A 115,343-nucleotide genomic window follows, 5' to 3' on the forward strand; every position below is an offset into this window, starting at 1 on the left:
TCTGGAAATGGCTGGCGAAAAGTTGCGGGAGTTAGGTGCGAACGTTATTCCTTTGAATGTCAGCGGACCGTTCCATAGCCGCTTTATGGTTGGTGCTAGTGAAGCGTTGGCGACTGCATTGGAAGATATAACGGTAGGGGAGATGTCAATCCCGGTTATATGCGGTCATAAAGGACGTCTATACGCTAAGAATGACGATATTAAAATAGCCTTGGTCAACCAATTGACTGCAGCTGTGCGTTGGACAGACGTTCTTTCGACGCTATCGAATGAAGATGTCGAAAAGTGGATCGAGGTAGGGCCAAAAGACGTATTGAAAAATCTCGCTTTGAAAACTTTACCGGGAGTCGAAGTGTACGCTTACGATAATGACGACGACCGCGAGGTGCTGACATCTTTGCGAGAATCGAAAGATCAGCTTCCGAATTTGTTCGGTCTCTGCTTAGGGGCTGCCGTATGCACGCGCAATACGAATTGGGATGAAACGGCTTACCGACAAGGAGTCATTGAACCGTACCAAAAAATCCAAGCCCTTTACGAGCAGGTGGAAAAGGAGGAACGGGTTGTATCAAAGGAGGATATGAGTTACGCCTTGTCCCTATTGGATATTATTTTTGAGACGAAAGGCACGCCGACAGCCGAACGCAGACGGCGGTTTAGGCACATTTTGGAGACGACTCAAACGACCGAGCTTTTTCCACAATACGTGGCAATGGGAGAGGAAGCAGTTAATGGATAAGCCGATCATTAATCTAGATGACCTCGAGCTTGATGCACTCGATCTGAATGGGTTGGACGAGAAAATGGCCGTTGGGGAAGCGGCGATTCGTTCAGAAAAACCGGAGGCTCACACCGGAGCGGTTGCGATTATCGGTATGGACGGCAGAGTGGGGCAAGCAGAAAACTTGGAGCAATTTTGGGAGCTATTAGCTCAAGAAAAAGAGGGGCTTCGAGAAATCCCCGCGCAGAGGCGTCGCGATATAGAAACTTATTTAAAGGCGCACGGTGCCTGGCGACCGGACGAGAAACGTTCATATTTGCGCTCGACGTACTTAGAAGACATCTCTCTCTTTGATCCCGGCTTTTTCGGTATTTCCCGACAAGAGGCGAATTACATGGACCCCAACCAGCGAATTTTTTTAGAAACGGCTTGGAAGTCCTTGGAGGATGCCGGTTACGGGGGGAGCGACATTCGGGGAACAGATACCGGTTTATTCGTAGGATACACGTCGGATTTCGGAGAGGACTACCGGCATATGATTAGTCGTCTTCATCCTGACGCACCGGAAGTTTCGGTAGCGGGTAACGTGAAATCTGTCATCGCCAGTCGGTTAGCTTATCACTTGGATCTACGTGGGCCCGCGCTACTCGTCGATACAGCGTGTTCCTCTGGCTTGATGGCCGTATATTTAGCCAGTCGCGCCATTAGGAGTGGCGAGTGTACCATGGCGATCGCGGGAGCCGTGAATCTCGATCTACTGCCTTTCGTTGACAAAGGGACTGGTTTCGGTATTAAAGATATTCAGGACATCCAGTCCGCCGACAGTCACACGCGTACTTTTGACGACAAATGTGACGGTACGACAACGGCAGAAGGTTCGTTTGCCTTTGTACTTAAATCTTTAGACGATGCGCTGCGGGATGGGGATTGTATTAGAGCAATTATACGCGGAGGTGCGACTAACCAAGATGGGGCTTCCAACGGCATTACAGCGCCGAACACTCGCGCTCAGGAAGATTTGATCGTTCGTGCGCTAGAAGATGCTCGCGTTTCGGCAGAAGATTTGAGCTACATCGAAGCTCACGGAACAGCGACCCGCCTTGGGGACCCGATCGAAATTAATGGTATACAAAGTGCTTTAAGGCATTTTACGGATAAGAAACAGTTCTGTGCGATCGGCGCCGTAAAATCGAATATCGGTCATTTAGACAACGCGGCTGGTTTAGGCGGCCTGGCCAAAGTCGTCATGGCGATGGAGAAAAAGGTGTTGCCCGCTACTCTCAACTTCTCCGTACCGAACCGGAATATCTCGTTTGTCGAATCGCCCGTATACGTCAATGACCGTACAGTGCCGTGGACAGATGATCCCGAGCAAGTTGTACAGGCGGGAATTAACAGCTTTGGACTGAGTGGCACAAACTGTCATCTAGTGCTGGAATCGGCTCGCGCGAGGCATGTGCGGTCGCGAGAAGAAGAAGTGTGCGAACGCTTGTTGTTGCCGTTGAGCGCGAAAACGCCGGAGGCGTTAAAAACGTTGGCAAAAGCGTATCAAGTGCGCCTAGCTGATCCGAACGTCGATTTAGTTGACGCTGTATTTACAGCGTCTCGGGGAAGGATGCACCATCAAATACGCCTCGCGGTCTTATTCGAAACGAGGGATCAGCTTTGCGCGGCTTTGGGCCGCTTCGCTTCGTTAGGGAAAGACGCACTACCGGATATTGTCCTCCGCTACGGCGCGCATCGACTTATTGAAAACGACACAAACCGTCGCAGGCCAACGGATCTGACTAATCTTGAACGGGAACGTTTAGAAGCAGAAGCACAATCGTTAGTGAACGGCTGCGACGGACGACTTTCGCCAGACGTATTGGAACGATGGGCAGAACTGTATGTCGCCGGAGCTGAGTTGCCGTGGGATTATTTGACAAAGGGTCTGGAAACTCACAGAATTCCGTTGCCGACGTATCCTTTTCAAGGCGTTCGCTGCTGGGTCGAGCCGAAGGTGACTATCGGTGAAACAGCATCTTTAGGATCGCACCCTTTGCTGGGGGATTCGGAGGTCAAGACGATCGGACATACGTTAATCCGGAAACAGTTCCGCCCGGAACAGCACTGGGAGCTTTCCGATCACCGGATTCGCGGGACGAGCGTTTTACCGGGTACCGCTTTTATAGAGATGATAGCAGCCTACGCTGAGCGATCGAACATTAAAACCGGCGGCTTACGCTTGACGAATATCCTCTTTCTGCAACCTTTCACTGTGACAGACGGGGCGGCAAAGGAATTGCACATGTTAGTTCAAGACGAAGGGAAGCGAAAGCACTTCAAGTTTGCCAGCTGCTCGTCGGATGGCGACTGGGTCATACATGCGGAGGCATTCAGTGAAGATACAGCCGATCGCGAGGCTGGCACCGATTTAGATGTCGATTTGACCGCTCTGCAAGAGCGGTTGAACGATCGCGTACCGGTCGATACGGCCGACGACTTGATTCGCGGGATACATTTGGGTGGCCGTTGGAATGAATCTGTGATTGGCTGCTGGAAGGCAGAAGAGACGGAGGAGTTTTTGGTTGAACTTTCCTTACCGAATAAATACCGTGGGCACGATGCGGTTTATCACTTACATCCGGCTTTGTTGGACCAAGCTGTAAATGCCGCCAACCATTTGATGGATGAAAAAGAGCTGTACCTGCCTTTATCTTATGGGGAGTTGCGCGTGTACAAGCCGCTTCCGCCCCGATTGTTCGCCCATTTACAAAAGGTAGACCGTACTGCTAGGCCAGAGGATCGACAAGCGGGGGCACCTGTTCATCGCTTTAATATGGCTTTATACGATGCTGCGGGAGGCCTCATACTGGAAATTCGTGATTACTGCATAAAATCGACCTCGGAGGCGTGGGGGGAACGCGAGGCGGGTGAGGCGTACGGATACAAGCAAGTGTTTCGTCCATACAAGCTGCCATCAGAACGGGAACTCCCCTCGGGAGCGGTGTTAGTTGCCGGAAAACGCACAGCCTCTTTTGATGCGTTAGTTGCCACTCTTAGTGACCAAGGGCGGCGAGTGATTGAAATTGCTCACGAGGGGCAAGATTGGGGACAGGCCTTGCATTGCTTGGACGGTGAGGAGTTGGCGCTCGCCGTATTCACGTGGGCACCACACAGTTCACAGAGCGAAACGTTCGATCTTCGGGAGAGCGAAACAGATGAAGCTGTTTTACAAGGTTTCAAATTTTTACAGGCATGGTCCAAGGCGAAGTATAAAGCAAAAGCAGGACTAGTCGCGCTAACGTTCAATTCGTGTGTCGTGAAAGAAAGTGATCGGGACTTACATCCTAGTCAAGCGGCACTCGGGGGACTTTGGCGAGTGAGTCGGTTAGAATTCGCTACGTTACACATGCGCTGTTTGGACTGTGACAGAGCGACACCGATGGCATCCGTATTACGGGAATTGGCCGCGCAAGATCGACCAGATTTCTTGGCGTATCGAAACGGGCAAGCTTACGAACATGCGCTGGCGGCGAATCCCATACTGCCTCACAAAAGCAGCTGGGCACCCCAAAATGACGGAGTGTATGTCGTAACTGGCGGGACGGGCGACCTCGGTACTGAAGTGGCTACTTTCCTCGCTCGAAAGGGCGTACGTCGTGTCGTGCTGATCGGTCATCGTCCGCTCCCGCCATCTGAGGCGTGGAACGACCAATTGACAACGACGGACGATGCGGAGCTGAGACGGAAATTGGGCACATGGATAGAGTTGGAACAAAGCTTGGACGCGTTCGAAGTTCGTTCGGCTGGACTCGAAAACTATGAGGAAGTGGCGGCGCTTTTGTCCGAGCTGCGGAGTAAATACGGGCGCATTAGCGGGATTTTTCACTTGGCTGGTAAAGCTGGCGACGGGTTTTTGTTCCATAAACAAGAGGAAGTCTTTCGGGACGTTTATGCACCTAAAGCTAACGGTGCCCTAAATTTGCATTTAGCTAGCTTACAGGAGCGACCGGACGTATTTATATTATTTTCCAGTATTTCTTCGATCGTGCTAAGCCCCGGTCAGACTGACTACACGTCGGCCAATATGTTTCTCGATTCGTTAGCTGAGCTAAGAAGGCGCATGGGATTGCCAGCACTCAGCCTGCAATGGCCCGCCTGGCGTGAAACGGGAATGGCTTATCGGATGGGGGCTGTCAACGAAGAGGAAGCATTTGCTCCGGTGAATACGTCTGAGGCACTCGAACTGTTGGAACGCGCCTTATGTCCGTCCCAATCACTACCTCCCGTGCTCATGCCAGGACGGATGCAGCCCACATTTTCGCCCGCTAAAGAGAAGCGTATTGGGGAGGTGGACGTTGCGGCAAGTGCGGACGATAAACGCCAACAAGTAACGATTCTCGGCATGAGTGACCCGGATGAGGTCGATCGCGCAGTGGCAACAATTTGGATGAAGACGCTGCTCGTTGCGGAGGTGGATGCGGACGAACCATTTAGTAACTTGGGGGGTAACTCGTTGTTAACCACGCAAATGCTTAAAGAGTATGAACAGATTTATCCAGGTTTGATGGATATTGCTGATCTTTTTACTTATACGACGTTGCGTGAGCAAGCGGACTATCTCCGGTCTAAAATTGCCACTCCTGAACGGACGGCTGAGGAAGCCGCAGAAGTGCACCTACTCGACATGGGAGACGATGCGGACATCGATGACATCCTCGAAAGAGTCTCTCGGGGCGAGCTATCGGTCGAAGAATCCTCTACCCGCATATTTTTACAAAGGGGGAGAGACGAACAATGGAACAAGTAAAAAAATATATTTTGTCCCAATTGGCAATGCAAAAATTATCGAAAGAAGAGGCGAAGGCGTTGTTGCTCGATTTGCAGAGCAACCCGAAAGAACCGTTGCAAGGTGATGTGGCGATCATCGGCATGGCCAGTCGCTTTCCAAAAGCGGATGACCCGGAAGCTTTTTGGGAGCTATTGAGAGATGGGGTGAACTGTATTCGGGATTACCCGAAGGCGCGATTTAACGATTTTGAACACGTGTTACGGAACCCCCATTACTCGGAATTTATGCTCGGGCAAGTGATACGACAGGAGGATGTGCCATACGTTCACACCAAAGCGGGGTATTTAGAAGAAATCGATAAATTTGATGCGCAATTTTTCGGTATCCCCCCAACTGAGGCGATTTATATGGATCCACAGCAACGCATGGCCTTAGAAGTTGCTTGGGAGGCAATGGAAGATGCGGGATACGGGGGCGATTCTCTCGTAGGGAGTCGCACCGGAGTGTATGTGGGGAAAGAGGGCACTAATTACTCTTTTTACCGACACCACTCTGCAGGGCATCCGATGCAGTTGACTGGGTCGTGGGAAAGTTTGATGGTGAGTCGCATTTCCTACCTTTACGATTTTAAAGCACCTTGCATGGTTGTTGACACTGCCTGTTCCTCTGGTTTAGTCAGTATCCATATGGCCGTGCAAGCGCTGCTCAATGGCGAGTGTGATCTCGCTATTGCCGGCGGGATTAACTTATCCTCCGGCGGTGAGTTAAAACCTCAATTTCAAGGGAAAGCGAACTTGTCGGATGTCGAGTCCGGTGACGGGCTAGTGAGAACGTTTGATGCTAAGGCGAATGGTACCGTATGGGGTGAGGGAGTCGGCTTAGTCATGCTAAAACCGCTGCAAAAGGCGATCGAAGACAGGGACCACATCCGTGCCGTCATTAAAGGCAGTGCGATCAATAACGATGGGGCAGCGAGTAGCATCACGGCACCGAGGGCGGAAACTCAAGAGGCTGTCATCGTCGATGCGTGGCAGAAGGCGGGCATTCCCCCGGAAACTATTTCTTATATTGAGGCACACGGTACGGGAACAGTGTTAGGGGATCCGATTGAGGTGAAAGGTTTGAGTAACTCGTTTCGCCGTTTCACCTCGCGGCGACAGTTTTGTGCGGTAGGTTCGCTAAAGACGAACATGGGTCACTTGGTCGGCGCTTCAGGCGTTGCTTCCTTAATAAAGGTCATTAAGTCGATCGAGCACAAGGAACTAGCCCCGAACATTAATTTTGAGACGCCTAACCCTTATATCAATTTCATGGACAGTCCTTTGTACGTCAACGACAGCTTGCAACCTTGGGATACTGGCGGGGTACCGCGGCGGGCGGCCCTCAGCTCATTCGGCTTTAGTCGGACGAACTGTCATATGGTCGTCGAAGAACCGCCAGTTTTAGAAGTGTCGGCAGCTCATCAACCGCGTTATTGTTTTACAATTAGTGCCAAAAACGAGGACGTATTGCAACAGTACGTGACTCGTTATACGCGTTTTTTGGCAAAGGGTGAGTGGACGTTAGCCGACCTATGTTACACGAGTAATATCGGTCGGGGTCACTACGAACACCGAGTCGTTGTCATTGCCGAAACCGAGGTGGCGTTGCGCCGTGCTCTGGATGCGTTGAGTGAGAAGAGCATTCACGCTTCGCAAATACCGGGGACGTTTGCAGGTCACTTTCACATTGTCAGTGAAAAGAAAGTACAGCGCGAAGAAGGTGAGCGCAGCAAACACGAACTGACAATATTAAGCGAAAAAGCAAAGGCAACCTTGCAAAGCTATCTCGACGGTGGCTCAACGAACGTGAATTTACTGGAAGAGGTGTGCCGTTTATACGTACAGGGGGCAACCGTTGACTGGCAGATGCTTTACCGTGGCGAGAGGCGCCGCCGCGTGGCTGCACCGATCTACCCGCTGCAGCGGACGAGGTACTGGGCGGATCCGAAAATAAGCGAAGTGCGTCCAGAACCGTATGAGATACTACACCCGCTAGTGGAAACAAGAGTCTCGGCAAACGCCGGAGAGATCAGTTACGAGACGACGCTCAGTATCGATAAGCATTGGCTATTAGCGGATCACCGCATCGTCGGTAAAGCAGTGCTTCCGGGAACTAGCTATTTAGAAATGGTTCGCTTTGCTGCCAGCGAGGTGCTCGGAAAGGAAAGTTTAGTATTTAGTGATGTGTTTTTTCTAGCGCCTTTAGTCGTGGAAAACGAGGAAAGGGCGGTCGTGCGCCTGACTCTCGTCCCGGAATCGAGCGGTTATTCTTTTGCGGTCGAGAGCATTACCGATTCGAACGAGCGGGTCCTCCACGTCAAGGGCCGGGTAGCGGCATGTGACGTCGAACCGACTGACGTGTCAATAAACTTTGAGGACTTTAAGAGTCGGGCAGATGACGTCATGGATCCGTATATTTTTGAGAGCGATACAGGTGTCTTCAAATTTGGTCCCCATTGGGATACGGTACGTGCTGTCTGGCAAACGGACAAGGAAGCATTAGCTTTTTTAAAGTTAGATGAGAGTATTCAGCATGAGTTGGATGCGTTTCCACTCCATCCTTCGATGCTTGACAATGCGGTTAATTTGACCAGCCAAAATACTGGAGACACATTTTTACCGTTTATGTATAAAAAATTACGGTATTTTGCCCCTTTGACAAGAAACGTTTATACGTACCTCCGTATGCACACGGACAAAGGTAGCTCTGGCGAGACGATGACTTACGACATCGACCTTTTGGATGCTGACGGGCGAGTGCTAGTGCAAATTACTGACTATACCGTAAAACGCGTGCACAATTTTACGTCGCTCGAAAGCGATAAAGTACCTGGGCGCTGTATGCAGATGACTTGGGTGCTGCGGGAAGAGACGCCGGAGATTCCGTTGACGGCATCGTCAGCACCGTGGGCGTTGCTCGCCACCGCGGGCGCGCGAGCCGAGCAGTTAGCGGACGCTTTAGTCGCTTCCGGACGGGAAGTAGCTACTTATTATTTGCAAGCGGCAGGGGATGGCGGAACAGCTGCCACATTTAATCCGGATGAGGACCAACTTGACGCTTTGTTAGACGAAGCTGAAAAACGAGGGGTCGAAGGGATCGTGTTCGCTACGGATTACACGTTGGAAGACGATGTGCGCGATCACATGCTACACTCGCATGAAGTTTTTCAGAGCAGGCGCAAAGTTGGCGTAGACGGTCTGTTCCACTTGTGCAGATGTTTGCTTAAACGCAAAAATAAGAACATTAAACATATAAAAGTATTAGTTCGCGATACGTGGGAAGTGGACGGTTCTGAAACGGGTTTATCGCCATTGTCCGCTGCTACGGCGGGGCTCGCGAGAGTCATCGGACAAGAATACCGCCATATCGATGTCGACGTGCTAGATGTTTCAGGTACGGTTTCGGCACATTCTGTCATCGAAGAGTGTTTTAGGGGCACAGGGTTTAGGGTGTTGCGACCTTCCGGTGTTTATATCGAGGAACTGCAACCGCGCGTAGTCCCTTCAACTAGAGAGCTTTCCATCGAAACGAAAGGTGCCTATGTCATCACTGGCGGTTTAGGTGGGCTAGGACTTTCCATCGCTGAACGGTTAGCGGACAAAGGAGAAGCTACAATAGTTTTACTCGGGCGACGGCAGCTAGCGGCGCTAGATGAGTGGCTAGAACTATCAACATCGGACGATATGAAAACGAGTCAGCTGTACACGCGGCTCTTGAACTTGAAGGCTCGTGTAGGACACATAGAATACATGTCGCTAGATGTAGCTGACTCTGCGGCTATAGCTGCATTAGGTGACGACTTGAAGACGCGCTACGGCGGAATCGCCGGCATATTCCATACAGCGGGTGTGGCCGGAGACGGATTCTTAATGTTAAAAGATGTGAGTGATTTCCACGACGTATTAAATCCGAAACTAGACGGTTCCGTGAATCTACTGCGACTTCTATCGGAAGACGGAACGAATTTCTTAACGCTGTTCTCTTCTATTACGGCTTTAACCGGTGGGGAAGGACAAGGAGATTATTGTGCCGCCAACGCTTTTCTCGATGCCCTTGCAGAAGCGGGTCGGCGCGCTGGGTTAAATGTGACGGCGGTTAACTGGCCGAGCTGGCGCGAGGTGGGTATGGCTGTCGATTTCGCAGTCGATGCAACGGAAAGTCTGTTCCGCCCTGTCGACGTCGAAGAAGGTTTAAACTGGCTGGAACATTTAATTGTCGAACCCGAGAAAAGGCTCGTGCCAGCGGATTTGAACGTGTCCGCGCTAGCACGAGGTGAGACCGTTCCTTTTCGATTGGCTTTGGAACTGACAAATCGCTTGCGTGCGACAGAAGGAGAGGATCGTAATCGCGCGACGCGTGAAGTAGAGGTAATGATAAAAGGGACGAACAGCCCAACGCATACACAGCGTCTATTAGCAGACGCCTTCGGCCAATTGCTGGGGCTTTCTGAGATCGATATTTATGTCAGTTTTCAGGACCTGGGGGGAAATTCGTTAATGACGACGCAGCTTTTGCATATCATTGAGGCGCACTTCCCTCACACGGTAGACATTTCAGACATTTTTTCCTATCCGTCCGTCAATGAGTTGGCTGAGTACATCGATCAACAGGGGCAAAGTGTCGCTCTTGACGCCAGTAGCGAAAAAGCTGCAGAAGATCGAGGGCTTGTGGATTTGATTGAAGAGGAATTAGAGGGAACTGAGTTTTTGGATGAATTTATGCAACAGTTGCGGGAGAGGTGACGATGACACGTACAGGAATGGACACTAAAAAAGAGCTGGCACGTTTTCTCCTCAATAAAGTGAAGCAAAGAGAACTTGATCCGAAGTTGGCGATCGAATATATAAAGGAATTGGAGGCAGGGGCAGATGATAAAGTCGGACCGATGGCAATCATCGGTCTCTCCTGTCGCTTCCCCGAGGCAAACGACCCAGACGAGTTTTGGGACAACTTAGCGGCGGGACGCCACTCGATCCGATCGCTCCCCGCTGCCCGGGTGAACGATATTCAACGCATTGGCGGCGATACTTCTTCACTTATGAAGGCCGGTTATCTCGATGCAGTCGATACGTTTGACCCAGGATACTTTAACATCCCTCCGGGTGTTGCCAAAAAAATGGATCCTTACCATCGGCTGCTACTGCAAGTTTTTGTGGAAACGATTGAGTCGGCGGGTTATCATCGAGGACAACTTCACGGACGTCAAATCGGAGTCTTTGTAGGTAACGATCACACACACCGTTTGGAAACGTCGTATTTATCCTTCTTAGATAAGAAAGATTTCACGGCGTTAACGGGTTCGTGGACAGGTGTGTTAGCCAGTCGGCTGTCCTATTTGTTAAATCTTCGCGGGCCGGCAATCGTGTTCGATACGGCTTGTTCCTCGACTTTAGTAGCTTTAGACAGTGCTATAAAGTCTATTGTAAATGGGGACTGTGAGGCTGCACTCATCGGAGGGGCGAACCTTCTTTTCTACCCCGGAAAACTGGACGGCGAGATCCAGTCGCCAGACTTCAGAGTACGCGCGTTCGATCGACAAGCGGAAGGGACAGCTTGGGGGGAAGGCGTCGCTGCAGTATACATTAAGCCGTTGTCGAAGGCGTTAGCCGACCGCGACCATATTTACGGTGTGATTCGCGGCATTGCCATTAACAATGACGGAAAATCGAACGGTCTGACAGCGCCAAGCGCCAAAGCGCAAGAAGAAGTATTACTGAGTGCTTGGGAGCGGGCGAACATTTCCCCCGAGACGATTTCTTACATCGAAGCCCACGGCACTGGCACGAGTTTAGGTGACCCGATTGAAGTGAAAGGATTGACGGGTGCGTTTTCTAAGCATACGAAACGACGTCAGTTTTGTGCGATCGGTTCGGTAAAGACTAACATCGGACACACTGTAGGGGCGGCTGGTTTGGCTTCATTGATCAAAGTACTTTTGTCGATGAAGGCAGAGGCACTTCCGCCTAGCTTGAACTTCAGTCAGCCCAACCAGCTAATCGATTTTTGCAACAGCCCGGTATACGTGCAACAATGTCTGGCTGACTGGCCAAAAGGAGAAACACCGCGGAGGGCGGGAATCAGCTCCTTCAGTTTGTCGGGGACGAACGCCCACGTCGTCGTGGAAGAAGCGCCTTTTGACGACAGGGGGGTTACGTATGAAGGATGGGGAATATTCCCTATTTCTAGCCGTTCCCCGGAACTGTTGCGGGAGACAGCGTTGCGCTACGAGCGGTACGTGAAGCGCCATCGAGACGTGCGTTGGGAGGACCTCTGTTTTACAGCTTGTATCGGTCGGGAACAGGAAGCGGTACGTGCGGTTGTCCTCTGTCGCGACTCAACCGGATTGGCGGCAGGCTTGCGTGCGTTGGATGACTGTTTGTCGAAGCGAGTGAGCGATCACGTGCAGGACAACGGTATAAGTGATGTAAGTAGCGAAGGGGACGGCTTCTATTTGTTTTTAGGAACTAACGCAGATGCACCCGCTCATGCCCAGGGAATAACGTATGACCGAGAGGCTTCAGGTCAAAAACTTGTGCGGGACTTAGCGAAGCCTGAAGGATCACACGATGTGGGCGCTTGGAAACAACTAAGCTCCTTCTTCGTGCAAGGAATGGACGTGGATTTTAGTCCGTTGTTTGTCGATCGTCCCGTGCGACGCGCGCCATTGCCCCCGACAGTGTTTGACGACGATCGTTATTGGGATGAAACACCGCGACGAATGCCGGCCGTCTCTGAACAGACAGAAGAGGGAGAGGAAGAGGGAGAAGTCAGTAGAAAATCGTTGTGGGCGCAGGCGCAAATCGGTGATTCGCGTTTCAATCGGGAACCACAAGACGCAGTCGAACGATTCGCCGCGTGGGCGTGGTCGGAAATTTTAGGGTACGACACGATTAATCCCGATGATGACTTTTATGCGCTCGGCGGTGACTCGATCACCGGATTGAGGATTGTGCATCTCATTAATAAGGCGTTTGCTCTCGATCTCCCGCTATCTGTTTTGATGGGATCTCCCGCTTTCGATGCGTTTGTGCATCGGCTGCGTCACGATTTCGGAGTAGACGGGAGCGATCTTATGGCTCTTACGCGAATAGAAGAATCTCAATTGGCGCAAGACCAAAGTAGAGGCCAAACAGAGAACTCACCATTTCCATTGTCACCTGCTCAGAACAGAATGTTCTTGACGCATCGTTTGATGCCAGATTCTCTCGCCTACAATGTGACTGGTGTGATCAAACTCGCCGAGAGGGAAAGTGCTAATGAGATAGAGGCGATTATTCGCATCCTCGTCGAACGACACGACAGCTTGCGCACGTCATTTTATATGGAGGAAAACAAACCTGTTCAAGTGGTAAATTCTGAAGTCGCCTTTGCAGTTGACCGAAAAGTGCTGTGCGATAACGGGACGAAAACACGCGAGGAAGTTCTACAGGAGGAACTTAAAAAGTTTATTCGGCCATTCGATTTGCGTAAAGCGCCTTTATTTAGGATTGGATACTTTACATTTGGTGACGAAGAGTCCTACTTAGCGATTGATATGCATCACATCATTACAGACGGCATTTCCATGGGTGTTTTTTTCGCCGACTACATGTCCTTAGCGAAAGGACGGCAGCTAAAGCCGTTGTCATTTGGCTACCGGGATGCGGTTCAGTGGTTGTGCGATCGCTTAGAGGATTCCGATCTGGAGCAGCAACGGGAGTGGTGGAAAAACGAGTTTAGAGACGGTATTCCAGTACTTAATTTGCCGACAGACAAGCAGCGCCCTGCCGTGCGCGACAATCGCGGTGCACGGTTTTTCCATACGGTGCCCGCAGACTTGCATAAGCAGATCAAAATGCTGGCAAAGCAGTCTGGTGCGACGGAATTTATGGTGTTACTGGCTGCATTTCACAATTTATTGGCCCGCCTGGGTGGAGATCGGGATATCGTGATCGGTACTCCGGTCGCAGGACGTCCGCGATTGGAATTTCAGCATTTGGTCGGCATGTTCGTTAACACATTGCCCATTCGGACCAAATCGGAAGTAGGGGAGAGCTTTTCCAATTTGTTGCAGCGCTTGAAAAAGACCGTCATCGGTGCGTACGAGAATCAGGAATACCCTTATGAATTACTAATTGACGATATAAAGCCCGAACGCGACCCAAACCGTAACCCGTTGTTCGATGTGTATTTTGCCTTGCAAAACATCGATATGGGTTTGCCAGGTGACAGCGAGAGAATTGTAGATTTCGAACCTGGTAGTGCAAAGTTTGATTTAACCGTCAGTGCACGCGAAACTTCCACAGGGCTACTCATGGAATGGGAATACGCTGAATCGCTTTTTTACCGCCGAACGATTGAACGTATGGCCAAGCGCTATGAGTGCATGCTGCGGTCGATCGTGAAGACCCCCAATGCGCGATTAGGCGATTTGGAAATAATGGAACCCGAAGAACGCCAGTTACTTTTGGAAGAATGGAGTGGTACAGTCTCCCGTTATCCCGGGGAGCGGGGGATTATCCCTCTCTTTGAACAATGGGTTCACGAGCGAGGGGATCGGAACGCACTCGTACTGGATAACCAGAGTATGAGTTATAAAAAGTTGAACAGCCGTAGCAACCGCATCGCGCGCGCCATCCTGGAAAAAGGGGGCGTTCCTGGTACGGCGATCGCCCTTTTGTTGCACCGATCGTTCGATATGATCGCTGCGATCCTAGGGGTACTTAAAGCAGGTTGTCACTTCGTACCGCTCGATAGCGAAAATCCGCGGGAACGGTTACTGACGATCATGAGGGACAGTGGGTCAAAGCTATTAGTCACTCACAACGATCTCGCGGGGCACGTGATAGACGAGTGGAAGGAGGAGATGGGCGTTCTCGATCTCGACCGTCTCGATAGCAGTTTACCGGACGACGATCTTAATATAGAAGTAAGCGGTGAGGATTTAGCCTACATTGTGTACACTTCGGGATCGACCGGTACGCCTAAGGGCACGTTGATCCGGCAAAAAGGAATTGTTCGCTTAGTCCGTCAAGCGGATTACTTGACCATTTTTCCGGAAGACGTTCTGCTGCAGCTCTCTAATTATTCATTTGACGGGGCGATGTTCGATATATTCGGAGCGTTATTGAACGGCGCTAGTTTAGTATTGCTACACAAGGAAGAAGTGACCGACCCTGTCGTTTTGGGGGAACGCATTCGCGACAGCAACGTTTCGCTGTTCTTTATTACGACGGCTCTCTTTAATGCTTTAGTAGATGCGAGTCCCGCCTGTCTCGACCGTACGAGGAAGGTTCTCTTTGGCGGGGAAGCAGCCTCGAAACATCACGTGCGTCAAGCTTTTGAACGCCTAGGACCCGGACGGTTGATCAACGTTTACGGCCCGACGGAAACGACAGTTTATGCGACGTATTATCCGATCGACACGCTTCCGGAGGATGGAACGATTCCAATTGGTAAAAGCATTGGGAATACGGAGCTTTATGTGCTCGATGAGCGGATGCGCTTACAACCGATTGGTGTGCCGGGGGAATTGTATATCGGGGGTCCTGGTGTGGCGACTGGCTATTTAAACCAGCCCAATCTTACGAAGAAACAATTCGTGGAAAACCCCTTCCAACCCGGGGGACGATTGTATCGCACGGGAGACTTAGTCGCTTGGGGGGATGACGGGTTCCTGCAATATTTAGGCCGCCGAGACCAACAAGTTAAATTGAGGGGGTTTCGGATCGAGCTAACGGAAATTGAAGAACATGCGGTCGTTCATCCAGCCGTGCGTGAAGCGTTTGCGGCAGTTCACGACGACCGACACATACTCTGCCTATGGGTCGTTCCGGAGACAGGCATTTCGGAGTTTGACGTTCAAGACTTGCGGCAGACGTTGGCAAAGAGACTGCCGAGTTATATGGTACCGACTTTTATCACCCCGCTGCCCAGCTTGCCGTTAAACAAAAACGGTAAAGTCGACAAAGGCAAACTACCGGAACCTACAGTTGGGACGGAGGGGCAAGGGCGCGCGCCGCGCAATGAACGGGAAGCTTTACTGATAAATATTTGGGCGGAAGTGTTAGGTATTAGCAAGCCGAGCATCGATGACAACTTTTTTGCCCTTGGCGGCGACTCGATTAAGGCCATCCAAGTTGTCGCACGTATGCAACAAGCAGGGCAAAGCTTACAAGTCGCAGATTTGTTCCAATATCAGACGGTGGAATCGCTCGCGCCACATGTCACGTCAAAGCGAGAAGTTGAGGCAGAACAAGGAGAAGTGCGGGGTCTTTGTGTCCCAAGTGTCATCCAGTCATGGTTTATGCGAACAGCGGGACATTTGCACCATTTTAACCAAGCGATGTGGATTCGCAAGAAGAAAGAAATCGACTACGTCAAGCTGGAAGCAGCTCTTAACCGTCTGTGCCAGCACCACGACGCGCTCAGGTTGGCAGTCTCTGCGGACGGAACGATGCGCATTAAGGGGATAGAGGAGGGCAACTTGTTCTATTTAACCGAATTGCCTGCGGACTTAGATCAAAGTGAACGCCGTGATTATATCATCGAGGTACAGCGTCACATAAACATTCAGGATGGTCCGTTGGTCGCTGCGGCTGTTGGCAGAGGGAGGGTAGGAAGCGAGCTATTTATCGCTATCCACCATTTAGCCGTGGACGTCGTCTCTTGGGATCCGCTATTGGAAGATTTGTTCGCTTCGCTAGACAGCCCGGACGAGTCACTCCCACAAAAAACAACGCCGTTCCCTGTTTGGACGAAATCTTTAGCAGCATGGGCAGGCGAAGGGGGAGCGAAGGATGAACTGCCTTACTGGCGAAGAATAGCTAAAAAAGCTAAAGAGGCGCCGGTACCGTTTGTGCCGCAAAAAGTGTTACACAAGGACACGGTAAGCGTGAAACATTGGATTGAGGGGGAAATTGGCGAGGCATTGTGTAGTAAGGCCAATCGCGCGTACCATACTGAGACGGTACACTTAGTGCTCGCTGTATTGGCTCAAGCCGTAGGAGCTTGGAAAAATCGTTCGGCACTTCTATTCAATCTTGAAGGGCACGGCCGAGAAGCGTTTACCGACGGCTTAGACGTCAGCCGTACGGCGGGCTGGTTTACGAGTGTTTTTCCAGTGTTATTGCAGGTAGAAGAAGAAATAGGGGCAACCGTTAAGGCTGTCAAGGAATGCGTTCGATCTGTTCCGAGACGGGGATTCGGTTTTGGGGTTTTACGTTCGTTAACGGAGGATTTAACTTTGGAAGACCGAGAAGCACTGGAAAGTCTCCAATCCGCCATCAGCTTTAATTACCTCGGGGTCCAAGGGGAACAGCATCCCGGTGCGGTTGAGATTGAGCCCCTGCCGGCTGACGTGACGGTGGACGGGAACTATGAGACTTCCTTAGTTCTCGATATCGTTGCGGCACAAGTAGGAACGGCTCTTTGTTTGGACATACGCTATCCCCGTGCACTTTTTAGCGCAGAAGAATTTAGGGATTTATTAAAGCTAATCGATCAAGCTGCTACTGAAGTAGCTTACCACTGTTCAGAACAGACTGTGGGAGAAAAAACAGCTTCTGATTTTACGGTGACACCGCTCGAACAAGAGGAATTGGAGAACATTCTCGACGATCTCGATATTAAGTGATAAAAAGGAGCAGAGCAATGATTCAGAAGGAAAACATCCAAGACATCTACGGGTTGTCTCCCATGCAAAAAAGCATGCTGTTTAACCACGCGGTCGATCCCGAGTCCTCTGCCTATACCGAGCAATTTGATTTCCGCATCAGCGGGGAAATAGATCCGCCGCGACTGGAGTGGGCCCTGAACAAATTGTTTGAGCGGTACGACATCTTACGTACAATCTTCTCGTATCGTCAAACTGACGAACCTCGACAAGTCGTGTTAAAGGTGCGTACACCGGAATGGGTTGTTAAAGACTTCCGGGGTGAGCCCGTTCCCGAGGAACGAGTCAAAGCTTTCAAAGAAGCAGACAAACAGAGAGGATTCGATTTGAGTCGCGACGTGCTATGTCGGGGTGCACTTCTCAGAACGGGAGAGCAATCGTGGTGTTTTATATTTTCCTTTCATCATATTTTGATGGACGGTTGGTCTTTGGCGCCGTTGTTTCAAAGTTTCTTTAGTCTGTACGAGGAGGGGACAGAACAAGGCGTTGCGCGTTTCCGACGGGACGAACACCCGTATTATGAATATATTAGATGGTTACAGGGTCAAGACGAAGAGGAAGCTAGTCGCTATTGGAGACAGTATCTGGAGGGCTACGAAAAACCTGTGTCCTTGCCTAGCGACACTTCTTCCGCGTCATATCGTCACGATACGCACTCGTTCCATTTGCCCGCGGCATTGACAGAACGGCTGCGTAAATTGGCGCGCTCGCACCAGTGGACGGTCAATGCGATCTTTCAGACGGCGTGGGGATTGTTACTTCAAAAATACAACTATACGCGGGACGTCGTATTTGGCAATGTCGTTTCGGGAAGACCACCGGAATTACCAGGGGTTGAACAAATGGTAGGGCTGTTCATTAACACGCTGCCTTTGCGTGTACGAACGGAGGATGGGGACAGTTTTTCTAGTTTGTGTACGAAAGTGCAGCGGGAGAGCTTTAATGTTTCTTCCTTTGAATATTATCCTTTATACCAAATTCAAGGTGAGTCTCCGCTGAAAAATAAGTTGTTGAACCACGTAGTGGCGTTTGAGAACTATCCGTTGGCAGAGCAGTTGCAACGTTTAGGTTCAAACGGCGAACAACCTTACCAGATCGAGGAAGTAAAAGTATTCGAACAAACGAATTACGACTTTCACGTTGTCGTTAACCCGGGGGACGCGATCGTCATTAACTTCGCGTACAATGGCAATTGTTTTTCCCAAGAAATAGTGGAAGGGATTGAACGCAGTTTCATCACCTTACTGGAATCAGCCTGCCACGATCCAGAGGCACCGATCGAGACGTTAAGGGTGTGCGCTGCTACGGATCAATCGATCGTACTAGAAAACTTTAATAGCGGCCGGCGCCCCTATCCTGCCGATCGTACGGTCGATCAAATGTTTCGCGAGGTGGCATCCACATTTCCGACGCGAACAGCGTTGAAGTGGAAAGAGCGTACGTTCACTTATGAACAGTTGGACGCTTGGTCAGACCGTCTGGCCGCTCAATTGGCGTCAAAAGGCTTAGGCCCGAACGTTACGGCCGGTCTATTCGTCCCGCGTAGTCCGGAGATGGTAGCAGGAATACTGGCCATTCTAAAAACAGGGGCTTCTTACGTGCCGCTAGATACTGTTAACACTTCGGAAAGATTGGCATTTATTGCTGAAGATGCCGACATTGCGATCGTTTGCACGCGGTCTGATTTAAAAGACAACGTGCCTACCGATGTTGACGTGTTTTTACTCGACGAAGTAGAGGGAGCCGCTCGGGAGAAGCATGTGTCTGCCGATCACGGCCCAGAAGCCCCGGCTTATACGATGTATACTTCAGGATCGACTGGTCGGCCGAAGGGTTGTGTCATTACGCACCGCAATATCCTTAACCTAGTCCTCGGTCAGGATTATGTTGACTTTGGCCCTCACCAAGTCATTCTGCAGACCGGCTCGCCTGCTTTCGATGCGTGTACGTTTGAGATATGGGGGGCATTGTTGCACGGGGGAACGTTAGTCCTTATTGAGGAAGAGGACATTCTTGACGCCGACGCTCTCGAGGGACACATCGCCCGTCACGGCGTTCAAACGATGTGGCTGACCGCACCGTTGTTTAACCGTCTATGTGATCAGAGTCCGCACTTGTTTCGCAACCTAAAAAATTTACTCGTCGGGGGCGATACGTTATCGGTTCCACATATTAAGAGAGTGCAGGAGGCGAACCCGGATCTAAAAATTGTGAACGGTTACGGGCCAACCGAAAACACGACATTTTCTACGACACATACCGTGACCGCACGCGATATAGAACGGGAAAGAATACCGATTGGACGGCCGTTGTCGAACAGAAACGTCTACATCGTGGATCGGGGGCTTAACTTGCTACCTGTTGGGGCTATCGGTGAGTTATGCGTAGGCGGCGACGGTGTATCCATAGGTTATCACAACCGCGCAGAGCTTACGACGCAACGCTTCTTAGATGATCCTTTCGTTGCTGGCGGACGCTTATATCGCACAGGAGACCTTGCAAGGTGGCTGGCCGACGGTACGATCGATTACTTAGGGCGGTTTGACTCGCAAGTGAAAATCCGCGGCTACCGCGTTGAACTCGGAGAAATTGAAAGGGTGATGGCGGATCTGCCCCATTTGCAAGAGGTGACGGTACAAGTTCGCGAGATTGGTGAAGACAAGCGAATATGTGCGTACTACACGTCTCAAGGTGAAGTAGACTTAGACGCTTGGAAGGGTATTTTAAAATTTAAGTTACCAGACTATATGATCCCTGACTTCTTTATCAAAATGGATAGTTTACCTTTGACTGTCAATGGGAAAATTGACCGCCAGGCACTACCGGCACCACAATTTCAGCGGGCAGAAGTTAGTTCCGCCATGCGTCCCCTCTCGCAAGTCGAAAAGACGGTCGCGACGATTTGTGCCTCCGTGCTGGGGATCGACCCTGCGGCGATCAGCGTCAAGGAAAATTTTTTCGATTTAGGTGCGAATTCGTTAAATATGATGACGATCAACGTGCGTCTTAAGAAGGCGTTCAAAAGGGACATCCCTTTAACCGTCCTGTTCGAACATCCTTCCATCGCCCAAATCGCCGCATACTTACAGAAGAAAGGGGAAACTGACATCCGTGGCGAAAAGGCGCGTAAGCAAGAGATGGAGAGTGCACGTGGGACCCTTCTAAAAACGCAGTCACTTATTCAAAAAATGGGAGGATCAAGATGAACATCAAGCGAGAATATACGGGGTTAGAGATCGCTGTCATCGGAATGGCGGGTCGGTTTCCGGGGGCAGAAAATTTAAAGGATTTTTGGAACAACTTACTCGCGGGAAAAGAATCGATTTCTTTCTTTAGCGATGAGGAATTAATCGCTGGGGGTGTGACGCAAGAACTATTATCCAATCCGAACTATGTGAAAGCTAAGGGTGTATTTCCGGGGCTGGAGTACTTTGATGCCGACTTTTTCAACTATACGCCTAGGGACGCATCCCTGTTAGATCCACAGGTGCGTGCGCTGCACGAAGAAGTTTATCACGCCTTGGAAGATGCCGGTTACGCCGCTGAAGATTCGCGCGAAACAACCGGACTCTTCCTAGGTGCCACGGGTAATTTAGCGTGGGAGCTGGATACGATAAAAGCTACCGTAGAAGGCGGTGGCCATGAATTTGCGACCATTCAATTGAACGACAAGGATTTTGCGGCTACCCGTATCGCCTATAGCCTCAACCTTCAAGGGCCAAGTGTCGTCGTCCACAGTGCGTGTTCAACGTCGCTCTACGCTGTCGACGTGGCGTGCCGACACATTTTGACCGGTGCGTGCTCTTTAGCCGTTGCAGGCGGCAGTGGATTGACTTTGCCCCACCGGAACGGGTATTTGTATAAGGATGGCATGATTAATTCCCCGGACGGCCACTGTCGCCCATTTGATCAAGAGGCGAGAGGCACCGTTGAAGGGAACGGTCTAGGTGTGGTTGTATTAAAACGGCTCGAGGAGGCTATTAGAGACAGGGACCACATCTATGCTATCATCCGCGGCACGGCGGCCAATAACGACGGAAATCGCAAAGTCGGTTTCACCGCGCCTAGTGTCGAGGGGCAGGCTGAAGTTATTCGGCGGTCGCTCATCATGGCGGGCGTCTCGGCGGAAAGTATATCTTACGTCGAGACCCACGGAACCGGGACGAATATAGGTGACCCGATCGAAGTAGCGGCATTGAAAAAAGCGTGGCAGAACGTTGACAAACGGTCATGTGGGATCGGCTCGTTAAAATCGAATATTGGGCACCTCGATGTGGCGGCCGGCATTTCCTCTCTCATCAAAACATCGTTAGCCCTAAAGCAGGAGGAAATTCCAGCGAGTATTAATTATAAAAAGGGAAACCCGGAAATTGACATTGATAACAGTCCCTTTTATGTTGTGACCGAGACGAAGCGATGGGAGCGGAAACGCATATCCAATCTTTCGAACGCTTATGCTCCGCTGAGAGCAGGGATCAGTTCGTTCGGTATCGGTGGTACGAACGTCCACATGATTTTAGAGGAGGCACCGGAACGCAGTGCATCGGGGAAAGGGAGGGAGTGGAAACTGTTTTGCCTTTCTGCACACACTGACACCGCGTTACGGCGTTTGAAGGAGTCTTATCTCGAGTACCTGACGGGTGAGGGGAGGTCGGTCGATCCGTCAGATTTGGCCTGGAGCTTGCAAACGAGACAGAAGAACATGCCGAAGCGATTTGCATTACCTTATCGCGATATGAACGATTTAATCGCAGGTCTCACCGCCAGCTTGCACGAAGAAAATAGCGCCGGAAAACATTACTCTGCGATGTCAGAACGCAATCCGAACGTATATTTTCTATTCTCGGGACAAGGGTCGCAATATCGCGGCATGGCGCAAAAACTTTACGAAACTGAACCCGTCTTCCGCCGAGAGCTAGACGCTTGTTTGGCATTCGTCGAGGCAGAAGGGAATAAAGAACTACGGCATGTCCTTTTGAACGGCGAGGATCAACGGCGCGAGGGCCAACATCAGGCAGGGCTACAAGAAACAGGCCTTTCGCAAATTGCGCTCTTTGTCGTGGAGTACTCTTTGGCGCGATTGTTGATGTCGTGGGGCATTCATCCAACGGGCATGATTGGCCACAGTTTGGGAGAGTATACGGCCGCTTGTGTGGCAGGGGTATTCACCTTAGAAGAAGGGATCAAACTCGTTCTCGCTCGCGGGAGCGTCATGCAAGCAATGCCACGCGGGTCGATGCTCGGGGTTCACGCTTCGTCTGAAACGGTGGAACCCTTATTGACGAGGGATTTATCGTTGGCGGCGATTAACAGTCCTACTCACTGCACCGTTTCTGGATCGGCCGAAGCGATTAAAGCGTTTGAACAACGCCTAGCCGCGCGGGGCTTGGCCAGTACGAAATTACAGACGTCTCACGCCTTTCACTCGGCACTTATGGAAGGGGCGATGGAACCTTTTAAAGGCGTATTTTCTGGCGTTAAACTGAAAGAACCGCAGATTCCTTATGTTTCTAACGTAACCGGGGATTGGATAAGCTCCCAAGATGCGACAGATGCGAGCTATTACGCGAAGCATTTGCGAGGGTGTGTCAATTTTGCCGCCGGAATTAAAAAAATATTGGCTGATGAACGCGCTGTTCTCATCGAAGTAGGGCCCGGACGGACGTTAGCAACTTTTGCCCGTCAAGCCGATGCCACGAAGCCTTTGGCAGTTGTCAATACGTTACGACACCCAAAAGAAACAACATCCGACGATACGTATTTAGTGGCGCGGCTAGGAGAACTGTGGGGTAACAACGTAGCGTTGAACTGGAAAGCTTATTACAAAGGTCAAGTCCGAAATCGCGTGCAGCTCCCACTGTATCCTTTCGAACCTAAAAAATTTCCGCTAGGTAGCGGCGGTATTGCTCAACTGCTAGAAGTAGGTACCGATGCGAAGGCACTAGTTGCCGCTACTCAGGAAATGACTACCCACGATTCAGAAACGATGGGGACGACACAGTTGGAAGCCGGACAAATCGATTGGGATCCAGCGTTTTTACCGCCTAAAGATCGTACCGAGCAGCATCGGACCTGTTTAGTGCTGACCGACCAAGTCGATGCTGTAAGCTCTCTGACAGAACATCTTTCAAGGTGGAGATTTTATTCTGTTCAGGACGGTGACAGCTACCTTTATAAAGGAACACTCGGGGCGACCGTACGGTGCGGAAATGCATTACATATGCGCCTTTTGCTGCGGGATTTATACGAGCAAGCGTTACTGCCCAATACAGTGATCGTCTCTTACACGACTGCCAAACAAACTGAGGAAGGACTGCGCGCGCTTATACATGCTTTAACAGTAGAATTAAAAGAGGCGTTACCCGAAGTAGTTGTTCTTAGTCCGGTTTCACCCGTTTCCGACATGCCGCACCTCGTAACGCAAGTGCGCGGTATCGGGATGGCGAATCCTAACCTACCTATTCGGCTTTTGGACGCCGGCACGCCGTTAGGCAGCGAAGGGGCTGGGGAAAAATGGGCGACCGTCTTAAAGCATGAACTCGTTGACCGCGCGTTTCGTTATCCGGCCGTCGCTTATGTCGGCAATCGCCGGCAAGTATTACGGTTTAAGCCATTGGATGTGGAGCGGCTAAGCCCGGCATCACCGTTACAACGAAGTCGTTTTGTCTTTTTAAGCCGGGAAGACCAGTTGCCGATGTCGCTCGCTCTACCACGAAATCTCGTGAAAGATTTAGAGGCTGAAGTTACTGTGTTGCCTTACCGTCTACAACCCGAAGTACCCGTTCCGGACAACGTGTTCGCGGAGCTACAAGGTGAACAGGAAAAATATATAAGCCGTTATGGAGTCCAAAACTTGTCGAAGGTGCATGATCTAGTAGATGAGTATGCGACACGCTTAATTTATGATTATATTCATCCTGTTTTTCCACTTAAGCCCGGAAAAACGTTTATACGGGAGGAAATGTCTAGAAGCTTGGGGGTCATTTCCTCGCTGGAACGATATGTCGACTATTTCTTACACATGTTGTGTGAAGATGGTCTTTTAGAGAAGGCCGGGGATGAGTGTTATCGGGTGACAGACCGTGTGCAATCACTGCGTCGTTCGGCAATCATTCGTGGCGACGTTGAACGTACGACCACTTTGTTTTCCGGACAACTGGACCTTTTAGAACACTGTGTCGACAACTTCGGATCAGCTTTACGCGGGGACGTTCCCTCCTTAGCTGTTTTGTATCCGGGAGGGAAGGAAGATTTACTTCGCGAATCTTATATAGGTTCGATCCAAGAGAAAGAGGATGACTTGATTAAAGAGATCTTCTCTACGATGCTTGCGAAAATAACGAGCACAAACCGTAAAATCCGTATATTAGAGGCCGGTGGCGGATACGGTGCCATTTTACGCAAGGTGGCGCCTCTCTTAAAGGGTCTCGACGTTGACTATTACTTTACCGATGTCGGAAATTCTTACATCGAGGACTTTCAACAGTACGCCTTAGAAGAGGGATTGGACTTCTTGCACTTTGGCCTGTTTGATATTACTAAAGAGCCGGAAGCACAAGGGTTGGATGCCGCTTCTTTTGATATCGTATTTGCTTATAACGTCGTGCATGCTACAGAGCGCTTGTCAGTCAGCTTAAGTAATATGCAACGTTTGTTAAAGCCCGGCGCTTTACTTTGCGTGTTAGAACGGACTAAGGCGCGTCGCTATGTCGATCTCATATGGGGTCTTGCAGACGGATGGTGGCATTTTGACCAGGATGAGCGGGAACTGTCCCCACTCGTTTCAAAAGAACAATGGGAAGGACAATTCAGAGCACTCGGTTTAGAAAAGGTTACCGTATACCCCGACCATCCCGAATTGCGCGAATGTATGGATGTCGGTATCGTGATCGGGCGCATGCCGCTCTCTCGGCACACAGCTGGAAACAAGACAGTGCGCGAAGGCGAAAAAGGGATTCGGCTCTTACCTACAGTGGAAGCTACGGACGCTTCTTCGTTAGAACCGGCTCTTAATAAAGCGTTAAGTGATGTACGCTACGCTGACGGCATTGTCGCCTGGGATGATTTAGAAAGCAAAGAAAACAGCTTTCGTTTTCGTTCTCTCGTTCCACTCATTCCGGAATCAGTCGAAATTGCTAACAGCGTCAATCGCGCTGTCGGACGACACGCAGCTAGCTGGGATAAACCAGCCGTCGTCATCTCAAACCTCCCCCATACGGACAAGTGGGGGGAAAGTGAGACAGAGTGGGCGATCGTACACGATAAGCTAGATGCCGATGCAGATACTTACAGGATTTACGTGTCAGGAGATGATCCGAACATTGACGCCATACCGAGTGTGTTAGACGCCATGTTAACATCGGGGATGAAACGCGTGGCGATCCGTTCCGGTCGTCATCCATTCTTGTCTGTAGCACCGAGTAAGCCGTTATTGCCGGAAGAGGGGGGGATTTCCTCCGAACTGGAGAAAACGGAAAGCATGTTGAAAAAAGTTTGGAGCAAGCTGCTTGGTCGGGAAGTAGATATCGATGCGGATTTCTTTGAATTAGGTGGGGATTCTTTTAAGTTAATTCAAATGACGGTAGACTTAGAACGGGAAGGGCATAAGGTGCTAATGAATGAGGTATACAAGTATCCGACGATCCGTTCTTTGGCTCGTTATCTGAATGAAGCGGGTCAGCAAAACAGCACGGACATGTTAACGGCAGCCGATATTGAAGACAAGTTGCATGATGAAGCGGGGACGAAATGCCGTTTATGTGTCGTAGATGACGGTAATGAGCAGAAAAATGTGTTGTTTGTAGATGTAGATAAGGGAGCTAGCGGGGTAGCCAAGATTCGCCAACGGCTCAAATCGATGCAGCTTCCGGAAAAGTTTTTCCCGCACTATGTGCTACCACTCTCTCTGGCCAACAGTCCTTCCGACCGCATGAATATGGATCAATTAGTCGCGTTAGGGGCGTTAAGTGATTGTGAGAAGGGTATTTTGGAAGATTTGGACAAACGGCTTTCCATTGCGCAAAACGCGTTCAACCAAGCGATTGTGAGGCAACCCGTGTTGCAATGTTATGGGCTGAGCAATATTCAAAAAACGCATTTTCGCGGCAACGTCCGACTGCAACTGTATTTCATTGAGTTCCACGAAAATGTGGACGAGGAGCTATTGGAACGGGCATTTTGCGATGTAGTGGGCAGTCACGGGCTACTCCGTAGTTGTCTGTACAAACAGACGGGTGAGTATCGGTGGAAAGAGTTTGCACCGCCGCAAGAAACACCTCTACCGCGATTAGATCTATCGCTGCTTACTCCGGCAGCACAGTCTCGCGTGATGGACTTCTTGGCCAGGAGGGAATCGGAGGCAGACTTTAAAGTAGAGGGCATCCCAATGTATCACGTCACGTTGATTAAGCTGAACGAACGGCACTACAATTTGTTTTTCCAGTTTGATCACTCGATTTTCGACGTATCGTCGGGACAAGTGATTCGCCGTCAGCTTTTTCAGCGTTATAAGGATCTGCAACAAGGGAGCAGAAGGGCGATGGAAGTCTCAACTAGCTACCGGGACTACTTGAAGCAAATCCATCGAGGCCCAATAGGCATTACGGCGGAGGAATTGATCGCTCGCTTTAATTTGCGACAGTACACCGCGTACAACAAAATAGTGAGTGAAAAAATTGACCAACGCCCACTGGGCCGAATTCAACAATTACGCAGTAGTGTCGATTTATCACGCTTCAATTTCGATAAAAATGACCAAGATGGTCCCTTCGAAGTTGCGTTACAAATTTATATCCTCGTCATCTCGCGATTGTTGGAGCTGGATACCGTTCCTTTTGATCTTCTTTTTCAAAATCGTAGATACGAGAATAAGAACTTCGCGGATGTTGTCGGTCTCGTTCTAGATAGTGTGCCATTTGTCGTACCGGTCAATCGTGAGGAGCCGTCTCGCATGACAGCCGTCATTAGGGAGAACATTCAGCTCATCAACGACCATAACATCAATTTTCTCAACATGGCGTGGGATGACTCTTCAACGGTGCGCTGGGAAAAAGTGACGGAGGCAAGAAATACGAGCGCTACTTTTTATAGTCCGTTCCTGCTTAATTACGCGGGTAACGCTGAGCTTGAGTACGATAAGATTTGGGACTACAGCATGGAACAGCTGGACGACGACGGTCAAGCAAGACTAAATTACGCTGATTTTTACGGATTAGTGAAAGTGAGGAACAACAAACTGGACTTCCTCATTTTGTGTAAGTTCGAGCCACAGATGGAAAGGATCCGTCAACTATTTGACGAAGAGATAGCGCACTTAATAAAGATGCAAGTTAAGAAAAGAGCAGTGAGGGGTAACGTATGAGTCACTTTGATTTATTTTGTATACCTTACGCCGGGGGTTCCGCCAGTGCCATTTACGGTAAGTGGGTGCAGCACCTCGATCCGAAGATTAAGGTTCATCCGCTAGAGCTTGCCGGTCACGGGAGAAGGATGTCGGAGCCCTTTCACTCCTCGGTTAAAGCTGCGGTTGCAGATATGATGGAAACGATTCGTACGCGTATTTCCGAGCGACCCTATGCCGTGTACGGTCACAGTATGGGAACAGTGTTTGCCTATGAACTTGCTGTAGCGGTCCAAGCGGCTGGCCTTCCCCAGCCCCGTGTGCTGTTCCTATCTGGGCGCCAAGCGCCGCATTACATTTATAAAGATAGAGACATGCATCTTTTACCCGCCTCTGAATTTATAAAAAAAATTGAGCGGATCGGCGGCACGCCGCGTCAATTATTTGAGTCCGAGGAACTAGTTAAGATCTTTCTCCCTATTTTACGCGATGACTATCGCCTCATTGAGCAATATCGCTTTCAACCGCCTGGTACGAAACTTGATGCGGATATTGTATTTTTTTTCAGTGATAACGACCATTTGGTGGATCGGCTGGGTGTATTGGAATGGAAGCGTTATACGACCCGGTCCTTTGAGCTACACGACTTCAAAGGTGGTCACTTCTTTATTAACGAGAAGGGTGCCGAAATTTGTGACACTATTAATCGGAAACTAAAATCCTATCTGGCGTATAGTAACCATTTATAATGGAGTGATAAATATCCCGTACAGAAAATTGATCGTACGGGATATTTATCTTATAGCATTTTACGAGCTAGTCGTAATGGAGTTGTAGTACATGGAGTTGAAGTACATGAAGTTGTAGTACATGGAGTTGTACTGCCGCCCCTTTCTACTCGGCGTGTCCCTCGTGTTTCGGCAGTAAGAAGGATAATAAAAACACAGCTGCAGCAAGAATCGTCAACCAGAAGAACACATCGTGCAGACCGAAAGCGATCGCTTCCCGCACCGTATGGAGCACGTCTGGCGGTAGCTTGTCCGCAACTTCCGGATGGAGTGCTTCGTTCACATCGACGTCTCCGGAAGTGATGACGTCTTGTCCGTACCGAGACAAGTAGCCCGCCATTTGCAAGTTAAAGATCGCCCCGAAGACGACGATGCCAATTGTCTGCCCGAGTGTGCGCATAAACTGATTTGACCCCAACGCTGTGCCCCGCAACTGCCAATCGACCGCCGACTGGACGGTAACGGTATACGACGTCATTACGATCCCAAAGCCGAAGCCTAACACTAAGGCGATGACGTACAACACCACATGCGGCATCGCCATGTTGAGGAAAGCCAATCCCGTGACGCCGACAAAGACGCACACCATCCCGAGTAACGTCGTCTTGCGCAGACCGAGGTGGCCAATCAGGCGACCGGACAACGCCGCGCCGAGCGGCCAACTAATCGACATCGGAATGAGCGTGAGCCCTGACTCTAGAGCGCCCATGCCGTAAACGCCTTGGATCCAAAGCGGTATGTAAAAATCGACCGCGACTAAAATGCCCCCCAACAGCAACCCCGCCAAAATAGACACAGATATAAAGCGGTTCTTAAATAAATGTAGTGGTAGCATCGGCTCCCGCACCTTCGTCTCGATGGCAAAAAACACGCTCATGGCGACAAAGGCGATGGCGAAGCAACCGATAATAAACCCGGACTGCCACGGATACGTCGTCCCGCCACTTAACAGCGCATAAATGAGCGCGGTCATACCGATTGTAAACGTCAAGACGCCCCAGTAGTCGATCGGTTTTTTCTCCTTCTCGATCTGCTCGTGCAAGGAGAGCCACAACATGACGATCGCTACGAGTCCGAACGGGACGTTCATATAGAAGACCCAGCGCCACGACACGTAATCGACTAACACGCCGCCGGTGACTGGACCGAGAATACCGGCGATGCCCCACATGCCGCTAATCCAACCTTGTACCCGCGCCCGCTCTTTAAACGGATATATATCGCCGACGATGGTAAAGGTGATTGGGAGAATACCGCCGGCACCGATCCCTTGCAGCGCACGGAACACGATGAGTTGCGCCATCGTCTGCGCCATTCCGGACAACATCGATCCGATGAGAAACACGACTGCCCCGATGGTAAAGACGATTTTCCGCCCATACAAATCGGCCATCTTGCCGAAAATGGGCGTCGTCACTGCGGATGTGAGCAAGTAGACGGACACGACCCAGCTGATGAGCTCTAGTCCGCCTAAATCGCTAACGATTTTCGGCACGGCCGTCGTCACAATCGTTCCTTCAATCGCCGCCAAAAAAGTGGAAATCAAAATAGCAGCCGTCACCATACGCTTGTTTGTTTCTTTTGGCATCTTCCCACTCTCCGTCATGTAAATTGTAAATTTTGTTAAACCCTAAACTTCCTGTTATGTAAACACATAGCCCTTCGTTATATAAACTCTAATCGCCGAGATGTAAACAATGGATCGACGAAGTTTATATAGGTTGACGTGGTAGATCTATCACTTGAACGCGAACGGTTGACGGGAGAATAATCACCCGTATGCCGTGAGGTTCGTCTTTTAACACTACCATATAATATGGCAACGGTCACAGATCCATCCCTAAACCCTTGACCCAACAACCTGTTGATGATATCCTTAAAGATACAATTACAGATAAAATTATAAATCTACATCGGAGAGGGGGAAGCAGACTGCCAACGAGAGTAAGGTTGGCTCTTAAACTGTGTTATTGCAAGCGCATTCTATCTTTCAAGAAGGTACTTTTTTTTGCGTAACGGTGTTTCTGACAGCAGGTTGTATACGCACATAGGAGGTATACGATGCGAAACCAGCACCTTCTTATCTTAATTATTATCGCAATCGTCAGCATTATAGTTGTCGGCTGCAGTAACAGTAACGAGCAAGACGGAAATGTGACGTTAAATGTGGCGTTGTGGGATGAAAATGTGAGCAAGGTCGTCGATGAATCGATTAAAGTGTTCAAAGAAAAGCATCCAAACGTCGACGTAAAGGTGACGTACACGCCGTACAGCGACTATTTTACGCGTTTGCGGACGAGTATTGCCGGCAAAAAAGGGCCGGATGTGTTTTGGATGAACGGTCCGAACTTTTACCAATACGCCTCACTTGGGTTGATAAAGAACGTGCAACCGCTTATGGAGCGGGATCAAATGGACCCGGGCGTTTACAACGACGCCTTGCAAGAGCTGTATTCGTACGAAGGTGACTTGTACGGGTTACCTTATTTTCAAGATACGATTGGGCTATTCTTCAATAAAAAGATGTTTGACGAAGCAGGCATCGACTATCCCGACGAATCGTGGACGTGGGAAACGATCGAAGAAATAGGAAAAAAACTTACCGACAAGGAAAAAGGCATCTACGGGTACATTGCACCATCTACAAACCAGGCGGGTTACTACAATCTTATTCATCAAGCGGGCGGGTTCGTCATTAGTGAAGATAAAACGGAGTCTGGCTTTGATTCTCCCCAGGCGCGCGAAGCGTTTGCGTGGATGAAAAGGCTTATGCAAGAGGGGATTTCCCCTACGGCGCAGAAACAAGCCGAAGTACATGTCAACCAATTATTCGGTTCGGGCAAAGCAGCCATGCTACCGAATATTTCTGTCAACGCCCCGACGCTGTACGATATGTTAGGGGACGATTTGGGCGTGGCGCCATTGCCACAAGGAAAGGAAAAAGCGGCGATCGTGCACGGGCTCAGTTGGGTGCTAAACAGCCATTCGCAACACGAAGCGCTCGCTTGGGAACTCATGAAAACGTTGTCGGGCGAAGAAGCGGAACGGATGTTAGCGGAATCTGGTTTTAGCATCCCCGCGTACAAAGGAACGGAAGACGCTTGGATCGCTTCCATTCCCGAACTAGATTTACAAATGTTTGTCGACAGTCTCGAATTTGGCGTTCCCTACCCGGTGTCGAAAAGCACGTTAAAGTGGCAAAACATCGAGTCACAAGAAATTCAGCAAATGCTATTCAAAGATCGCTCGATTGACGAAGCGACACGTAACATCGCCGAAAAAATGAACGACATTTTAACTGAGGAACAAAAAAAATAATCTACTAGCCAACAAACAAAAAAAGTAACGTGGAGGGAGTCCGTTGAATGACTCGATCTCAAACCGCCCGAACCGCACTACACGTCGCTCAAAGGCTAAAACGAAAGAGATGTTATGGGCGTATGCCTTTATTGCCCCTGTCGTCATCGGGCTGGCCATTTTTTACATGGCGCCAGCGATCGCGTCGTTTTATTTGTCGCTCACCGATTGGGACGGGCTGACCGCACCGACATTTATCGGGTTCGACAACTTCATCAACTTAATGAGCGACGGGACGTTTTTGCGGGCGCTCGGCAATACGGCCGTGTACACCTTCGTGTCTGTACCTATTTCCATCGCACTCGCCACACTAGTCGCCGTGTTGTTAAACCAAAAAATTAAAGGGATCGTCGTTTACCGTACGTTGTATTTCTTGCCAGTCGTGACGATGCCGATTGCGGTCGGAATGGTGTGGAAGTGGCTGTATAACTCCGAATTTGGCTTGATTAACTACGTGTTAGGGTTATTGAATTTGCCACAGCCTGGTTGGATGTTTGACGAGTGGTTTGCGCTGTTATCGATCATTTTCGTCGCCGTTTGGATGACGGTCGGGTATAACGCGGTTCTTTTGTTGGCCGGTCTACAGGGGATCTCGTCGACGTATTACGAAGCGGCGACGTTGGACGGGGCGAGCGGTTGGCGTCAGTTTCTCCACATTACGTTGCCCCTACTATCGCCGAGCTTATTTTTCGTCACAGTCATCTCCTTAATCGGGTCGCTGCAAGTGTTCGACTTAGTGTTTATTATGATCGGCGACAACTATGCGCTGTTAGAACCGACGCGAACGGCCGTGTACAGCATTTGGGAAAGCGGCTTCAAAAACTTCGAGATGGGCTATGCGGCGGCGCAAGCGCTCGTGTTGTTCGTCGTCATTTTAATTTTGACGATTATCCAGTTTTATTACCAGAAAAAATGGGTTCACTACGAATAAAAAGGAGGCGTGTCCGATGCAGTCGATGTCGAGAGGATCAAAAATCATTGTCCACACAGTGCTCATTTTAGGGGCGGTCGTCATGGTGACTCCTTTCCTTTGGATGATTTTGACGTCGGTTAAGTCGTTTGCGGAATCGATGCTCGTGCCGCCGACGTTTCTACCGGAGACGTGGAAGTTAGATAATTACTCCGAAGTATTCGAGACTGTTAATTTTGCGAAGTACTACTGGAATACGATTGTCATTACCGTCGGTCGCACGATCGGCCAATTAATTTTATGTTCACTGGCGGCATACGCGTTTGCACGCCTGTCTTTTCCGGGAAAAAATATCATCTTTGTCGCTTTGTTGTCCGTGTTGATGGTGCCGTCGCAAGTTGTCATGATTCCGAGCTTCGTCATTGTGCGAGAGCTCGGGTGGTTTGATACGCTGTACGCATTGATCGTACCGGGCATTTTCAGCGCTTTTGGCGTCTTTTTGTTGCGGCAGTTTTTTATGTCGATTCCGAAGGAGTTGGACGAAGCGGCAAAAATAGACGGCTGCTCGTATTTCGGCATTTATTGGCGCATCATTCTCCCGCTCGCGAAGCCGGCGCTAGTGTCGCTCGCTATCTTTACAATTCTCGCTTCGTGGAACGACTTTTTGTGGCCACTCGTCGTCACGAGCTCGGATGAGATGCGCGTGCTCTCGATCGGGATTGCTTCCTTCCAAGGGCAGTATGCGACGCAGTATCCGCTGCTCATGGCCGGGGCGTTAATGGCGTCTCTGCCGATGATCGTTATTTTTATCGTCTTGCAGCGCTACTTTATCGAAGGGATCGCGCTGACAGGGGTGAAAGGATAAAAGAACATTTTCCGTTGGTGGATTGACGTGTGGCGCAGTAATGGCATTGCGAATTGAAGTGGGTCACAAAGTATCGAAGATCATCGTCTAATCATGACAGCAATCCACCAGCGGGTAATTATCTTAAAAAATAGTTTGTTTGTTAAGAATGGGGCGGCTACATCATCTTGATTACAAATTGATTATCCCCGCCCATAAAAAACTAAGGGAGTGCCGATCATCGCAAACTTGAATTAAGGAAACTTGAATTAAGGTAGGAAGTTTTATTTAAAGATACTCGTTATTATTTCCCAAAAAGAACGAGCATCTTCACCTGACATGGTATCATATTCAAGAGAAACAACTTCTTCGAATGTATCCCAAGACAATTTTATATTAACAGTCCCGTCTACCAAATTTTCATCATTCTTTAGGCTGTCAATTAATGGTTCTAATTCCTGTACAGTTGTTTCACCCCTACCGTTGTCTAAAGAAACCGTGCCAACAATATCCGTATCTCCTATTTGATAAGAAATTTTATCAACCTTAAGATTGTCGTTTTTAATGCTAAAAATTAACTTGTCATCGGGTCTCCTTCCTTCACTCCAATCGACATATTCTAACTCGACAGACCAATTTTTACTTTCACCATTGAAAAAAAAGAGATCGTACCTTTCAGGTTCTCCAATAGTACATGCAGAAATAAACAAAATGGACATAATTACTAATGCCATAAAAGGTTTAAATTTGCTCATGATAACCACCTCTAGATAGTAATTAAAATGATTTTCTTAAAGAGTATAGGACAGAAAATAAGATACCTGACGGTCAACCAAAATGTCTGAATCACGTCAAGTATCCTTAACTAATCAGCTTACAATCATTAAATGCGTCTACGTGCGCGAGGCAAGACTTCAGAGCGGTAGTGTTTCGATTTCCCCTAAAGTACCTTTTCCGTAAATACTTACCCTTTATTTTTTCTGACAGGACCAAATGATGGCGCTAACAATGACTAGATTAACATAAATCGGAAAGTTGTCAAGAACCTTTTGCAAAAAATAAGACGAAACGGGTACATCGCAAAAAGCTCGATTAGGGATTTAAATTGAAAAGGGGATAAAGTTACGGTATAATCTCATTAATTCGTGTAAGGGTTTTCGGTATTGGTACTAGAGATCTGGATTTGCTGAAGGATGTTGAGGAGTTTGTTGACTACTTACGTAAGGAATTAAACCGATGAGCAAGAAACGTATGGTCTATATGAGTATTTATGCGCTCCTTTTGTTAATCATTGTTAGTTGGAAGATTTATTACGACTATAAAGCCAATGCGTTTTATCGCGTGGTTCAAGATGGCGAGGGTGTTATTGAGCAGACTGATGCGCTGTTTTATAACCCATATAGTTCATTTAGGAAGATCAAGAGCATTTTGGATAAATATGACATTTATTTTAGTACTAAAGAATGGACAGCGATGGTAACCGGAATATACATTGAAAAGAAAAAAGGGGTTAGTTACAGATATAATTTCTTTAACAATGGAGAAATAACAATATCCGTCGAGAATGATAATAAAGAGAATCGAACATTTTTTTCTGCCAATTATAGTAAAGACGGTTTTGAGGAGAGATCGGATCAACGGACTATGACAGAAGAAATGAATAAGTTTTACCAAAAGGACACAATTGAAGAATACAGGAAGGTTTTGAAGCTCATTTACGATCATTGGAATGAGTGAAATCAGTTAAGAGATGTAAGGGTAAAGGGCTTTAACTAAATGCTAGCTACACTTCTAGCTACTTATGGAAAAAGCTAATAGAGGAGCGCTGCACATTGAAGTTCCTAACCTCGTACATTTGTGCCACATTTTCAGCAATCCTTATTCTGGGGTTACCAATTTTCGACTTCGTATTCGACTCCGATGAATTTATAGTAGAGTGGCCCTTTTTTGTGTTAGGTACAACCGTTTTTTCATTGTTTGGGTGTACTATTGGGGCATTCCTTTTTTTCCTAGCGGGAGAAAAAATGATGCGTTTTTGGGTTGGAATTTCGTCGTTTTTTGTTCTAGGTTTGGGATACGGCTTTCTTATAACAGTGGTTACAGATGACAAGTTTAACTTTCTTTATTTTATTTTGGCTACAGTTGGTTCTTTAGTGTTTTATTTCATCCGCCTAATCCTAGAAAAAAGCGAATACGCCTAATTTAGCGTAAAGGAAACAAAAAGTCCCTCCTTACCGCGAATGGCATATTACGCTACCTACTCATGCTAATGCCATATTCCGCTACCTGCTCATGCTAGTGGCATATTCCGCTATCTACTCACGCTGTTTCCAATACACCTTCCCAGCCACATCGTTATCGTTCGTTTTTAGGCGTGATCAAATGGGAGGAGATTGGACACATCTTTTTTATCACAATGGCAACAGGGAAAAGGAGGAGAACGGTTAACGATTCCCCCTCACCCCGCACCGAAGGTTTCTTTAGTAGAATCTCGTAACGGATCGACCACGTCACAGAACAGATCTCACGCTAATCCTTAAAAAAACTGCGGCAAATACTCCTTATGTGCTTCTAACAAGTCGTCCAGCACGCGTTTCGCCAACTCGTCGCTCGGTACGAGCGGGTTAATGCTCATCGCTAACAGTGCCTGCTCGTACGAGCCGGTGACGGCAGCTTCGGCGGCGACTCTTTCAAACGACTTAATGTGCTGCACGAGTCCGTTGACGGCGACGGGGAGATTGCCGACAGCGAGCGGCTGTGGACCGTGTTTCGTGACGACGCAGTTAACTTCGACAGCCGATTCGTGCGGCAGATCGGCAATGGCACCGTCGTTGCGCACGTTTAACGTTTGAATGTCACCTTTATCGTTGTAAATTGAGTCGATCAAATTGCAGGCGGCATCGCTGTAGTAGGCACCGCCTCTTTGTTCCAGTTGCGGCGGTTTAATCGCTAAATTTTCGTCTTTGTACAGTTCAAACAGCTCTGCTTCAATGTTTTTAACGACTTCCGCGCGCGTCGTCCCCGTTTCGAAGCTTTTCAATTCCTCGTCAAGAATTTCTTTCGTTTTATAGTAGTAGCGGTGATAAGGACACGGAATGAGTTTTAACGAGCGAATAAAAGACGGCTCCCACGGAATCGGGGCGATATTTTGCATGTTTGGCTGGTTGTCCGGATTCGTGAGCAGTTCAATCACTTGATCCATGACAGAAACGCCGTCGACAAACACGTCCAGCCCGTACACGAGGTGGTTCAGTCCCGCAAATTTGATCAGGACGCGTTCGTAAGGGACGTCGAGCAGTTTGGCAATCGTCATGCGCACGTTGACGGGCAAGTTGCACACGCCGATGACTTTATCGTGCGCGCCGTAGCGGAGGAGCGCTTCGGTGACCATCCCTGCGGGGTTTGTGAAGTTAATGAGCCAGGCATCCGGGCACAGTTCTTGCATTTCCGCAGCGATGTCCATTAACACCGGAATCGTGCGCAACCCTTTGAACAGCCCACCTGCACCGTTCGTCTCTTGTCCGATCATGCCGTACTTGAGCGGGATGCGCTCATCTTTGATCCGTGCGTCCAACAAGCCGACGCGCATTTGTGTCGTCACAAAGTCGGCGCCCGCGAGTGCTTGTTGGCGGTCGAGCGTCAAATGGATTTCCATCGGAACTTGCGCTTTTGCCACCATCCGCTTGGCCAAATTGCCGACGATCTCCAGTTTTTCTTTTCCTTCCGGAATATCGACGAGCCACAGTTCGCGGACTGGCAATTCGTCGTAGCGGCGGATGAGTCCTTCCACGAATTCTGGCGTATAACTAGAGCCTCCGCCGATAGTGGCAATTTTAATACCTTCAGTCGTCATTGGTATCACCTTTCAATGTAAGAGGATGCTTATATATTGCGAGTGCTACGAAAACATGCGCGCGATGCTTTTGTACAAATGTGTAAAGGGTGCAATCGTCTATAAAAATAGTACGACAAAACTTAAGGGCAAACATACTGCTGCCGAGAAGAGCAATCGCTTATGCAGCGGTTTTTTCGGCCGTTTTTTACTGCTTATTGCGATCGCGACGGTCATCGCAAACGTGCTAGAGAGGCTCGTCGTTAAGTAAAGACTCCACTTGACGGACAGGCCGATCTTTATGAGCGGTGGTGGGAAGAGAAACAAGGCAGTTGCAACGATAAACATAAACACGAACACCGCTTTAAAGCCTATTTTCGGTATGACCATTTCCTCACCTTGTTTCATTCGCAATCACCTTCTTTACGTTAAAGTGTTAACGATCATCCGTTTACTCGTGCGTTACGTTGGGAAAAGGGAAAAGTGGGAGTCCCTTCCGCTTCCCACTTTTCTTGTTGTGACGGTAACAGCATACTTATGCCGCCGTTTCGCCTTGTTCCATCTCCACCATTTTTTTGTCGTACATTCTAAAAAATGGTAAGTAGATGAGGAAGGAGATGAGGATGTTGACGAGTACGAGCACGATTGCCTTCCAGTCGCCCCCCGTCGCTAAGTAAGCGCCAATCGGGGCGGGTAATGTCCACGGCGGGTGCGCGTACGTCGGCGTCACCAACCCAATCGACGTGACAATGTACGAAAGTGTCGTTGTGATGAGCGGTGTCACCATGAACGGAATGATGAGAATCGGGTTTAACACGATCGGTACCCCGAAAATGACCGGTTCGTTAATGTTGAACAGACTGGGGACGATTGTCGCCCTTCCTAGTGATTTCGAGTATTTTGAGCGGGCGAAGAAGAGCATGGCAATCACAAGTCCTAATGTCGCACCCGAACCGCCGATCCAAACGAACCATTGGTAAAACATTTCTGGAGCGACGTGTGGGAGTGTTGCTGCCCCTTCTGCCGCTGCGGTAGCGTTAGCATGTTCATACATCGTCCACAATGGCCGTGCCACTGTGCCGACGACAGATACACCGTGAATCCCGAAGGACCAAAAGAACGTAATGAGAAACACGGGAATGAGGACGCCGATTAGACTGTCTCCCGCTTTAACGAGCGGTGACACAGCTTGTTGCACTAATGCGTGTAAGTCGAGCCCGAAAACGACGGTAATTGTCGTCATTAGTAAAATGACGATCGTCACTGGGATGAGCGCTTCAAAGGAGCGCGCCACCGACGCTGGGACTTGCTCCGGCATTTTAATTGTCCAGTTATTTTCTTTACAGAGGCGTAAAATTTCTACCGCCACGATCGAAACGATCATCGTGACGAACAGCCCTTGTCCTCCGAGGTTTGCCATTGGCAAGTAGAAACCGTCATCTTTGATGAAGTGGGGAACGATCGTAAGTAATAGTGACGCGACGGCAAGTTGAGCGCCGGACAACGGGTCAAGTTTATAACTTTTCGCCAAGTTGTAGCCGACACCAAAGGCAATGTACAGCGACATGATGAACATCGTCATCCGGAACGGGATTAATATTTCTGTTTGATGTGCTGTCGCCCATTGCGTGTATCCCCACGATTCCGGCAACGGTGGCATGGCAAAGATTAAAAAAAACGAACCGACAATAATGAACGGCAAGGCGGAAATGACACCGTCTCTAATTGCTTGTAAGTGCCTCTGCTCGGCAAGCCTTGCCATCGGACCGGACAACTTATTCTCTAGAAAATCGACAAATTTGTTGCTCATGGCCCCTCTCCCTCCTAATGTTTAAGGCGTGAATATCACCGCGACTGAAGGTTACTCCGTTAGCGATTGTTCCGATATTTGTATACTCACTTGTTTACTTCGTGAGTTCTTTCACCGTTTTCAACAAGATCGGGCCACCGAGCGGCGTATAGCCTTGCGGTGGAATTTTGCCGCACGGCACGCCGGCTTCGTCAGCGGCTTCTTTCACTTGATCGAAGCGGTGCCGAATTTGCGGGGCCACCATACATACGTCCCACCCTTTTCCAATTTCCGAAGTTACTTCAGACGTCCCGATGGCGTGTACTTCCATCTCCATGCCATTTTTTTCAGCTTCTTTTTTTAGTGCGTTTACAACGATGGCGCTGGACATGCCTCCTGAACAGACGAACAAAACTTTCATTTCAATTCTCCTCCTGTAAGTGCTTAATTTTTTTGACCGCGTGGTGCGTATTGACAATGCGTTGAAACACTTGGTCGCCTTTTTCGATACACAAACCGATGAACAACATATCGATGACTGCTAATTCGGCGATGCGTGCGCTCATCGTGCCGATGCGGATGTCGTGCTCCTCCGCGGAAATGTTGAGCACGATGTCAGCTTGGCTGGCGGCCGTCGATTTTCCTAGCTGTGTCAGTAGCACCGTCTTCGTGCCTGTCTCTTTCGCTGTCGTTAACAGTTGCAAGATTTCCTTCGTTTCCCCTGACGTCGAGACTAGAAACAACACGTCTTCGTCATCCATGTTGGCTGCCATCATCATCTGCACGTGAAAGTCGTTAGACTGGAACGCGTGACAGTTAATGCGTAGCAGTTTTTGCGCCAAGTCTTGTACGACGATCGATGACCCTGCCGCGCCGTACAAATAAATGCGGTTGGCCTGATGGAACGCTTGCACGGCAGCGTCTAAAGCTTCGAGCGAGAGAATTTTACGCGTATGGTTAAGCGAATCGATCGACCTCGCGGTAGCTTTATCGACAACTGTGCGCATGTCATCGTTAAAATCAAAGGGGGAATCGACGATCGCTGCCCGCGTATGCTCTTGGTGAAGGCCTTTGGCGATTTCGATCTTCAACCCTTTAAAACTATTAATGCCGATCCGCTTGCAGAAGCGGATGACCGACGCTTCACTACTGTTGCAGGCGGCAGCGAGTTGTTTCGTCGTCATATTGACGACGTCGCTCAAATGGTCTGCCACATACTGAGCCACGTTCCGTTCGGCAGAGGAAAAATGGGGCATCTGGTTGTTAATGAGCTTCATAACAGACAATTTCGAAAGGATCACCTCCTGCAGTCAATCTGCCCCTGCTAAAGGGCTTTCACCGCTATTATAAACCGACTGAAGTTTTATTTCAACGACGTTCACATATTAGTTGATTTATTATTTCAGTCGGTTATAGTTATAATGAAAGTGTACAAGGTGTACAACGAAAAAGGAGAGGGTGGCGACATGAGTGAATTGAACTTGGAGCAATGCATTTTTGAAATTATCTCTCACGGCGGGAATGCAAAAAGTACCGCCTACGATGCGTTAGAAAAAGCGAAGGCGTACGATTTTACTGCGTGTGACGCCTTGATGGCGCAGGCCGACGACGAATTAACGGAAGCACACAAGACACAGACGACATTAATCCAAACTGAATTGCAAGGTGAGTCCTTCGAAAAATCGTTACTACTAATTCACGCGCAAGACCACTTAATGACGGCGATCAGTGAGATGTCCCTGATTAAAGAAATGATCGACATGTATCGCAAAATGAGTGAACTAGAACAGAATCGGTAAGGGGGAATCGCCGTGAAAAAGCGGCTTGGCGTGTCGATTTACCCGCATCATTCGGATGTGGCTCGCGATATGGACTACTTGGAGACGGCCCATCGTTACGGTGTTGAGCGGGTGTTTACGTGTTTGTTGTCCGTGGACGGGAACAAGGATAAAATCTTGGCGGACTTTAAAGAATCGCTCGCCTGTGCGAACCGGTTGGGGATGGAAGTGATCGTCGACATTAGCCCACGCGTGTTAAAAGAACTTCAGCTTTCATACGACGACTTAGTATTCTTTCACGAGTTAGGGGCGGCCGGCATTCGTCTCGACATGGGCTTTTCTGGTCTGGAAGAAGCGAAAATGACGTACAATCCGTACGGGTTAAACATTGAGATCAACATGAGTAATGCGACGCGGTACTTGGACAACATCATGTGTTACCAACCGAACCGCGACCGGTTAATCGGGTGCCACAACTTTTACCCGCACAAATACGCCGGGCTCGCTTATGACTTTTTTATAGAATGCAGTGAAAAATTCAAGGTGCACGGGTTGCGGACTGCCGCCTTCGTCTCCTCGCAAGCAGCCTCTTTCGGGCCGTGGCCGATCGTCGAAGGATTGCCGACACTGGAAATGCATCGGGACCTACCGATCGACGTGCAAGCAAAGCATTTGTACGCGACCGGGTTAATCGACGATGTGATCGTCGGCAACGCTTACGCTTCGGAAGAGGAATTACAGCGCTTAAGTGAGGTCAATCGAGAAATGATCTCCCTCGCAGTAACGTTACACGAAGGGGTTACTGATTTAGAGCGGAAAATCGTTTTTGACGAATTTCACTTTTACCGCGGCGACGTGTCCGATTACATGATTCGTTCGACGCAGAGCCGGGTGAAATATCGCGGACAACCGTTCCCGCCACACAACACGCAGCCGATTAGGCGCGGCGATATTTTAATCGAAAACGATTTATACGGGCAGTACGCCGGCGAGTTACAAATTGCGCGACGCGACATGGAGAACTCCGGAAAGACGAACGTGGTGGGGCGGATCCGCGAAGGGGAAATTTTCTTGATCGACTATATTAATCCGTGGGGAAAATTTTCGTTTACGGAGTATAAAAGATAAGAAATAATATAAAGGCGGGAAGTGGAAATGAACTTACAAAGTATTTTAACAGAGCGCAGAAATCCCGCGACGGAACAGATCGACCAACTGTCGACGTTAGAGATTGTGCAATTAATTAACGATGAAGATCAAAAAGTGCCGCAAGTGATTGCCGGTATTTTACCGACGATCGCCACAGTCGTAGACAAGATCGTAGAGCAGTTAAAAAAAGGTGGCCGTTTAATTTACGTCGGGGCAGGGACGAGTGGTCGCTTGGGCATTTTGGACGCTTCTGAATGCCCCCCGACATACAGTACGCCGCCAGAGCAAATCGTCGCCGTCATCGCCGGGGGAGCAAAGGCGATTCAAACGGCGCAAGAAGGGGTCGAAGACCGTCCCGAAGAAGGGCAAGCGGCGATGGTTGAGCTGGACGTATCCGCCAACGACATCGTGATCGGGATCGCGGCAAGTGGCCGTACGCCGTATACGGTTGGGGCGATGGAAGAAGCGAAGGCGCGCGGTGCAGTCGTCGCAGCTGTCGTCTGTACGCCCCATTCGGCGATGGAGCAGGTTGCGCATTATACGATGAAAGCGGAAGTCGGGCCGGAAGTGATTACGGGATCGACGCGCATGAAGGCTGGGACAGCGCAAAAACTCATTTTAAACACGCTGACGACGACGGCGATGGTCAGAATCGGGAAAGTGTACAGCAATTTGATGGTTGACCTCACTGCGACGAACGAAAAGCTAAGGTTGCGGGCGCGAACAATCGTTGCCGAAGCCGCGGGTGTCAGCTTGGAGGAGGCGGAACGGGCGCTCGCGGCATACGGAAGTGCCAAACCGGCGATCCTCTCGCTCGTCACCGGTCTTACGGGCGAGCAAGTGACGCAGTTGTTGGCAAAGCACGACGGTTATTTGCGCCGGGCGATTGCGGAGGCTGTGCGGGGGGACGAATGAGGCACAAAGTAGCTTCACATGCTTCGTCCGTGACGGGAAAGGTCGTCCGGTGACGGGAAAGCTCGTCCGTGACGGGAAAGGTCGCCCGGTGACGGGAAAGATCGTCCGGTGACGGAAGTGTTCGGTATAAGTCTTGGCAAAACAGGAGATGAAACAAAGAAATCGAAATGAAGGCATGCGTTTTCACAGGTGATGCGAGAAGCGAGCAAAGGAGCTCTCGCGTTGCCGAGTGGAAAGGCGTGCCTTTTTTTTGCTAGAACATTCATTCGCTGACCGACTGTTGTCGCAAGACAATGATAAGTTATAAAAAAAAAAGGAGTGATGCTCATGAGTGAAAGCAGACAACGCGTCCTCGCTTACCGCAACGAAGGCGCGTTGCCAAATACGAAGGCGATCGACACGCCGCTAGGGAAAGTTCTCGCCGCGACGATCTTTGCGGTGTGCGTGTTTCTAATGTTTCATGTCAATTTCCGTGCGGAAAAAGACGTAGACTACATTTTTGGTGTCTTAATGTCGATCACGCTCGCCTATTTTTTGCTAAAAATGCTTATTTCTTTTTTTTATACACCAGCAAAAGGGGAACCAGGCGAGCATAAAGTGTCCGTCGTCGTGCCTTGTTATAACGAAAACACCTATTCGGTGCAAGTAATGATCGAGAGTTTGCTTAAACAAAGTTACCCGGTGCACGAAATTATTTTTGTCGACGACGGCAGTGCCGATATTACGACGTATCAAGCGGTCAAAAAGTTGGCAGAGGAGAACCCGAAGATCCGTTGCCACCGCTTCGACAAGAACAAAGGCAAAAAAGAGGGGCAGAAATGGGCGTTTGAGCGGGCGACAGGGGACATTATTATGCTCACCGACTCGGACAGCTATATTTCTCGACATGCTGTCAAAGAAATGTTGCGCCAGTTTCGGGACGAGAAAGTGTCCTCTGTCGTCGGTCACATTAACGCGCGCAATGAGAATGACAGTTTCATCACGCGACTACAAGACATCCTGTACCAAGGAGCGTTTCGCGTCGGTCGAGGGGCGCAATCGGTGACGGGAACGGTGCTCGTCTGTTCTGGGGCGCTGTCGATGCACCGAAGAGAAGTCGTCATGGACAACCTAGACTTTTTCATGAAAGAGAAACGACTTGGGATCGCCATAAAAAATGGAGATGACCGCTGTCTGACGATTGCCGCTTTAAAATCGGGTGGCAAGACGAAGTACCAATCGACAGCTACTGCGGTTACTGACGTTCCGGAAGATTTGACGAAATTTTTCAAGCAGCAGACCCGCTGGGCGCGCTCGTTCTTTCTATACAGTATGGTGAGCTTGAAATATGCGTGGAAACGGCCGTCCTTTCTCTTTTGGCTAATCGGGGAAGGAGCGATGTGGGCACTGTTTACGACATCAGTGATTCAGTCTTTAACGAAGGTGACGAACCTGACGGCTACTAATTGGCAAATGTACGCGTACTATACGATTTGTTATTTGATTCTCGCGTCGCTCAATCACGGCCTTTACTACATTTTTCGCAATCCCTTCCGCTATTTTTTGGCGCCACTATTTGCACTGGCACACATGGCGATTATTTTTCCGGTAAGGCTGTACGCGTTGTTGACGATTTGGAAAGACAATTGGGGGACTCGTTAAAAGAGTGACGAGAAAAATAATTAATCGCAGGAGGAATTGTGACATGTCTTTAGCAGTAGAAACAGTAAAGAACCATTATTTCCAAGCGCTTAAAAGCAAACTGCAACATGAAACGGCGAAAATGGGCGTCGTCGGCTTAGGGTATGTCGGCTTGCCCAATGCGGTGGCCAAGGCGAAAGGCGGTTATCGAGTGACTGGTTTTGAAGTGGACGCTGCGAAGGCCGAGCAAATTAACCGCGGGACGAGTTACATTTCGGACGTGCCGAGTCGTGAGCTCTCCGATACCGTTCGGCAAGGGAGATTAACGGCGACGACCGACTTTCGCGAGCTGGACGATATCGACGTTGTTTTCATTTCTGTACCGACGCCTGTCGACGCCTACAAACAGCCGGACTTATCGTATGTGAAACGTGCCGCTGACTCGGTTGCCGCGCACATTTCGAGTGGGACGCTCGTCATTTTGGAAAGTACGACTTATCCCGAGACGACGGAAGAAATTGTCGTTCCCGCTTTACGAGCTAAAGATTTTACCGTCGGGGAAGACGTGTTTGTCGCCTATTCGCCGGAACGGATTGATCCCGGCAACAAACAGTTCAATGTTGAGAACACGCCGCGCATCGTCGGCGGGATGACGCCACAATGTACCGAACTCGCCTGTTTAGCGATCGGTACGCATACGTTTGCGGTCTCCAGTCCGAAAGTGGCCGAACTCGCAAAAATTCATGAAAATACGTTTCGCTACGTCAATATTGCGTTGGCAAATGAGTTGACGTTAATTTGTGAAAAAATGGGGATTGACGTGTGGGAAGTGATTGACGCTGCAGCCACGAAACCGTACGGTTTCACCCCGTTTTACCCTTCCGCTGGGGTCGGTGGCCACTGTATCCCGATCGATCCGTATTACTTGACATACAAATCGCGCAGGTACGGCGTCCGGACGAGGTTATCGGAACTGGCAGGGGAGATTAACGATTACATGCCCGAGTACGCGTTGCGCCGCATTGTCGAACTACTCAACAGGCAAGGAAAGGCGGTCGCCGGTAGCCGCATCGCCTTGATGGGAGCCGCGTATAAACGCGATATCGCCGACACGCGCGAATCATCCGTCTACCGCATTTACAGCGGATTAAAAAAAATGGATGCTGATCTCGCGATTTTCGATCCGTACGTTTCGGAAATCGTGGTCGGCGGCAAGCGCATCGACGTCGCTCCCCCAGATTATGAACGCATTAACACGGCCGATTTGGTGGTCATTCTGACGGATCATACACAAGTTGCTTACGATCAAATCGCGCAGATCATCTTGGACACGCGCAACATTTTGCCGGGTTCGGAGCAGGTGTATAAGTTGTAACGTAACATTTACCAATCTGGCTGACTGTACTAAGTAAAAATACCATTATCCTATAGACATAGAATGAATTAAACTGACCGTTCCGGTGTACAGAACGAGTCGGTTTAATTGTACCTTTTTGTACCTTTTTTAGTGGGATACTGGTAAAATGTAGGTAGTTAAGTATGCGCCAAGCAACCGTCAAGCAATCGTCACGTAATCGCCATGCAATCGCAGGTGCCAACGTGATAACGTATACATATACATACGTTTGTCTGTTCGTCGTTGTATTCATTTTTCAACATGAGGCCGTTGACGATATGTCCGTTGACAGTGGCATACACATCTTTTATAATACGGATAAATATAGAGTTGCTAACGTTGGCAAAAAGGAAGAAGGGGGAGGGTAGGTTGCGCAAGATCACGATTAAGGACGTTGCCGAAAAGAGTGGTACATCGATTCGCACCGTGTCGCGCGTCATTAACAACCATCCGAACGTCAAACGGGAGACGCGGGAAAAAGTACAAGCGGTCATCGACGAACTCGGGTTTAAAGTAAACTTAGTCGCACGGAGTTTGAAGGAACAAAAAACGAATCAAATCGTCGTGTTTATCGACCAGCGCAGCGGGAAGTACTGGGGCGCGTACCACCACGAAATTTTTCACGAGTTGCACCGATTGGCCAAAAACAGCGGCTACCGGATGGTGATCTCTGCCTCCTCTCCGGAAAGCTTTGAAGAAGACGACAACGACGGGTTTCACCTCGTCAAGCACGGTTTGTGTGATGCGGCGGTTATTTTTGACTCGACCGTCGACGACAAGCGCGTCACTTATTTGAAACAGAGCGGCATCCCGTTCGTGTTGATCGGTAAGAGCCACCGCGATTACGACGTGTCTTACGTCGACGTGAACAACTTCTATATCGGTTACTCAGGTGCCCGCCACTTATTTTCAAAAGGCTATAAAGCGTTCCCGCTCTTTTTAGGGAACGAGAAATCGATCATTAATCAAGAACGGGCGAAAGGATTTCGCGCGTTTTGCCAAGAGCAGCAGTTGTCGAACGACGTTTATTTCGGATTGACTGACTTCCAAGCGGTGTATGAAAAAATCCTCGCCGCCATGCAGGAGCAGGAAATTGACGCCGTGTTCATTTCCGGGGACGAGCGCGCACTCGCCGTGTATCGGGCGGCGATGGAACGAGGATTGTCAATCGGTCGCGAGTTCGGCGTTTTAGGCATCGACAACTTGCAAATGAGCGAGTATATGTACCCACCACTTACGAGCATTGCCCCGCCAAAACGGGAGATTGCCGAAGCAGTGCTTCGCCTGTTAATCGAGCAAATGACCGACAAGGCATACGTCGCCCAGCAGATCGTGATCACACCTTATCTCGTTGAACGACAGTCACTTTAGTTGAGCCAGTCACTCTAGTTTAACGTCAGTGACTGTCGTTGGGCGCCAGTCGCTGCAGTCAAACGATAGTCGCTGTAATTGAACCCGTCACCACTTCGAACGCTACGCTGTAAAGGTTACAAATTTGCTATCGTTGGCGGAAGGGCGTTAAAGGCATCAAGCAGGGATGAAACAGTCATGTAGAAAGCATGAAGAAGGCATAAGAAGGCATAAGAAGGCATAAGATGAACCGTTTGTCACACCATAATAAGGTAATCTATATATTGCACATTTAGGAGGAAAACAGATGGAGTTTCTAAAAGTTAGCCCGGAAGTACAACGCGCCCTAGACGAAGGTCAACCAGTCGTCGCTCTTGAGTCGACGATTATTTCCCACGGCTTTCCGTATCCGGAAAACGTCAAAATGGCGAAAGAAGTCGAGGGGGTCATTCGTGAAAATGGCGCTGTACCGGCGACGATCGCTATTTTAGACGGTAAAATTTGCGTCGGACTATCGGAGGACGAAATTAATGTACTCGCGACGTCGCCCGATGCGTTCAAAGCGAGCTACCGCGATTTGCCACGCGTGTTAGCGGGTAAAATGATCGGTGCAACGACTGTCGCTACGACGGCCTACGCCGCGCATTTAGCAGGTATTCGCTTCTTTGCGACCGGCGGACTCGGCGGCGTACACCGCGGCGTCAACGAAACATTCGACATCTCTGCTGATTTGCCAACGTTGACAAAAACGAAGGTATGTGTCGTTAGTGCTGGCGTGAAGTCCATCTTAGACGTTCCGAAAACGGTAGAGTACTTAGAAACGCTCGGCGTGCCCGTTTACGGTTATGAAACGGATCGCTACCCCGCGTTTTACACGCGCGATGCCGGCATTCCCGTCGAAAAAATTGCGAAAGACGAACTCGTGCAGTTACTGAAGACGCAAGACCAGCTAGATTTAGACTACGCGGTTTCTCTCGCTGTCCCGATTCCCGAGGAAGATGCACTCGATCCGGATTTCATCGAAAAAACGATCGCGGATGCGATTCGCGAGGCGGAACAAAAAGGTATAAGCGGCAAAGCAGCGACCCCCTTCCTACTCGCAACGATTAAGGAGAAGAGCGGCGGCAAAAGTGTGGACGCCAACATTGCGCTCGTGAAAAACAACGCAAAAGTAGCGGCGCAGCTCGCCGTCAGCTACCACCAGTCATGATTACAGTCGTTGGCGATTTAGTCGTTGACTTTTTGGTTAGTAAAGGCGCCACGAATTTTGCTACAGATACGGACGGGCGCATTCAGCTCCGTCCGGGCGGTCAGGCGAACAACGTCGCGCGCTTCGTCGCGTCCGAAGGGGCGCCGTGTCGTCTCATTGGAAAAGTAGGGAGTGACCCGCTCGGCACGTATCTCATTGACGAGGCAAGCAAACACGGAGTCGACTGTGAGGTCGCCAAAGATGCGGAAGTGGAGACAGGGAAAATTGTCATCTTGGTCGACGAGCAGACGGGTGAGCGGTCGATGATTACTGATCGCGGTGCGAACACGCGTTTAACGCCGGATGACCTCGTCGGTATTGAAAACAGCGACATCTTGTACATGTCCGGCTATGCGTTCTTTGAAGACAAGCCGCGCGAGGCGATGCGAGCGGCAAAAGAAGTCGCTCGCGAAGCGGGCATACCGGTCGCCCTCGACCCGAGCTCCACCTACTTTCTGCAACGACATAAAGAGGCATTTCTACAATTTTTGGACGGCGTCACGTTTTTGTTTCCGAGTTACGAGGAAGGGGTACTGTTGACGGGAGAGAAAGAGCCGCAAAAAATTGTCGCGGCACTAAGGAAATTCGTGCCGATGCCGGTTTTAACGTGCGGGGAGGAAGGGTGTTGGTTTTACCGCGATGGCTCTTATGTTGCGTTGCCCCCGCCCAAAGTGTCAGCCGTTGACACGACGGGTGCTGGAGATTCATTCGCTGGAAGTTTTCTCGCCACATATTGGCGTACGCGCGATGTGACGCAAGCCGCCAAACGCGCGGTAGAAGTTGCGGCACAGACGGTAACGTACGTCGGGGCGTTCAAGGATTGACCGAAACGATCCACCGTAAGGATTCACCGTGTGAAACGCGCGAGTTTTTGCTTCGGAGTTCGGTAGTGGAGACATTTTGTGACGTAGCGATACGTTTTTCGGTTCAGGCACTGGGGAATCCGTAAAGCTTCACTCTGGTAGCTGTTTTGAGACTATTGACGGTCAAACAGATGCTCGGGGTGGAGCCTTTTTTTATAATAGGAAGGGATTTATCAAAAATGACTGTTGTCCCAGCATCGCCCATGTTGGTATCGTCGTCTGGATACGATACAATAAAAGCGACACGAACGCGGCCTTACCATGCGGCCTTACCAAGTGGTTAGGGGGGGACACAGCTTGAAATTTTTCATTTCATATATGGTTTCTCTCTTGTTTTCAATGGTCGCACTTGTGTTGCCGTTTGTACACAAGATGATGTCTGACGGTTTTTTCTACTTTACCGTTATGTTGTCTATTGCGTTGTTCTTATTGGTTCCGCTATCATTTCTCGGGTGTGTGATAGCGGAACTCGTTTTTACCTTGAAAAAAGAGGACTTTACAAGTTTAAAATCCGGGACGCCAACGTATGTGTCGCTTGGGCTAGCTTTCGGTTTGCTAGTGGAATTAATTTTTTCCCAGCAATCGTATGTAGGTGAAAATATGTTTCTAGCGTTTGTTTATTTCGGTTTCGTATCGATCGTCGGATTGCTAGCGTTTTATTACACCCGCTATACGTTAGAAAAGAAACAGTCTAGCCTACCTCGTCAGTGAAGGGAGCGGGGAAGAAAGAGGGAAGGGGAAGTAACTATGCGACTGGTTCGTTTCACGACTGTTACTGTTACATAAATGAGATTGTTACATAATCCAACTAAAGGAGGGATGTGGTTTGCGATTTATATTGTCCTACTTGGCTTCGTTATTGTCAGCCGTTCTTACGCTTGTGATACCGGCTCTCGGAAATAGGAGTTTTGGTGAGTTGCTGGAAGGGTTATCCATCTACTTGACTTTTTTAATCCCGCTATCGTTCGTCGGGTGTATCTTTGGAGAAGCGCTGTTTGCGTGGAAAAGGGAGCAGGTGATGCGGATCACGAGTGGAGTCGTGTGGTACGTTTTTCTCGCTGTAGCGTATAGCTTTTTGTTCGTATTAGTTTTTTCAAGTTCAGGCGATTCCTTCGGGAATTTTTTATCGTCCGTAATGGCCTTTAGTATTTTGACGACGATTGGGGCGTTAGCGTTTTATTTTACTCGCTTGGTGTTTGAATGGGAATATGCACGACGCTAGTGATGTAAGAGTTAAGGGGCTAGACGCCCCTATTACGCGCGAGGATCATGGGACACTATGTGATTACCTTAAGGATGAGATCAATTAGAGGGTATTACATCGATAAAAAAGTGCTTCAGGTAAACAAAGGACAATAAGGGGGCGTATGAACGCCTTATTGAATCAGGATGCGCTTGCCAAAATCTAGGTGATTGACGATTTCGGTAGCTGCTTTTTCCCCTTCTCCGTTTAAGATATTTTCTACAATCCGCTGGTGATCTTCATAAGAGACGACGATACGCTCAGCATCTTTTCGCAAGACTTTAATCGCAATTTGATACAAACGGTCCTGAATTTGTTCAATGATGTTGATAATTTCTTTGTTATCGTACAGACGGACCAGCGTGAGATGAAATTCATAATCTTTGGCGACAAATCCTGTATAATCTCCAGTCTCCATATATTTTTTTTGCTCTGCAAGGTTTTGTCTGAGCAAGTAAATACCTTTTTCCGGTAATTGGGAAACTGCTAATTTTTTACCGACATACGATTCCAGTGCCATACGTAAATCATAAATGTCTACCGCTTTTTTGATAGATAGTTCTTCAACGACAATGCCTTGCTTTGGGGATTGTTTGACAAACCCCTCCGCTTCAAGGCGTTCTAGAGCAGAGCGGATTGGGGTTCTGCTCATATTCAGCCGTTCGACTAACGAACGTTCGGTTAAAAACTCCCCTGGTTCCAAGCTGCCTTTTAGGATTAAATTCCTTAATTCAATATAAGCTTTTTCCTTTAATGTCGGTTTGCTCAAATTATTTACTCCTTTACAGTCATCCATTCTCCCGGTCGATCGCAATTATTGGTTCCAGTGAAAAGAAAGTCATTCATTTGTAAAGTGCTGATCAATGATGAGGAGGCACGCTCATCTTAATAGTAGAAAATGGGAAGGATGTTCCAAATTAGATGCAAGGTGATGTAGCGATATTTCGCAAGGGACAACGATTTAAACAACCGTTGCCCCGACACCGAGCATCCGCAGCAGCTTCTCCCGCTCCACATACAACACTTGCGCCTCTTCCACACTCACCGCGCGGAACGTCACCGAACGGCCGGGCGGTCGTTGTGCTAAGAGCGGTAAATCGACGGATACGACGGTCGCGATGCGCGCGTAACCGCCAGTCGTCTGCCGGTCAGCCATTAGCACAATCGGTTCTCCGTTAGCCGGAACTTGAATCGTACCGAGTGCTACCGCGTCGGAGATGATGTCGGCGCCGGTTCGGTGGATCAGGCGCGGTCCTGTCAGTCGGTAGCCCATTCGATCGATATGCGGCGATACGGTGTACAGCTGTGTGAGAAACGTTTGTATGCTATCCGTAGTAAAATGGTCGTCGTCGGGACCGAGCACGACGCGAATAGCCCGATCTGCGTTGTAGTCGGGGATGTACGAAGGATGTAATGACCGGCTCGAGCGGCTGGGTGTCTTTTCTTTAACGCTGCGCCTGCCACGTCTACCACCATCAAGGGCGTGATTTGTGTCGTCCGTATGACCGACACCCGGTTCGTTAACAGCAACTCCACCGAATAGTACATCCCCCGTCTGCAACTTTCGCCCCTTCCATCCACCAAACTGCCCTTTGACATACGTCGCTTTACTGCCCATGACGACCGGCACGTCGATCCCGCCGCGTACGGTGACGTAGGCATATACGCCGCTTTTTGCTTGACCAAAGCTGAGCACTTGCCCCGCCTTGGCGCGAAACGACTGCCACAGCGGGAGTGGCACGCCGTCGAGTGCGGGCGACAAGTTGGCCCCGCATACTGCGAGTGTACAATCGCGAAGTAGGCGAAAATGTGGTCCGAGTAGGGCAATTTCCAACGCTGCTTCCTGGCGGTGATTGCCGACGAGTATGTTGCCGACCTGTAAGGCAAAGGGATCGATCGCCCCTGAAACAGCGACCCCGTATGGTTGGTAACCGTAACGGCCGACGTCTTGCACCGTAGTAAGGAGGCCGGGTTTTAGCACCTCTAGCAGCGGAGCGGGTGAGGTGTGCGCCGGTCGGGTTGTCTGGCCGCGGTGTCGTCTTTTACCGCTGTGAGCCGCTTGGCAGTTGTGTATGTGTACAGACCGATGTTTATGCGAGTAAGTAGCTTGACAGTTACGCGTGTGAACCGCTCGTTCTCGTTCGTTGCGGTTCATGCTACCCGTCAGCGGCGCGTTTATGTGATGTGCCATCTTACCGCCCCACCCGCTTAACCGCGATGTCGTGCGCCGCTAACGCGTGACGGAGCTTTTTGACAAACTGTACGGCGGACGGGTGATCGCCGTGCACACAAACCGTATCTGCTTGGATCGGAATAATTGTACCGTCGACGGCGTGTACCGTCCCTTCCTTCACTATGCGGACGACTTGCTGGAGGGCCGTGTCTGCGTCGCGAATGAGCGCGTGCGGATGTGTACGCGGAGTGAGTGTGCCGTCAGGCAGATACGTGCGGTCGGCGAACACCTCTTCGGCGACGGTGAGCCCGACGTCTGTTCCCGCTTTGGCTAAAGCGCTGCCGGATAAGGCGAATAAGATCAGTTCCCGATTGAAGTCGTAAACGGCTTGGGCAATCGCTGCGGCTATTTCGGTGTCTGTCGCAGCCGTGTGATAAAGGGCGCCGTGCGGTTTCACGTGATGGAGGGGCGTTTGCTGTACTGTGGCAAACGCTTGTAGTGCCCCGACCTGATAAAGGACGGAGTTGTAGACGTCGCCTGCGGCAATTTGCATCGGGCGGCGTCCAAAACCGATGAGATCTGGCAGTCCTGGATGCGCTCCCAACCCGACGCCTTGTGCGATTGCCAACGCCACCGTGCGGCGCATGACGTTGTGGTCGCCCGCGTGGTAGCCACAGGCGATGTTTGCCGACGTGACAAACGGTAACACTTTCTCGTCTCGCCCGATTTTGTAAGCGCCGAAGCTCTCTCCGACATCACTGTTTAAATCGACACTGTACGCCATTCGACCGACCCCCATCCCGTTTTTTTTTCAGCTCTTACCCCTATTTTTTCCGTGCGTCTTATCCCCGTGTGCTCATCCCCCGCGTGAGTGGTGCCACGCTTCGATGCGCGGTCTGTACGAACCTTCGCTTACGGCGTGTGCAATGTCGGCAAATTCGCTAGTAGAAATCGGGATAAACCGCAAATAGTTTCCCGCTTTAAGTAACATTGGCGGTGTTCGCCCCGCATCGAACAATTTTAACGGCGTGCGCCCGACAATGCGCCAACCACCGGGGGATGCTAGCGAGTAGATGCCTGTTTGCTCCCCGGCAATGCCGACGGAACCGGCCGGTACGTCTGTCCGCGGGTTAGCGAGGCGCGGCGTGGCGATGTCGCGGGACATGCCCCCTAAATAAGGAAAACCGGGCGTAAAGCCGATCATGTAAACAAAATAAAGCGTTCCTGCGTGTATGTCGATGACCGTTTGCTCATCCAAGCTATTATGCTGGGCGACGGCCGGGAGATCCGGCCCCATGTCGCCGCCGTAACACGTCGGAATGTCGATGATTAGCGCTGGTGGCTGTTCGGCGTGTGCTAATCGCTGACAAAGCTGATGCATTATATTGCACAGTTCGCTGTAAGTAAGCGTATACGGGTCATAATACAAGGAAAGTGACGTATAGGTGGACACCCATTCGACGACACCGCTAATTTTTTCTGTTTCCAATAGAGCGGACATGGCACGGATGATCGCGTTCGTTTCCTCTGAAATCGTATGTCCGAATTGCATGTGTAGACCGCAATCGCCTAACGGCTTAATTTGAAACATACTCGTTCACCACGCGTTTTTGCTAGTTACATCATGTGTAACGTAAAACAACTTGGGCGGGCTAGTCATTAAACGCCCGGATGGAAGGAGCAACAACATTTTGGTATAATCAAACAAATGGGACCAACACATGGACGCAGCGCATCCCGCAAGCAGTTGGTTTGCTCTTATTATCGTATGCAGTTCCGGTGGAGAATTAGTATAACGCACGACACGCGACGAGATCACATGTGTTCCCGATGTGGTCGGCCACATAAGCGTACGCATCCACCGACCGACGCTTTCATTTAAGGGGGCGATGCCGCACGTAGAGTCCCGCACTTTTCTGCAATGGGACCTGTTTTTTTAAGGGGTTGGTTCAGTGAAAGGTACAAAAGTTTTTTTTATCGTGGTAGCCACAATCATTTTGATGAAATTACCTGTCGTCGGACCGTTTCTGCGCGTGTTTGACACGATGATTCACGAAACGGGTCACGCGTTAACTGTGCTAATGACGAACGGGACCGTCTACCGCATTGAGCTGTTTTCCAATACGGAAGGCGTGACGGTGGCGAGTGCGTTCTCGTTTTGGGGGCGATTGTGGACAGGGCTCGCCGGATATGTGTTTTCTTCCGTCGCAGCAGTTGTTTTTGCCTTTTTATGGCGGATGAAAAAGTATAAAACATTCCTTAGCATATTACTCATTTTTGCCACTGCTAACCTCGTCTTATGGGTACGCAACTTTTATGGCATTGTGTGGTTGGTCGTTTTTATCGCGCTTTTAGTCGTGCTGCTAAGGCAAAAAGAAACAGACAACTTTGCGACGATTACGTTAGCCTTGCTGACGTTGCAACTCACTAGTTCGGTACTGTCTGCGTTTGACATTTTTTATCTCAGTTTATTTCGCGCCCATGCGGCGGGCGATGCGACGATATTAAAACAATTGACCGGGATCCCGACGTTTTTGTGGGGCGTCCTCTTTTTGGTGCAAGCGGTGGTGCTCGGTTATTTAGCAATTAAACTGATCGTTCCAAGATCGCAACCGCGTCCACAGACGGCTGAACCAGCGGATCCGTTTTATACGGAGTAATGCCCGTCACTTGCGCGAGAATTTTATCGGCAGTTCCGCGGGCACTTTACCGGTGGTTCCCATAAGTAACTAGACTGTACGATGCGGAGTAGTCGCAGATGGCATTGGAAGGCATGACAACATCTAGTCTAAAAAACCATCTTTACTATTGATGAAGCATTTAAACGCTTTAAGCGGTTTTAAAGAAGGGCTTCTCGTAAATACAACTGAACAAGGAGGGAGCCGTTACTGGAAAACACGCAACCGCTTGTAAGTTTTTCGTAACGGATGAGGATGGCATTTGAAATAAAACGGTACCCAGAATGGTCGTTTTCCCAGTCGCGGGAGCAAATGTTTCAGGAATGTTTGCGGAAGTACTACTATCATTACTATGCCTCGCACAACGGTTGGTTAGTAGAATTAGCTACCCCACTACAAATGAAGGCCTACCGCCTGAAGCAAATGACGAATCTTTACTTACTTTTTGGTACTGCTGTCCACCGTGCCTGTGAACACGTGATCGATCAATGGGTCACTCACAACGTATTGCCAACACTTACCACCTTGCATGACGGTGTTAGATTGATGTTGAACCGCGCATATGTCCAATCGTTGGATCAGCAGCTGTGGAAAAAGCAGCCGAAGCGACAGAACATGCTCGTGGAAATGTATTATGACGGGGGCATCCGTCAGGAAAAAATCGACCGCATCAAAGAGCGGCAGCACAGCTGTCTCGAAAACTTGTTGGCGAGTCGGACACTCTCCGAACTGACTAAATCTAACGAGATGAAAGTCGTTGAACGAGAAAAAATGAATACGATGCTTGTGGACGAGACGAAAGTATATGTGAAAATAGACTTGCTGTATCGACGAGATTGGGAGAATGTCGTCATCGTCGATTGGAAGACGGGAAGGGTAAACGGAAGCGACGACGAGCAGCTTTTTTTATACGCTCTTTACGTGCATGAGAATTATAGTGTTCCTTTTGAAAATATGGAATTACGAACGGAATACTTGCTAAGTGGCAAAAGTCGCTCGATCGACGTTACCGCACAGCAAATCGAAGAAGTGAAAGATCACATCAAACAGAGCGTGGCAGAAATGAAGGGATTATTAGCCGATGAGTATTGGAATCGGCCGAAAGAGATGTCACAGTTCACCCCACAACCGTCCCAGCGCACGTGCCGTTACTGTAACTTCCGGGAAATCTGTGATGACGCTATTTAGGATGAGATGAGAAAACTTTGAGAATATGAATTTCCTCGAAATTAGTGTGTCGCCCGCCCGTGGCGTTAGCGGATGGGAATTTTGTGTTGGATATTGGAGTTAAAAATGTTATGGTAAGAGATGTGTCAAAAATACATAGTTAGAAAGGTTCGAAAGGGCGGAAATCGATGGGGAAACGATTTTTATTCGGGCTAATCGCGTTGGCGCTGCTACTGTTTGTAGGTTGTAGCAAAAATGACGCGGCCCCGAAGGATGTAGACAAGGAAAAAGAAGTGACGGAAAAGGAGAAATCGAAGGATAAGGAAAAAGAGGAAAAGGCAAAAAAGGAAGATTCAGCGGGTAATCGCGACGGTGACAGTGACGAAGATGCTGACGACGCTAGCGAGGGAGACGACGCGGACGAGGAGGAAGACGACAAGTCCGCTGAAAATAAACCCAATACGGAAACACCTGAGTGGAAAGATATTTCGTCCGTTGACGAGTTGTTAAGTGACGGAGAATTTGACGTGAAAGTCATGGAGATTGGCGTGTCGCCAGACGTCGCAAAGGAAATGGACAAAATCACGAAGAAATTCGAAGCGAGTGTTGCCAAGGATCCGCAATGGTTCAACGATTATATGAAAAAGCATCACCCGAACCCGCTGCCCTACCACAAAAACTTTGGTATAACGAAAGAAGAGTACGAGCAAATTTTGAAGTTAGACGAACTGTCGACTCTTAACCAAACGGGTAAGGGTAAGATTACGGTGAAAAAGTCGGCGAATCAAATCGTCATTAAAGGTACGGATACAGGCCTAATCGACAATATCGCGATTGATCTAAAGAAAGACACAGTGAAGACGGATCTTGGAGAGCTCGAGCGCGGTAAGGATTTGAAAGCCTCCCCCGATCAAAAAATTACGGGTCCTTGGAACGCTTTCTATTGGAAGCTGGAAGATGCAAATATTGACATGAGCAAGATGGACCTTAGTAACATCGACGAAAACACAGAAGTGAAGTCGGTGAAGCTCAACATTGGCCAGTTGGAAGAAACGAAAGAGACGATCATCTTGTTGCAATATAAGGAACTAAAAGACGGCGGGCAAGCCTCTAAAGATGAAATGATCATCTTTTAACAACATATTACACAGCCCAAACAGTTAACGACAAACTGTGAGCGGCCCCTCGTTCTCACATGCGTACACTGAATAAAGGTACGAAAAAATGGGAGCGAGGGGTCGCTTTTTTTTTGATCGGCCACGGTAACCATTTTGGGGACATCTGTTGTTGCGGCAGGAAACACATAAGACGCGCGCTGGCGCGACAGTTACCGTAAAGTGGGGGAAAACGGTACTCGGTAAGGCGAATACGGACAAAAAAGAGAACTTCACGGTGAAAATAAAGGCGCAAAAGGCGGGCGCAATCTTGGCAGTGACTGCAAAGGCTGCTGAGACGAAACTGGTGAAAAGCCAAACGAGCAAGACGGCGATAGTGAAAATAAAATTAAAAGTAAAAGTGAAAGCTATCAGATCATGTCACAAAACGTGAAGTATCATAAAAACAGTTTTCATACATGGAACCTTTCTTTCCCGCGGGACGTCTTATTTAGGAGAAACAATATGGGAAGAATAGTATAAGACGTTTCGCGGACCATTTTTCTGTGGATCTGTTATCGTCCGATCGAAGACTGTTACCTTTTGATAACCTATTTTTGTTAAAAAGAAGTACTTTTTGTGAACTTACAATTTCGCAGGCGAATGATTTTGTCGAACTGGACGTCATTTGAATCTTACGCCACAAAAAAAACGTTATAATATGTGATATGACATTAAGTGACAAATAAGAAGCAACAACAACGGGAGCGAAAACGATGAAAAAGATTAGTTTTATATTATTATCTGGCGGTATTGGCACGCGGATGAAGATGAACGTTCCGAAGCAATTTTTATTACTCGGGGGAAAACCGACGATCGTGCACGTCTTGGAAAAGCTAGAAACGATAGAACAAATAAGTGAGATTATAATTCCTTCACCGGAAAACCACCTGTTTGAAACGAAGCGAATTATTAAGAGTTACCAGTTTACCAAACCGATTAAAGTGATTGAAGGGGGTGGCACGCGGCAAGAATCGACGTATTTTGCATTAAAACACGTGACAAATGACACGGTCGTCGTTCATGAAGCTGTGAGACCTTTCGTTACGAAGGATGAGTTCATGAAACTGATCAACTGTCCAGACGAAAACGCAACCTACGGACTCGATATTCCGTTTACCGTGCTCGAAGGTAGTGCGTACATCGAGAAAAACTTGGAACGCGACAAGCTGATCAACATACAGTTACCGCAGAAATTTAATGCAAAGGCGTTCCTTGCCGCCCACGAACAGGCCCGCGCGGAGGGAGAACATTTTACCGAAGACGCAAGTCTATTTTTCAAATACAACGGCGGCAAAATTAAAGTTCTCGAAGGAACCGAGTACAATATTAAAATTACGAAGCCGCTCGATCGAAAAATTGCCGAAATTATCTACAGCGACTTTGTGTTGGGGAGGAGCAAATTATCATGAAAACGTGTATTGTAACAGGTGCGAGCCGCGGGATCGGACGAGCCATCGCCATAACCTTAAGTCAGCGGGACGACATCGCCAACATTGTGTTACTGGCGCGTAGTCAGAAAGGGTTGGACGAGACGGTCAAACTGATGAACCCGAACAAGAACATTTACGCCGATAGCATCGATCTAACAAACTATGATCACGTCGAAAAAAAAGTAGCGGCAATCGGGAAAGAGTTCGGGACGATCGATTTACTGCTGAACGTCCAAGGGTATGCGGAACCGAAGTCTTTGCTGGAAACGACGGTCGATAACTGGGAGACGACGTACAAAGTTAACGTCCACTCCGTGTTTCTACTCACGCGAGAAGTCGTGAAATACATGAAAAAGACCGGCGGAAAGATTTTAAATGTCGCTTCGACGGCGGGTTCTAGTTCGCGCCCCGGTTGGCTCGCTTATGCTTCTTCTAAAGCGGCGATCATTAGTATGTCACAAACGTTGTCAGACGAGTTAATGGAGTACGGGATCAAAGTGTACTGTGTGTCTCCGGGAAGATGTGCGACAGAATTGCGCAGAACGCTCGCGCCTGACGAAGATCAATCGAAAATTATGCAGCCCGAGCACGTCGCCGAAGTCGTGAACAGCTTAATTTCCGAGTACGGCATGTGCTTAGACGGGCAAAACGTCGTCATTCGACAGCAGCCTCTCTTACAGACCGTCCATGCCACGGACGTTTCCGAAGTAGAAGAGTCCGGGCTAAAAACAAAAGAATCGGTTGTCGGTTAAGCGAGCGAAATGAATCGCGAGGGATTAATCCTACGTGAACGGGGGGATTGATCCCCTTCTTTGTAAAAAAATAAAAAAACTGTCCATGAAACATCCCGCTTCATCGTGTGGTGCGGGTGTTTTTACTATTAGCCGGACTGTTAGTCCCGATGACCGTCTCCTGTTCTGCCGTCCTCGCATTGCGAAACGCGGGAAGATACTATAAGATAAATCCGTCAGCGAAGATGTTCCCCGTATCGTGAGAAGTGGGGGTAACAGTGGGGTGAACATGGACGGTATGGAAAAAGACGTCACAGGCAAAATACAAAGTGAAAAGACAGGCCGTACGCCAAGTAAGATGATGGGGAGGGCACAGACAGGCGCGATGCAGAGCGAAGTCACTGACCCGATGCAAAAGGTTATTGACGTTTGTCTGCTCGCGGGGCGCATCATGATGCAAAGCGGCGCGGAAACGTATCGGGTGGAGGATACGATGACGCGGATGGCGGCGTCTTGTGGCATAAAAAATGCCCAAACCTTTGTCATACCGACCGGCATTATCTTGTCGATCGAAGGTTTAAACAATCCGACGCATCTCGCAAGAATAAACGAGCGCTCTACAGATCTGGAAAAAGTGGCACGGGTGAATCACATCTCGCGAAAGATGGCGGGCGGTGAGTTGTCGGTCGAAGAAGCGTATCAGGCGTTAACGGAACTACATACCGCAAATTTATCCTTCCCTATTTGGCTGCAAATAACAGCTGCTGCACTCGCGAGCGGCTGCTTTTTAATCATGTTTAAAGGGGTGTGGAGCGATTTCTTTTCCGCTGTATGCGTCGGCGGGATCGGTTTTTCTACTTTATTGATCATTCACCACTTTACAAAGGTGAAGTTTTTTGCCGAGTTTATCGCTTCGCTCGTGATCGGCATCGTCTCGGTATCGCTCGTCTCATACGGCGTTGGCGAACAACTCGATAAAATAATCATCGGTTCCGTGATGCCGCTCGTGCCGGGGCTTTTAATCACGAATGCGGTGCGCGATTTAATGGCGGGGCATTTTGTGTCCGGACTGTCGAAAGGTGCTGAGGCGTTTTTCACAGCTTTTGCGATCGGCGCGGGAGTGGCGGTTATTTTTTCTTTTCATGCGGTGTAGGAGGATGTATGAATGGGCGAATTACTCCATGTACTTATACAATTTATGTTAAGTTTTATTGCCTCGATGGGATTCGGGATTATATTCAATGCACCGCGCAAATCGTTACTCCAGTGTGGGGTTGTCGGCAGCGTTGGCTGGGTTCCGTACATCTTACTCGTCGATGCGGGAGTCGACGCCGTGCAAGCCTCTTTCGTCGGCGCCTTTGCCGTCGCTTTAATCGGGCACGTAATGGCTAAAACATATAGAACCCCCGTGATTATTTTCAGTGTCGCCGGCATTATTCCACTCGTTCCCGGGGGCTTGTCCTACGATACGATGCGCCATGCGGCGAGCAATGAATACTTGGCGGCGATCCCTTTGGCGGCCAAAGCATTCATGATTTCCGGCGCTATTGCGATGGGGCTCGTTTTTGCCGAAGTATTCGTGCAGTTGGTGCTTAAGAGTAAAGAAGCGTTAAAGCGGCGTGTTTAGGTTAGCAGTATGGACAACTTTGCAATCAGCAATACCAATCAGCAAAATCAGCAACACCCATTAGCAATACCCATTAGCACCCATCAGCGATCTCGATGAGGCTTTTTTTTCTACCCTTCGATTCGAACTGGTGTTCGCTGACCGACTTTGACAGGTAGGGGGTGTTAACATGTGTACATCAACGTGACGCGACCAAGCGACTGACTGGAGGTTGGGATGATGCAACATTTACTTTTTAAACTGCAATCGTTTGAAAGCTATTACCCAGATAAAAGCGAGATTCGTTTATCCGAGGCGCGAGACCTAATCGAGCAAATGATCGGTGTAAAAGTTGACGCGGCGTATGTAATATCTTTTTTACGGGAAAAGGGATATATGCATATTGCCGAGGATCAGCCGAAAAGTGGCGAGTTACGCTTAAATGATATTCATACGACGCGAAACAGTTCAGAAGAATCCCCGAGTGCAATGGAAGAAACAGAAGCTTCCGCTTCAAAGGTCTACGACGCGTTCGATTTAGAGTTAGATGACATCCTTGCGCTCGACTGGCAGCCCCAGCGTGTGTCCAAAGTGAGGGGTGCTAGCCATACAAATGAAGCAAGTATCGAGGCAAGTATCGAACCAAATATCGAAGCAGGTGTTCACAAAAGCTGCGACGTCGCTGTAAGCGGTGCCCACAAAGGTCGCGAAACTGTCGCCATTCGAGAGGGGGGCGTCGCCAGTAGGAACGAAGCCGTCGAAGGGGCTCATCATTCAAAAAAGAACAGCATGGACGAATATGCGACCAACGACATGCTCCTACGCGCCTACCTCCTTCATGGGGAAGAAGACGCCTTAGAGGCACTCATTCGAAATAACGAGCGGCTCGTGTATAAATATGCCATCAGATATAAGAACTACATGTCGCACAGTTTAGCGATCGACGACCTCGTTTCCGAAGGGAAGATCGGGTTAATGCAAGCGATCGAGCGGTTCGACCTGTCTAAGGGTAGGGAGTTTTCTACATATGCCGTTTGGTGGATCCGCCAGCGCATGACCCGAGCAATCTTTGATACTGGCACCCTCGTTCGCATTCCTGTGCACATGTGTGAAACGGTACGAAAGATCAAACGGGCGGAACAGTCGTACTTAATCAAGCAGCAGGAGCCGAATATAGCGGCCATTTGCGAGGAACTAGACATCTCCCCGGACACATATGAACGTGCCAAACTCATTGACCACCGCTTTTTGACAATGCCCTCCCTCGAACAAGACGTTTCCGACGGGGATGGAGACAGTCAACTCGGGCAGTTTGTGTCGGCAGATACGCACGCGCTCGTCGGCGATTATGGGGATGCGTACGCGAATCCATCGTTACAAATCGAGAGGGGCGACGTTCGCGAGCGCTTGCAGCAAGCGCTAACGAGTTACTTAAAACCACGAGAACGCGATGTGTTGTTAGAACGGTTTGGATTTCACGACGATCAGCCAAAAACGCTTGAGCAGATCGGGCAATTGCACGGCTTGACGCGAGAGCGCATCCGTCAAATCGAAGCGAAAGCGCTGCATCGATTACGTAAGCTTATCGGGCGCAAAAACGAACGAAACGACTGGCTTTGGCCAGAAGTCTCTTACGGGGTGTGATAGGGGTGGATCTGAAAATGAACATGAACGCATGCGTTAAAATGAACGAAATGCTTGAACAGCATTTACGGTTGTTAACAGAAAAAGGAATCGGAATGGATACGGGAGCGGTGGCTGGTACACCGTGCGGAGCGGAAGATGCCTCACAAACATGGGCCACCACAACGGCTACCTCGATCGAAAAACCACTGCTTCTCGTTTTCAAAGGCTTTCCCGCTGCATTTCTTAAACAATTGCCGTACGATAAGTTACTATCGCTACCATTAACGATCGACATCGTGGAACTAGATCGAGCCAAAGCGGCCATGTTGCTGGAAGTGATCGGGAAACTCACTCAGTTGCCGCAAGGTCAGCCGATTTGGTGTACGCTGGAAGAATATACGATGGTAGGACACGGCGTGTTGTCGCTTTATTTTCGGAGTGTCGTCTTTGAAAACAACCTTTACTACCGAACCTATCCGTGTCTATACCGCATTCCTAAGCGGGAGTGGTTGCTCACGAAGTATTTTAGCGAAGACGGCGGTATAACGCCAGATGACGATGACCATCGTTCGTCGGATAAAGAGCATGACGACTATTTATCGATTTTCCACAACTATTACGGTGAATTGCGGCGAATCGGGGGAAAAGATTACGTCGTGTACGCGGAGACCGAAGAAGCAATCGGTTTTTTTCCCGAGGAACCTACGACTGTCGAGAAACGGAAATTGCGTTCAGATGAAACGGCAACGTTGGAGTTGTCGGAAGAAGAAGAGGCGTTTTTGCTATTGACGCAGCAACTGCTCGTGGAGGGCGATGGCGACTCGTCGACGGCAAACACCCCTATGGACAACACGATTCACCACGAACCGCCCGTACAATCTTCCGCCACGTCGACCGCGCGATTAGCGACATCGCAGACCTCGCGTCTAACGACATGGCAGACCGCGCAGCCAACGACATGGCAGACCGCGCGATTGCCGCAAGACATCCTCATCTCCTTCACCGGCGACTTGGACGTAGACCCTTTGCACTATGTGGGTCGCATCGCCATTATGCAGATGTTGTTTCCTAAGCACCGTTTTACACTCGTGACGAAAACGACGGAGGCAAGAGCGATCGCAAACGAACCGGCGTATCGCGACATTTTGCAAAAATATTGGGGGTACGACAGCTTTCGCGACTTGCGCATGTACAAAGACATTCATGATACGGCGAGGAAGGAAACGGTCGTCATCCCGCAAAGTCACATTATCGACGACCTCGTGCAGCAGGCAGAACAAGCGCAAAAAGGTGAAGCGTATAAAGACATTTTTGTTACGTCACCGACGGGTGCGGGGAAATCGGTCATGTTCCAAGTGCCAGCCATCTATTTAGCGCAAACGTACGGGCTGATGACGATCGTCATATCCCCGCTCATCGGTTTGATGACGGATCAAGTGCAAGGCCTTATCTCGCGTAACGTGGAACTGTCGGCGACGATTAACTCGGAAATTACGCCCGCGGAAAAGATGGACATTCGGGAAAAAATTAAAGAGGGTCAAATCTCGATTTTGTACATATCGCCGGAGACGTTGCTCAGTCGCTCTGACATCACAATGTTAATCGGCGAGCGCCAAATCGGGCTGTTCGTCATCGACGAGGCTCACATCGTGACGACGTGGGGCAAAGCGTTCCGTTCCGACTACTGGTACTTAGGAAACTACTTGCAGCGCCTGCGGCGAGAACGACAGTTTCCGATCGCCACGTTTACCGCAACGGCGATTTACGGCGGCATGGAAGACATGTACGCTGAGACGCGGGACAGCTTGAATTTGATCAATCCGATCAGTTACTTCGGTTACGTCAAACGGGATGACATCGAAGTGAAAATTAAGCAGAATGAGCAGCAGCGGCAATACAACGAATATCTTAACGATAAGTTTAAAATACTGACATATCGGTTGGAGGCGTTTGTCAAGCAGGGGCAAAAAACGCTCGTCTATTTTCCGACGGTCAAGTTAATCCACATGTTTAAGTCATTTGCAGAAATGTACGGGGGCGCACAGCTGTTGGAGCAGTTAACGGCTTACTTCGGTCGGCAAAACAAAGAGGTGAAAAATGCCAGTTACTTAAAGTTCAAAAACGGTGAGGCGCTCGTCATGCTGGCGACGAAAGCGTTCGGGATGGGGATCGACATTCCAGACATCGTCAACGTGTACCATTTTGCACCTACGGGCAACGTGTGTGATTATGTACAAGAAATCGGGCGTGCAGCGCGGGCTTTGCCACAAGGGTATGCGTACTTTGACTTTTTGCCTAAAGATTTCGTTCACGTTAACCGGCTCCACGGCATCTCGACGATTCGAAAGCACCAGCTCATTCAAGTGATGCAAAAAGTGTTGCACATCATGAACCGCGATGAGAAAGCACTCCGCCACCGCAACTTATTGATTAATGCGGAGGAATTTCGCTACATTTTTCAACAAGGTGCCGCCCTAGAAGGAAGCGACGACGTCGACAATAAATTGAAGACCGCCTTACTCATTATTGAAAAAGACTTTAAGGCGAAGCTCGGCTACTCACCGCTCATCGCGCGGCCGCGCAACGTTTTTGCTAAAGAGTATGTGATGATTCGCCGCGGCGAAGAAGAGAAAATCTTAGCGCGCCATGGCAAGTATTTTAGCGAGAAACATGTCTTTCCTGCGGGGCAGGGCGTGTTTGGCAATGTGTATTCATTTAATATGAAACGACTGTGGGAGGCGAACTATCGTCATTTATCTTATCCTCAATTTAAGTACAAATTTCACCAAAAGGATGAGGCGTTAGAACTAGACTTCCTCGAGGCGCTATTACCAGTGCTACAAATCGAAACGACCTTACAGACGCCGAACATCGGTCGTTTTATGAACGAACTCGGACAGTACGTGGACAAAATCGCCGACTTGTTCGGATCTTATGCGAAGAGCGGAAAGTTTTTTCGCGCGCAGGACATTGCGCGTGGTCTGCGTCGCGCATTTGGACGGGACAAATACTTTTGCGATAACTTAGCGACGGTTCTGTTGCACAGTGTGGAAAACTATGAACGGCTGCGTTGGAGGAACGTGAATTTCGCGCACAAAATCCTCAAGTATAACGACCAGTCGGATTCGTACAGCCTGCAGGGGAGCAGTTACGGCGATTTTCTCGATTGGCTCCAAAATGACGCGCGGCACCTGTTTTCCGCAGCCAATGTTACGCGCGTGAACGAGCAGGTAAGCGAACTTTACTTACCGAAGACGAGCCGCACGCACATCGAGCAAAGGTTCATCTTGCTAGGGTTGCTCGAAGCGATGGGACTGCTCGTCTACCGCGCCAACGGTGGCGACCACCCAGAAATATCGCTGCGCATTAACTCGCGCTTTCAATTGAAACGGTGTGTGGACAACCCGGAGAAGTATAGCAACTACATTTTACAAAACGTGTACGACCGTCACAAGCTGTCCGTGGCCATGTTGACGTATTTGTTTGAAAACAAAGTACCGAACGAGCAATTTTGGGAGCTGATTGAGGATTATTTCTTAGGGAAGATTCCGGCCGTCGTAGAGGCGGCGGTATACTAATATATGGTGACGAAATGTACAGAAATCCATTTGCTCGTAGATCGTAGAGGTGACGTAAAAGTAATGACCGGAGAACATAAAGAACATAAGATAAAAGTTGTCATTGCCCCCGATTCGTTCAAAGGTTCATTATCAGCCCGTTCAGTCGGAGAAGCAGCGGCAACTGGTGTGAAGCGGGCCATCCCAAACGCGGAAACGGTCGTCATCCCGATGGCCGACGGTGGTGAAGGCTCTCTCGACTCCTTGGACCGAATCGTCGAGCAGGAAATTGCGCTGACCGTTAGGGGGCCGGCAGGTGACCCTGTGCACACCAGCTATGCCGTCATCGATTACGAGGGAACACCGACCGCGTTTATCGAGTGCGCGCGCAGTACCGGGCTCACATTGATCGACGACGACGCGCGTGATCCGTTCGCGTTAACGTCTTACGGCCTCGGGGAGCAAATTAGGCACGCCGCCGAGCGGGGTTACAAACATATCGTCGTCTTCCTCGGAGGGAGTGCGACAACCGACGGTGGAACCGGCCTGTTGCAAGCGCTCGGCTATCGGCTGTTTGATACAGACGACAGGCTGTTAGGGATCGAGGCAAATCCGCTCGGAAAAATTGCCCGTATCGACGATCGCGACAAGCTCTCCGCGTTGGACGACTGCCGCCTGACAATCGCAGTCGATGTGACGAATCCCTTTTACGGGCCGGAAGGCGCAGCTTTAGTGTATGGCCCGCAAAAAGGTGCCTCCCCTCGGCAGGTCGCTCAGTTAGATCACGGTTTGCAGCAGTTGGCTGGGCTCATCGCTGACACGTACGGCATCGACTTGCAAGGCATTTCTGGTGCGGGAGCTGCAGGTGGTTTAGGTGGTGTACTCGCCGCTCTGTTTCGCGCAAAGACGCAGCCCGGATTCGACATTGTGTCTGAAGTGAATGGGCTACAGAGTGAGATCGATGCCGCCGATTGGGTGCTAACGGGTGAAGGCAAAATCGACCGTCAATCGACGTACGGGAAGGTTCCGGTGCGCGTGGCGCAAATGGCGAAGCGAGGAAAGCAAGGAAAGCAAGGAAAGCAGGGGATGCAGGGAAAGCAGGACAGACCGGTTATTGCGATAGCGGGTACGGTAGGGGACGGGATCGACGAGCTGTACGAGTGGATCGACGGCGTATTTTCCATTCAGAGAAGGCCACTTACACTTGCGGAGGCGCTAGAGGCTGAAACGGCACGTCGGCAAATTGAAGATACGGTTGAACAACTTGCACGCATCATTTCATTTAACACTTGTCACCGGTAGTAAATCTTACATGTGCCGGATGCCGTACACGATTGAAACAAGCAAAAACCCACCACGTAGGTAATAGCTACTGGTGGGTTTGCGATGTCTAATGGCTATAAGACACCCTCCGTTTTGCAAAAGGGCTTAGGTCAAAAAACTTCTGTTGTAACGCCAAATCATCCTCAATTCACATAGCAGTATCGGCGTTCCCAGTGTTTTCGGCAGAAGCTTCGTTTGCTTTCTTGGCCGCGATGTATGACCTATAAAGCCATTCGGAACCGCGATATGCAAACACCCATAAGACGATCTGTGAAACGACCAGAATTGCCGCGGAATAAGGAACATCGTTGATGATCAGTATAACTGCGACAACGCCAAAGCCGATCGCGAGCATGATAAAGACGACAAAAAGGATGAGTGACATAACGAAGCGAACAGTTTTATTTCCGCTACCGATCCGTGCCATTTTACGTGTATCCCTCCCATTTGAATGATTATTGTGCGATAACAAAACGTATGCTTAAAGCGATTGCAGCGTCGTTAGAACAAACAATTCCGAAGCGCGATCAATCACATCGTAAATAAAATAACGCAACATCGTCGACCAAAAAACATCATCGACGACTTAATGACACTGTTTCGATGCACTTTCGACGGCTGATTCGTAGCCCTTAGATGACCAGCGGATCATCCGCCTAACATTACTATCATATCACTTGGAAGCATATTTTTTCGACAAAAATGTAGCGATTGTATAGCAATCTCATGAACATCTGCATTGAAATAGCATGGATATCGCATGGTTACAATAGTAGGAGACAACGAAATGTCGAAGATCGTGTAACACCGCAGCAAATTAGCATAGGAACATACATTCGCAAATTTTAATAGATAACCGCTACTAATCGTGTTATACTGTATTTACGGACAATAGACGGTGGAAAAAGACCACGGTGCGACTTCCCTTTAAAGGGGGTTGATCGATGGTCACGCTAGAGACGCTTTCTATCATTTTGAAAATCGTCGCAGCATCGTTTACTGTATTTTTTGGTATACGCAAGCTGTACCGTTTTTTCAGGCGTAGACAGCGTAAAAAGCGAAAACCCACCACGTAAGGTTGACCGCCTTTGATGGGTCATCGCTTTTTACTTAAGCACCTTGCGCGCCGTGGGCATCCACAGCTTGCGTCCGGGAGCCTTTGCCGTAGCAGCGGCAGAGGCTCTTTATAGTGTATGCAACGCTTTCTTCCTATATACTTATTTTAGCATTAGTGCAGGAAGATTTCAACAATGTAATGCCTGAAAAGAACAACCAGAAAGAGTATGATAACGAATATCTGTTTACTGACAGGATTGGGCATATTGACCTGATACGATAATAGTAAGTCCTCGGAGCGAACGAGTGGGCAAAAAACTTCACTTTAATGAGGAGGAGCGTGTGCAATGACCAGGGTAGCTTTAATCGACCATTTTTAAATCGAACGTTCGTTTGCTGACCGATATTGACACTAGCGTCTGCTACAATCGTATTAGGGAAGCAACAGGCGAAACTGTACGCCCACTGCCTCGAAAAAATGTACGGGCAGCGCCCCATCATTTTTTATACGAACGGGTTTACGACACACGTGTGGGACGATCTCGCCTATCCGGCGCGCCAAGTGTCCGGCTTTTTCACGAAAGAGGAGTTGGCGCTGCTCATCGACCGCCGCCACATGCAGCGCCCGTTGAACGAAGTACACATCGACGAGGCGATTACGAACCGCTACTATCATTGACCAAGTGTTGGAGCTCGTCATATTGTCAACCTCGTTTTTTTTAAAAAAGTGCGCTCCAAGGCGAAGTTTTGGCAAATGATCGGGCGGGGGACGCGGCTCTGCCCCGACCTGCACGGCATCGGCCAAGATAAAGAGGGCTTTCTCATCTTTGACTTCTGCGGTAACTTTGAGTTTTTCCGCGCCAACCAGAAAGGGACGGAAGGACAGATCGTGCCGAGCTTGACCGAAAAAATTTTTAACGTCAAAGTAGACATCATCCGCGAGCTGCAAGCGACGCACTACCAGACTGACACTTACAGCCGCCACCGCGAGGCACTCGTCGAAGATGTCGTGGCAAGCGTCGCGGCGCTCAACGACGCACAGTTCCGCGTACGGCAACAAATCGCCCACGTGCACACGTACAAAAACGAAGCGGCGTGGAGGTCTCTCGAGTCCCTCGTCGTCAACACGATTAAAACGCACCTTGCGCCGCTCATCGCCCCGTTCCCTGGCGACGAACTCGCCAAGCGCTTCGATTACTTAATGTACACGATCGAACTGGCCAAATTGCAACAAAACAACGCCACGCGCCCAATCAAGAGCGTCGTGCAAACGGCGGAAAAACTAGCGCAAAAAGGTACCATTCCGCAAGTCGTCGCCCAGCGTGCGACGATCGAACAAGTGCTGACGAGTGAGTTTTGGGAAGAGGCCGACCTACTTGAACTGGAGGCGGTTCGCGAAGCGTTGCGCGACTTGGTGAAGTTTCTCGAACAGGAAACGCAACGACACTCGTGCGGCAAATCGTCGGCCTCGATCCCAAGGCGGCGAACGAAGCATTTTCTGTATTCCTCACGGACGAGCGGTTGAACCAAAACCAAACGAAATTCGTCAAGCTCATCGTCGACTACGTCATCAAGAACGGGATCATGGACAAACGGGTGCTGCAAGAAGAGCCATTCCGCACCGTCGGCAGCATTGTCGACTTGTTCCAAGACAATATGGACGCCGCAAAGGAGCTTATCGGGATTATTGAGGGGATTAACCGCAACTGTGAGGTGGTGACGGGGGCGTAGCTGTTTCGTCGTGAGAAGGGCGTGTTGGGAAGTACCGATTAGTGGAGGCATCTAGGGGTAACTGCTAGTGAAGGCACTGTATGAGTAAGAAATCTTGTAAACGGGACTGCCGCTAGAAGGGGAGTTGTCGGCTGCCCTTCTAGCGGGTCATTGGTCGTTGATCGCTCGGCTACTTATTATCCTGTTTGACATGGGATGAATGTTTTGTTGCTGGAGGTGTCATGTCATCGGCGAATGGAGTTACTTGCGTGCCATGCCCTGGGGGTGTCCTATCGCCAGCAAACACAGTTATGGGCATAACTAAGAGGGCGATTACAACGACCGACGAAATTAACCTTTTCACAACATTCCCTCCCTGCGAATTAACGCTTCTACCTGATACATATGTTCGGCTTCCTTATGAAATGCTTCTTTGTTGCCTGCTCGTTCGTAGTAGTTCGCTAAAACGAAGTGAAAGTCCTTCATTTTATTGAACAACTTACTTTTTTCCGCTAGTTGCAATCCCTCTTCGCACAACGACAACACTTCAGGAGAATTTTGCTCCAAAGCAATCTCCTGTTTTCTTCAACATTTGTCCTAACAGTTCGTCCGTCAAACCGAGTTGTTCCCGGATGTAGGCGACCTTACTATAACGACACACAAAAAAAAGACTAGAAAATTTTTCTATCAGCAGCAGGAATTAGCGATTTAATGTCGAATGCTCCTAGTAACAATATTTTCTGTCAATCGAATGGGGGTCATTGAATATGGAGCTCGATCCAATCACGTTAGGTTCACTGATCCGCAAACGTCGCAAAGACATGGGGTTCACTCTGAACGACCTGGCCAACGACAACGTCTCCGTCCCGACGATCAGCAACATCGAGCGCGGCATCACGGGCAATCTCGCCAGTGAGTAAGAAAATCTTAACGCCCTGGGAATAGAGGGCTTATGGGGCACTAGGGTATGCATTTGCATTAATTCGTGCAACGCTTGTGACCAAATATATTTGGCTTAAAAACGAAGATAAGCTAGCCAACGATCAAAAGAAAACACTCGAGCGATTGAAAGGTGGTAAGGCGAGAGCAGGAGTAAAGTGACTTTCTTGACGGCTGCTTTCGCCTATGAGAACCTTTTAAGCGCAAAAAGAACCCATGGTTTACCCATGAGAAAGAGCGAAGAGCCTCTAACTTTTACCTCACGCCGCATATACTCCCCAATATTTTCTTAAGCACCGGACAGTCATTAACCAGCTATTACGAGCTTAAATGCTCCCCTATCTAATGACCATCGATTGTAATCCAACATAATAACAAAATTAGAAAAATCCAATTGCAAAGAGGCGAAAAATAGGCTATAATCTCAGTAATTAATGTAAGTGTTTTCTTATGGGGCAGAGCATAGAGTATAGAGCATCTAGCGGAACTTATTCAATTGTCATTAATAGTCGCTGCAGAAAGAGGGGGTAAAGATGACAGAAATTACGTCGAATCTAAGGACCTTGCAACACTTTACAATGAAAATGGAAGTCGGTAATCGCTCGATGGCTCATGACGCCGAGAGTGAACCATTAGCGCCGTCGCCAAATACAAACGTCACCGCTAACGCGCGTATGATCGAGGCGTACAGTGATTATGTCACGCTTGCCGGCGATTTTTACTCGTGCATGGCGGCAGACATTAACCGTTTAAAGTCAATCGGGGACTCTTTTACGGAAGAAGACCAGCGGGCGAGCCAGTCTTTTCAGCGCCATCCGTTGTCGGTGGAATAAATCTGTCGGTCGCACAGCGTAAACCTGTTCGTCGTGTAAAACCATCTGCAGAACAACCGCGTTCGTGGGAAAACGAGTGATCGTTTTGTGGTGTCGTTATAAGGTGGGGAGTGCAAAAGTATGTTGCACCCGAGATCTAGTGAGAAGGAGGACAAATGCGATGGAAGAAGAGGAGCGACTCAAACAAATGGCGATCCTTTCGGGGAGGATCGCCGAAGCCGAGGAAGATTTGCGAAAGAACGCAAGGAAAATTGAACAGAATGAACAGACGATAGGCGAAGTTGAACAGTCTATGCAGCAGGGGAAGTGGCTCTTGGAAGCGATGCAAACAGGATGGTCCGGCGAGCGGGCGCATCAGTTCTACAATCAATCGTCAGCCGGACTGTTCGAAGCCAAACGGCACATAGAACACGCTCTGTACGAAGAACAGGAAGCGCTGCAAACGCAAAGGAAGCAGTTAAGGGTGAAACAAGACCAGTTGCAACGCACATACGCGCAACTGAAAACGAGGGGGCATGAGTCGTGGGATTAAAAATACATATGCCTGAAGTGCATCAACAGATCCAAACGATCAATGGCGTGTTATCGATGAAAAATACATTTGCTCATAACATCCTAGCTGCGTTGGAGTCATTCGTCGAGGATACAGAGTTAAAAGGCAGCGCCTATCAGTCAGCAAAAGATTATTTTAACGCGACGTATGTTGCCTTAACAAAAGGGATGATTCGAGTACACGAAGAAATGATCGCCGGCAATGAGCGCTTCATCCAGCAGTTTACGAGCGAGGTAGACTCCTCGCCAAGTGCCATCATCGACGAAGACCAATTAAGACGACAAATTGACGAGCTAAATAATTGGAAGAGAAAATTAATGGATAAATTGAACGGTAACTTTGAGAATCTCATCAACGATAAGCTTAACATTGAACAGTTGGCACAAACGATTGCCGCTCTGCGCCAATTTAACTGCAGTAGCGCAGATATATACGACTCAGCAAAATTTTTAATGGAACAGATTCAAGCGGGTTTAAGGGCGGTCAATTATTACAGCACTTGGGATGCGAAAACGAATCGTTATACCCATCAGCTAAAGGACCTATCGTGGAGCCGTATATTGCAGAAGGACTGGGATTTCTCTCGGAAAACAGAACGAGAACGATTTATTGACCAGATGAAGGAACAATACGGTTTTTCCGACGACGAAATAGAGATTATGGAGAAACTACGGAAGAAATTAAAGAAAAGATACCCGAAGCTCTCGTCAAAACAGCTTGACTGGTATTTCTCGCGACTGTTGGGAGGGTTTGTTTATGGCGATTCCGAAGGAGAAAGCATTTGGAAAGACTTAGGGAATAAAATTGCTTGGGAGTCGACGGCAGGAAACCCATATGTCGATGTAGAATACCTCACACTGGATGGGCAACTTGTTCGCTTAACGGAAGAATTCTACTTTACTAAGGTATTAGGTATATCGGAAGAAGAGTATAGATTGTTGAGGTACAAGGTACGGATTCAGAACTTCATAGTCGGCAGACCAAACGTTTTTAGTTGGGAGGTGATAGTTGATGACGGTTACTCATATTTATATAAAAGTAAATTTGAGGAAGCGACGGGTCGCAAGTTAAGTATGGAAGAGTTCAAGAAAAAATGGGAAGAGCAGTATGATGCAATGAAACATTGCGGTGATTTTGCTCACCAAATGATCATCGTTGCGACATTAACATATGAAAATCCCCTACCTTCCTTGGCAGATATTGTTACCTTGGGGGAAACCGATGATAATGCGGGTTGGTTAGGCGATGCCACTAATGATAAAGATGGCCCACTTAGCATGGGGCCGGACGATTACAAAGCGGATTTAGACGCGGTGAACATTCACCACTTGATGGAGACTAAGGAAATATCTTACATCAAGGCCAGTAATCAATATTACCGTGACCTCGATGCGAAATATACGCGGGCTGAAATGTTCCGGAAGATCAAGAGCTTGAAAGAAGTTAAAAAGGCTATTTTGGCAAAGTTGAAGGTTGATACGATGGAAGAGGTTCGTAAAATAGCACCCGACACGTATAACTTTTACCGGAGCTTGGAGGACGGGAACAATGAAATGGGTGATTACCGATGAGCATGCGGTGGAAGATTGCACTTATCTTGCTTGTATTGTTGGCTGCACTGTATCTTTATAAGACGAGTCAAATCAAGAACGCATTTGATGAGATGTATTACGATAAAGTGCCGTCGTTTTTTGGCGGTTATAGTCCAGCCAGTTTTAAAGGGACGAGAATATTGGGACCTTTAAGCGACGGCGTACGTTTCATGGCGGAGGATAGTATTTATGAAAGCGTCAATAGTGATTATTTAAAGTCAAATGAAGTATATAATCTTTATTTCTACAAAGATGAAGCAAGAATAGTTCTCAGTTTTAATAAATTTATTGCAGCAAAGACGAATGTGAGGGTTAAGTATGAATATGGTGTAAATGAACGTAAAATAAGTGAATATCCGATTATAGTTATTACTGAGGGCTCTAATGGAAGAAGCAAAGTCATTCGCGGTCATACAGATGTTACAGAGTTCCTTAAGAAGCGAGGCATCACCGAGCGTACAATAGAGGAATATCGGCATTACATGCTGTACGATACGCTGTTAGCCAATTGGTTTAAGGAAAACAAAGGCAAATCGAAATTTGACCTTAACAATATAGGGGAGTTAACAATTGTTAAGGAATGATTTTGACTCTCTTATAAGGCTACGATTTATGTGATCCGGAACGACGGCATGGTTGACCAGTCCAGTAGACCATGAACAATCACCTTCATAATTCCAAGCGATTCAAATCACAGCTACATTCCAATTTGTGCTAGGTAGGGGAAAATGGCAGGAGCAGTATGACTCAATGAAAGATTGCGGTGATTTTGCTCACCAAATGATCATCGTTGCGACATTAACACATGAAAATCCTCTGCCTTCTTTGGCAGATATTGTTACCCTAGGAGAAACAGATGACAACGCTGGTTGGTTAGGCGATGCCACTAATGATAAAGATGGCCCACTCAGCATGGGGCCGGACGATTACAAAGCGGATTTAGACGCGGTGAACATTCACCACTTGATGGAAACGAAGGAAATATCTTACATTGAGGCCAGTAATCAATATTATCGTGACCTCGATGTGAAGTATACGCGGGCTGAAATGTTTCGGAAGATCAAAAGCTTGGAAGAAGTTAAGAAGGCTATTTTGACAAAATTGAAGGTTGATACGATGGAAGAGGTCCGTAAAATAGCACCCGACACGTATAACTTTTACCGGAGCTTGGAGGACGGAAACAATGAAATGGGTGATTACCGATGAGCATGCGGTGGAAGGTTGCACTTATCTTGCTTGTATTGGTGGCTGCGCTATATCTTTATAAGACGAGTCAAATCAAGAACGCGTTTGATGAGATGTATTACGATAAAGTGCCGTCGTTTTTTGGCGGTTATAGTCCAGCGAGTTTTAAAGGGACGAGAATATTGGAACCCTTGGATAATATGGCTAGATATATAGCAGAAGACCATATTTCTGAAGGGTACAATAGTAGTTACTTGAAGGAAAACGAAGTATACAATATATATTTTTATCGTGGGACAAAAAAAATAGTCCTTAGCTTAAATAAGTTAATTGATGAGAGAACAAATTTAAGGGTAAAGTGCGAATATAATGTAAAGAACCGAGAGATGAGCCAACTTCCCGTTACAGTTATTACAGAAAATTCGAATGGTGAAAGCATAGTTATTGAAGGTCACACTCGTGTTATAGACTTTCTTAAAAAGCATGGCATCACCGAGCGTACAATAGAAGAATATCGGCATTACATGCTGTACGATACGCTGTTAGCCAATTGGTTTAAGGAAAACAAAGGCAAATCGAAATTTGACCTTAACAATATAGGGGAGCTAACAATTGTTAAGGATTGATTATTAAGGCGATAGCAATTTATGTGATCTGAAACGATGGTTCCATTCAAGCGTTTTAGATTGCAGCTATATCCTAAATTGTGCCAAGTTATAGGAAAACGGAAAGAGCAGTATGACGCAATGAAAGATTGCGGTGATTTTGCTCACCAAATGATCATCGTTGCGACATTAACATATGAAAATCCCCTACCTTCCTTGGCAGATATTGTTACCTTGGGGGAAACCGATGATAATGCGGGTTGGTTAGGCGATGCCACTAATGATGAGGCCAGTAATCAATATTACCGTGACCTCGATGCGAAATATACGCGGGCTAAGATGTTTCGGAAGATCAAAAGCTTGGAAGAAGTTAAGAAGGCTATTTTGACAAAGTTGAAGGTTGATACGATGGAAGAAGTCCGTAAAATAGCACCCGACACGTATAACTTTTACCGGAGCTTAAAGGATGGGAAAAATGAAATGGGTGATTACCGATGAAAATGCGGTGGAAGATTGCACTTATCTTGGTTGTATTGGTGGCTGCGCTGTATCTTTATAAGACGAGTCAAATCAAGAACGCGTTTGATGAGATGTATTACGATAAAGTGCCGTCGCTTTTTGGCGGTTATAGTCCAGCGAGTTTTAAAGGGACGAGAATATTGGAAGCTATAGATGACATCGCTCGTTATATGTCAAAAGACTTTATTTCTGAGTTTTATAATAGTGGTTATCTGAGGGATGACGAAGATTTATATCTGTATTTTTATAGAAACAAGGAGGTATTACTGCTCAGTTTTAATAAAATGATCGATAGCAAAACTAGTATTCAAGTTAATTATGAGTATGTTGTAAATAGGAAAGAACTTAAGCAACTTCTGATCAAGATTTACACTGAAAATCCTAATGGAGACGATATTATCATAGAAAGGCCGTATGAAGTTACAAAATTCCTTAAGAAACACGGCATCACAAAGCGTACAATAGAGGAATATCGGCATTATATGTTGTATGAGACGCTTCTGGCCAATTGGTTTAAGGAAAACAAAGGCAAATCGAAATTTGATCTTAACAATATAGGGGAGTTAACAATTGTAAAGCAGTGATTGTTAATAGAATAATAAATGTTAATATATTAATAGCGTTATTAGGGTTTATAATATCCAATATCTGACAATAATCCGCTAATTCCTGTCTCTGTTGATAAAAATAATTCCTGTTTCTATGGAAAAAAATTAAGTATTTTTTCGATTTATCAAAGAAGGTGTCTACCTACATGAAAACGCATGCTTGACAGCAAGTTCACATACAATCAAGTGTATACATTCGATCCAATTTAGCGAACCAGTCGAGCGATGAAGCCATGGAAAAAAAGAAGAAATCTAAAAAGAATGGAGGAATGCTGGATGCAACATCATTCCGTACAAATGTATAACTATCACACGTGGGCCAACCAACAGGTGCTTGCCCACTTGCGTGAACTTCCCGAAGACATTTTTCGACGGGAGATTCCTAGCGTTTTTCCTTCGATTTCCGAAGTGCTCGTTCATATGTACGTCGCCGATAAAATGTGGGTAGAGGCGTTGCGCAAGAAGCTGCCCTTTGACGACGTAGCAAAGCTAAGTGAACAGTTGAAGGACGAAATGGCAACGAAAAACCTAGAGGAAATGGATGCGATGTTTGGCCAGTCTTCCGAGGAGTGCCGAACATTTTTCGCACAACATTGCGACTTGGAGAAGACTTTTACGCTAGAACACCCAAACTGGGAAAAAAAACAACTTCGCATTGCCGATGTGGTTGATCACCTCGTCAATCACGGGACGTACCACCGGGGACATATTTCGGCGATGTTACGCCAAATGGGGCACAAAGGCGTGTCTACTGACTACGTGTTTTATTTGTTACGCTAATCGTCAAGAAAAACGTGTCTATACTTGAAAATGCATAAAACGCCGCCGTTTGATACGGTTTAACAAAATTGTATAGAATGCAACTATTTTTCTCAGAATGACCTTGAAATGAACATCTTGAAGTGATAGACTAAAAATCATTAACATAAGGTGATTATTTGTACATGTTGTATAAATAACACCTTTTTTTATTCTACATTGTGGAGGCGATGTCAACAATTTATGGATCAATTTGTCGAGAGTTTTACTAGGACGTTTATCGGTTTTGTGAAAGCGGCAGGCGTAACATTGCAATTGACGGTCGTGTCTCTATTGTTAGCTTCTGTCATCGGTCTCGCGTTTGCTTTTTTGAAACTGTCGAAGCGGCGTACGCTGCGGTTAATTGCGGACGGTTACATTGGCATCATTCGTGGGACACCGTTAATTGTGCAAATCATGTGGTTATATTTCGGAATTACCAAATTTGTCGTATTGTCTAAGTTTTGGGCGGGTGCTTTAGCACTAGCGATTCACAGTGGTGCTTACATTGCCGAAATATTCCGTGGATCGATCCAGTCGGTTGATAAAGGCCAAATGGAGGCGGCACGTTCGTTAGGAATGTCCAACACGTTGGCGATGAAGCGAATTATTTTACCCCAGGCGCTACGGCGCGCAATCCCTCCGCTCGGAAATCAGTTTATTATCGGTTTGAAAGATTCCTCTCTCGTCGCGTTTATTGGAGTGACGGAAATTTTCAACTTATCGATGAGTGAGGCTGCAGCTACGTTTCGACAACTAGAATTTTACACTATTGCTGGGTTGTACTATTTAGTACTGATCCTACTGTTTACGATGATCGTGAACAAAATTGAGAAGCGGCTCGACCAGGGGAGGAGGTGATTGGCGGGATGATTAAAATACGGGGGTTACAGAAAAAGTTTGGCGATGTATCGGTGTTGAAAGATGTTAGTTTGGATGTCGGGGAGCAGGAAGTTGTCGTTATTCTCGGTGCGAGCGGCTCGGGAAAGAGCACGTTACTTAGGTGTATGAACTGTTTGGAGATAAAAGATGCGGGACAATTATGGTTCGATGGGCATCGAATTGAACCTTACAGCACCAATATAAATCAGATTCGCGCCGACATTGGCATGGTCTTTCAACATTTCAACCTATTTCCCCATATGACCGTGTTAGAAAACGTGATTGAGGCACCTGTACACGTCAAGCGCGATAATAAGGCAGATGCAAAAGAACAGGCACTATTGCTACTAAATAAGGTAGGAATGGCCGATAAAATAGACGTTTATCCGGAAAAGTTGTCCGGGGGGCAAAAACAACGGGTGGCGATTGCCCGGGCGCTAGCGATGAATCCGCGTGTCATGTTGTTCGATGAGCCGACGTCAGCGCTCGATCCCGAGTTGGTCGGGGAAGTGTTGCAAGTGATGAAAGAGCTCGTGCAAGAGAGCATGACAATGGTTGTCGTCACACACGAGATCGGTTTTGCCCGCGAAGTGGCAGACCGAGTCGTATTTATGCACGACGGAGTCATTGCCGAGGAGGGGAAGCCGGATGAATTTTTCCGCAATCCGCAGCACCCGAAGGCAGAACAGTTTTTAAATAGTGTGTTATAAGAGGAGGAACGAATTTGCGCAAGTATTGGGGACTGGTTGTTATTTTGGCCGTGATGCTTTTGGCGGTCGCTTGTGCGACAGAGGAAAACGGTCAAGTAGACGGCGCTAATGGTGAAAAAAAGGGGGATGGTGAGGTATTTACGTTTGCCATGAGTGGGCTTTACCCCCCGTTTAACTACCAAGATAGTGGTAAGTTAACGGGCTTCGACGTCGAAGTTGGGATCGCCCTCGCAGAGAAAATGGGGATGAAGCCTGAACCCGTGTCCAACCCGTGGCAGACGATATTAGCAGCACTAGAATCGGGTAAGTTCGATGCGATTATCGGGAGTATGGCGATTACGAAACAAAGGGAAAAGAAGGTTGACTTTTCTGACCCGTACTACGAATCAGGGGCGCAAATCTTCGTATCGCATAAAAACTCTTCCATTAAAAAAGCGGATGATTTAAAGGGGAAAGAGATTGGTGTAGTCGTTTCGAGCAGTTTTGAGAAGGTGGCGAAGGAATACACTGATAAAGTTGTGACGTACGACAGCGATGTGACAGCACTGCAAGATTTACTCGTCGACGGTCGTCTCGATGCCGTTATTACCGACGAATTAGTCGGGAAACACGCCATTAATCATAACGGCTTGAAAGTGAAACCGGTCGGTGACCCTCTTTATACAGATAAAATGGCGATTGCCGTGCAAAAGGGAAATAAACAATTGCTAGAGAAAATTAACAAGGCGTTAAAAGAAATAATCGACGACGGCACCCATGCTAAAATTAGTGAAAAGTATTTCGGCGAAAATATATTGAATTGAGTACTTTAGGGGATTTTGAACATAGTAAACGAATAACGGGGAAACGGTGAACGCTCCCTGTTATTCGTGTACTACTGTTCGTTAAACAAATGGGTTGTAGAACCGATTTCCGTCGTGGAAGGTGACGATGAGCGATACGATTAAGACGGCGGCGACAAAGGTGAGGGCGACATAATCTTGTGTTTGAAATGGGCGGGCGGCATACCACGTCCGTTTGTTGTTTTTGCCGAAGCCGCGTAGCTCCATCACATTGCTAATCGTCTCGATACGTTCGAGGCTGGAAAAAATGAGCGGCAAGACGATCGCGGAGGCGTTTTTAATCCTCTTAAACAACTTTTCTTTGCGCGATAGGTCGATGCCGCGCGCCTGTTGTGCGAGTGAGATGTCGCGAAAGTCGCGCTGAATGTCCGGGATGTAACGTAAGGCGATCGCGACCGAGTAGGCGACGCGGTAACTGACGCCGATCCGGTTGAGCGAGGATGCGAACTCGCTCGGATTGGTCGTCAAGATGAACAGCAACGCCGTGGGGATGACGGTCAAATATTTAAGCGTCACGTTAAATTCGTAAAACAACTGTTCCGCTGTGACGACATAGTTGCCGGCAATCGGAAACAGCACGTGTTTCGTCCCGTAAATTTTCACCCCCTCTTGCGGAGAAAAGATGAAAATGGCAACATCGTTTATTATGAGAAATATAAGTATAAAATAAATAATGAACGATATTTCGCGCCATTTTACTTTCGATATTTTAAAAATGACGATACTCCCTACGAATAAAAAGAGGAGGACGCGCGTGTCGTATGTGAGCATGCCCGCCGCCGACCACATGAGAAAACAGAGCAGTTTCGTCGCCCCAGTTAAGTTGTGAATCGGCGACTGGCGCTCGATGTACGATAACATGTCTACTGCCACGTCGCACGCACCTCCTGATCGTACGCGATAAAATGTTGCACAAATTGCCGCGGATTGGCTAGATGAGCGCGTTCAGCTAACGTAAAAAGTGACGTTTCTTTTAGGTTAGCTCGTGCGATGAGTTCGCGGTCGGTTAGGATATTCGCCGCAGTGTCGTCGGCGAGTGTCGTTCCGTCCCCGATGACGATCGCCCGCGGGGTGTATTCGAGCATTAAGTGCATGTCGTGGGTAATCATGAGAATCGTCACCCCTTGACGGTTGAGCTGCGATAAAAACTCCATAATTTCCGTATAATGGCGAAAGTCTTGCCCCGCTGTCGGCTCGTCCAAAATGATCACTTCCGGATTTAACACTAAAATGGAGGCAATCGTGACGCGTTTTTTTTGTCCAAAACTTAGTGCCGCGATCGGCCAGTTGCGATACGGATACAAACCGCAAACTTTTAGCGCTTCTTCGACCCGCGGGCGTATGTCTGCCTCGGGAACACCGCGCACGACGAGGCCTAAGGCGACTTCATCGAAGATCATGTGTTTCGAGATCATTTGATTCGGGTTTTGCATTACCATGCCGATACGTAATGCCCGCTCTTTGATCGTGTCCGCTGTAATGTCTCGCCCATCGAATAAGATGCGCCCGCCGTTCGGTCGTTCAAAGCCGCAAATTAATTTGGACAGCGTCGACTTACCGGCACCGTTTTTGCCGACGATGCTCACCATTTCTCCCTTAGATACTGCAAAAGAAACGTCTTGCAGCACTTTTTTCCCGGGCGCGTAACTGAAGCTAATGTTCTTTAGCTCCAATAGCGGGGCAGCGTCGCTTCGTGCGGCGGGTAGATGCGTACTTGCCAACCAGTTCGTCAGCTTCTGTTTGCATGAGTCTAGCTGAATGTGTGCAATGTGCCGTGGGCGCATTGCCGATGTAATCTCACAACCGGCATATTTCAATGCGGTCACGTACAGCGGTTCCCGTATGCCGCAGTCTTCCAACACTGTCGTCGCGAGCAGTTCGTCCGGCGGCAGAGCGGCGACGATGCGGCCTTCGTTCACGACGACGATGCGATCGACCTCGCGGTATAACACGTCCTCCAACCGATGTTCGACGATGACGACCGTCGTGTCGGTCTGCTGTTGGATGAGATCAATCAGTTCAATCGCGTGCTTTCCTGTGGCAGGATCCAAGTTCGCGAGCGGTTCGTCGAACAGTAAAATATCGACGTCGTCGACCATGACGCCCGCTAGGGCGACACGCTGTTTTTGGCCACCGGACAACTGGTGCACGCCGGAGGGCAAGTGGTCGTTCATGTCGACCATTTGCGCCACTTTTTCGACGCGCGTGCGCATTTGCGCTTGCGGCACGCAGTCGTTTTCTAACGCAAAAGCGATGTCCTCGCCAACGGTGAGGCCGATGAACTGGCCATCCGGGTCTTGCAAAACCGTACCGACCACTTTTGATAGCTTAAAAATGCTCTTATCCTTCGTTTCGCGCCCAGCAATGGTCAAGCTTCCGGTAATGTCACCTTTGTAGGAAAAAGGGATGAGTCCGTTGACACAGTGGGCGAGGGTGCTTTTTCCCGAACCGGAAGGTCCGATGATGAGCACCTTTTCGCCTTTGTAAATCGTCAAGTTAATATCGTAAAGCGTCGGTTCCGCTTGGCTGCGGTACTTGAAGCCGAAGTTTTTAAACGCGATGATCGGTTCTTTAGTCATTCGTCCTTTAATGATCGGTTACACCTCATTCTTTGTGTAAGCTACCGCTTTTCGTGCGCGATTTCGCGTATACAGTGACTAATAATGTTCCTAAGATGCCGACGCTCAACATGTTGAGCCCACCGGAGACGATCCCCTGTAAAAACACTTTGTTCGCCGGTTCGGCGTAAATGACGATATCGAGGATCGGGGCGATTAACGGCCAGCCAATCGCTTGAATAATTACTTGGGCGATGTTGAAGCGCACGATTTGTTTTACGCCGAATTCGCCTTCTTCAATGTTGATTTTTTTGAAGGCTAGTCCGAACAGGAAGCCGACGAACGCGGACACGAGGACCCAACTCCACCAAGGTGAACCATAAAAAATGGCGTCCTTTAGTGCGTGTCCGATGAAGCCGATGAGCCCGCCAGCTACCGGGCCGTACAGTAGCGCCATTAAGGCGAGAAAGGCGTAGCTCGTTTCAATCGTCGTATTCGGTACTCCGGTAGGGATGACGACGAAACGACCTAAAATGACGAATACTGCCGTGCCGATGCCGATGGCGACGATCGTTTTCGTACTAAGTTTTTTCTCTCCCACACAGACCACGTCCTTTTCTAAATAATTAATAATTTGTAATCGAGCAAAATCCGATTCAATGGGTCCGAATCAACGACAACGAGTCAACGGCAACGAGTCAACGGCAACGAATCGACGGCAACGAATCGACGGTTACGGATGATGGATACGCGCATTTATGTTGCTAATTATTCGTAAACGATTTTCGGCGCTTTGCGGATGGCGATGCGCCAATCGATGCCAGTGCCGATGTTGTACGCATTGGCAAACGACCCTTGATTGATCGCTACGCCTAAATTGTCGAGCGAATTGACGTACACGATCGGTTCGCCGACGCGAATATCGCTGAAGGAGCGTCCGAACACGATGATATTTTTGTACACGGTCCGTTTTCGCGTGTAGTTTTCAATCGTTACTTCGACGGATTTGCCGTACGCGATTCCTAGATCAGTAAACAGCGAGCGGTGAATATTCGTCCACAAGTTGCCAAAGCGAACGTCCAAAATATCAATCGCTCCCGTAATGACGTCGTCTTGCAGCTTGGTCGGAACGAGGGGTAATAAGGCGATCGAATCGACGGGTACTTCTGGTCCCACTTCTTCGAAACGAATGACGTTTGCAGCCAAGCGCGCGCCGGTATAGGCGTAAATGTCCCGTCCGTGAAACGTATAAGATTCCCCGGAATTCGGGAGTCGGTTTACCGATTCGTCGATGGTGCGCACTTCGGCAATCGCGTCTTTAATGTGAGTCAATGTCCCGTTGTCCGGCGTAATAATGTACTGTCCGGCGGTCGTTTTCACGGCAATGCTGCGGCGAGTAGACCCTACTCCCGGGTCGACGACCGATACGAACACGGTCCCTTCGCGCCAGTAAGCGACAGTTTGCAAGAGGCGATAGGACCCTTCCCATATGTTATATTGGGGAATGTCGTGCGTCAAATCAAAAATGCGGAGGTTTGGATCGACCGAGTTGGCCACCCCGTACATTGCGCTGACGGCCCCATCACTAGTCCCAAAATCCGATTGTAATACTAAAGCGTTCGACATGTGTCTCGTCTCTCTCCTTCTTGTCTAATAAATTAAAAAACCCCGCCCTTAATAATTCAAGGGCGAGGTTTAATTCCCGCGGTACCACCTAGATTTACTATTTGCTCACACAAATAGCCTCGACAAGTACGGAGCGCAGTTTCCAATGCGGTATGCCAAGCCTTTTCCGCCTGCTTCGTCCCCCAGTTGCGTACTTGGCGTAGCGTACGTGTCGCAACGCGCCAGAGTACTAGCGGAGGAAGATCGACAAGGTGACAGCAGCTGAGATTAGCGGCTTAACATATGTGTGCACTGCTTTGCTCTTATACTGTGGTATTGTTAACGAGTACCAAATCTCGTCGTCCCCTACTCAGATCCTCCAGTGAGATGTGGATCGGTTCAGTTGACGCAGCTCGGAGACCATTTTTCACTTGCACCGTTTTTTGCTTCTTTTCAGCTACCGAAGCTCTCTGGAGAAAAAACAGTTGCAGCTACTTTTCTCGTCATCGCCTTTGCTGTTTCAGTGTACTGTTGGCTTAACGCCTCGTGTGTTGTCTTTCGTGTTGTAAAGATTATTGGATACTATATCGCACAGTGGAAAAAATGTCAACGGTGAAATTGTCCCCAGTCAAGTTAGCGATCAGCGGAGGCCTCCCCAAAAGAAATACACTGCAAGATTAAGAGATTACATAAGGACAATTAATGTGGATTCATCCTCAACTGCGTTGACATTCGTATAGAAAAAGGGTAATATTTTGTATGTAAGCGATCTCTAGCAAGTCTTATAGCGTCAGAGGTTGTTCATTTAGGGTTGCGACATGTTATCAAGCGCTGTTATCCGCTAATGAATGATGTGAATGCCATGATGCTACTTGGGTTTCTTGTCAGAAAATATCTCAATCTCTAGTAGACAAGCATACGGTGAAGCAGACCGGAGTTACATTTTACTGTTGATCGTTGGGGGGTGATGACGATGTAACGGTAGGAGGGTACGCGACGTCGTTCATTTTGGAAGATCTACTCATTGTTTGGAAACTTCCAGTGAAAAATGAGGAAACAATAGGGGGTAATTAAAGTAATGAAGCGTGTCACAATGACGATTCTCTCTGCGGTGCTTTTAGTTGCGTTGTTGTTAATAGGGCCGATCCCACAAGTTGCCGATGTGCAGGCAGCACCGAAGTTCCAAATGCCTTTTCCTTGTGGGCAAAAGTGGCAAGGAAGCACGCGGAAAAATCATAGTCCTAAGCTTGCCGTCGACTTTAGTCGTTCCGGTGCAAAAGGAAAAGCAGTCGTCGCCTCCGCGGGCGGTACTGTCGAAGTCGTTACAGACCTTAAGAATAGGAGCTACGGGAAGTACGTCGTGATTAACCACGGTGGAGGTTGGAAAACGTACTACGCACACTTGAACTCGTTTAGTGTGAAAAAAGGGCAGAAAGTGTCGATGGGAACGAAAATCGGCACGGTCGGCAGCACAGGTAATTCAACTGGTCCTCACTTGCACTACGAGCAAAGGTACAATGGGAAATTGCAGTATATCAAGTTAAACGGCAAAAAGATTACCTACTACGGTAAAAAGACGTACACGAGTAACAATAAGTGTGGCAGCGGAGGTGGCGGTAAAAAGCCAGTCACAGGAACGGTAAAGACGAGCGGTAAGAACTTAATTGTCAGGTCTGGCCCGGGCACGAAGTACAAAGCGGTCGGTACGCTGAAGAACGGGCAAAAAGTAACGATTACGTGCCAGACGAAAGGAAGTAAAGTGAAGGGTACATACGGCACGAGTACCCTCTGGAATAAAGTGGGGAAAGGCTACGTGTCTGACGCTTACGTTTATACGGGCTCGAACAAGCAAATTGCGCCAACTTGTAAGAAGTAGGCGTCTGTTAGGCGCCTGTTTACAAATCGGTGGGGATGTCTGTAATGGGCATCCCCACTTATAGCGGAAGGCCTTTTTATTGGGGTAAGCCCAGTTGCCGTGTTAATCCTAATCTACGCGGTGCCAAAATTTCCGGTAAAACAACCGATTGACTAACAAAAACGTCGGTAGCCAGCTCGTCAGCCACCAGAGATCGAAAACAATTTTTTTCTGCCTCGTTTTTCCTCGAATCGGTAATTTACCCGTACATGACGCGATCGTTGTCACTTCTCTACGACGAGTCCGTCGGCTATCCAGTTAATAAATAAGGCCATCGTCTCCTCGTACCATTCCTCATCGATTAACTCTCGTTGCATAGTTTCGTCGGTTAATCGATTGAGCGGCCCTATTTCGCGAAATAAGTCGCGGAAAGATAATTTTGAGGCTAGATTGCCCCAGAATGCTTTTGATTCATACTCATCGACCAATGTCCCCAGCCGCTCCTCAACTTCAAGTGAGGCGTAATATTTGGTACCGTGTTGTTGGAGGACATCGTCCCCTACGTCAAATTGTTTGGCGTAAGAAAAAATATGTTGCTGATTTTGTTCGTAAACTTCAATGGTTTCATGAGCGCCACGCGAGCTGTTAGCAAGCCAATTACCTAAGTAGACGACTTCTATTAATTTTATGTACTGCGCTTTGCTTAGCTTAATTTTCAATCGAGGTCCGTCCTTCCTTAAAGGATGCATTTTGTTTAACGATTGATCCAACACCATTCTGGCATTGTTCCCATAAACGTTGTCTATTAATCTACAGCATCGTACACTCCCTAGTGCCGAAAGTGAATCGTAACGAAGTGTCACAAAGACGTTATTGCTCCATTGGTATATTAGTGGTATATTGAACGAAAATCGATGTTTATCATGGAAACGCGTGTATTCGCTTTCCTAGGGAGGTGGTTACTATCTAATAGAACTTAACTTGCAGATAGACAAATACTGCCAAACGCTGTTACGTATAAATCGTCTCAGGAGGTATTAGGCACGCATGAAAATAGGTTTGAGTACGTATAGCTTATCGCGTAAAGTACAATCTGGGGAAATGACAGTTTTTGATGTCATTCAGTGGACTGCCGATCACGGTGGCGAACACGTAGAAGTCGTCCCTTTTGGCAGTGAATTGGAAGATGACCGTCAACTCGCCAAGGACATTCGTAAAAAAGCGGAAACGGTTGGCATCGATATCTCGAACTATGCAGTAGGGGCTAATTTTATTTGTGATAGTGAGGAAGAGTTCGAGCGGGAAATTGAAAAAACGTTGCGTAAAGTTGATACAGCGCATGCGCTCGGTGCGAAGCTCATGCGACATGACGTCGCTTTTCGTCCGATTGGGGAAGTGTCGATTAACCAATTTGTCGCCGATTTTCCTCGCTTAGTGGAAGCGTGTCGCCGGATTGCCGATTATGCGCGCGAATACGGGATCACGACGAGTGTTGAAAATCACGGTTTTCACGTGCAAGCGAGTGACCGCGTGCAGCAGTTAGTTACGGCTGTCGACCGCCCTAACTTTAAAACGACGCTCGATGTTGGGAATTTTCTTTGTGTTGACGAAGACCCAGTAGCAGCTGTGAAAAACAACTTGCCGTACGCGTCCATCGTCCACTTGAAGGACTTTTATTGGCGTCCATCTTACCGTAACCCTGGCGAAGGCTGGTTCCAGACATCGCACGGCAATTACTTAAGAGGGGCGATTGTCGGCCAAGGTGACATTGACATGTGGGAAATTATGAAGATCGTCAAAAACAGCGGTTACGACGGGTATTTATCCATTGAGTTTGAAGGGATGGAAGATTGCGCTCTCGGATCAAAAATTAGTATGGAAAATGCGAGACGTCTGTGGGGAGAACTTTAATAACGGGATGATTGTTCTAAGGACGACTTATTGTGTTCATGTGCATGTTGTGTTAGGTACCCATGAGAGGAGAGTTTTGTAATGAAACAATTAAATGTCGGTGTTGTTGGAGCGGGCTCTATTTCAGCCATGCATTTAGGAGCCTATAAAAACAATAAAATGGTGAAAATATCCGCTGTATGTGATCTTAATGAACAAAGAGCCCGGCAAAAAGCGGCTGAATATGACATTCCGGATGTTTACACCGATTATAATGACCTGCTCGCAGACGAAATGATTGATGCTGTCAGTATTTGTACGTGGAACAACTCGCACGCCGAAATTGCCATTGCGGCGCTGGAAGCCGGGAAGCACGTGCTCGTGGAAAAGCCGTTATGTCAAACGGTTGCCGAAGCAGAGCAAATCGAAGCGGCGGTGCACAGAAGCGAGCAAGTGCTGCAAGTCGGTTTTGTTCGCCGCTTCGGTACGAACGTCAACGTGTTAAAAAAATTTATTGACGCGGGCGACCTTGGAGACATTTATTATGCGAAGACGTCGTGTTTGCGCCGTTTAGGGAACCCGGGGGGCTGGTTTGCCGACCGCGAACGTTCGGGAGGCGGACCGTTGATTGACGTCGGCGTTCACGTGATCGACTTATGCTGGTATTTGATGGGCAAGCCAAAAGTAAAGTCGGTCAGCGGCAATACGTACAAAAAGCTCGGTAACCGGAAGAACGTAGAAAATTTGTCATACTATAAAGCGGCCGATTACGATCCCGATTTAAACACAGTAGAAGACATGGCTAACGCTGTCATTCGCTTTGAAAACGGGGCGTCGCTAGTTGTCGATGTCAGTTTTACGTTGCATGCGAAGGAAGATGAACTGACCGTCAAGTTATACGGTGACAAAGGCGGCGTAGAAGTGGAGCCACAACTGTTACTCGTTAGCGAAAAACACGATACGATCCTAAACGCCGTACCGCAAATCGACGATTTATCTTTTGACTTTGAAAATGGCTTTCAAAGTGAAATCGACCATTTTGTACATTGTTGTCTCGGTGAGCAGAAGACGATCGCACCGGTAGAAGACGGGGTTGAGATCATGAAAATATTGTGTGCGATTTATGAATCGAGCGAGAAAGAACAGGAAATTTATTTGAATTAAGTTTTATGAAGGTTGTATTTAAGGCTTTTCCTGTTCTCGGATATAGGCATTATTTACTGTCCTCGTTACAGCGAGGACTTCTTTTTCGCTAATTGAAAATTTTAATAAGGGGCGTGTAAAGGTGGCGAAAATTGTTTATTTACCGTTGGATGAACGTCCATGTAATTACTCGTATCCACAGCAATTAGCAGCGATGACCACGCTTGATTTCATCGTTCCCGAGCGGTCGTTACTCGGGAATAAAAAGGAGCCAGCCGACATACCAGCCATACAGGAATGGCTGAAAGAGGTGACGATCGACGCCGATTACCTTATTGCCTCGATCGATCTGCTCGTCTACGGGGGAATTGTCCCCTCTCGGTTGCACCAATTGTCTATGGAACAATGCTTAGCGCGTTTGCACATACTCGCACAAATTAAACAGGCGAATCCAAAGCTGAAGATTTACGCTTATAATCTCATCATGCGCACACCTGCTTACGACAGCAGCGATGAAGAACCGGATTACTATGAGTACCATGGCCGACAGTTGTATTTGTACGGGTGGCTGACAGACAAGGCGGCAAGAGGAGAATTGACAGCAGCAGAGGAGACGCAATTGGTAGAAGTTAAAGCTAATCTTCCGGGCGAGTATTTAGACGATTTTATGTCGCGTCGGTATGTGAATAGCGCCATTAACAGCAACAGCATCGATTTAGTGTCACAAGGTGTTGTCGAACGGTTAATTATTCCGCTCGACGACAATTCCGCGTACGGTTTCACGGCTCAAGAGCAGCGGCAGTTAGTTTTTAAAGTCGCAGAGATGAACCTCATGGATCGCGTAGCGATTTACCCGGGAGCTGACGAAATTGGGTGTACCTTGTTTGCCCGCGTGTTTTGTGAAACGATGCGCTATACACCGGAAATATTTGTTCGTTATTCTTCGACACTTGCACCGTTCATTATCCCGAAACTCGAAGATCGGACACTAAACGAGAGTATTAAACATCAGTTGACAGCTGCTGGGGCAGTGATGGCAGATCATTCTCGGGATGCACATGCGATACTAATGGTTCATGCGCCAGCAGTAGGAGAAGCGAATGTCGCCGACGGGCAACCGTTTGCCGAGCGGCACGCGTCTTATTACTCTGAAGTGAACATCCCTGAGTTTGTACACGCCATCGAGAATTATTTGGGGAAAGGTAAACTTGTGGCGCTTGCAGACGTCGCTACCATTAACGGCAGCGACTCCACGCTAATGGACATACTGAGTAAGTTAGGCCTATTAGCTGACATCGCGGCTTACGCTGGATGGAACACGATGGGTAATACGCTCGGTACAGTCATTGCGCACACGGTGATTGAGTCGTACTATCATACGGCGAACCGTTCAAACGGCTGTTCAGTCGATCGTGTAACCGTTCGCTCCTCGACTAGAAGCAACGATAGTGATCGCCTGAAGCAGAGTCGCGTCTTTTACTATTCACGCTTAGTTGAAGATTGGGGGTATCAAGCAGTCGTCCGAGGAGACGTATGCGAGAACGACTTGCCTTCACTCGGAGTTACCGTTAGGGACTTGTCCTCTAGACAGAATCAAATAGAAAAAATCGTTGCTGGTAAGCTCGAGACTTTTGTCCACAAAAAATTACAACAAGGGTGTCGGGACACCATTACGTTAAGTGACGTTCACTTGCCGTGGCGGCGCATGTTCGAGGTCGGATTTACTCTTGAACTTCAAAAAAATGATAGTCATTTGGCAGACCACTACTTGTAGAGATGCGTGTCATATTCCGTTATAGTTTAAAAAATAATTAGATTAAATGATATACAGGGGGAAATTTCCCCCTAAAATATAATCTTGACAAAAATACCCCGCCGTGATATTTTTAATGTGAACGATATTTACGTAAGTTACATATCTGTTGTACAAAGAAAACGCATACGCAATCGGTTAGTCAGGGTTACTTCAGAAGCGCTTTCGATTGAGTAACTGGATAGTAGGCTTTAAAGGAGGTGAGGAGCCAAGTTGTCTATTGACTAAGTTTAGGTGTTCTGCTTTTTTCGTTATGAATATAGGCCTGTTACGGTGTCACTAAAATTGTTTTTAGGAGGATTAACGATGAAATGGAAATCAGTTGTGGCGGCGTTACTCTCGGTCTGTTTAGTTTTCGTCTTAGCCGTAGGTTGTTCACAGTCTAGTAATTCTGATGGCGTTCAAGGGAAAAAGGGCGAGGGTAGCAAAAAAAGCGGTGAAAAAGTAACGCTTGATTTTTGGTATGGTTGGGGAGGTCACGAGGGAGAGGCACTTGAAGAACTTATCAAAGAGTTTAACGAGAGCCAAGATAAAATTGTTGTCAAAGGACTAAGTCAAGGAGACTATCAAAAACAGTTAACTGCTATTACTGGAGGAAACCCGCCGGACATTGCTACACAGTTTGGTTCTTCTGTTGCGCCTTGGGGAGTCAAGGGCGCCATGACACCTCTGGACGATTTGATCGCTAAAACTGATACTAAATTGGACGACTTTGTGCCAGCGGCGTTAGAAACTGGGAAATACGACGGTGTAACGTATGCGGTTCCGTATACGATGCACGTTAATATGTTATTTTACAATAAAGATATTTTGAAGGAAGCGGGATATGACGAACCTCCGGAAACGTTGCAAGAGCTTCAAGAATACGCAAAGAAGCTAAGCGTTCTCAGAAAAGACGGTTCGTTAGAGCGCCTAGGATTGTGGCCAGGAGTCGATTGGTTGACGATTATGCATGCATACGGTGCAGAATTTTGGGATACAGGTAATAACCGAGTGACCCCAGGACATGAAGGTGTTAAAAAAGGGGTCGCATTCGCTAAAGAAATATGGGATGAGTACGGAACTGCAAACTTAGATAGATTCACTGCCAGTCTCGGAAAATCAATGTCGGAGCAAAACCCGTTTTTTAGCGGTAGATATGCGATGGCAATCGGTGGGGAATGGACGCCAACCTTTATTGAAAAATATGCGCCTGATTTAAATTACGGAATTGCGCCGATTCCGTATGACAAAGATCGACCGGATTTGAAAAACACAGGTAATGTGACAACGAGTGTGTTATATATCCCTAAAGGTGTGAAACATCCGGAGGAATCGTGGCAGTTTTTATCTTGGCTTACGGATAAAGAGCAGATGGTGAAGTTTACAGCTGCGATTGGTAACCTACCGACGAGGATGAGTGCGCTGGACGATAAGGGATATGACAAAGTACCGGGTTTTAAAGAGTTTCTCGAGTATTCGAAGGGAGACAATATGAGATCTTTCCCTTCATTGCCGTTTACGGAACAGTATATTTCTGAGATTGCAAAACAGTACGACGCTATCTTGCGTGGCAAAGTGTCATTCGATGAAGCGGTGAAAAAGATTGAAGATAAGATGCAACCTCTCGCCGACAAACATTATAAAAAATAGAAGGCTACTTCACAGTTTGTGAGCGTGATTAAAACTTCTAGTTTAAAGAGGGGTATACGGTACGTACGAAGAAACGGGTCCCATTTATGGGACCTGGAATTATACTTAAGGAGGAGAGTGCAACATGTCCGTATCTAAAAAGCGGCGAAATTTTTTGTTAGGACTTGCTTTTGCCTCACCGTGGCTCATTGGTTTTCTAGCGTTTACTGTTTACCCTTTTGTTAGCTCATTTTATTACAGTTTGACGGAATATGACTTATTTTCACCTCCACAATGGGTAGGTTTTGCTAACTACGTAGAAATATTTCAAGATAGTAATTTTTATAAGTCGTTAACAAACACTTTTTTTATGGCATTCATTGCAGTCCCCATTAATATTACGCTTTGCTTGCTTATTGCGTTGACATTGAACCTAAAAGTGAAGGGGATCCGCTATTACCGCACCTTGTTTTATCTTCCAGCAGTTATTCCTGCCGTAGCGATGGCCATGCTGTGGAGTTGGATTTTGAATCCAGAGTACGGAATTTTAAATACAATGCTTGGTGCGATTGGCTTGCCGGAGCCCGCATGGTTAACTGACCCGTTGTTTACAAAACCGTCGTTAATTATTATGGGTTTTTGGGGGACAGGTGCAGGAGCGTTGATTTTTTTAGCTGCTTTACAAGGCATTCCGCGACAATATTATGAAGCCGCTGAACTTGACGGAGCGAACTGGTGGCATCGTTTTCGCTATATTACGTTACCAGCTTTATCGCCCATTACGCTGTTTCAATTAATTATGGGATTAATCGGCGCCTTTCAGATTTTTACAGAGTCCTTCATTTTAATGGAAGGTGCGAGTGGGGGACCTGATCAATCGATGTTGTTTTATGCTGTTAACTTATATCAAGAAGCTTTTGGTTTCTTAAATATGGGGTATGCTGCTGCGTTAGCGTGGATTTTGTTTATTATTGTCATGTTAATTACGATTGTCATTTTCAGAACGTCCTTACGTTGGGTATACTATGGAGGTGAGTGATCGTGGAAACAACCGTTAACGTACCGCATCCCATACGCACGAAAAAGCGGAAGCGAAGTTTAGGATACAAGTTGCGGAAAACCATCTTGCCGCATCTGCTATTGATTACACTCGGGCTCCTATTTTTATTTCCGTTTGTGTGGCTCCTGTTAACTTCGTTAAAAACGTCACAGGAGATTTTTCAGGTGCCGATCAAGTTTTTTCCTGAAAAACCACAGTGGGGCAACTTTGTCGATGCGATCAAGGCGATGCCGTTTACACTGTACGTCGCTAATACGCTACTCCTCTGTCTGATTAATGTGTTTGGCCAGGTGATCTCATCACCACTAGTGGCGTACTCTATTTCCAAAATCGAATGGAGGTGGCGCAATGTCATCTTCGCGATCATTGTTGCTACGATGATTCTCCCGCCTCAAGTAACGATGATCCCTTTGTACATCGTGTTTAGTAAACTGGGATGGGTGAATACGTATTTGCCGTTGACGATCGGCGCATTTTTCGGGGCACCGTTCTACATCTTTTTGTTGCGGCAATTTTTTATGGGGATTCCGAACGAATTAGCGGAAGCGGCGCGACTGGATGGTGCATCTGAATTCCGGATCTACTGGCAAATCATGTTGCCGCAAGTTAAACCTGTATTAGCGACAGTTGCTCTGTTTACCTTCGTCGGTGTGTGGGGCGACTTCATGGGACCGCTCATATATTTAAACGATGCTGATAAATGGACCATTATGGTTGGATTGCAGAACTTTTTCGCTGAGCACGGTGCGCAATGGGAGTTGTTAATGGCTGCAGCGGCAATCTTTACGCTACCGTCGGTTATCATTTTCTTCTTCACGCAAAAATACTTTTTGCAAGCTGGATCCGCTCTAACAGGATTCAAATAATGATTTGTCGATAGCCCCGCTTCCGATCAGATGGTATTCTTAGGTATGCGGCAGTGTTACCGATGTTGATCGTGTTTAGCAGCTTTTTTGACTGAACGTTACGAGACTAACTGGGGAGGTGGTCTGTTTGAATAAAGGAAATGATGTACAAGACACGCTGCTCGCCATCCGCAGCCATCTAAACGCCTTAACGAAAACTGAAACAGTCGTGGCGGAGTACGTTTTGTCCCATGCGTCAGAGGTTATTTATTTGTCGGTAACAGAGCTGGCCGAACAAGCAGACGTCGGTGAGACGACCGTTCTTCGTTTTTGTCGCAAACTTGGCTTTCGCGGCTTTCAAGACTTTAAGCTATCGCTTGCGCAAGATCTCGTGCAACCGCCGACGACGTTTACGAAAGAGGAAGTGTCGCCGGAAGATGACGCTCAGACGTTAGGACATAAAGTTGTCGCATCCCACTGCAGCATTTTAGAAGAGACGCGTAAATTGTTACAGCCAGCTAAATTAGAGCAAGCAATCGGGTTACTCGTAAACGCGGAAATGATCCAGTTTTACGGTGTAGGTTCGTCCGGGTTAACGGCGATGCAGGCCTCTCATTCGCTTACGCGAATCGGAAAAAAGTGCGACGCCAAACTGGATGCACACTTTCAGGCGATGACTGCCTCGCTACTGTCGGAGAAAGACGTCGCAGTTGGCTTCTCAGTGTCTGGCAGTACGAAGGATACGATTGATAACTTACAAATCGCGAAGGAGTCCGGCGCGAAAATTATTTGTATCACTCACAACGCCCGTTCGCCAATTACGAAGTTGGCGGATGTCGACTTATTGATGGCGGCACGAGAAAGTCCGCTGCAGGGAAGTTCAATGGCTGCTAAAATTTCACAACTGACAGTCGTGGACATTTTATGCTTAGGCGTCGAGTTACAGTTGGACGATGCAGCACGCTCGTCGCGGAAGCGGACCGCACAAGCCGTATCTGAAAAACTGTATTGATGATACAGTTTACCTTCGTATGAAGGGGAAGGAAAGTGTGCTCAAAAAAATCTCAGCCTACTTTTCTAGAGTTGTTTTTGAGCGCACTTTAACTTCATTCGTCTCGTCCGTTCATCCTATTGGAGGCGTGTTATTCTTAGAGAGGCGTTTACAAGCACACATAATTGTGAATTAAATCACATGGAGAGGGGTAATAACATGATTAAAGCTGCATTAATCGGTGCTGGATCGCGGGGGGCTAAACGTTTAGCATCGTACGCGTTGCGTAAGCCGCACGACATCCAGTTTGTAGCTGTAGCAGAGCCGAATGAGACGCGGCGGCGAGAATTTGCCGAACAGCACCGCATTCCAGAAGAGGGGCAGTTTACTTCTTGGGAAGAGATGTTGGCGCTACCTCGTTTATGTGAGGCAATCTTAATTTGTACGAATGACGACTTACATTTTCAGCCGACGATGCGCGCTTTGGACATCGGTTATCATATTTTGTTAGAAAAACCAATGGCTAACGATCCATTGGAGACGTTGTTGATGGCGGAAAAAGCAAAAGAAAAAGAACGTCTCTTATTAATTGCGCACGTCCTACGCTACTCACCGTTCTTTATCGCATTAAAGGAATTATTGGAAGATGAAGTGATCGGGAACATCGTGACGATTCAGTGGAACGAAAATGTCGTCTACTGGCACCAGGCGCACAGTTACGTACGCGGTAACTGGGGGAACCGTGCGCGTTCTAGTCCGATGATCCTCGCTAAATGTTGTCACGATACAGACATTTTGCAGTGGCTCGTCGGCGATGAATGTGAGGCGGTCTCATCTTTTGGTGGGCTCGCTTACTTCCATAGCGGCAATGCGCCGGAAGGAGCGGCAGAGAGGTGTATCGACGGCTGTGCCGTCGAGGCAACTTGTCAGTTCTCAGCGCTAAAATGGTATTACAACGAGATTGACGATTGGCCGCAAAACGTCGTCAGCGACGAGCCGACACTGGAAGCAAGGTGGCAAGCGCTTGCGGAAGGCCCTTACGGTCGTTGCGTCTTTTATTGTGACAACGACGTCGTCGACCACCAAGTGATGAATTTACGTTTTAAAAACGGGGTCACAGTCGCCTTTACGATGGCCGGTTTCTCTACCGACGAGTCTGATACGCGTACGTTCAAAGTTATGGGTACAAAAGGAGAAATTCGCGGTCACATGGAGAAGAACATTATCGAGGTCCGTGACTTCACCGGCAAAATCTCACGTATTCATCCCGAGCAGATTGACGGCGATCACGGCGGGGGCGATTACAACTTAATGAAAGATTTTGTGAATATCATGCAAAGCGGAAACTTTACTGAGGCGAAGAGTTCGGGTGAAGAGTCGGCGCGTAGCCACATGATTGCTTTTGCCGCGGAACATTCCCGTTTGACGGGTGAAGTCGTGTCGTTAAACGCGTATATGAAAGCAGTGCGCGAAGGGATTTACTCGTAAAATTGCGTTTCGGTACACCGTGTGAAGCTTTTCAGGCATGTAAATAAAAATTAACCATTATAAAAAAGGGCGTTCCGTGGAACAGCCCTTTTTTAAGCTATTTTCAACTGTTTATGGTTTCTTTTTTACCTTGATTACTTTAATGAATGTTTTTTGTTTTCCGTTATAAGAGATCGTTACTTGTACGGTTGCTTTCCCGTTTTTGACACCTTTAATCACTTGTCGGTGCTGTTCGTTGTCCTCACCGACTAGCTCTATCGCTTTTCCCTTTTTAATCGACCATTCGTATGTTGCATCTTTCGCTGGAATGAGGTATCCATTTTCAAAAAAGCTCTGTACAGTCAACGTTGTTTCTTTGCCCAATTCAAGAATGGAATTACCACCCTTTAGTTTATTAAACTGCCAAGGGGATACTTCAAGTGTGACGGACTCCGCTTCTATTCCAGCAACTATGGCTCGGATCGATGCTTTTCCCGCTTTACGGGCAACAAGCTTGCCATCGTCCGTTACGTTAATCACTTCTGGGTCGGTGCTTTCAAATTGGACATCGGAAGCGACGGTTGGTTGACCTTGTTCGTTTTTAACCGCCCTATTAACGACAGTCGGTGTCCACTCGCTGCCCACGTCCATCGTTGGTACCTTTGAAGGAAGGGAGATGGCGTAGTCGGGAGCGAGCTTCATCTTTTCGTATTGACGTAACGTGATATTATCAAAATAAAGGGTTGCCCGACTCGTGTTAAATTCATTCATTGTAAGCGACATGCGTATCATATTTTTCAGATTTGCACCTTCTGCGGACAATTCAGCGAGGGGGATCTCTACTTCATTCCATTGTTGAGGTTGTAGTTTTACTGTTTTTGACTTAGACGATCCCCAATCGTACGCATCGTACATAAACTCCAGCACTAGTTTTTGTTCTTGATCGGTGTCGTTGTAAACAGTCATTGCTACCGTGTCGTAACTGCTCCAATCGGTGTTTGTGTAATTGACAAATTCGCGATCGGAATCTGCTAATCTATCAGAAGAAGAGTCGATAAACGCGCGAACAGGTCCCCACCCGCTTGGAAAATCTACTTTTAAGGACTGGCTTCCGGAGTGTACCTTCTCCGTACTAAATGATCTTGGAACAACAGTGTTGCCACCGACGTTAAACTCACCTTGAAAATCGCCAACGGTATATGTGTCGACAATTGTTTCGCCTTTACCCGTGCCCAAGGCGACGTCTTTATAAATTGTTTCATTCATCGGGATGCTTAGTGAAATGGATTTGCTACCGAAGCTATCTTTGCTAACTGTAAAATTGTGTTCAATCGATAAAAGGCCATCTTTCCTAAACCTGCCGTTCTCATCAGTAGTTCCCAACACACCACTTTCATCGCTAACTGTTGCACCTGCGAGTGGTGTGCCATCAAAATCGATTGCACGTAAGTCAACACTTCCTGTCGGAGGTTCAAACTCCCCTTTGGCAAACTTGTAAATGTCGGTGTAAAACTGACGGCCGACTGGACTTTTATGGTGGTATAGCTCATAAATCGCATATACATCCTGGTAATAAGCAAGGATGGAATCTTTCATATAGCCGTATTTCACACCGCCAATTAAATAGTTATATAACGCTTGACGATAGTGCGGCTCTTCAATGGCTCGAAGGTCAAATTCTATTTCAACGCCTTGACTGTTTTCTTTAGCTAATTTTGCTATTTCTTCAATCCGCTTGATTGTTGTGTTTTCCTGGAAGAAATGATTAGGTTGAATGAGTGAAAAATCAAATCCGTATTTATTTCCATTTGCCTTTTCACCCGCACCAGACCAAGGGATCCAGCCTAACCGCATGCCTTTACTGTTTAAGTAATCCGCTGCGTATTTTACATTTTCCTTTTCCCCGGGAACAGCAGGGTCTAAATCTTCCTGGAGCCAATAAAAACCAGCAAGTTTCAAATACTTATATCCCTGTTTGTAAAATTTGGCGGTCATCGTATCAATATACCACTTGACCAGTTCATTTCGCGTTTCTAAGCTCTCTAAATTAGCACTGATCCCATCGCCTTTAAAGTCGCCGAAGTCTTTACTTTGCGGGTCGGGAAAAGGGAGTGTTAAATACACATTTACGGTCTTGTTCCGATCGCCAAGCGTCTTACTCACTTCTTTAACCGCTTGATTGAGTGCATCGAGCTGTTGGTTTTTGATGAACATGCGATCCATAGCCCATTGCCAATCTTTTAAAGTACCCGGTTTTGAATCTTTCACCCAATCATACCATCTGTGCAAACTTCCTTTATAAGGAGATTGCGTAGCTAACATTAAAAACGTATCAAAAAAGTAGTCTTCTGCCTTGCCTTCTTCATTTAAATAGCCAACGTAAGGCAGAAATTTATCCTTGTCGTAGTCCCCTACCTTTACGCCGTCATAGTTGTTAGGGTCGTAGTACCCCGTATAAATAAGGGCGATATTGGAAGCGTGGTTTGATTTAGGATCGTCTTTCGGAAGGTAAGCTGCAAAAGCTGACTGGGCAAAGAGAGAGACACTTAACAACAGAGCAAGACATACAATTGATGCGGTCTTTAATTGAGATTTCATAAACATTAGCACCCCTCGTTTTTTTTAGACAGTGATTTGCAACGTAGGATAACGGTTTCATGAAGAAAAAAACGCTCTCAGTCAATTAACAGGATAAACCCTCCCCTCAATAGTATTATAGAGGATTTTATCTCCTAATAGCAAGATATCATGAATGATCGTGGAATGCAATCGCTTTAGAAATATAAAGGTGATATCTTTGGTGTATGTGTGGCTAAGAGGAAGTAAGAGTTCGGTGATTATGATAGTGCTCGCCGATAACGTTACATCAGCGGGGAATTTTTGTTGAAACGTTTTTCCGCATTGTACGTAAAACAACAAGAGGGCAAGCGTTTGGAAAGGAAGTGGATCATATGAAAAAAGGCCGCCCGTTACGATTCAATTTCGCCTTTTGTTTAACTCTGTTCATTTTCATTGTAGCTGGTTGTGAGGAGAACCGCTCCTATTCGATCGATCAGGTGCACATCGACGCTGAAATACTACCAGATGGCGACTTGTATGTCGAAGAATTGTACACGTACAATTTTAAAGGAATGTTCAATGGGACGACGCGGCAAATTAAGGACGAGGGGCACGACGGGCTCGAGTTTTTTGAAGCGTATGTGCCTCCGGGAAATAAAAAATTAGGTGGATTCTCGCTTGAGGAAGCAAAGCCGTTGCGAACAAAAAGGGAAGATGACACCTTTCGTATTTACACGCGGTCACAAGATGAGACAAAGCGGGTGTTTTACCGTTATCGCCTGAAACATGCGGTTCAGAAATACGAAGACGTCGCTGAACTGTATTGGGCTTTTTTTGACGACGACAATGAGACAGATTTGAAGCACTTGACGATCGATGTGTCCTTGCCGCTGCAAATGCCAAAGGAATCCCTCATCGTGTTTCTGCACGACAAAACGGGTGGAGAAATTGCCAAGCAGACAGATTACTTCGTCCGTTACACAAATAAACTGTTGCCTTCCGGAGAAACATCTGAGTTGCGCTTGTTATTTCCGCCGGATCTACTCCCGGAAGCGTCTCTAAAACAGGAAAAGATGAAAAGCAGCATCTTAGAAGAGGAAAATAAGTTACAACAACGTTACGCCATTCGGGAAGAAAAGTTAGCGGTTGGAGAAAAAATCGCGTTTGCCTTCGTCGTGTTGCTGCTTTTGGCGATCGTTTACTTCGCTTTTGTCGCGCTCAGCCGTTTGTTCAAGCGCCGGTCATACGTCGCGCGCGAGGAGTTAGAAAAACTCGATCCGCTGTTAGCTGTTTATATTTATCAAAAGGGGGAGCTCCACCATCTAGATATTGTGGCAGCGCTCTTCTCCTTATACCGACGCGGGGTGGTAGACATACAAAAAGTACCGAGTCGCCTAAGGCGTGGCGAAGGTGCAGAGATGCCGGCGGAGACGTTCCAATTCGTGTGGCTAGGCGACTCTAACGGGTTAAGTGAGTCGGATGCTTTCTTGTGCGATTGGCTCTTTAGCGGTACATACGGTGAAGAAGGTTGTTTTCTTCTAGAATCTCTCGTACCTCCGACGGAGTCAGACGATTTGTACGTGAGTGAGCTAGATGCATATGGGGAGCAAATGAGATATTTTGATGACAAATTTAAAAAGTGGCGCGATCTCGTGACGGAAGAGGACGCATACACCGCGTATTACGGTGAGTACAAACCGCGAAAATACGTCGTACGCAGTTTGCTAGCGGTGCTATTTCCGCTACTTGTGTACTTGTACAACGCTGACGTCGCTTCCTTTGCATCGACGGTGTTTGCTAGTGTGGCGTTAGGAGCTTTAGTCGTCTATACGTGGTTTTATTATCATAAAATACTACCTGTCGGTGGATTTCTTGGCGGTTCTTTTATGTTTTGCGGTGGAGGACTAAGTATGTCCGACGCTTCAGGGGCTTATGCGATTGCGGTCTTACTGTCCATCGTTCTATGCCTGTTCGTGCCAGCTAAACGCAGTCGTAAAGATAAGGTGCCCTACTTCTCGGCGGTTAAAAAGTGGCGCCGCGAGCTCATGGAACCTGGCTATGCGGTAGGCGGTGATCCACGCCGCATCGATCGCCTGATGCAATATGCCCTCGCCTTAGGAGTCGGGAAACAGTTTGCGCACCACAACGGGGAACAGCTCGCATTAAGTGAAATGGTCGAGATGTTTCCGCTTATTGCCGAACCGTTAGCGACGGCGACGTCATTTAACGAAACGTATCGCTCTTGGGCCACGTGGTCCACTTCTTCTTCTTATTCTTCGAGCGGGAGTAGCTCATCCGGCGGTTCGAGCGGCGGAGGCGGAGCGGGGGGAGGCGGTGGTGCTGGCGCCTTTTAAAGCCGCGCTTAAAGCGCCGGGTAGTGTGTGCGAGAAACTAAGGGCTAATCAGCAGGAGAGGGGGAGCCCCTCCGTGCCGGTTAGCCCTTTTTGTAGCAATATATTTTTTTCGTTGCTTTTTTGTCCAGCGTACCTTACCCCTGTGTCCAGCGTACCTTACCTCTACTATTTACAGGGGGCTAAACCCCTTTATACGCCTGGCGGTAAATGTCGGTCAGTTCGCTGACGAGCGGCATCTTCGGGTTCGCCGTCGTACACTGGTCTTCGAAGGCGCGGTCGGCTAATTCGTCGACTTGTCGCTCGAACACTTTCGCGTCGACGCCGCAGGCGGCAATACTGAGCGGAATGTCGACCGTTTTGGCCAGCTTGACAATCGCCTGTACGAGGCTCTCCACGCCTTCTTCCGTCGTCTTCGCGGGCAGACCGAGGGAACGGGCGATTTCGGCGTACCGCTTGTCGGCGACAAAATGCTCGTATTTCGGGAAGACGGACAGTTTCGTCGGCCGCTTAGCGTTGTAGCGAATGACGTGCGGCAGCAAAATCGTATTGGCGCGCCCGTGGGCAATGTGGAAGGCCGCACCGAGTTTGTGAGCCAAACTGTGGTTAATCCCTAAAAAGGCGTTAGCAAAAGCCATTCCGGCAATCGTCGAGGCGTTGTGCATTTTTTCTCGCGCGAGTTCGTCGCTGCCGTCGTTGTAGGCGCGCGGCAAATATTCAAACACGAGCTGGATCGCTTTGATCGCCAGGCCGTCGGTGTAGTCGTTCGCCATGTTCGAGACGTACGCTTCAATGGCGTGCGTGAGGACGTCCATGCCGGTATCGGCCGTCACGTGTTTCGGCACGGTCATGACAAACTGCGGGTCGACGATGGCGACGTTCGGTGTCAATTCGTAGTCGGCGAGCGGGTATTTCATGTCATTTTCTTTGTCGGTAATGACGGCGAATGACGTCACTTCCGAACCCGTACCAGACGTCGTCGGAATGGCGACGAATTGCGCCTTTTGCCCGAGGCGCGGGTACTTGTACACCCGTTTGCGAATGTCGAGAAACTTTTGTTTAAGGCTGAAAAACTTCGTTTCCGGATGCTCGTAAAACACCCACATCGCTTTTGCCGCATCCATCGGCGAGCCCCCGCCGAGGGCGATGATCACGTCGGGACGGAAGGCGTTCATCATTTCGACGCCGCGCATGACCGTTTCTACGGACGGATCCGGTTCGACGTCGGAAAAAATTTCACAGTGGACGTAGTCGAGTCGGCTGCGCAAATGGTGTAGTACCGTTTTAACGTACCCGAGTTCGACCATGCCCGGGTCGGTGACGATAAACGCCTTGCTGATGTCAGGCATTTTTTCCAAGTATTGCACAGCACCTTTTTCAAAGTACACTTTTGGCGGAACTTTAAACCACTGCATATTGACACGCCTCTTCGCCACTTTTTTCACGTTGAACAGATGGATGGTACCGACGTTCGTCGAGACGGAGTTGCCGCCGTACGTGCCACAGCCTAATGTTAAGGAAGGCATGTAGCCGTTGTATATGTCGCCGATCGCACCTTGGGAAGACGGCGCGTTGACGATGATGCGCCCGGCTTTCATCCGTTCGCCATAGGCGCGGATGACGTCGTTATTTCGCGAATGAATGACGGCTGAATGGCCTAGTCCGTTGTAGGCGATCATTTCTTCGGCGCGCTTGAAGCCCTCTTCCGCTTGTTTGACGCGGTAGCAAGCGAGTACCGGGCTTAGCTTTTCCCCTGAGAGCGGGTAGGACGGACCGACCCCTTCCAGTTCGGCGATTAAAATTTTCGTGTCTTCTGGTACGGTGACGTCGGACCGTTTCGCAATTTCGTACGCTGATTGTCCGACCACGTCCGGATTGACGCCTTTCTCGGTCATGACGTAAGCGGACACTTTGCGCTTCTCTTGCTCCGAGAGGAAGTGGCAACCTATCGCAGTGAGTTCCTGTTTTACCTGGTCGTAAATGGCGCTGTCGACGATGACGGCCTGTTCTGAGGCACAAATCATGCCGTTGTCGAACGTCTTAGACAAGACGAGGTCGTTGACGGCCCGTTTAATGTCAGCAGACTGCTCGATGTAACACGGAACGTTGCCTGGTCCTACGCCGAGAGCCGGTTTTCCGCTACTGTAAGCTGCTTTCACCATGCCGCTGCCGCCAGTGGCCAAAATGAGGGCGATCCCCGGGTGGTTCATTAAGTAGCTCGTTGCTTCGACTGACGGTTTTTCAATCCACTGAATGCAGTTTTCCGGTGCGCCGGCTTTGACTGCCGCGTCGTGCACGATTTTTGCCGCGGCGACGCTACACGATTGCGCGGAAGGGTGGAAGGCGAACACGATCGGGTTACGCGTTTTTATCGAAATTAGCGCTTTGAACATCGTCGTCGACGTCGGGTTTGTTACCGGCGTAACGCCGGCGATGACGCCGACCGGTTCGGCGATTTCGATGATCCCTTCGTGGGCGTCGTCTTTAATGACCCCGACCGTTTTGTCGTACTTGATGCCGTGGTAAATGTATTCCGTGGCGAAGATGTTTTTAATGATTTTGTCTTCGTAGACGCCTCTTTTCGTTTCTTCGACGGCGAGTTTCGCGAGTGACATATGTTTGTCTAAGCCGGCCAAAGCCATTTCTTGCACGATGTTGTCAACAGTTTCTTGATCGAGGGACATGAACTCGTTTTGTGCCTTTTTGGCTGCCGCAACGAGCGAATCGATCATCTGTTTGGCATCGTCTGTGTGTACGGCTTTTACTTTCTCTTTTTTTTGCGTCGTTCCCATTATGAAACGGCCTCCTTTTAGAGATTATGTGAAATAATTCACAAGACCGCGTAAGGAAAAACGAACTGTGCATCCTTCAATCGGTCAATCGTCAATCGGTACACAGGTGCGACCATACATGTGAATAATTTCACAAGGGACGGTGTGTATAAACGATGATGATACTTATTACACTTTCATTTTACCAATTATTTAAGGGGGTGTGTGCGACAACTATGTGAATAAAACACATTTAAAATAAGTAGTAGTATGAAAACGTTTTTTCAATTTCCGACAGGTAAGGCTCATTTTTGAAAAACGTAGCCGTCGTGGAAGCCGTGCACGTCCGAAAACGATTCGTACTTGCGCAAGGTAAGCTCGGGGAAATAGTGTACGAGTTCATTTTCTTCCAAGCAAAATTTGCGGGAGATCCCTTTGGCACGCGCTTGACGGTAGTTGAACGTACTGATGAGTAAAATGCCTCCGGTGTGTAGCATGGCCGGTAGTTGCTGGAATGCCACCGCATCCGGTTTGTAACGGCTGATGACGATGTTGTCGTACGTACCGAGTAGATCGCCGAGAGCGGTAGTCGTTAGGTCGAGCTGTTCGGTACATACGGTGACGCCGCGCGCTGTCGCAAACGTGTGCAGGCGCCTTAACGCTTCGCGCGCAAAATCAACTCCGGTGACGCGGAAGCCGAGCTTGGCTAAATATATGGCATTGCGACCGTCGCCGCAGGCGAAATCGAGCACGCTGCCACGTTTGAGTAGGTGACTGTTTTGGACGAGGTACGCTTCTGGCTCCATTAACTGCTGTGGACGCTCTTTATATTTTTTCTCCCAACGGTTTTTTTCGGCTGTGTTAGTCACGACGGTTCCCCCCCCTGACACGTTTATGTATATGGTCGTTAAGCTTTTCGTACGGCGACCCGTGCTAAAATGATCGTAGCACACGTTTGGCAGAAAGGCGAGAGGCGTACAGTACTGCTGCTTCAGTAGTTAGGTGGATGGTCAAGGTAATGTATGCGGTATCTCGCATGGAAGGCGAGTCGTATTCAACGTGCAACGGTTTTAGACTTCGTGCGTAAATAGAGGTAGGAAGATTTCATTTTATAGCAACTAGCTAATTATTTCAGAACGGGAGTGAGCGCGATGCAAGAGCAGAAAAGGATTCTTTTAGATGTCGACACTGGAATTGACGATGCGTTAGCTATTTTTTATTTGCTCCATTCTCCCAACGCCGTCGTAGAAGGTATAACGACCGGCTATGGCAATGTCTCGGTGCTGCAGGCGACGTACAACACGTTGCAAATAGTCGAATTGGCCGCTCGGCATCGCGAAATTCCGGTCGTCCCCGGGGCGGAGCGACCGCTGCTTAGGAATTGGGAAGGACCAGCTGCGCGCGTTCACGGTGAAAATGGTTTCGGAGACGTCGTTCTTCCTCCGCCAAAACGGACGGCATTAGCCGCACATGCGGCCGATTTTATTGTGGAGAAGGTGAATGCGGCCCCAGGAGAGATGACTCTCGTCTGCATCGGGCGCTTAACGAATTTAGCACTCGCTTTGGCAAAAGATGCGCGATTGCCGCAGAAGGTAAAAGAAGTCGTTATTATGGGCGGAGCGGTTCGCGTCCCCGGTACAGTTACGCCCGTGTCGGAAGCGAATATGCACGGGGATCCGGAAGCTGCACATCTTGTGTTTGAGTCCGGGTGTCCGATCACATTAGTGCCGTTGGATGTCGCACGTCTATTAGATGTGCCCCGGAAAGTCGTCTTCGACGAAGAACATTTCGCACAATTAGCTACGACAACTCAACAAGCAATCCCTTGTCTCGCGCAACTGCTGCGCTTTCGTCTGAAGGCGTACGACGACGGGCACGTAACGGCAGGTCCATTACACGACCCGCTAGCTGTTGCGGTCGCACTCGATCCGACGCTCGTACAAAAAGAGGAGATGTACGTAAAAATTGAAACGAAAGGGTGGCTCTCTTTAGGGGCGACGATTGTCGACTTGCGTCTGAAACAGTGCGAACGACATAACGCGTCCGTTTGCGTCGACGTAGATCGAGAGCGTTTTCTTGCTGAATTTTATGGGCGTTTATTTGATGGATCAAAAAGTGGTGGTGGATGTGATGTGCCAAAAGGTTACAATCCTTCCAGCAAGAAAAACGGCAATTTGCGAATGGATGACAAACTACCCGTGAAGGAGGAACAGCGATGAAATCGCTCATAATTGATGTCGATACGGGAATTGACGATGCGCTAGCACTTAGTTACGCGCTGCACTCACCGGAATTACGTGTACTAGGGGTGACAACGTCGTTCGGAAATATTTCGGTTGAGGAGGCGACGCGCAATACGCTATCGTTGCTCGAAATGAGCGGGCGACCGGAAATACCGGTGTTGCCAGGGGCGGGAAAGCCAATTTTTCGTGACGATTTAAAGGGGAAAGCGACGAACGTTCACGGCGACGACGGACTAGGCAACAGTCACTTACCGACGCCGAAAATTACGCACAAATACGAGTATGCAAGTGAATTTATCGTCAACCAAGTGACTCAGCTGCCTGGGCAGGTAACTGTCATTACTGTCGGTCCGTTGACTAATTTAGCCACGGCGCTCATGCGTGAACCGGCAATTGCACACTCGATTGCGCGCGTCGTCGTAATGGGGGGCGCGGTTACCGTTCCCGGTAATGCGACTCCTATGGCAGAAGCGAATATTTACGCGGATCCAGAGGCGGCGGAATACGTGTTTCGCTCCGGCGCTCCGCTCACTCTCGTCGGCCTCGACGTGACGATGCAGACGTTGTTGAAACGCACCGAGTTACAGCGGTGGCGGGAGGAAGGAACCGCGTTCAGTCGTTTTCTCGCTAACATTACCGATTTTTACATGGATGCCTATAAAAATTTTTATCCCGGCATCGATGGGTGTGCCTTACACGATCCGTTAGCTGTCGGGGTCGCTATCGACGAGTCGTTCGTAAAAACGACACCGATGTTCGTGCAAGTCGACACAGAAGGGGAGTTGTCGCTCGGCCGGACGATCGCCGACCGTCGCCCGAACCGTGTGGTAACGCCGAATATGGACGTCTGCCTCGATGTGGATGCGGAACGGTTTGTCAGCCACTTTTTGTCTCGTGTCGTGTGAAAGTTCGCACCCATGGAAAAGTATACGTTTTGAAATAAGGTGCACGTCTCAATGTTTCACTGAATCCGCGCAATGCTTCTGTTCTATGTCTATAAAGTGGATGAAGCCGCGAAAGAGGTCATTGTTTTACGCTGCTTCTACGGGGCGCAAGATTATAATAAATTAATATAGGGACTATGTAATGGAGGGCACCTCGTGTAGAGGTGTTTTTTCATGGGCTTTTCCTTGAAAAAAACAGTTGATTTTGAAATTAAGTCATGTTAGTGTATAAAATAAAACTTATAATACACACCTATTTACTATGGTATTACGTGCGGTTGAATCCGAGGTGGATTGAACAGGCGCAGTTGGATGATATTCTCGCGTCACTGACGGCGATCGTCAACGCCGACGATATATCCGAATATTGTTAGTAAATGGAACGATGGACAAAAAGGATGTGACGAACGTGCAGGTATTCCGAAATGTGACCGAATTGATCGGTAACACCCCGCTAGTGAAGCTAACGAGGCTGCGGCCTGCGGATGGTGCCGACGTATATGTCAAGTTGGAATCCTTTAATCCGGGGCGCAGTGTAAAGGATCGCGCGGCATACCACATGATTATTCGCGCAGAACGGGAAGGTTTGTTACAAAAGGGAGCGACAATTATTGAACCGACGTCGGGGAATACCGGGATCGGTTTGGCGATGGTCGCCGCGGCTCGGGGGTATCGGTCTATTTTTGTCATGCCGGATACGATGTCAGAAGAACGGATTCGCCTCCTTAAAGCATACGGCGCACGAGTCGTTTTAACACCCGGAGAGCAAAAAATGCCTGGTGCGATTGAAAAAGCACAGCGGTTATTGAAAGAAATACCGGGAAGCTTCATGCCGATGCAGTTTGAAAACAGCGCTAACCCGGATAGTCATCGGGAAACGACCGCTGTAGAAATTATCGCGGCGATGGATGAAATCGGGACAGAACTAGCTGCTTTGATCGCTACCGCTGGCACGGGGGGAACGGTCACAGGCACAGGAGAAACGTTGAAAAAACGTTACCCGCATGTAACGGTCCACGTGGTAGAACCGGCTGGTTCTCCCGTGTTATCTGGCGGTGCGCCGGGTTCGCATAAGCTCGTCGGAACGAGTCCTGGTTTTATCCCTCCCGTCCTGAACAGATCCGTTTACGACGAAATCATCCAAATCGACGACGAACAAGCATACGATACCGTCCGTCGCTTGGCAAAAGAAGAAGGCATTCTCGTCGGCCCTTCCTCCGGCGCTTCCGTATATGCGGCTATGCAAGTAGCGAAACGCCTTCCGCCTACTCAAGTCGTCGTTTGTATTGCGCCGGACTCGGGTGAAAGGTATTTGTCGACTGATTTGTTTGTGGATTGATGACTGAATGGGGGTGGGGAGATGTTTTTACATCTTGAACACGTCAGTAAGTCTTTTGGGCAGACGAGTTCCGGCGTGTTAGATGTACTGCAAGACATTGACTTGGAAGTGGAGAAAGGGGAATTTGTATCGATTGTCGGGCCTTCCGGTTGTGGAAAATCGACATTGTTGTACCTCATTTCTGGACTAGAGCAAAGCAGTCAAGGGCGTATATTGAAGAATGGGCGTCCTGTGACAGCACCCGGTCCCGATCGCGTCGTCGTCTTTCAAGAGGCGGGCCTGTTTCCTTGGCTCACCGTCCTAGACAATATCACATACGGTCTCCGCTGCATTGGCACGCCGAAGAAAGAGGCCCGGGAAAAAGGGCTTGAGATGCTACGGACCGTTCACTTGAGTCGCTATGTCCATGCGTACCCGCATCAACTGTCTGGCGGGATGAAACAACGCGTCGCCATCGCCCGCGCGCTCGTTATGGAACCGGATGTGTTGCTCATGGATGAGCCTTTTGCCGCGTTAGATGAACAAACGCGGATTGTCCTTCATCACGAGCTACTCAATATTTGGCGCAAGACGCAAGTGACGATCCTTTTTGTCACCCATAACATTCGGGAGGCAGTTCAGCTTTCTGAGCGGATTCTCGTCATGGGGACGCGTCCCGGTCATATGAAAGCTGAATTACGGGTACCTACGGCAAGGGATGGGATTGCGCCAGACAGTGTGACTCTTTATTATGAACAGCAAATTATTACGTTGCTCAAAGAAGAAATTGAGCAAGTCGTAAAGGAGGAAATGGGCGATGACTACTGCTTTGAGGCGCATCCTCTTTATCGCGATGTTAGCGGTGATTTGGGAAGTCACACCTAAAATGTCTAGCTTGCCCGACTCGATGTACCCCCCGCTCACGCAGGTTTTACATACGCTCCTTTCCGGCCTTCTTACTGGGCAATTGTGGATCGCGCTAGCTAAAAGCCTCGGTCGCTTGTTAATCGGATTTACCATTGCACTCCTCGTCGGGTTAAGTCTCGGTTACTTTATTTGGCGGTCGAAGTGGGTGGAGGACACACTCGGCTTTGTCATTACCGCTTTACAGTCCATTCCGAGTATCGTCTGGTTTCCGCTGGCGATCATTTGGTTTGGTCTGAACAACGAGGCTATTCTTTTTATCGTCGCCCTTGGGGCGACGTGGACGATGACGATAAACGCCGCATCGGGGTTTAAACATGTACCGTTACTTTATCAGCGGGTGGCGCACACCTTTGGAGCAACCCCTTTCCATTATTTGCGGACCGTCCTTTTTCCAGCGGCGGTTCCCCAGCTCATCTCCGGGATGCGCACCGCTTGGGCTTTTTCATGGCGGGCGCTAATGGCTGGGGAATTGCTCGGAGCCGGGGAAGGATTAGGTCAGCTGTTGGAAATGGGCCGTGCCCTCGGTCAAATGGATCTCGTCATCGCCGTCATGATCGTGATCGGTATCATCGGTGTCGTCATCGATAACGTCATTTTCCTACGCATGGAGCGGCGTGTGCATGCGAAATGGGGGGCGGCTAAGGCGGCTTGAAGTTTATCGCATCGGAAGTCACGAAGAACACGAAGAAAGGGAACGAATTTAGGCAAAAGAGGAGGAAGAAGATATGGTCTACAGAAAACGGAGGCTTTCGCGATTACCGTTCCTGGCGTTGTCGGTTCTCCTGCTAATCGCCACCGTAACCGGCTGTGCAGGCACGACTGCCGATGCACTTAAAACCGACAGTGGCGAAAAAAAGGAAGTGACCATTGGCTACTTTCCTAATTTAACGCACATCGCGACGATCGTGGCGTTAGAAAAAGGCTACTACGAAGAGGCGTTCGGGGATCAAGTTGCTATTCAAACGAAAACGGTCAACAACGGTGGATTGTTTATGGAAGCGATGGCGACGAAGGCGATTGACATCGGAACGGTAGGACCGGGGCCAGTCATCAACTTTTACGTGAAAAACCCGGACTATCACATTATTTCCGGGGCCGTCAACGGTGGCGCTGTTCTCGTCGTGCGCGGCGACAGCGGGATTAACGACTTGTCTCAGTTGGACGGCAAGCGGATCGCGATTCCAGTCATCGGTAGCACACAAGATGTGATGCTCCGCAAGGCTTTGCAGTCGGACGGACTTCAAACGACGTCCAACGGTGGGACAGTCGAATTGTTTGCGGCTGCACCGAGCGATACCGCCCCGCTTTTTCTACAAAAATCGGTCGATGGCGCGGCGACACAAGAACCGTGGGGCGGTGTACTAGAAGAACAGGCAGATGGAAAATTGCTTCTTGACTGGGATGCGTTCGCTTGGGGAGAAGAATCGACAAACACGGTCGTCGTCGCTCGGAATGACATATTAGCCGACAAATCGCTGGTGCGCAGCTATCTAGAGGCTCATGTAAAGGCGGTGAAGTACATTCAAAAACACCCCGCCGAAAGTCGACAGCTCGTCATCGCGCACATCAAACAACTGACGGGGAAAGAATTGGATGAGAAACAATTAGCTGCCGCGTTTCAGCGCATGCGCGTCACGTCTGACGTGAATGAATCGGTTATTAAGGAAATGGCCAGCATTAGTAAAGAGGCGGGATATATTTCTGAGGACGCGATCGATGGATTAGTTGATTTATCCATCCTTAACGAGTTAAAATGACAACGAATTAACATGACGAAACGGATTTTTATGACCGATATACTACGAGTTTAAACCTCCCTACGGTCGTGTGGGGAGGTTTTTTATGGAAAAACCGGCCCGTATCGCGACACCGTCGTCGTCGCTTAGGAGTACTGCCTGAACATCCATTGCATGCCTTTGAATACGTTTTCACCTTATAAATATATTTATCGCGAAATAAGAATGTAACTTTATCGTTATCCTTACATTTTTAATTTTAGTGTGATATAATTTATAAAAATCGTTGCACGCCATCCTAACAAAAAATGGTTAGCGGTGGCGCGACGACGGGAGGGATAGCGGATCGCCGCACGTTATGCGTTTAGCAGCACAACGCGCAGGTGTGGAGTAGAGCCGCTGTTTTTCTTTCGTACTAATTGTTGCATTATACTGAAGAAAGGTGTCGATAATGGACAAGCAGCAAGACAACTCATCATTTAAGCCGTACATTCCGGCGCACGAGACGCAGCCGGAAATGACGTGGGTGGCGGTCGTCACCGGGGGCATATTGGCGGTTCTGTTTGGAGCGGCCAACGCCTATTTAGGATTGATCGTCGGGATGACCGTGTCCGCGTCGATTCCTGCGGCGGTCATTTCGATGGCCTTATTGCGCGGCATCATTAAGCGCCAATCAATTTTGGAAAACAACATCGTACAGACGATTACGTCGACAGGGGAGTCGGTAGCCGCTGGCGTTATTTTTACTCTTCCCGCGCTATTTATTTGGAAGCTGCAGCCCAGTTTGACGACGATCGGCATTATTGCCCTCGCCGGCGGGATTCTCGGTGTCATCTTAATGATTCCGCTGCGTAAAGCACTTATCGTGAAAGAACACGAGACGTTGCCTTATCCGGAAGGGAAGGCGTGTGCGGAAGTGCTCGTCGCCGGGGAAAAGGGCGGCAGCGGTGCGCGTCTCGTCTTCTCCGGGCTCGGGATCGGGGCGTTGTTTAAGACGATTATGGACGGGTTCAAGGTGTTCCCGTCCGAAATCGAATGGCAAATTCCAGGGTTTAAAAATGCGGCCGTCGGCATGGATGTGCTACCCTCTTTGCTCGGCGTCGGCTATATCGTCGGCCCGCGCATTGCCGGCTTTATGCTCGGAGGAGCGGTGCTCGGGTGGTTAGGCATTATTCCGCTCATTAGTTATTTCGGAAGTTTCGTGCCGGATGCCATCTTCCCGGCGACCGAACCGCTCAGTAAGCTAGATTACTGGGGCATCTGGGGAAATTATTTGCGCTATATCGGGGCAGGTGCGGTCGCGCTCGGCGGCATTGTCGGGTTGCTCAAGACGTTACCGACGATTTTCTCCTCCTTTAGTGCGGCGATCAAAGGTTTTGCGAAGACGGCTGGCGAACAGAGCGACTTGCGTACAGATAAAGACATCTCTTTGGCGACGATCGGCATTTTGACGATCGTGCTCATCGCCATTTTGGCCTTTTTCCCGCATATTGAGGTCGGTATTGCCGGGGCGTTGCTCATTCTCGTGTTCGGCTTTTTCTTCGTGACCGTGTCAGCGCGCATCGTCGGCATCGTCGGCAGTTCGACCAACCCCGTATCGGGGATGACGATTGCTGCATTAATTTTTACCGCGCTCATCTTTAAAAGTCTCGGTTATACCGGTGAATCGGGGATGGTTATCTCGATTATCGTCGGGGCAGTCGTCTGTATTGCCGCGGCGCTGTCGGGTGATACAGCGCAAGATTTGAAGACTGGATTTATCGTCGGCGCGACGCCGAAGTACCAGCAAATCGCGCAGTTGTACGGCGTGCTCATCTCTAGCGTGACGATCGGTTTCGTCTTAGTGCTACTCGATCAGGCCTACGGTTTTGGTACGAAAGAATTGCCGGCACCGCAAGCGTCGTTAATGGTCATGATCGTGGAAGGGATCATGGATGGTAACTTACCGTGGAACCTCGTCTTTATCGGAATGGCGATCGGTTTGGCCGTCGAATTGTTCGGCGTGAGCTCCTTGCCGTTTGCCATCGGACTGTACTTGCCGTTCCACTTGTCCGCACCGATTATGGTCGGGGGACTGATCCGCTTCGAAATCGAGTGGCGAGAAAAAGATGAACTTGCCTTAAAACGTAAGCAAGAGCGGGGCATCTTGCTCGCATCCGGCTTTATCGCTGGTGAGGCGCTCTTCGGGGTGCTGATCGCCCTCGCCGTAACGGTCGGTCTCAACTTGTCGAGTGAGCCGTTGTTCGGACGGTGGATGGCGCTAGCTGCGTTTGCGCTCGTCACGGCGATCCTCTACTTTACCGCGAATAAGAAGGAAGGCGTACGTTAAGTGTGCTAAAAGCGAAGGATGAGGATAAGTAGCTTAGGATTACGTACAATAACGTAACGATTAGAGCAGCTCTCCCAAATGACGGGGGAGCTGCTTCTTATTTTTAAACACCTTTTGGCAATACAAGCGAAATAATGGTACGATTCCCTTGAAGCTATATGCCGAGGGCTCTGTCGGTTATGTGAAAGAAAAGCTGGCAGGCAAGGTAAAATATCCACCAATGTTCGCATGTTCGCAGCTGCGCGTCGTTTGGGCGATTCGAGACAAGTTTTTATCGCGATGGTTGATGACGATGGATTTTTAAATGTAGGAGGAAAAAGGTGTGACGATCAAAATTGCGGCTTTCGGATCGGAACAATTTTTAAATCGGCTAGTAACGTTGGCGGAGAATGTCACGGATCTTACTGTCGTGCCATACGTTTACCGTCATCC

85 protein-coding genes and 1 pseudogene (2 of these 86 running past the window's edge) are annotated in these 115,343 nt (G+C 48.6%); 65 read left to right on the top strand and 21 right to left on the bottom strand.

What is annotated here, in order from left to right; translation table 11 throughout:
• The 7 genes from fabD to BN1247_RS01255 all read left to right on the top strand — a co-directional run.
• Nucleotides 1-739 carry the 3' portion of an ACP S-malonyltransferase gene (gene fabD / locus BN1247_RS18075; protein WP_054948750.1) on the top strand. Its footprint begins 527 nt before the window's first position, so 739 of the gene's 1,266 nt are visible here — the last part of the coding sequence; the start codon falls outside the window, past its left edge; it ends in the stop codon at nt 737-739.
• Nucleotides 740-803: 64 nt separating this feature from the next.
• On the top strand, nt 804-5,516 hold the full coding sequence (locus tag BN1247_RS01230; RefSeq protein ID WP_261796053.1) for a type I polyketide synthase: 4,713 nt from the start codon (nt 804-806) through the stop codon (nt 5,514-5,516).
• On the top strand, nt 5,504-10,282 hold the full coding sequence (locus tag BN1247_RS01235) for a type I polyketide synthase (RefSeq protein WP_054948752.1): 4,779 nt from the start codon (nt 5,504-5,506) through the stop codon (nt 10,280-10,282). Before BN1247_RS01230 ends, BN1247_RS01235 begins: the two co-directional genes overlap by 13 nt.
• Nucleotides 10,283-10,284: 2 nt before the next feature.
• The gene (locus BN1247_RS01240; RefSeq protein WP_054948753.1) at nt 10,285-17,154 is read left to right on the top strand and encodes a non-ribosomal peptide synthetase; all 6,870 of its coding nucleotides are present in this window, start codon (nt 10,285-10,287) and stop codon (nt 17,152-17,154) included.
• 17 nt (nt 17,155-17,171) lie between these two features.
• The gene (locus BN1247_RS01245) at nt 17,172-20,399 is read left to right on the top strand and encodes a non-ribosomal peptide synthetase (RefSeq protein WP_054948754.1); all 3,228 of its coding nucleotides are present in this window, start codon (nt 17,172-17,174) and stop codon (nt 20,397-20,399) included.
• Nucleotides 20,396-27,553: a type I polyketide synthase gene (locus BN1247_RS01250; RefSeq protein WP_054948755.1), complete on the top strand. Its 7,158-nt coding sequence runs from the start codon at nt 20,396-20,398 to the stop codon at nt 27,551-27,553. The genes BN1247_RS01245 and BN1247_RS01250 overlap by 4 nt, the downstream gene beginning before the upstream one ends.
• Nucleotides 27,550-28,281: a thioesterase II family protein gene (locus tag BN1247_RS01255; RefSeq protein ID WP_054948756.1), complete on the top strand. Its 732-nt coding sequence runs from the start codon at nt 27,550-27,552 to the stop codon at nt 28,279-28,281. Before BN1247_RS01250 ends, BN1247_RS01255 begins: the two co-directional genes overlap by 4 nt.
• A 145-nt stretch (nt 28,282-28,426) precedes the next feature.
• On the opposite strand, the gene BN1247_RS01260 is transcribed toward BN1247_RS01255, so the two are convergent.
• On the bottom strand, nt 28,427-29,908 hold the full coding sequence (locus BN1247_RS01260) for an MDR family MFS transporter (RefSeq protein WP_054948757.1): 1,482 nt from the start codon (nt 29,906-29,908) through the stop codon (nt 28,427-28,429).
• A gap of 473 nt (nt 29,909-30,381) precedes the next feature.
• Between BN1247_RS01260 and BN1247_RS01265 the strand changes: the two genes are divergently transcribed.
• From BN1247_RS01265 to BN1247_RS01275, 3 genes are all read left to right on the top strand, one after another.
• Complete coding sequence (locus tag BN1247_RS01265) at nt 30,382-31,638, top strand: ABC transporter substrate-binding protein (protein ID WP_054948758.1); 1,257 nt, start codon at nt 30,382-30,384, stop codon at nt 31,636-31,638.
• Nucleotides 31,639-31,747: 109 nt separating this feature from the next.
• On the top strand, nt 31,748-32,608 hold the full coding sequence (locus tag BN1247_RS01270) for a carbohydrate ABC transporter permease (protein WP_082415993.1): 861 nt from the start codon (nt 31,748-31,750) through the stop codon (nt 32,606-32,608).
• Between the two features lie 16 nt (nt 32,609-32,624).
• Nucleotides 32,625-33,452 (top strand): carbohydrate ABC transporter permease, encoded by an 828-nt coding sequence (locus BN1247_RS01275; RefSeq protein ID WP_147675150.1) that lies wholly within the window; start codon nt 32,625-32,627, stop codon nt 33,450-33,452.
• Between the two features lie 263 nt (nt 33,453-33,715).
• On the opposite strand, the gene BN1247_RS01280 is transcribed toward BN1247_RS01275, so the two are convergent.
• Nucleotides 33,716-34,186 (bottom strand): hypothetical protein, encoded by a 471-nt coding sequence (locus BN1247_RS01280; RefSeq protein WP_054948760.1) that lies wholly within the window; start codon nt 34,184-34,186, stop codon nt 33,716-33,718.
• 481 nt (nt 34,187-34,667) lie between these two features.
• Between BN1247_RS01280 and BN1247_RS01285 the strand changes: the two genes are divergently transcribed.
• Nucleotides 34,668-35,168, top strand: a complete 501-nt coding sequence (locus BN1247_RS01285) for a hypothetical protein (RefSeq protein WP_054948761.1) — start codon at nt 34,668-34,670, stop codon at nt 35,166-35,168.
• A 799-nt stretch (nt 35,169-35,967) separates the two neighbouring features.
• On the opposite strand, the gene BN1247_RS01295 is transcribed toward BN1247_RS01285, so the two are convergent.
• The 5 genes from BN1247_RS01295 to BN1247_RS01315 form a co-directional block, all read right to left on the bottom strand.
• Nucleotides 35,968-37,284, bottom strand: a complete 1,317-nt coding sequence (locus BN1247_RS01295) for a 6-phospho-beta-glucosidase (protein WP_054948763.1) — start codon at nt 37,282-37,284, stop codon at nt 35,968-35,970.
• Between the two features lie 99 nt (nt 37,285-37,383).
• Nucleotides 37,384-37,671, bottom strand: a complete 288-nt coding sequence (locus BN1247_RS01300; protein ID WP_054948764.1) for a hypothetical protein — start codon at nt 37,669-37,671, stop codon at nt 37,384-37,386.
• Nucleotides 37,672-37,798: 127 nt separating this feature from the next.
• Nucleotides 37,799-39,073 (bottom strand): PTS sugar transporter subunit IIC, encoded by a 1,275-nt coding sequence (locus tag BN1247_RS01305; protein WP_054948765.1) that lies wholly within the window; start codon nt 39,071-39,073, stop codon nt 37,799-37,801.
• A 94-nt stretch (nt 39,074-39,167) separates the two neighbouring features.
• Entirely contained in the window at nt 39,168-39,473 is a 306-nt protein-coding gene (locus tag BN1247_RS01310) for a PTS sugar transporter subunit IIB (RefSeq protein ID WP_054948766.1), read from the bottom strand.
• Between the two features lies 1 nt (nt 39,474).
• Nucleotides 39,475-40,329 carry a MurR/RpiR family transcriptional regulator gene (locus BN1247_RS01315; RefSeq protein ID WP_054948767.1) on the bottom strand — a complete coding sequence of 285 codons (855 nt, stop codon included), beginning with the start codon at nt 40,327-40,329 and terminating at the stop codon, nt 39,475-39,477.
• 189 nt (nt 40,330-40,518) lie between these two features.
• Between BN1247_RS01315 and BN1247_RS01320 the strand changes: the two genes are divergently transcribed.
• From BN1247_RS01320 to BN1247_RS01370, 10 genes are all read left to right on the top strand, one after another.
• Complete coding sequence (locus tag BN1247_RS01320; RefSeq protein ID WP_054948768.1) at nt 40,519-40,851, top strand: PTS lactose/cellobiose transporter subunit IIA; 333 nt, start codon at nt 40,519-40,521, stop codon at nt 40,849-40,851.
• A gap of 12 nt (nt 40,852-40,863) precedes the next feature.
• On the top strand, nt 40,864-41,958 hold the full coding sequence (locus BN1247_RS01325) for a DUF871 domain-containing protein (protein ID WP_074011026.1): 1,095 nt from the start codon (nt 40,864-40,866) through the stop codon (nt 41,956-41,958).
• Nucleotides 41,959-41,985: 27 nt separating this feature from the next.
• Nucleotides 41,986-42,894 carry an N-acetylmuramic acid 6-phosphate etherase gene (gene murQ / locus BN1247_RS01330; RefSeq protein ID WP_054948769.1) on the top strand — a complete coding sequence of 303 codons (909 nt, stop codon included), beginning with the start codon at nt 41,986-41,988 and terminating at the stop codon, nt 42,892-42,894.
• 327 nt (nt 42,895-43,221) lie between these two features.
• Nucleotides 43,222-44,535, top strand: a complete 1,314-nt coding sequence (locus tag BN1247_RS01335; RefSeq protein WP_054948770.1) for a glycosyltransferase — start codon at nt 43,222-43,224, stop codon at nt 44,533-44,535.
• 43 nt (nt 44,536-44,578) lie between these two features.
• Nucleotides 44,579-45,889: a nucleotide sugar dehydrogenase gene (locus BN1247_RS01340; RefSeq protein WP_054948771.1), complete on the top strand. Its 1,311-nt coding sequence runs from the start codon at nt 44,579-44,581 to the stop codon at nt 45,887-45,889.
• Nucleotides 45,890-46,279: 390 nt separating this feature from the next.
• Entirely contained in the window at nt 46,280-47,281 is a 1,002-nt protein-coding gene (locus BN1247_RS01350) for a LacI family DNA-binding transcriptional regulator (protein WP_054948773.1), read from the top strand.
• Nucleotides 47,282-47,567: 286 nt separating this feature from the next.
• Nucleotides 47,568-48,470 carry a pseudouridine-5'-phosphate glycosidase gene (locus tag BN1247_RS01355; RefSeq protein WP_054948774.1) on the top strand — a complete coding sequence of 301 codons (903 nt, stop codon included), beginning with the start codon at nt 47,568-47,570 and terminating at the stop codon, nt 48,468-48,470.
• On the top strand, nt 48,467-49,333 hold the full coding sequence (locus tag BN1247_RS01360) for a carbohydrate kinase family protein (protein WP_054948775.1): 867 nt from the start codon (nt 48,467-48,469) through the stop codon (nt 49,331-49,333). The genes BN1247_RS01355 and BN1247_RS01360 overlap by 4 nt, the downstream gene beginning before the upstream one ends.
• A gap of 336 nt (nt 49,334-49,669) precedes the next feature.
• The gene (locus BN1247_RS01365) at nt 49,670-50,083 is read left to right on the top strand and encodes a hypothetical protein (protein WP_054948776.1); all 414 of its coding nucleotides are present in this window, start codon (nt 49,670-49,672) and stop codon (nt 50,081-50,083) included.
• A 115-nt stretch (nt 50,084-50,198) separates the two neighbouring features.
• Complete coding sequence (locus tag BN1247_RS01370) at nt 50,199-50,594, top strand: hypothetical protein (RefSeq protein ID WP_054948777.1); 396 nt, start codon at nt 50,199-50,201, stop codon at nt 50,592-50,594.
• A 154-nt stretch (nt 50,595-50,748) separates the two neighbouring features.
• Here BN1247_RS01370 and BN1247_RS01375 read toward each other — a convergent pair whose 3' ends face one another.
• From BN1247_RS01375 to pxpB, 4 genes are all read right to left on the bottom strand, one after another.
• Nucleotides 50,749-51,384 carry a GntR family transcriptional regulator gene (locus BN1247_RS01375; protein ID WP_054948778.1) on the bottom strand — a complete coding sequence of 212 codons (636 nt, stop codon included), beginning with the start codon at nt 51,382-51,384 and terminating at the stop codon, nt 50,749-50,751.
• Between the two features lie 192 nt (nt 51,385-51,576).
• Nucleotides 51,577-52,806, bottom strand: coding sequence for a 5-oxoprolinase subunit C family protein (locus BN1247_RS01380; RefSeq protein WP_231633075.1), 1,230 nt, complete (start codon nt 52,804-52,806; stop codon nt 51,577-51,579).
• Between the two features lies 1 nt (nt 52,807).
• Entirely contained in the window at nt 52,808-53,572 is a 765-nt protein-coding gene (locus tag BN1247_RS01385) for a LamB/YcsF family protein (protein ID WP_054948779.1), read from the bottom strand.
• Between the two features lie 72 nt (nt 53,573-53,644).
• Nucleotides 53,645-54,379 (bottom strand): 5-oxoprolinase subunit PxpB, encoded by a 735-nt coding sequence (gene pxpB / locus BN1247_RS01390; protein WP_054948780.1) that lies wholly within the window; start codon nt 54,377-54,379, stop codon nt 53,645-53,647.
• 361 nt (nt 54,380-54,740) lie between these two features.
• Here pxpB and BN1247_RS01395 point away from each other — a divergent pair, with 361 nt between their 5' ends.
• The 11 genes from BN1247_RS01395 (at nt 54,741) to BN1247_RS01445 (ending at nt 68,042) form a co-directional block, all read left to right on the top strand.
• A complete protein-coding gene (locus BN1247_RS01395; RefSeq protein ID WP_054948781.1) occupies nt 54,741-55,448 on the top strand; it encodes a M50 family metallopeptidase in 708 nt (235 codons plus the stop codon).
• Between the two features lie 273 nt (nt 55,449-55,721).
• On the top strand, nt 55,722-56,654 hold the full coding sequence (locus tag BN1247_RS01400; RefSeq protein ID WP_054948782.1) for a RecB family exonuclease: 933 nt from the start codon (nt 55,722-55,724) through the stop codon (nt 56,652-56,654).
• Between the two features lie 167 nt (nt 56,655-56,821).
• Nucleotides 56,822-57,769, top strand: coding sequence for a hypothetical protein (locus BN1247_RS01405; protein ID WP_054948783.1), 948 nt, complete (start codon nt 56,822-56,824; stop codon nt 57,767-57,769).
• A 151-nt stretch (nt 57,770-57,920) separates the two neighbouring features.
• Nucleotides 57,921-58,181 (top strand): Ig-like domain-containing protein, encoded by a 261-nt coding sequence (locus tag BN1247_RS01410; RefSeq protein WP_147675151.1) that lies wholly within the window; start codon nt 57,921-57,923, stop codon nt 58,179-58,181.
• A 322-nt stretch (nt 58,182-58,503) separates the two neighbouring features.
• Nucleotides 58,504-59,199, top strand: coding sequence for an IspD/TarI family cytidylyltransferase (locus BN1247_RS01415; RefSeq protein WP_054948785.1), 696 nt, complete (start codon nt 58,504-58,506; stop codon nt 59,197-59,199).
• Nucleotides 59,196-59,972 (top strand): SDR family oxidoreductase, encoded by a 777-nt coding sequence (locus BN1247_RS01420; protein WP_082415738.1) that lies wholly within the window; start codon nt 59,196-59,198, stop codon nt 59,970-59,972. The genes BN1247_RS01415 and BN1247_RS01420 overlap by 4 nt, the downstream gene beginning before the upstream one ends.
• 364 nt (nt 59,973-60,336) lie before the next feature.
• The gene (locus tag BN1247_RS01425) at nt 60,337-61,104 is read left to right on the top strand and encodes a threonine/serine exporter family protein (RefSeq protein WP_054951438.1); all 768 of its coding nucleotides are present in this window, start codon (nt 60,337-60,339) and stop codon (nt 61,102-61,104) included.
• A 12-nt stretch (nt 61,105-61,116) separates the two neighbouring features.
• On the top strand, nt 61,117-61,578 hold the full coding sequence (locus BN1247_RS01430; RefSeq protein ID WP_054948786.1) for a threonine/serine exporter family protein: 462 nt from the start codon (nt 61,117-61,119) through the stop codon (nt 61,576-61,578).
• A 219-nt stretch (nt 61,579-61,797) separates the two neighbouring features.
• Nucleotides 61,798-63,201, top strand: a complete 1,404-nt coding sequence (locus BN1247_RS01435; RefSeq protein ID WP_054948787.1) for a sigma-70 family RNA polymerase sigma factor — start codon at nt 61,798-61,800, stop codon at nt 63,199-63,201.
• Between the two features lie 17 nt (nt 63,202-63,218).
• Nucleotides 63,219-66,761, top strand: coding sequence for a DEAD/DEAH box helicase (locus tag BN1247_RS01440; protein ID WP_054948788.1), 3,543 nt, complete (start codon nt 63,219-63,221; stop codon nt 66,759-66,761).
• Between the two features lie 63 nt (nt 66,762-66,824).
• Complete coding sequence (locus tag BN1247_RS01445; protein WP_054948789.1) at nt 66,825-68,042, top strand: glycerate kinase family protein; 1,218 nt, start codon at nt 66,825-66,827, stop codon at nt 68,040-68,042.
• Between the two features lie 169 nt (nt 68,043-68,211).
• Here BN1247_RS01445 and BN1247_RS01450 read toward each other — a convergent pair whose 3' ends face one another.
• A complete protein-coding gene (locus tag BN1247_RS01450) occupies nt 68,212-68,490 on the bottom strand; it encodes a hypothetical protein (protein WP_054948790.1) in 279 nt (92 codons plus the stop codon).
• A gap of 1,035 nt (nt 68,491-69,525) precedes the next feature.
• On the opposite strand from BN1247_RS01450, the gene BN1247_RS18535 reads away from it, so the two are divergent.
• Both BN1247_RS18535 and BN1247_RS17370 read left to right on the top strand, forming a co-directional pair.
• On the top strand, nt 69,526-69,798 hold the full coding sequence (locus BN1247_RS18535; RefSeq protein ID WP_054948791.1) for a hypothetical protein: 273 nt from the start codon (nt 69,526-69,528) through the stop codon (nt 69,796-69,798).
• Nucleotides 69,799-69,819: 21 nt separating this feature from the next.
• Nucleotides 69,820-70,850: pseudogene (locus BN1247_RS17370) on the top strand (type I restriction-modification enzyme R subunit C-terminal domain-containing protein); the annotation flags it as partial.
• A gap of 339 nt (nt 70,851-71,189) precedes the next feature.
• On the opposite strand, the gene BN1247_RS01470 reads toward BN1247_RS17370, so the two are convergent.
• Nucleotides 71,190-71,396, bottom strand: coding sequence for a hypothetical protein (locus BN1247_RS01470; protein WP_054948794.1), 207 nt, complete (start codon nt 71,394-71,396; stop codon nt 71,190-71,192).
• A 200-nt stretch (nt 71,397-71,596) separates the two neighbouring features.
• On the opposite strand from BN1247_RS01470, the gene BN1247_RS17545 reads away from it, so the two are divergent.
• From BN1247_RS17545 to BN1247_RS01530, 13 genes are all read left to right on the top strand, one after another.
• Nucleotides 71,597-71,749: a helix-turn-helix domain-containing protein gene (locus BN1247_RS17545; RefSeq protein ID WP_147675152.1), complete on the top strand. Its 153-nt coding sequence runs from the start codon at nt 71,597-71,599 to the stop codon at nt 71,747-71,749.
• A 552-nt stretch (nt 71,750-72,301) separates the two neighbouring features.
• Nucleotides 72,302-72,601: a TIGR04197 family type VII secretion effector gene (locus tag BN1247_RS01475; RefSeq protein WP_054948795.1), complete on the top strand. Its 300-nt coding sequence runs from the start codon at nt 72,302-72,304 to the stop codon at nt 72,599-72,601.
• A gap of 160 nt (nt 72,602-72,761) precedes the next feature.
• Nucleotides 72,762-73,133: a DUF3958 family protein gene (locus BN1247_RS01480; protein WP_054948796.1), complete on the top strand. Its 372-nt coding sequence runs from the start codon at nt 72,762-72,764 to the stop codon at nt 73,131-73,133.
• A complete protein-coding gene (locus BN1247_RS01485) occupies nt 73,124-74,725 on the top strand; it encodes a T7SS effector LXG polymorphic toxin (protein WP_054948797.1) in 1,602 nt (533 codons plus the stop codon). Before BN1247_RS01480 ends, BN1247_RS01485 begins: the two co-directional genes overlap by 10 nt.
• Before the next feature lie 2 nt (nt 74,726-74,727).
• Entirely contained in the window at nt 74,728-75,330 is a 603-nt protein-coding gene (locus BN1247_RS01490) for a TipC family immunity protein (RefSeq protein ID WP_261796054.1), read from the top strand.
• Nucleotides 75,331-75,496: 166 nt separating this feature from the next.
• Nucleotides 75,497-75,952, top strand: coding sequence for a hypothetical protein (locus tag BN1247_RS01495; protein ID WP_054948799.1), 456 nt, complete (start codon nt 75,497-75,499; stop codon nt 75,950-75,952).
• A 2-nt stretch (nt 75,953-75,954) separates the two neighbouring features.
• Nucleotides 75,955-76,557 (top strand): TipC family immunity protein, encoded by a 603-nt coding sequence (locus tag BN1247_RS01500; RefSeq protein WP_261796055.1) that lies wholly within the window; start codon nt 75,955-75,957, stop codon nt 76,555-76,557.
• Between the two features lie 120 nt (nt 76,558-76,677).
• Nucleotides 76,678-77,034, top strand: a complete 357-nt coding sequence (locus BN1247_RS01505; protein WP_147675153.1) for a hypothetical protein — start codon at nt 76,678-76,680, stop codon at nt 77,032-77,034.
• 2 nt (nt 77,035-77,036) lie between these two features.
• Nucleotides 77,037-77,639: a TipC family immunity protein gene (locus BN1247_RS01510; RefSeq protein WP_261796056.1), complete on the top strand. Its 603-nt coding sequence runs from the start codon at nt 77,037-77,039 to the stop codon at nt 77,637-77,639.
• 300 nt (nt 77,640-77,939) lie between these two features.
• Nucleotides 77,940-78,443 carry a DinB family protein gene (locus BN1247_RS01515; RefSeq protein WP_054948803.1) on the top strand — a complete coding sequence of 168 codons (504 nt, stop codon included), beginning with the start codon at nt 77,940-77,942 and terminating at the stop codon, nt 78,441-78,443.
• A 222-nt stretch (nt 78,444-78,665) separates the two neighbouring features.
• Nucleotides 78,666-79,322, top strand: a complete 657-nt coding sequence (locus tag BN1247_RS01520) for an amino acid ABC transporter permease (RefSeq protein WP_054948804.1) — start codon at nt 78,666-78,668, stop codon at nt 79,320-79,322.
• A gap of 8 nt (nt 79,323-79,330) precedes the next feature.
• Nucleotides 79,331-80,053 carry an amino acid ABC transporter ATP-binding protein gene (locus tag BN1247_RS01525; protein WP_054948805.1) on the top strand — a complete coding sequence of 241 codons (723 nt, stop codon included), beginning with the start codon at nt 79,331-79,333 and terminating at the stop codon, nt 80,051-80,053.
• 53 nt (nt 80,054-80,106) lie between these two features.
• On the top strand, nt 80,107-80,856 hold the full coding sequence (locus BN1247_RS01530) for an ABC transporter substrate-binding protein (RefSeq protein WP_082415995.1): 750 nt from the start codon (nt 80,107-80,109) through the stop codon (nt 80,854-80,856).
• Nucleotides 80,857-80,937: 81 nt separating this feature from the next.
• On the opposite strand, the gene BN1247_RS01535 is transcribed toward BN1247_RS01530, so the two are convergent.
• The 4 genes from BN1247_RS01535 to BN1247_RS01550 form a co-directional block, all read right to left on the bottom strand.
• On the bottom strand, nt 80,938-81,768 hold the full coding sequence (locus BN1247_RS01535; protein ID WP_054948807.1) for an energy-coupling factor transporter transmembrane component T family protein: 831 nt from the start codon (nt 81,766-81,768) through the stop codon (nt 80,938-80,940).
• On the bottom strand, nt 81,759-83,474 hold the full coding sequence (locus tag BN1247_RS01540; RefSeq protein ID WP_054948808.1) for an ABC transporter ATP-binding protein: 1,716 nt from the start codon (nt 83,472-83,474) through the stop codon (nt 81,759-81,761). Before BN1247_RS01540 ends, BN1247_RS01535 begins: the two co-directional genes overlap by 10 nt.
• 25 nt (nt 83,475-83,499) lie before the next feature.
• The gene (locus tag BN1247_RS01545; protein ID WP_054948809.1) at nt 83,500-84,054 is read right to left on the bottom strand and encodes an ECF-type riboflavin transporter substrate-binding protein; all 555 of its coding nucleotides are present in this window, start codon (nt 84,052-84,054) and stop codon (nt 83,500-83,502) included.
• A 167-nt stretch (nt 84,055-84,221) separates the two neighbouring features.
• On the bottom strand, nt 84,222-85,079 hold the full coding sequence (locus BN1247_RS01550) for an SAM hydrolase/SAM-dependent halogenase family protein (RefSeq protein ID WP_054948810.1): 858 nt from the start codon (nt 85,077-85,079) through the stop codon (nt 84,222-84,224).
• Nucleotides 85,080-86,136: 1,057 nt separating this feature from the next.
• Between BN1247_RS01550 and BN1247_RS01555 the strand changes: the two genes are divergently transcribed.
• Nucleotides 86,137-86,934, top strand: coding sequence for a M23 family metallopeptidase (locus tag BN1247_RS01555; protein ID WP_054948811.1), 798 nt, complete (start codon nt 86,137-86,139; stop codon nt 86,932-86,934).
• A 263-nt stretch (nt 86,935-87,197) separates the two neighbouring features.
• On the opposite strand, the gene BN1247_RS01560 is transcribed toward BN1247_RS01555, so the two are convergent.
• Nucleotides 87,198-87,632: a hypothetical protein gene (locus BN1247_RS01560; protein ID WP_054948812.1), complete on the bottom strand. Its 435-nt coding sequence runs from the start codon at nt 87,630-87,632 to the stop codon at nt 87,198-87,200.
• A gap of 328 nt (nt 87,633-87,960) precedes the next feature.
• Here BN1247_RS01560 and BN1247_RS01565 point away from each other — a divergent pair, with 328 nt between their 5' ends.
• From BN1247_RS01565 to BN1247_RS01600, 8 genes are all read left to right on the top strand, one after another.
• On the top strand, nt 87,961-88,824 hold the full coding sequence (locus BN1247_RS01565; protein WP_054948813.1) for a sugar phosphate isomerase/epimerase family protein: 864 nt from the start codon (nt 87,961-87,963) through the stop codon (nt 88,822-88,824).
• An 81-nt stretch (nt 88,825-88,905) separates the two neighbouring features.
• Nucleotides 88,906-89,967, top strand: a complete 1,062-nt coding sequence (locus BN1247_RS01570; protein WP_054948814.1) for a Gfo/Idh/MocA family protein — start codon at nt 88,906-88,908, stop codon at nt 89,965-89,967.
• Between the two features lie 121 nt (nt 89,968-90,088).
• On the top strand, nt 90,089-91,720 hold the full coding sequence (locus BN1247_RS01575) for a DUF4127 family protein (RefSeq protein ID WP_054948815.1): 1,632 nt from the start codon (nt 90,089-90,091) through the stop codon (nt 91,718-91,720).
• A 345-nt stretch (nt 91,721-92,065) separates the two neighbouring features.
• Nucleotides 92,066-93,391, top strand: a complete 1,326-nt coding sequence (locus tag BN1247_RS01580) for an ABC transporter substrate-binding protein (RefSeq protein WP_054948816.1) — start codon at nt 92,066-92,068, stop codon at nt 93,389-93,391.
• Nucleotides 93,392-93,515: 124 nt separating this feature from the next.
• Complete coding sequence (locus BN1247_RS01585; RefSeq protein WP_054948817.1) at nt 93,516-94,409, top strand: carbohydrate ABC transporter permease; 894 nt, start codon at nt 93,516-93,518, stop codon at nt 94,407-94,409.
• Nucleotides 94,410-94,441: 32 nt separating this feature from the next.
• Nucleotides 94,442-95,296 carry a carbohydrate ABC transporter permease gene (locus BN1247_RS01590; RefSeq protein WP_054951439.1) on the top strand — a complete coding sequence of 285 codons (855 nt, stop codon included), beginning with the start codon at nt 94,442-94,444 and terminating at the stop codon, nt 95,294-95,296.
• 118 nt (nt 95,297-95,414) lie between these two features.
• Nucleotides 95,415-96,287 carry a MurR/RpiR family transcriptional regulator gene (locus BN1247_RS01595; RefSeq protein WP_054948818.1) on the top strand — a complete coding sequence of 291 codons (873 nt, stop codon included), beginning with the start codon at nt 95,415-95,417 and terminating at the stop codon, nt 96,285-96,287.
• 198 nt (nt 96,288-96,485) lie between these two features.
• Complete coding sequence (locus BN1247_RS01600) at nt 96,486-97,754, top strand: Gfo/Idh/MocA family protein (RefSeq protein WP_054948819.1); 1,269 nt, start codon at nt 96,486-96,488, stop codon at nt 97,752-97,754.
• 111 nt (nt 97,755-97,865) lie between these two features.
• On the opposite strand, the gene BN1247_RS18630 is transcribed toward BN1247_RS01600, so the two are convergent.
• Nucleotides 97,866-100,337, bottom strand: a complete 2,472-nt coding sequence (locus tag BN1247_RS18630) for a DUF4855 domain-containing protein (protein WP_054948820.1) — start codon at nt 100,335-100,337, stop codon at nt 97,866-97,868.
• 347 nt (nt 100,338-100,684) lie between these two features.
• Here BN1247_RS18630 and BN1247_RS01610 point away from each other — a divergent pair, with 347 nt between their 5' ends.
• A complete protein-coding gene (locus tag BN1247_RS01610) occupies nt 100,685-102,646 on the top strand; it encodes a DUF2207 domain-containing protein (protein ID WP_054948821.1) in 1,962 nt (653 codons plus the stop codon).
• A 179-nt stretch (nt 102,647-102,825) separates the two neighbouring features.
• Here BN1247_RS01610 and adhE read toward each other — a convergent pair whose 3' ends face one another.
• On the bottom strand, nt 102,826-105,435 hold the full coding sequence (adhE, locus tag BN1247_RS01615; protein WP_054948822.1) for a bifunctional acetaldehyde-CoA/alcohol dehydrogenase: 2,610 nt from the start codon (nt 105,433-105,435) through the stop codon (nt 102,826-102,828).
• A 284-nt stretch (nt 105,436-105,719) separates the two neighbouring features.
• Entirely contained in the window at nt 105,720-106,283 is a 564-nt protein-coding gene (locus BN1247_RS01620) for a class I SAM-dependent methyltransferase (protein WP_054948823.1), read from the bottom strand.
• Between the two features lie 282 nt (nt 106,284-106,565).
• Here BN1247_RS01620 and BN1247_RS01625 point away from each other — a divergent pair, with 282 nt between their 5' ends.
• The 8 genes from BN1247_RS01625 to BN1247_RS01660 form a co-directional block, all read left to right on the top strand.
• Nucleotides 106,566-107,633, top strand: a complete 1,068-nt coding sequence (locus BN1247_RS01625) for a nucleoside hydrolase (protein ID WP_054948824.1) — start codon at nt 106,566-106,568, stop codon at nt 107,631-107,633.
• A complete protein-coding gene (locus tag BN1247_RS01630) occupies nt 107,630-108,562 on the top strand; it encodes a nucleoside hydrolase (RefSeq protein ID WP_054948825.1) in 933 nt (310 codons plus the stop codon). Before BN1247_RS01625 ends, BN1247_RS01630 begins: the two co-directional genes overlap by 4 nt.
• Before the next feature lie 448 nt (nt 108,563-109,010).
• On the top strand, nt 109,011-109,940 hold the full coding sequence (gene cysK / locus BN1247_RS01635; RefSeq protein WP_054948826.1) for a cysteine synthase A: 930 nt from the start codon (nt 109,011-109,013) through the stop codon (nt 109,938-109,940).
• A gap of 21 nt (nt 109,941-109,961) precedes the next feature.
• Nucleotides 109,962-110,804: an ABC transporter ATP-binding protein gene (locus BN1247_RS01640; RefSeq protein ID WP_054948827.1), complete on the top strand. Its 843-nt coding sequence runs from the start codon at nt 109,962-109,964 to the stop codon at nt 110,802-110,804.
• A complete protein-coding gene (locus BN1247_RS01645; protein WP_054948828.1) occupies nt 110,737-111,498 on the top strand; it encodes an ABC transporter permease in 762 nt (253 codons plus the stop codon). The genes BN1247_RS01640 and BN1247_RS01645 overlap by 68 nt, the downstream gene beginning before the upstream one ends.
• 73 nt (nt 111,499-111,571) lie before the next feature.
• Nucleotides 111,572-112,603, top strand: a complete 1,032-nt coding sequence (locus tag BN1247_RS01650) for an aliphatic sulfonate ABC transporter substrate-binding protein (RefSeq protein ID WP_054948829.1) — start codon at nt 111,572-111,574, stop codon at nt 112,601-112,603.
• Nucleotides 112,604-113,033: 430 nt separating this feature from the next.
• Nucleotides 113,034-114,911, top strand: a complete 1,878-nt coding sequence (locus tag BN1247_RS01655; protein ID WP_054948830.1) for an OPT family oligopeptide transporter — start codon at nt 113,034-113,036, stop codon at nt 114,909-114,911.
• 322 nt (nt 114,912-115,233) lie between these two features.
• On the top strand, nt 115,234-115,343 hold the 5' portion of the coding sequence (locus tag BN1247_RS01660) for a GTP cyclohydrolase IIa (RefSeq protein ID WP_054948831.1). 1,291 nt of this gene lie beyond the right edge of the window; only the first 110 of its 1,401 coding nucleotides appear in the window; the start codon lies at nt 115,234-115,236; the stop codon falls past the right edge of the window.

Origin of the sequence: Numidum massiliense, from assembly GCF_001375555.1 — a bacterium.
Classification (GTDB): domain Bacteria; phylum Bacillota; class Bacilli; order Thermoactinomycetales; family Novibacillaceae; genus Numidum; species Numidum massiliense.

Coding starts and splice junctions, on each gene's coding strand:
- BN1247_RS01480 (WP_054948796.1), top strand. CDS start 72,762: ATGGAAGAAGAGGAGCGACTCAAACAAATGGCGATCCTTTCGGGGAGG.
- BN1247_RS01440 (WP_054948788.1), top strand. CDS start 63,219: ATGAACATGAACGCATGCGTTAAAATGAACGAAATGCTTGAACAGCAT.
- pxpB (WP_054948780.1), bottom strand. CDS start 54,379: ATGTTTCAAATTAAGCCGTTAGGCGATTGCGGTCTACACATGCAATTC.
- BN1247_RS01245 (WP_054948754.1), top strand. CDS start 17,172: ATGATTCAGAAGGAAAACATCCAAGACATCTACGGGTTGTCTCCCATG.
- BN1247_RS01240 (WP_054948753.1), top strand. CDS start 10,285: ATGACACGTACAGGAATGGACACTAAAAAAGAGCTGGCACGTTTTCTC.
- BN1247_RS01435 (WP_054948787.1), top strand. CDS start 61,798: ATGCAACATTTACTTTTTAAACTGCAATCGTTTGAAAGCTATTACCCA.
- BN1247_RS01555 (WP_054948811.1), top strand. CDS start 86,137: ATGAAGCGTGTCACAATGACGATTCTCTCTGCGGTGCTTTTAGTTGCG.
- BN1247_RS01430 (WP_054948786.1), top strand. CDS start 61,117: ATGGGCGAATTACTCCATGTACTTATACAATTTATGTTAAGTTTTATT.
- BN1247_RS01650 (WP_054948829.1), top strand. CDS start 111,572: ATGGTCTACAGAAAACGGAGGCTTTCGCGATTACCGTTCCTGGCGTTG.
- BN1247_RS01645 (WP_054948828.1), top strand. CDS start 110,737: ATGACTACTGCTTTGAGGCGCATCCTCTTTATCGCGATGTTAGCGGTG.
- BN1247_RS01600 (WP_054948819.1), top strand. CDS start 96,486: ATGATTAAAGCTGCATTAATCGGTGCTGGATCGCGGGGGGCTAAACGT.
- BN1247_RS01415 (WP_054948785.1), top strand. CDS start 58,504: ATGAAAAAGATTAGTTTTATATTATTATCTGGCGGTATTGGCACGCGG.
- BN1247_RS01530 (WP_082415995.1), top strand. CDS start 80,107: ATGCTTTTGGCGGTCGCTTGTGCGACAGAGGAAAACGGTCAAGTAGAC.
- BN1247_RS01625 (WP_054948824.1), top strand. CDS start 106,566: ATGCAAGAGCAGAAAAGGATTCTTTTAGATGTCGACACTGGAATTGAC.
- BN1247_RS01270 (WP_082415993.1), top strand. CDS start 31,748: ATGTTATGGGCGTATGCCTTTATTGCCCCTGTCGTCATCGGGCTGGCC.
- BN1247_RS01275 (WP_147675150.1), top strand. CDS start 32,625: ATGCAGTCGATGTCGAGAGGATCAAAAATCATTGTCCACACAGTGCTC.
- BN1247_RS01255 (WP_054948756.1), top strand. CDS start 27,550: ATGAGTCACTTTGATTTATTTTGTATACCTTACGCCGGGGGTTCCGCC.
- BN1247_RS01585 (WP_054948817.1), top strand. CDS start 93,516: ATGTCCGTATCTAAAAAGCGGCGAAATTTTTTGTTAGGACTTGCTTTT.
- BN1247_RS01260 (WP_054948757.1), bottom strand. CDS start 29,908: ATGCCAAAAGAAACAAACAAGCGTATGGTGACGGCTGCTATTTTGATT.
- BN1247_RS01320 (WP_054948768.1), top strand. CDS start 40,519: ATGAGTGAATTGAACTTGGAGCAATGCATTTTTGAAATTATCTCTCAC.
- BN1247_RS01230 (WP_261796053.1), top strand. CDS start 804: ATGGCCGTTGGGGAAGCGGCGATTCGTTCAGAAAAACCGGAGGCTCAC.
- BN1247_RS17545 (WP_147675152.1), top strand. CDS start 71,597: ATGGAGCTCGATCCAATCACGTTAGGTTCACTGATCCGCAAACGTCGC.
- BN1247_RS01630 (WP_054948825.1), top strand. CDS start 107,630: ATGAAATCGCTCATAATTGATGTCGATACGGGAATTGACGATGCGCTA.
- BN1247_RS01360 (WP_054948775.1), top strand. CDS start 48,467: ATGATTACAGTCGTTGGCGATTTAGTCGTTGACTTTTTGGTTAGTAAA.
- adhE (WP_054948822.1), bottom strand. CDS start 105,435: ATGGGAACGACGCAAAAAAAAGAGAAAGTAAAAGCCGTACACACAGAC.
- BN1247_RS01445 (WP_054948789.1), top strand. CDS start 66,825: ATGACCGGAGAACATAAAGAACATAAGATAAAAGTTGTCATTGCCCCC.
- murQ (WP_054948769.1), top strand. CDS start 41,986: ATGAACTTACAAAGTATTTTAACAGAGCGCAGAAATCCCGCGACGGAA.
- BN1247_RS01405 (WP_054948783.1), top strand. CDS start 56,822: ATGGGGAAACGATTTTTATTCGGGCTAATCGCGTTGGCGCTGCTACTG.
- BN1247_RS01425 (WP_054951438.1), top strand. CDS start 60,337: ATGCAGAGCGAAGTCACTGACCCGATGCAAAAGGTTATTGACGTTTGT.
- BN1247_RS01565 (WP_054948813.1), top strand. CDS start 87,961: ATGAAAATAGGTTTGAGTACGTATAGCTTATCGCGTAAAGTACAATCT.
- BN1247_RS01300 (WP_054948764.1), bottom strand. CDS start 37,671: ATGAAACAAGGTGAGGAAATGGTCATACCGAAAATAGGCTTTAAAGCG.
- BN1247_RS01400 (WP_054948782.1), top strand. CDS start 55,722: ATGGCATTTGAAATAAAACGGTACCCAGAATGGTCGTTTTCCCAGTCG.
- BN1247_RS01580 (WP_054948816.1), top strand. CDS start 92,066: ATGAAATGGAAATCAGTTGTGGCGGCGTTACTCTCGGTCTGTTTAGTT.
- BN1247_RS01250 (WP_054948755.1), top strand. CDS start 20,396: ATGAACATCAAGCGAGAATATACGGGGTTAGAGATCGCTGTCATCGGA.
- BN1247_RS01380 (WP_231633075.1), bottom strand. CDS start 52,806: ATGGCACATCACATAAACGCGCCGCTGACGGGTAGCATGAACCGCAAC.
- BN1247_RS01570 (WP_054948814.1), top strand. CDS start 88,906: ATGAAACAATTAAATGTCGGTGTTGTTGGAGCGGGCTCTATTTCAGCC.
- BN1247_RS01310 (WP_054948766.1), bottom strand. CDS start 39,473: ATGAAAGTTTTGTTCGTCTGTTCAGGAGGCATGTCCAGCGCCATCGTT.
- BN1247_RS01550 (WP_054948810.1), bottom strand. CDS start 85,079: ATGTCGAACGCTTTAGTATTACAATCGGATTTTGGGACTAGTGATGGG.
- BN1247_RS01505 (WP_147675153.1), top strand. CDS start 76,678: ATGAAAGATTGCGGTGATTTTGCTCACCAAATGATCATCGTTGCGACA.
- BN1247_RS01540 (WP_054948808.1), bottom strand. CDS start 83,474: ATGACTAAAGAACCGATCATCGCGTTTAAAAACTTCGGCTTCAAGTAC.
- BN1247_RS01285 (WP_054948761.1), top strand. CDS start 34,668: ATGAGCAAGAAACGTATGGTCTATATGAGTATTTATGCGCTCCTTTTG.
- BN1247_RS01475 (WP_054948795.1), top strand. CDS start 72,302: ATGACAGAAATTACGTCGAATCTAAGGACCTTGCAACACTTTACAATG.
- BN1247_RS01280 (WP_054948760.1), bottom strand. CDS start 34,186: ATGAGCAAATTTAAACCTTTTATGGCATTAGTAATTATGTCCATTTTG.
- BN1247_RS01525 (WP_054948805.1), top strand. CDS start 79,331: ATGATTAAAATACGGGGGTTACAGAAAAAGTTTGGCGATGTATCGGTG.
- BN1247_RS01450 (WP_054948790.1), bottom strand. CDS start 68,490: ATGGCACGGATCGGTAGCGGAAATAAAACTGTTCGCTTCGTTATGTCA.
- BN1247_RS01490 (WP_261796054.1), top strand. CDS start 74,728: ATGCGGTGGAAGATTGCACTTATCTTGCTTGTATTGTTGGCTGCACTG.
- BN1247_RS01640 (WP_054948827.1), top strand. CDS start 109,962: ATGTTTTTACATCTTGAACACGTCAGTAAGTCTTTTGGGCAGACGAGT.
- BN1247_RS01420 (WP_082415738.1), top strand. CDS start 59,196: ATGAAAACGTGTATTGTAACAGGTGCGAGCCGCGGGATCGGACGAGCC.
- BN1247_RS01515 (WP_054948803.1), top strand. CDS start 77,940: ATGCAACATCATTCCGTACAAATGTATAACTATCACACGTGGGCCAAC.
- BN1247_RS18630 (WP_054948820.1), bottom strand. CDS start 100,337: ATGTTTATGAAATCTCAATTAAAGACCGCATCAATTGTATGTCTTGCT.
- BN1247_RS01610 (WP_054948821.1), top strand. CDS start 100,685: ATGAAAAAAGGCCGCCCGTTACGATTCAATTTCGCCTTTTGTTTAACT.
- BN1247_RS01295 (WP_054948763.1), bottom strand. CDS start 37,284: ATGACGACTGAAGGTATTAAAATTGCCACTATCGGCGGAGGCTCTAGT.
- BN1247_RS01355 (WP_054948774.1), top strand. CDS start 47,568: ATGGAGTTTCTAAAAGTTAGCCCGGAAGTACAACGCGCCCTAGACGAA.
- BN1247_RS01340 (WP_054948771.1), top strand. CDS start 44,579: ATGTCTTTAGCAGTAGAAACAGTAAAGAACCATTATTTCCAAGCGCTT.
- BN1247_RS01335 (WP_054948770.1), top strand. CDS start 43,222: ATGAGTGAAAGCAGACAACGCGTCCTCGCTTACCGCAACGAAGGCGCG.
- BN1247_RS01500 (WP_261796055.1), top strand. CDS start 75,955: ATGCGGTGGAAGGTTGCACTTATCTTGCTTGTATTGGTGGCTGCGCTA.
- BN1247_RS01510 (WP_261796056.1), top strand. CDS start 77,037: ATGCGGTGGAAGATTGCACTTATCTTGGTTGTATTGGTGGCTGCGCTG.
- BN1247_RS01315 (WP_054948767.1), bottom strand. CDS start 40,329: ATGAAGCTCATTAACAACCAGATGCCCCATTTTTCCTCTGCCGAACGG.
- BN1247_RS01520 (WP_054948804.1), top strand. CDS start 78,666: ATGGATCAATTTGTCGAGAGTTTTACTAGGACGTTTATCGGTTTTGTG.
- BN1247_RS01385 (WP_054948779.1), bottom strand. CDS start 53,572: ATGGCGTACAGTGTCGATTTAAACAGTGATGTCGGAGAGAGCTTCGGC.
- BN1247_RS01655 (WP_054948830.1), top strand. CDS start 113,034: ATGGACAAGCAGCAAGACAACTCATCATTTAAGCCGTACATTCCGGCG.
- BN1247_RS01495 (WP_054948799.1), top strand. CDS start 75,497: ATGAAAGATTGCGGTGATTTTGCTCACCAAATGATCATCGTTGCGACA.
- BN1247_RS01305 (WP_054948765.1), bottom strand. CDS start 39,073: ATGAGCAACAAATTTGTCGATTTTCTAGAGAATAAGTTGTCCGGTCCG.
- BN1247_RS01235 (WP_054948752.1), top strand. CDS start 5,504: ATGGAACAAGTAAAAAAATATATTTTGTCCCAATTGGCAATGCAAAAA.
- BN1247_RS01265 (WP_054948758.1), top strand. CDS start 30,382: ATGCGAAACCAGCACCTTCTTATCTTAATTATTATCGCAATCGTCAGC.